The sequence below is a fragment of the Streptomyces sp. NPDC036815 genome, from assembly GCF_055609205.1.
Map to the genome: position 1 here is coordinate 306120 of NZ_JBVJPW010000003.1, position 111355 is coordinate 417474.

Sequence of the window (111355 nt, forward strand, 5' to 3'; positions counted from 1 at the left end):
GTCACACCTCTCGGAGATCGAATTCCTGTATTGCGTGACGCCGTCTCCGAGTGCCCAGGAATGCGACCCGTAGTCCGTCCGCCGGACACGTGGTGGAGCGTTCCTGCGTACGGTCCCGCCCCGAGCGTCAGACGACGATGACCCGGCGCCCGCGCGTGTGACCGGCTTTGCTGTCGATGTGCGCGGCCGCCGCCTCGGCGAGCGTGTACGACTTCTCGACCGGAATGTGCAGCTTGCCCCGCGAGATGAGAACGGCGGCCTCGGCCAGCGCGTCCGGCACGCTCCCGGCCACACCGGAGAACCGGACACCGTGCTCCGGCGCATCGAGATCGGCGATGGAGACCACCTTCCGCGGGTCCCCCGTCAGTTCGACGAGCTCGCGGATCACGCCCGAGCCCGCCAGGTCGAGGGCCGCGTCGACCCGCCCGAGCTGCCGCACCCGCTCGACCCAGCCCTCGCCGTACGTCGTGGCGACGGCGCCGAGGCCGCGCAGATAGTCCTGGTTCGCGGCGCCGGCCGTGCCGATCACCGTGATGCCCCGCTCCCGGGCGATCTGCAGCACCGCCGACCCGACTCCCCCGGACGCGCCGCTGACCAGGAGCGTCTGCCCGGGCCGCACCCCGGTCTCGCGGATGACGCGCAGCGCCGTCTCCACGATGGAGGGGTATCCGGCCGCCTCTTCGAACGTCAGCCCCTCGGGCATGCGGGCCCAGGCCGAAAGGACGGCGAACTCGGCGTACGTGCTCGCCCCTTCGCCGAAGACGTGGTCACCGATCCCGACCCCTTCGACGCCCTCACCGACCTCGTCCACCACCCCCGCGGCGTCGAGGCCCACTCCGGAGGGCAGCTCGGTCGGGTGGGCCCCCAGGACCTGACCCTCTCGGACCCTCCAGTCGACGGGGTTCACTCCCGCCGCCCGTACGGCGATGCGTATGCGGCCGGGGCCCGCGTGGGGCTCCTCGGCGTCGATGAGGTGCAGGACGTCCGGACCGCCGAACTCGGCGAAGCTCACTTTCTTCATGCCGCCGAATGTAACACTAACGGTTAGCGTTTAACAACGGTTGTTGTTTTGCAGCTGGTAGCATCACGCCATGACCGAGCCGCCCGGCCGCCGTGAGCGCAAGAAGGCCGCGACCCGCCAGAAGATCGCCGACGCCGCCCTGCGGCTCTTCCTGGAACGCGGGTACGACGCGGTGGGCATCCGTGACGTGGCGGCCGAGGCCGACGTGGCCGTCACCACGCTCTTCTCCCACTTCGCCTCAAAAGAGGCGCTGGTGTTCGAGCAGGACGAGGACTTCGAGCACCGTCTCGCGCGGGCGGTCGCCGACCGGGCGCCGGACGAGCCGCTCATCCCCGCGCTGCGCCACGAGATGCGGGCGCTGGTGCGCCACTGCACGGCGGACGGCGCGGCCCCGATCTGGCGCATGATCGACAAATCCTCCGACCTGCGGGATTACGAGGAGTCGATGCGGCTGCGCCACGCCGAGTCCCTGGCCGCGGCCATCGCCGCCGACCTCGAGCTGCCGCGGCCCACGACGGCCTGCCGGACGATCGCGAGGTTCGTGGTCGACGCCCACTCCCTGGCCCGCGAGGCGCCCGACCCGGACGCCGCGGTGGACGAGGTCTTCCGGATGATCGAGGCCGCCTGGGAAGCCACCGGTCACTGACGCGCGCACCGGGCCTCTGCGCGAACTGCCCGTAACGGGTGGGGCGTTGGGACGGCGGCGCGGTATGTCGCCGTGGAACATGTGGAAGGCGCGGCCCGTGCGGGCGGCGCGCGCGGAGCGGTGCGGTGGGTGGCGCGGGCACCGGACAGCCGACAGCCGTGGCTCGCTCGTCGGGAGTTGGGCGTACGGGCTTGGACGTACGGGGGTTCTCGGGTGCACGGGCGGGTGCGGGTCACGCCGCCCCGCCCCCGCCCCGTCGCGACATCAGTCCGCCGGAGCGGTCACCCTCAGTTGGACGTCAGACCGCCGTCCACCGCCAGGGCCGCCCCCGTGGAGAACGAGGCGCGGTCGCTGCACAGCCACAGGGCCGCCTGGGCGATCTCGACCGGCTCGGCCATGCGCTTCTGCATCTGACGGGCGACGAATGCCTGCTCCAACTCCGGCCGCGCGTCGACCACTTGGCTGATCATTTCCGTGCGCGTGGTGCCGACGACGAGCGTGTTGATACGGATGTCGTGCGCGGCGTACTCGGCCGCCGCGGCCCTCGTCATGCCGAGCACCGCGTGCTTCGCGGCGACGTAGGGCACGGGGGCGCCGGTGGCCACCATCGCCGCGGTGCTCGCCGTGTTGACGATCGCGCCCTTGCCCGCTTCGAGCATCACCGGGATCTGGGAGCGCAGGCAGTTCCAGGTGCCGCGTACGTTGGTGTCCATCGTGCGGTCGAAGACGTTCTGGTCCAGCTCGTGCAGCGGCGCCAGCTGGTCACCGGCGTACCCCGCGTTGTTGAACGCAGCGTCCAGCGCGCCGAAGTGCTCGCGGGTCGCGTCGACCGCGCGCTGCACGTCCTCGGCGACCGAGACGTCGCCCGTGCTGATCGCCGCCTGGCCGCCCGAGTCGTTGATCTCCTTGGCGATGCGGGTCAGCGCGTCCTCGCGACGGGCCATGAGCAGGACCGCCGCCCCCTCCGCGGCGAACAGCCGAGCGGCCGCCTCACCGATCCCGCTCGACGCACCCGTGATCATGACGGCCTTGCCGGCCAGCAGTCCATTGATTTCGGTCATGGCGTGAGTAAAGCCCTTGCGGCCCCGGACCGCACCCCTCAATGATCATGAGATCTCCCACAGTAGAGGGATTCGCCGGACGGGCGGCTCCGGCTCGATCCGGACGGGCGGCCTGGCTCGATAAGGTGCCCGGTGTGATCAACTCATCTGCTGACAAAGCCAGTACGAGCTCGGACGACACCGAGGTCGCGACGGCCGGGGCGCGCGCGGGCGCTGAGGTGGTGCGCGCCATGTACGGCCGGCGGCTCACCCGAATCGACAAGGGCGCCGGTGACTTCGCCACCGCCGCCGACGTGGCGGCGGAGGAGGCGATCCTCGACGTCATCCGGGCCGCCCGGCCCGACGACGCGGTGCTCGGCGAGGAGGGCGGACAGCGGGGTTCCGCCGAGGCCGCGCGCCGGTGGCTGGTGGATCCGCTGTGCGGCACCTTGAACTACGCCGTCGGAAACATGCTGGTGGCCGTCAACGTGGCGCTGCGCGACGGTCCCGCGGCGGTGGCCGACCCGTTCAGCGGTGAGGTCTTCGTCACCGACGGCCGGAGTGCCTGGCTGCGGCACGAGGGGACCGACGCCCCGCTGGCCCCCACCTCCGCCACGCAGCTGGTGGACGTCAACCTGGACCCGCCGTTCCCGGGCGCGCCCGGGTTCCGGGGCGTGGACCTGCTGGCCCACCCGGAGTTCGTCGCGCGGTTCCGCCCCCGGGTCGTGTCCACGTCGCTGGCCGTGGCCTGGGTCGCGGCGGGCCGGCGGGCCGCGTACGTCACGGACGGCGGCGACCTGTCGGGAAGCGTGCACTTCGCCGCGGGCATCGCCCTGTGCCGGGCCGCGGGGTGCGTGGTCACCGGCATCGACGGCGCGCCGGTCGGACAGGGCGGCCGGGGACTCGTGGCGGCGGCCGACGCCGAGACCCATGACCTGTTGATGTCGATGATCCGCGGTGGCCGGAGGAACTGAAGGGGCGGAAGAAGCAGGAGGCCACAGGACCGGCCCCCCCTCCTGCGGGACGCGGGGCCCGGACTTGATTACCGTACGTGGGTATGAGCACGGACCTGACCGGACTTCTCGTCGGCGCCGCCGTTCTGGTCGCCGCGACGCTCGCCGTCGCGGTCGTACTGCTCGTACGTCTCGTCCGGACCCGGCGCGATCTGCGCAGAGCCGGACTTCCCGTCGAGCGGCAGTGGGTCTTCTGGGCGGCGGTCGCCTATCTGGTGCTGCCCACCGACCTGCTGCCCGACCCCGTCTTCCTGGACGACATCGGGGTGCTCGTGCTGGCCCTGCGGTCGATGCGGTCAGCCTCCGACGGGCCGTCCGCGCCGGGTGGTTGAGAGGCGGGCCTTCATCAGGAGGGCGTGCATGCACTCCGTCACCTGTGTGACGTCCTCGACGAGCCGGTGGAACGGGAGGCGGACGTCCGCCTGCCCGCGAGCGCGTTCCAGACGCAAGCAGATGCCGTGCCGGTCGATGGCCAGCGGGCGGACCCGCACCACGCCGTGCAGGCTGTCCGGGCTGATGAGGCGGGTGAGCTGCTCGACGGCGTCCGGGTGGGCGTCGGCGAGATGGGTGAGCAGGCGCGACTCCGCCTCGGCGAGCGGGTCGGGCACGGTCAGGGCGAGTTCGTCGAGCTCGACGCCCACGCGCTCTCCCGTGGAGTCGTGCAGTACGGCGCAGGTCGGCTCGAGGACGAGGTCGCGCCCGTCGTGCGTCAACGATCCGGAGAGCCAGAGCCGGGCGCGGATCCGGTCCCTGAGCGGCACCGGCGCGACGTCGGCGAACTCGACCATGGTGGACGGCTCGCCGCGGGGCGCGCAGATCAGGGCGGCGGCCAGTGCGCTGTCCTCGGGCGGGGACAGCCGGAGCCTGCCGTCCTCCATGACGCTGTGCGCGCCCACGAGTTCGTCCCTGCCGATCTCTGTGGTCACCGCGCAGGACCATGCGGTGGCGAGCACTGAACGAGCGCGTGCCGCCGCTGTGGGCACGGTCGTGCTGCTCTGACGGACACCCATCCTCAACCTCCATTAGGTAAGCCTTGCCTAACTTATCTGAGATTGCAGAACGGGGCCAGTACGCCTCATGGCCCCGCGCGGCGAACCACGCGGGGCCATGAGGGGGTCGTCGGATGAGGCGAGGGGACGTCAGTGGCCCCGGGCGATCCACTCCTCCAGGTGCGGCGCCTCCTCGCCGATGGTGGTGCTGTCACCGTGGCCGGTGCGCACCACCGTCACGGGCGGCAGCGTCAGCAACCGCTCCCTGATGGACGAGACGATCGTCGGGAAGTCGCTGAACGAACGGCCCGTCGCGCCGGGGCCGCCCGCGAAGAGCGTGTCCCCGGTGAAGACCGTGCCGAGTCCGGGTGCGTGCAGGCTGACCGCGCCGTGGCAGTGGCCGGGCGTGTGCAGCACCTTCAGGACCGTGCCCGCGACGGCCAGTTCCTGCCCGTCGGAGAGCTCGCCGTCCGGGGCGCGGTCGGGGTGCGTCCGCTTCCACAGCTCCGCGTCCGCCGGGTGCAGCAGGATGGGCGCGCCCGTGCGGTCGGCGAGCGCCGGGGCCGCGTCGATGTGGTCGTCGTGGGCGTGCGTGCAGACGATGGCGACGAGCCTGCGCTCCCCCACCGCCCCGGCGATGGCGTCCGCGTCGTGCGCGGCGTCGATGACGACACACTCGCTGTCGTCCCCCACGATCCACACGTTGTTGTCGACCTCCCAGGTGCCGCCGTCCAGGGAGAAGGTCCCGGACGTGACGAGGTGGTCGATGCGCGCGCCGGGCGCGCCCGCCGTGGCGTCGGCCGCCATCAGAACATCACCACCGAACGGAGCACGTCGCCGTGGTGCATGCGCTCGAAGGCCTTCTCCACGTCCTCCAAGGCGATCGTCTCCGTGACGAACGCGTCGAGGTCGAGACGCCCCTGCTGGTAGAGGTCGATCAGCATCGGGAAGTCGCGCGAGGGCAGGCAGTCCCCGTACCAGCTCGACTTGAGCGCGCCGCCGCGCCCGAAGACGTCGAGCAGCGGCAGCTCGATCTTCATCTCCGGCGTCGGGACGCCGACGAGGACGACCGTGCCCGCCAGGTCCCGGGCGTAGAAGGCCTGCTCGTACGTCTCGGGACGGCCGACCGCCTCGATGACGACGTCGGCGCCGTTGCCGCCGGTCAGCTCCCGCACGGCCTCGACGGGGTCGGCGGAGCGGGAGTTGACCGTGTGCGTGGCGCCCAGGCTCTTCGCCGTCTCCAGCTTCTTGTCGTCGATGTCCACGGCGATGACGCGCGCGGCGCCCGCCAGGCGGGCGCCCACGACCGCGGCGTTGCCGACGCCGCCGCAGCCGATGACCGCGACCGAGTCGCCCCGGCCGACGTTGCCGGTGTTGATGGCCGCGCCGATGCCCGCCATAACACCGCAGCCGAGGAGACCGGCCGCGGCCGGCGAGGCGGCCGGGTCGACCTTGGTGCACTGCCCGGCGGCGACGAGGGTCTTCTCGGCGAAGGCCCCGATGCCGAGCGCCGGCGACAGCTCGGTGCCGTCGGCCAGGGTCATCTTCTGCTTCGCGTTGTGCGTGTCGAAGCAGTACTGGGGGCGGCCGCGCAGACACGCGCGGCACTGACCGCACACCGCGCGCCAGTTGAGGACCACGAAGTCGCCCACCGCGACCTCGGTGACGCCCTCGCCGACCGATTCGACGACGCCCGCCGCCTCGTGCCCGAGCAGGAACGGGAAGTCGTCGTTGATGCCGCCCTCGCGGTAGTGCAGGTCGGTGTGGCAGACGCCGCACGCCTGGACCTTCACCACGGCTTCCCCCGGCCCCGGATCCGGCACGATGATCGTCTCGATCCGCACCGGCTCGCCCTTCGCCCGTGCGACCACGCCCTGCACCTGCTGCGCCATGAATACGGCCCTCCTGTTCTCTGCACGTCCTACCCCTCCATCGTTTCAGGTCGGACGCCCCGGTGGAGCACACGCCCGCCCGGCACGGGCAGCGCGCGCCGATGAGGCGGGCCGCGCGATCTAGGGTGAGCCTGTGCGCAACCTCGCCGCCCAAGCCCTGCTGCCGGTCAACGCCGCGCTCGCCGTGGCACTGCTCGTACTGCTCCTCGTGGCCGCGACGACGGCGGCCGTCTTCCGGCTCACGCCCGACGGCTCACGCGGCCGGGCCCGCGAGATCCTCGTCGCCGGGGTGCGCGCGACGGCCCAACTGGCCGCCGTCTCTCTCGTCATCGACTGGGTCGTGCACCACACACCGGCCCTGTTCGGCTTCCTGCTCCTCATGTTCGCCGTGGCCGCCCGCACCGCGGGCCGGCGCATCACGCCGAACGGGACCTGGTGGTGGGCGGCGCTGCCGATCGCGGGCCCCGTCGTGCCGGTGGTGGGCGCACTGGCCCTCGCGGGCCTGCTTCCCGTACGAGGCGTCGCGATGATCCCCGTGACGGGCATCCTCATCGGCGGGGCGCTCACCGCGACGGTCCTGGCGGGCCGCCGCGCCCTCGACGAACTCCACACCCGCTTCGGCGAGTTCGAGGCCGGCATCGCCCTGGGCCTCGCCGAGCAGGAGGCCCGCCTGGAGGTGATCCGCCCGGCCGCCTCCGACGCGCTGCTGCCCGGCCTCGACCAGACCCGCACGGTCGGCCTCGTCACCCTCCCCGGCGCCTTCGTCGGCATGCTCCTCGGCGGCGCCTCCCCCGTGCTCGCCGGAGCCGTGCAGCTCTTCGTGCTGATCGCCCTGATGGCGGTCCAGGCGATCGCCGTGGCCGCCACGGTCGAACTGGTCGCCCGGGGCCTGCTGCACCGCGGGGCGTAGGCTCGGTCACTATGTCTGTCTACGAAGAAGAAATCGGCGCCCTGCAGGGTGGCCCCGCCGACCTGCGCCAGTACGAGGGCAAGGCCGTCCTGGTCGTCAACGTCGCCTCCAAGTGCGGGCTCACCCCGCAGTACGCGGGTCTCGAGCGGCTCCACGAGCAGTACGCGGCGCGCGGCTTCAGCGTGCTCGGCGTGCCCTGCAACCAGTTCATGGGCCAGGAGCCCGGCACGTCCGAGGAGATCGCCGAGTTCTGCTCGGCGACATACGGGGTGACGTTCCCGATGACGGAGAAGGTCGAGGTCAACGGCGAGAACCGACACCCGCTGTACAAGGAGCTCGTCGGGACGGCGGACGCGGAGGGCCACACCGGTGACATCCGCTGGAACTTCGAGAAGTTCCTGATCGACCCGTCGGGCAGCGTGGTGGCCCGCTTCTCCCCGCAGACCGAGCCCGACGCCCCGGAGCTCGTCGGCGCCGTCGAGAAGCACCTTCCGGCCTGACGACCGGAACCCTGGGTCCGACGACCCGGCGACTTTGGTCAGCCGGTCGTCGACTTTCGGGCGACTCGTGGGCGGGGCCCTGCCGCCTAGCGTCGAAGCATGGCTTCCACCAGGCGGTTCGGCCCCGCCGTCGCGCTCTTCCTGCTGGCCCCGTTCGTCGGCGAGTTCCTCCTCGGCAACCTCACGGTGGCCGAGTCGGGGCTCGGGATCGTACTCGCCCCGCTGTACGGCTGCGGCGCCCTCCTCGTGCGGGAGACCGCCCGCCGGTACGGGGGCGGCCGGCCCACGATGGCGCTGCTCGCGGCGGCGTACGCGCTGATCGAGGAGGGCCCGGTCGACCAGCTCCTGTGGAACGACGCGTACGCGGGCCAGGACCTGCTGCACGGCCCGTCGTACCTGCCGGGGCTCGGCATGAGCGTCGAGCTGACGCAGACGATCCTCGCGCTGCACACGGTGTGGAGCATCCTGGTGCCGATCGCGCTGGTGGAGACCTGCGCCGCGGCCCGCCGCACGACACCGTGGCTGGGGCGCACCGGCTGGGCGGTGACGGCCGCGGTGTACGTGCTCGGCGCCGGGCTCGTCTTCTGGGGCAACTACGCGGAGGAGCACTTCCTCGCGTCGCCCGCCCAACTCACCGGGACGGCGGTCGTCATCGTCGCCCTCGTCGCACTCGCCTTCCGCGTCCGCTCCCGGCGCCCGCGTCCCGCCCCCGGTACCGCACCCCCGCCCTGGCGGGTCGGCGCCGCGGCACTCGCCGGGACGAGCCTGTACTGGGGTCCCTCGGTCCTCGTCACCTCGGACGCGTACGAATGGGCCGGCGTCGCGATCTGGTGCGTCGTCGCGGCGGCCGGAACCGCCGCCGTGCTGCGCTGGTCACGGCAGCGGGGATGGGGCCAACAGCACGTCTGCGCCCTCGCCGCGGGAGCACTGCTCACGTACGTGTGGACGTCGTTCCCGGTCCGCCCGGAGGGCGGCGGCTCGCTGACGGTCGACCTGGTGAGCAACGCGGTGTGCGCGGTGATCGCCGTGGCGGTGCTGATGGCGGGCGGCGCCGCGGTCAACCGCCTGCCTGCGCCCGACGCACCGTCGCCGCCGTACCACCCTGCCGGGAAGCCCAGCCGCCGCGTGCGGCAAGCGAAGTGACGGGGTGCCACCTGGCGGGCCCGCACAGGCCTCCGGCCTCGCGGTACATCCAGCCGGACCAAGCCGATCTGCGGACTTCGGGCAGCGCTCATACGGTGGCTGAATGGTCATCAGGTACCTTTCGCGCTCCTCCTCCGTACGCACCACGGCCCTCGCGCTCGGGACTCTGGTCCTCCTGTCCTCACCTGCCGCGGCCGTCGACGTGCCCGCCGAACCCGCCCCTCCGCGGCCCGTGCCCGCCTACTCGTCCGCCCTCCTCGACCGGCCCGGCGTGCAGGTCAGGCCCGGTCCGGGCGCACCCGGGCTGCCCAGTGACGTGTCCGCCCTCGCCTGGGTGGTGGCGGACGCCCGTACGGGCGAGGTGCTCGCCGCACGGGACGCGCACCGCAAGCTGCCGCCCGCCTCGACGCTGAAGTCCCTCTTCGCCCTGGCGACGCTCCCCCACCTGAACGCCGACATGCGGCACGTCGTCTCCGAGCACGAGCTGGACGACATCGGCGAGGGCAGCAGCATGGTGGGCGTGGCGGCCGGCCGCTCCTACCGGGTCGCCGATCTGTGGCGCGGCGTGTTCCTCAGCTCCGGCAACGACGCCGTGCACGTCCTCGCGCGGCTCAACGGCGGCCTGGACGAGACCGTCCGGCAGATGCGCCTCAAGGCCCGCGAGCTCGGCGCGCGGGACACCAACGTGGTGTCGCCCGACGGCTACGACGCCCCGGGGCAGGTCTCGTCGGCGTACGACCTGGCGGTCTTCGGCAAGGCCGGGCTCACCGACCCGGAGTTCACCCGGTACTGCTCCACCCGCGTCGCGCAGTTCCCCGCGGGCGGCTGGTCGTACCCCATCCAGAACACCAACCGGCTGCTGACCGGCGCCGACGGTGTGACGCCCTACCCCGGGCTGCTCGGCGTCAAGAACGGCTACACCAGTCACGCGGGCTCCACGCTGATCAGCGCCGCCCAGCGGGGCGGCCGCACCCTCGTCGTGACGGTGATGAACCCCCAGGCGGGCGGCGGCCGCGCCGTGTACGAGGAGGCGCGGGCGCTGCTGGACTGGGGCTTCACGGCGGGCGACAAGGTGCAGCCGGTGGGCTCGCTGCTGCCGCCGCACAGGGCGACCCGCACGGTGCCGGGGCCGGCCCACGCGGCCGGGGAGGTCGCCGCGACCGTGGAGCCGGAGGGCTCCGACTGGTCCGCGATCCTGCTGGTCGGCGCGGGCTCGGCCGCCCTGCTCGCGGGCTGTGTCGTGGCGGTCCGGCGCCGGGCGGCTACGGTGGCCCGACGCAAGGGCGCGGGAGGCGCCGTCGACTGAACGGACGGATCGACTGAGCGGACAGGGGGCGGGCGCCGGATGGGCGAGCTGCTGGGAGTCGCCGTGCTGGGGGCGGGCCGCATGGGCGCCGATCATGTGCGCCGGATCGGCGACACGGTCGGCGGGGCCCGCGTGGTCGCCGTCGCGGACCCCGACACGGCGCGGGCCGAGGCCGCGGTGGCGGGCCGCGACGGCGTGAGCGTGCACGGGGACGCGATGGCCGCGGTGAGTGCTCCGGGGGTGGCCGCGGTCCTGGTGGCCTCGCCGGAGAGCGCGCACGAGGAGGCCCTGCTCGCCGCCTGCGCACGCGGCCTCCCGGTGCTCTGCGAGAAGCCGCTGACCCCCGACCCGGTCTCGGCCCTGCGGGTCGTGGAGGCGGAGGCCCGGCTGGGGCGCAGGCTGATCCAGGTGGGCTTCATGCGCCGGTACGACACCGAGTACGCGGCCCTGAAACGCCTGCTCGACTCCGGGCGGCTGGGCCGTCCGCTGCTGCTGCACTGCCGCCACCGGAACGTGTCCTCTCCCCCGCACTTCACCTCGTCGATGCTGATCAGCAGCTCCGTCTCGCACGAGATCGACGCGGCGCGGTGGCTGCTCGGCCAGGAGATCGACGCCGTCACGGTGCTGCGGCCGACGCCGTCGGCGGGCGCCCCGCAGGGCCTGCTCGACCCCCAGCTGGTGCTCTTCGAGACGTCCGGGGGCGCCGTCGTCGACGTGGAGGTCTTCGTCAACAGCGGCTTCGGCTACGAGGTGCGGTGCGAGGCGGTCTGCGAGCGTGGCAGCGCCCGGCTCGGCGACGCGCGCTCGATGGTGGTCCGGTCGGGTGGCCGCGCGCACGAGGAGGTGGCGCAGGACTACTTGGTGCGGTTCGCCGACGGGTACGACCGCGAGGTGCGGGCGTGGGTGGCCGCCGCCCGGGACGGCCGGGTCACGGGACCGAGCGCTTGGGACGGGTACGCGGCCGCGGTCGTCGCCGAGGCCGGCGTCGAGGCGCTGCGCACCGGCGGGCGCGTCACCGTGGCGATGGCCGAGCGGCCCGCGCTGTACGGGACACGGGATCCGGCAGGGTGGAAGGACCTGGACGGGTCGGGGGGCCCGGACGGCGTGGGCGATATCCACGGGGCTTCCGGCGCGGCACCCTCGGCGTAGCTCAGCACGGTCGGTCAGACTCCGCCGAGCAGCCGCGAGAGGCCCGAGTCGAGATCCATGCTCTCCTCCTCGCCGCCCGCGGGGACCACGGCGTACGACCGCGACAGGAAGCGGCGCAGCGCGATCTTGTCGAACTGGACCAGGGCGACTCCCTGGTGCGAATGGAACTCCAGAACCGCCCGGGCCCGCCCGCACGGCCACACGTGCACGTCGCCGCTGCCCGCCGGGGCGCTCATGCCGTCCTCCAGGAGCTGGCGGGCGAAGATCCAGGTGACCTCCACGCCGTCGAGCGCCGCGTGCGAGGGGAAGGTCATCTGGATGGCCAGGGGGTCTGCCGCCGAGTAGCGCAGGACCACGGGCAGGCCGCGCTCACGACCCTCGGGGGTGATGAGACGGGCGCGGGCGGGCTGTTCGAGGGTGACGGCCATGGTCGTGCTCCACTTCTGGTGATGCTGTTCTCGGCGTTCCGCTTCCGGTGACTCCTGTGCCCTTAGGACCCCGGACAAAGGGGTGTCATTACGCCAACGCGCCGAGAGATCCATGTGACCTGCATCACACACCTTTTCTTCGTGCCGCCCAGCCGAGCGGGGGAAACGTCCGCCACGGCGTCCGGGTGCCCACCACAGACGAGTGCACGCGTGTTTCCGGGCAACATCACCCCCATTTGGCGGCACGGTTCCACCGGGGCGCGCGGCACGTCGGGAGCGGCGGCCCGATGCGCCGGTCCCACGATTCCGTTTGGGCCCGGGAGCGGGGCAGGCGAGGGAGGTGGCGGCGCGCCCGAACCCCTAGCGGACCGCGCCCCGGGGTGCGTGGGCGTCCCCCTCGGCGGACGTGATGGAGACGGAGATCTTCTTGCCCGGGGTCTCCGCGGCGTCCGCGTCCCCCGTTCCGTACGCGGCCAGCGTGAGCACCGCGGTGGCGGCGACGCCCGCCAGGACGGCGGAACGGGTGACGCCGTGAGGCCGACGAGTGATCTTCATGGAAATCCCCCCACGGGATGTCTGGACGCGGCCGTCACCCGCTGGGGCGGCCGACCGGATCTGCTGTTCGCTACGCCTCGTGAGACGGCATCCGCGACAGGGCTCGTTCATCGGGTTCTGTCCGCGTTCGGTAACAGGGCACCGGGCACCACGGCCGTGCGGCGCACCCGGTGCCGGTGCAGGATGACCTCATGCTGCTCGCCCGGCTCGCGCACGTGTCCAAGGAAGTGGCCGCCACCTCGGCGCGGTCCAAGAAGATCGCGCTGCTCGCCGAGTTGTTCCGGGCCGCGGAGCCGGACGACGTACCGATCGTCATCCCCTATCTGGCGGGCCGGCTGCCCCAGGGACGGCTCGGCATCGGCTGGAGCACGCTCAAGGACACGGAGCCGCCCGCCGACGGGCCGACGCTGACCGTGCGCGGTGTGGACGAGGCGCTCACCGCGATCGGAGCGGTGTCGGGCGCCGGGTCGCAGACCGAACGCAAGCGCCTCGTCGGGGAGTTGATGGGTGCGGCGACCGCCGACGAGCAGCGGTTCCTGATCGGGCTGCTCACCGGCGAGGTGCGCCAGGGGGCGCTGGACGCGGTGGCCGTCGAGGGGCTCGCGCTCGCCACGGAGACTCCGGCGGACGCCGTCCGGCGTTCGGTGATGCTCGCCGGTTCCGTGACCCCCGTGGCCCAGGCGCTGCTGGCACACGGCGCACAGGCGCTGGACGAGTTCCGTCTCACCGTGGGCCGCCCCGTCATGCCGATGCTCGCGCACAGCGCCGCCTCGGTCGTCGAGGGCATCGACAAGCTGGGGCCGTGCGCGGTCGAGGAGAAGCTCGACGGCATCCGGGTGCAGGTCCACCGGAGCGGGGACGACGTACGCGTCTACACCCGCACCCTGGACGACATCACCGACCGGCTCCCCGAGCTGACCGCCGCCGCGCTCGGCCTGGCGGGGTCCCACTTCATCCTGGACGGCGAGGTCATCGCGGTGGACGGCGACGGGCGGCCGCGGCCGTTCCAGGAGATCGCGGGCCGGGTCGGCTCGCGCGTCGACGTCTCCGCCGCGGCGGCCGGGCTGCCCCTGTCCCCCGTGTTCTTCGACGCCCTCTCCGTGGCGGGCCGCGACCTGCTCGACCTGCCGTTCACCGAGCGTCACGCGGAGCTGGCGGCCCTGGTGCCCGAGCCGATGCGGGTGCGGCGGGCGCTCGTGGCGGACCCGGGCGACGAGCGGTCGCGCGGCGAGGCCGAGGAGTTCTTCGAGGCGACGCTGGGACGTGGCCACGAAGGAGTCGTACTGAAGGCGCTCGACGCCCCCTACAAGGCGGGCCGCCGGGGTGCCTCCTGGCTGAAGGTCAAGCCCGTGCACACCCTGGACCTGGTCGTCCTGGCTGCCGAGTGGGGGCACGGCCGCCGCACCGGCAAGCTCTCCAATCTGCACCTGGGTGCCCGGCGCCCGGACGGCACGTTCGCCATGCTGGGCAAGACGTTCAAGGGCATGACGGACGCGATGCTCGCCTGGCAGACCGAGCGTCTGCAGGAACTGGCGGTCGACTCCAGCGGCTACGTGGTGACCGTGCGCCCCGAACTCGTCGTGGAGATCGCCTACGACGGCCTGCAGAAGTCCACCCGCTACCCGGCGGGCGTCACGCTCCGCTTCGCCCGGGTGGTGCGCTACCGCGAGGACAAGTCTCCCGAGGAGGCGGACACGGTCGAGGCGGTCCTGCGGGGCGGCGGTCCCGTCACCGCGTAACTCATGATCGTTTGTCGCGTTGGTCCGCAGGACACCAACCGACAGGGCCCGATGCCTGGTCACGGGCCGATGAAGAAGGCTTGAGGGCTCCTCGCCATGCTCGACATCACCAAGAAGTTCGCCGCCGGAATCGGCGCCGTCGCCGCCGCGCTCGGCTGCCTCGTCGCCACGGGGCCCTCGGCGGTCGCCGACGGCAAGTGGTGCAACAACGCGGTCTGCATCGAGACCTACGACTCCGGGACCTACCTGGGCCGGGTCGAGGTGTCGGTCATCAACACCAACCAGCCGAACCGCATCAGCGCACGCGTGTGGACCACCAACGGCTGGAGCGCCAACACCAAGGTCGAGGACGTCGCCAAGTTCAGGACCTACCGGGACCAGGCGTATCCACAGCGGCACTTCCCGGCGGGGACACGGCTCTGCGCGGAGGGCTTCCGCGGCGGATCGAGCGTGGGCCTCCCCTGCGTCACGCTCACCGACTGACGCCTCCTCCCCCTGCTCTCCTTCGCATTCCCCCCGGCCCCGCCCGGCCCGCGCCCCCGTCCCTATCGAGGCGGTCGTGCCTGGTGGGGCCGCGTGGCATGGGTGGGATTTTGCCAATCCTTGGCCCCGATAGGGTGACAACCGGGGGAGATCATCCATTACGCAAGGGGAGAAACTGTGCCCGCATCACGACTCAGCCGTACGCCGCTTCCCGGCATCGGCATTCGGTACGACCTCACGACCCGAGAACAGCAGCGCCTCTCGGTGGTCGCGCACCGGGACGGAGCGCGGACACTGAGCGCCTATCGCTCCGACGACCCGGACGAGTGCGCGCTGTCGCTGCGGCTGAGTTCGGGCGAGGCGGACTCGCTGATCGACGCGCTGATGCCGTCGCACCACAGCCCGAACCTGCTGCACACCACCGATCTCGGCCTGGTCGCCGAGCGCGTTCTGCTGTCGGCCACGTCGCACTGGAACGGGCGGCTCCTCGGCGAGACCCGGATGCGGACCGAGACCGGCGTCTCGATCGTGGCGGTGCTCCGGCGGGCCGACGCCATTCCGTCGCCGACTCCGGACTTCCGGCTGTCCGGCGGCGACACCCTCATCGTGATCGGGACACGCGAAGGCGTGGAGACGGCCGCGACGATACTCGGGCGGGAGTGAGCGCGTGCATTCCGCTGTCTTTCTGATCGAGTTCGGCGCGATCATCCTCGCCCTCGGGCTGCTCGGCCGCTTCGCGGGCCGCTTCCGCTTCTCGCCGATCCCGCTGTACCTGCTGGCCGGTCTCGCCTTCGGCGAGGGCGGGCTGCTGCCGCTCGGGGCGAGCGAGGAGTTCGTCGCCATCGGCGCCGAGATCGGCGTCATCCTGCTGCTTCTGATGCTCGGCCTCGAATACACGGCCAGCGACCTCGTCAGCAACCTCAAGACGCAGTACCCGGCCGGCCTGGTCGACTGCACGCTCAACGCCCTGCCCGGCGCCATCGCCGCGCTGCTGATGGGCTGGGGTCCGGTCGCCGCCGTCGTCCTCGCCGGAGTCACCTGGATCTCGTCGTCCGGAGTCATCGCCAAGGTCCTGGGCGATCTCGGCCGGCTCGGCAACCGCGAGACGCCGGTCATCCTCAGCGTCCTCGTCCTCGAAGACCTGGCCATGGCCGTCTATCTGCCCATCATCACGGCCCTGCTGGCCGGTGTCGGCCTTGCCGCGGGCAGCCTGACGCTCGCCATCGCGCTCGGCGCGGCCGGACTCGTCCTCTTCGTCGCGGTCCGGTACGGGCGGCTCATCTCGCGCTTCGTCTCCAGCGACGACCCCGAGAAGCTACTGCTCGTCGTGCTCGGCCTGACGATCCTCGTCGCGGGAATCGCGCAGCAGCTCCAGGTGTCCGCCGCCGTGGGCGCGTTCCTGGTCGGCATCGCGCTCTCCGGCGAGGTCGCCGAGGGCGCGCACTCCCTCCTTGCGCCCCTGCGGGACCTCTTCGCGGCCGTCTTCTTCGTCTTCTTCGGGCTGCACACCGACCCGTCGAGCATTCCGCCGGTGCTGCTGCCCGCGCTCGCGCTGGCCGTCGTCACCGCGCTGACGAAGATCGCGACCGGTTACTGGGCGGCCCGGCGCGCGGGCATCTCGGTCAAGGGCCGCTGGCGGGCGGGCGGCGCTCTGGTGGCGCGCGGCGAGTTCTCCATCGTCATCGCGGGGCTGGCCGTCACCGCGGGCATCGAGCCCTCGCTCGGCCCGCTGGCGACGGCGTACGTCCTGATCCTGGTGATCGTCGGCCCGCTGACCGCCCGGTACGCGCAGCCCATCGCGGGCTACGCGAGCGGCGCCCTCGCGCGCCGCCGCGGGCTCGACGCCACCGCCGCCGAGGCCGGTGCTCCGGTGCCCGCGCCCCTGGAAGCGGTCGAGACCCTGGACGGGCAGGACGTGGGCGACCGCTCGTAGGCCCCGATCCGCCGGACCGGCCTGCGAGGTGCTTCGTCAGGTTCCGGTCCGGCGGGTCCTGGGATCAGGTCAGAAACCAACGCAGGCGCCCCCGGGATACGGACACCCACGCCGTCGGTCCTATATTCATACAAACAATTCACGCGCGGCCCTGCTGCGACGAACACGGGGTGGGACCGCAGTGATCGAAGCCGACGGCACTGAACCCGCCCGGGCCGAGTCCCGGGCTGCCCGCAAGGCGCGCGAGAAGGCCCGGCGGCGCAAGCACCTGGCCGTGATCGCGGCTGTACTCGGCCTGGGCGGGGTGGCCACCACCGGCGTTCTCGCCCTCGGGAACTCCTCCGGGGACCGGAGCGGCGCCGGGCACACCGCGTCCGACTCCGCCGGCAGTGCGGCACAGAAGGCGCGTGCGGCCAAGCGTGCGAAGAAGGGGGAGGAGAAGTGGGACGGCAAGGTACGGGTGTTGGGTGACGGCTCCACCTCGTACGCCGGGCCGCAGCCCAAGCAGCTCAAGCCCAGGAAGCTGAAGTCCGGTGAGAAGCCTCCGCAGTTCGTGGTCTTCTCCTGGGACGGCGCGCTGGAGGGCGACGACCACCGCTTCTCCCACTTCCGGCAAGTGGCGCGGGAGAGCGACGCCCACATGACGTTCTTCCTCACCGGGATCTACCTCCTGCCGGAGAGCAAGAAGTCGCTCTACCGCCCGCCGCAGCACGATCCGGGGTCGGCCGCCATCTCGTATCCGACCGTTCCGCACATCCAGACCACGCTGGAGCAGCTGCGCGGCGCCTGGAAGGACGGCAACGAGATCGGTTCGCACTTCAACGGGCACTTCTGCGGCCCCAAGGGCGGCGGGGACTGGAGTCCCGAGGAGTGGAAGAGCGAGATCGAGCAGGCGTACTCGTTCATGAAGAAGTGGAAGACCAACACCGGCTTCACCCAGGAGGCGCCCCTGCCCTTCGACCCGGACCGGGAAGTGGTCGGCGGCCGCGCGCCCTGCCTGGAGGGCCAGAAGGACCTCCTGACCGCGATCAAGCCGTTCGGCTGGCGCTACGACGCGAGTTCCTCGGGCGACTTCCAGATATGGCCGTCCAAGGCCAACGGCATATGGAACTTTCCGCTGCAACTCCTGCCCATGGAGGGCAAAGAGGTGCAGGTCCTCTCCATGGACTTCAACTTCCTGTACCACCAGTCCGGCGACAGCACCCAGGGCGACCCGGCGAAGTTCCCGGCGTGGGAGCAACAGGTGTCGAAGTCGTACATGAACGGCTTCAACCGTGTCTACAACGGCAGCCGGGCACCGATGTTCATCGGCAACCACTTCGAGGACTGGAACGGCGGCATCTACATGGACGCCGTCGAGGACGTGATGCGCGAGGTGTGCCCGCGCAAGGACGTCCGCTGTGTGTCGTTCCGGGAGCTGGCCGACTGGCTCGACGTCCAGGATCCGAAGGTCCTGGACCGCCTGCGCCTGCTCGACCCGGCGCAGGCGCCGGAGTGGAAGTCGCTCGTCAAGTAGCGCGGCGGGCCCGCCCGGTCCGGACGGAAGACCCTAGGTGAGCGCCCCGATGTAGTGGGACCACAGGTCCACCGCCCGCTGACTGGCGAGAGTTTCCGGGCCGTCGCCGCCCAGGCCCTTCAGGGGCAGCGGCACCAGGTCCTTCAGGGACATGCGGTAGACGACCACGGCCGTGGTCTCGTCCTTGGTGCCTCCCACGAACCAGCCCGCCGTGTTCGCGGTGGTCGTCCCGGTCTTGCCCACGGCACCGGGGCGCGCCCCGCCCGCCGCCTTCGCCGACCCGTCGGTCATGGTGGCCCGCAGGGCGTCCGTGACCGCCCGGGCGGTCTTCTCCGACATCGCCCGGGCGGGCTTCGGCACGACGACCGGCACCGCGTCCCCGGCCCGGCTGACCGAGCGCACCGAGTAGGGCTCGGTGTGCATGCCGTGGGCGGCGAACGTCTGGTACGCGCCGGCCATCCGGATGGCGCTGGGCGTCGAGTTCTCCCCGAGCGCGAACGTCGGGACCCGCTCCCCCAGGCTCGATTTGAGCAGCCCCGCCCGCAGGGCGTACTTCTCCACCCGGTCCAGGCCGACGTCGAGACCGAGTTGGAGCAGGGGCGTGTTGACGGAGTTGGCGACGGCCTGGCGCAAGGTCACCTCGCCCCAGTCGCGGCCGCCTTCGTTGCGGCCCTTGACCACCTTGCCGCTGCGGTCCCAGTACGGCCCCTCCGGCGTCCGCACCGCGATCCGGTCGTCGCCGTCGTAGACGCTGGCCGGGGAGACAGGCGTGCGGCTCCCCTCACGGGTGCGCTGCACACCGTCCTCGAGCGCGGCAGCGTAGACGAAGGGGGTGAATGCCGAACCGGCCGGAATGGTCGTCGCGTTCGACTGGTTGAAGCCCTGCTTGAGGAAGTCGCGGCCGCCGTACACGGCGAGCAGCCGGCCGTCCGGGGCCACGCTCGCCGCGCCGATCCTGGCGTGCTCGTCGGTGTCGGGCCGCCGCTCGGCGTCGAAGCCCTTCTCGGCCTTCTGGACGGCGGCGGTCAGGGCCTTGGTGCGCTTGCGGTCGAAGGTCGTGCGGATCTGGTAGCCGCCGAGGTCGTAGTCGGCGGCGCTGATGTGCCCGGCCTTGATCGCGTGCCGCTTCGCCAGCTCCACCAGGTAACCGGTATGTGCGCCGGGGGTATCGCCGGAGCCCGACTTCGTGGGTTCGGGGAACTTCTTGTACGTGGCGCGCTCGGCCTGCGTGAGGTGGCCGGTGGCGACCATGCGGTCCAGGATCCAGTTCCACCGTTCGACGGCCCGCTCGTGGTTCTCCTTGCCGAGGGCCGGGTCGTACAGTCCGGCACCCTTGAGGAGAGAGGCCAGGAAGGCGCCTTCGCTGGCGTTGAGCCGCGAGACGTCCTTGCCGTAGTACGCGTGCGAGGCGCGCTGGATGCCGTAGGTCCCCCGCCCGAACCAGCTCGTGTTCAGGTAGTCCTGGAAGATCTTGTCCTTGCTCGTGCGGTTGTCCAGCTTCACGGCGAGCAGGGCTTCGGTGAACTTCCGGGACAGGGTGCGGTCCTGGCTGAGGTAGACGTTCTTCACGTACTGCTGGGTGATGGTCGACCCGCCCTGGGTCTCCCCTCCGGTGACCGCCGCGGTCGCGGCACGCAGGACACCGGAGGGCGAGACGCCGGAATCCGAGTAGAAGCTCGCGTTCTCGGCCGCGAGGACGGCGCCCCGGACCTTCGGCGGCACCTTGTCCAGCGGTATCTCCTGCCGGATGACCCAGCCGGTGCGGGCCATGACGGTCCCGTCGGACCAGTAGTACACGTTGTCCTGTTGCGTGGCGAACGAGTTGAGGTCGTCCGGTATGTCCGTGGTGGCATACGCGATGGCGACGAATCCGGTCAGGCCTACGACCGCGTACAGGAAGGCCCCCAGCCACTGGCGCCACGAAGGCATCCACCGCCGCCATCCGCTGCGGCCCGGCCGGGGATACGCCGGACGCAGCCGCCGCAGTTGCCTGCGCGCCCACGCCAGGGCGTCGGACATGCCGCCCTCCGGCCGCTCCCTGGACTTCCTTCGCCGCCCCGTCGCCGCGCGGCGGCCCCCCTGTGCCACCCGCCGCTCCCCGCTTCCCTGACCTGCGGCCATCCCGCGCCCACCCACCCCGTATGCCTCCTCTGCTGCGCTCTGCCGCTCACATTAGAGGCACGTGAGGCGCGGCCGCCGGGGCCCTGGCGCCTTGGTCCGGAGACCTTCGGGCGCCGCGGAGGGGGCAACGGCACAGAGAGGGCATGGAGTTGTGTCAAGATTCCGTGCCCCGATCGGGGTGATCCGGTGACGAAAGAGGAAACGCAGTGATACCCGTAGCGATACCCAATAGATACAGACCCGCCGTCGTGGCAGGTGTGACCGCGGCCGTGGCGTCCGCCTCCCTGCTCGCACCCCCCGCGCACGCGGACGCGGCCGGCAGCGGGCCCCGCAAGGCCGACCGCAAGGAGGTCGCCGCCTTCGCCCGCATCGCCGATGACATCCTCTCCCGGCGCACCCAGGCCCTGGTGGAGGGTCACGCGGGGCGCGGCGGCTCGGGTGCCGGCGCTTCCACGACGCACATGTCCGACCGGCTGAAGAAGGACGAGGACGCCGCGCTGCGGACGTTGCGCGCCCGCAAGGCGCGGCTGGCGAAGCTCGGCGAGGCCTACACCGCGGCGGACACCCGCGTCGTCGTGGACCGCGCCACCCTCACCGGCACCACGGCGACCGTCCAGGTCACCTCGTCGTCCACGCTGACGTACAAGAAGGTGCGCGGGGGCGAGCCGAAGACCACCGCGTTCTCGACGCGGCAGGAGCTGAAGCTCGCGGGCACCGGGGACGGCGGCTGGAAGCTGACCGCGATCACCTCGCGGGACGACGGCCCCGTCGCGGTCAACCAGCCTTCTGTGGCCCGAACGAAGACCGTCGATGACGACGGCAACCAGTACCCGGACGGCACACCCGCCTCCACCAAGTCCCCCACCACGCCGATGCCCTCGGGCAAGACGGCCGGTGCCTACGACTACTCCGCCATGGCGGCGTACGCGGAGAAGTACTGGCGCAGCTACAACCCGGCCTACCGGAAGTTCAACGGAGCCGGCGGCGACTGCACCAACTTCGTCAGCCAGGCGCTGAAGGCGGGCGGCTGGAAGCCGGTCCCGGGTTCCGCCTACGACTACCGGAACTGGTGGTACGAGAGCGCGAGCCAGAGCACCTCCTGGGTCGGCGTGAACGAATGGGCGTGGTTCACGCTGTCCAACCGGCGGGCCCCGAACCTGGCGAGCGTCTACCAGCTGGACATCGGTGACGTCCTGCAGGTGGACTTCGACAGGAACGGGTCCAAGGACCACACCATGGTGGTGACGTACCGCGACAGGCGGGGCATGCCGTACCTGACCTACCACTCCACCGACACCTACCGGCGGTCGCTCGCGAGCGTCATCGCGTCCTACCCCGACGGGCGTTACTTCGCGTACCGCACCTGACGGAACCGGTAACCCGCCGTACCGGCCCCGCGCGCGACCTGCGCCCTCGCGGGGCCGGTACGGCCGCCACTAGCCCGTGCACCTGGGGCGGAAGTCCGCGTCGGCCGGACCCTCGCGGTCCAGCGCGTGCAGGACCCACTGGGCGACGACCGGGTCCTTCGTCGACTGGTCGTGCAGGAACGGGTCCAGGGGGCAGTGGTCCTGGACGACGACGTTGGTGACGTACTCCTTCGGGCCGTTCAACAGGGCGCTCGTGTACGGGATGACGACCTCGTCGTGGCGTGTGGTGAGGACCGTGTAGTCGGGGCCCGCCGGAGTCTCGGTCCCGGCGTTGAGCTTCGTCAGCAGCTCCGATCCCGCCACCTGGTCGGCACAGGCCGGGCAGACGGTGTCGCCGAGCGGTCCGGCCAGCGGGCTGGACGTGCCGTGGTTGGACGGCACGATGCCGATCAGGTCGTCGACCTTGTCCGCGCCGCCGAGGAACTTCACGTAGTAGCGGGGCATCATGCCGCCCTGGCTGTGCCCGACGAGGTCCACCTTCGCCGCGCCGGTGGCGCCGCGGACGGCCTCGACGAAGTCCCGGAGTTCCGCGGCCGACTGGGGGACGGGGGCGGTCGCCAGCCTGCCGTAGTTGAACGCGAAGACACAGTATCCCGCTCTCTTCAGCTTCGGCGAGAGTCTGGACCAGTTCTCCGCCATCAGCTTGAACGTGCCGTTGACCAGGACGACCGGCTGCGGGTGCGCCGAATCCGGCTTGCACGACCAGTCGTTGGCGCCGCGGGGCGGAATGTCCAGGACGGCCGTGGGCGCGGAGGCGGGGGCGGTCGCGTGGGCGGGGGCGGCAAGGCCCACGACGCCGAGGGCGAGGGCGGCCGCGGCGGTCAGGAGGGATCGGGCGGTGTGACGCGGGTTCATGGGGGTCCCCCTCATTGGGCAACACTTCGGGATCGAGCGGTACTTCGGAGCTCGGCCAGTGGACGCGAACACGGTTCGGCAATGCCGACCGCTGTTAGTGATCGTTCGCGGTGCGCACACAGCACGTCAAGAGGTTGCTTACCCCGCGTTCGTCACACGGTGCGGGCCCAACACGGGACCTCAACCGGCATATCAGGGTAATGTGGTGCACTTCGGGCATCTCGTGGACTCGCCGCCCCACACCACGCCCCCGCCTGGCACGATGCTCCCCATGACCTCAGGTCCCGCGTTCCGCCTCGCACGAGCCGCGATGTTCGCGGCCGTCTGCGTGGTGGCGACGGCCCTGGGTCACGCGCTCATGTCGGCCGCTCCGATGCCCTGGTGGGCGGTGGCGTACGCGTTCGGCGCCACCATGGCCGCGGCGTGGTGGCTGACCGGGCGCGAGCGCGGTGCGGCGGCCGTCACGGGCGCCACCGTCGCGGCCCAGCTGTGCCTGCACGAAATGTTCGGTTTCGCGCAGCGGTTGGGCACGGCACCGAACGGAGGCGGGCCGCTCGGCGGTTCCGGGCCGCCGCGCCACGGCGGCGACGGCATGAACCACATGAACCACCCGATGCCGATGGCCCCGCCGCCCTCCGGCGCCACCCCCTCCGCGGGCTCCGCGCACGCCGCGGCCATGCCCGACGAGGGCGTCTCGCACTGGATCATGTCCGTCTTCGGGCACAGCGGCTTCGGCATGTTCCTCGCCCACGTGGCCGCCGCGCTGATCTGCGCCCTGTGGCTGTGGCGCGGCGAGGCAGCCGTCTTCCGCACCGGACGCGCCCTGGCCGCGGCCGTGTTCGTACCACTGCGGTTCGTTCTCGCGGTCCTTGTCGCGGCCCTTCCTCCCGCGCCTGCCACCGTCGGCACGCTCGTTCCCGTACCGCGGCTGCGCGGGGTCCTTCTCCAGTACGCCGTCTCACGCAGAGGCCCACCGGTCCTTCCGGTCAGTTCCTGAAACCGCCCGCACCCCTCGGTGCCGGGCGGATCTTCGGCGTCCGCGCACACCGGGGCACAGCTCCCGCCGTGTGCCCGCGCCGCTTCCCGAACTCCCTTCACCGAAGGACCTTCTGCGATGACACCTGCTCTTCTGCAATCGCGGCCCGGCGAAGACCTGACCCGCGACGACCTGATCACCCAGTGGGCGCTGGCGGCCCGCGACGGCGACGCCCAGGCCTTCGAGCAGTTCGTGCGGGCCACCCGCCGCGACGTGTGGCGCTTCGTGGCCCACCTCAGCGGCGACCCGCACAGCGCCGACGACCTGACCCAGGAGACGTATCTGCGCGCCCTGACCTCGCTGCACGGCTACGCCGCCCGGTCCGGCGCGCGCACCTGGCTGCTCACCATCGCGCGCCGTACCGTCGCCGACCGATTCCGCTCGGCGGCGGCCCGGCCGCGGATCGCCGACACCGGCGACTGGCAGGCGGCGGCGGAGCGGGCCCAGCCCCGCGGCCTCCCCGGCTTCGAGGAGGGCGTGGTCCTGCTCGATCTCCTGGAGTCGCTCGACGCGCCCCGCCGCGAGGCGTTCGTCCTGACCCAGCTCGCCGGGCTGCCCTACGCCGACGCGGCGGACGCCGTCGGCTGCCCGATCGGCACCGTGCGCTCGCGGGTGGCACGGGCCAGGGAGCGGGTCAGCGAGCTGCTGGTCGCCGCGGACCGGGCCGGCTGACGCATCCGCCCGGCCGGGGCCCTCGGAGGGGCCCCGGCCGGGCGCCCGACGACCCCGGTCGCGGGCCCCGACCAGGGCGCTTAGCGTGGAGCGGGGGTGTTGGGAGGCACCATGGACCGCGAAGCCGCGCCTGCGCCCGAGCCGGTGCCCGCGCCGGATACCGCCCGTGCGACCGGACCGTCGGGCGCCGTACCGTACGCGGGAGGCGGGCGTCACGAGCATCGCTGGCTGATCCTCGCCGTGATCGGCATCGCCCAGCTCATGGTGGTGCTCGACGCGACGATCGTGAACATCGCGCTGCCCTCGGCCCAGCAGGACCTGGGGTTCAGCGACGGCAACCGCCAGTGGATCGTCACCGCGTACGCACTCGCCTTCGGCTCCCTGCTGCTGTTCGGGGGCCGCATCGCCGACCTCGTGGGGCGCAAGATCGTCTTTCTGGCCGGTCTCGCCGGTTTCGCGGTCGCGTCCGCGATCGGCGGCGCGGCGAACAGCTTCTCGATGCTGGTGGCGGCCCGCGCGCTCCAGGGCGTCTTCGGCGCGCTGCTCGCACCCGCCGCCCTGTCGCTGCTCACCACGACGTTCACCGATCCCCGGGAGCGCGCCAAGGCCTTCGGCATCTACGGCGCCATCGCGGGCGCGGGCGGCGCCGTCGGCCTGCTGCTCGGCGGCGTCCTCACCGAGTACCTGAACTGGCGCTGGTGCCTGTACGTGAACCTCGCGTTCGCCGTCGTCGCGATGCTCGGCGGCGCGCGCCTGCTGCACGCGGGCGCCCCGCCGGACCGGCCCAAGCTGGACGTGCCCGGCACGGTCCTGGTGTCGGCCGGCCTGTTCTGCATCGTCTACGGCTTCTCCAACGCCGAGACACACGCCTGGGGCGACGTGCTGACGTGGGGCTTCCTGGTCATCGGCGTCCTGCTGGTCGCGGCGTTCGCGTGGTGGCAGACGCGTGCCGCGCATCCGCTGCTGCCCCTGCGGGTCGTCCTCGACCGGGACCGCGGGGCGTCGTTCCTCGCGATGTTCATCTCGGGTGCCGGCATGTTCGGCGTGTTCCTGTTCCTCACGTACTACCTCCAGCAGATCCTTCAGTACTCGCCGGTCAAGACTGGTCTCGCGTTCCTGCCGATGGTCGCCGTGATGGTGGTGGGCTCGGTGGTGACCACCAACAACCTGGTGCCGCGGGTCGGTGCGAAACCGATCGTGCCGCTCGGCATGGGGCTCGCGGGCGCGGGCATGGCCTGGCTCACCGCCCTCGACGTGACGAGCGGTTACGCCGCGCACGTGCTGCCGCCGCTGCTGCTCGCCGGACTGGGTCTCGGTTTCGTCTTCGCCCCGGCGATGAGCATGGCGACGGCCGGTGTCGCGTCCCACGACGCGGGCGTGGCCTCCGCCATGGTCAACACCTGCCAGCAGGTGGGCGGTTCGATCGGCACGGCCCTGCTCAACACGCTGGCCACCACGGCGGCCTCGAACTACTTGGTGGGCAGGAAGCCGACGCCGCAGGTGCGGGCGCAGGCCGCGATGCAGTCGTACTCGACCGCGTACTGGTGGTCGGCGCTCTTCTTCGCGGTCGGGCTCGTCGTTACCGTCATCCTGTATCGCCGAGGAGCGCCGGTGCACACGGCGACGGACAGCGGAACGGTTCACCTGTAGGGGCGGTGGCTCGATGGCGTCGAATCCGGCTCCGGCACCCCGCGCGGGCCCGGCTCCCGGTGCCGGGGAGGGCGTCGCGCTGGCGTCGGCCCGCGGCCGCTGGGTCCTGGCGTGCGCGGTGCTCGCCTCGGGCATGGCGCTGCTCGACGGGACCGTGGTCAACGTCGCCCTGCCGACGCTCGGCAGGGATCTCGGCACCTCGCTCTCCGCCCTGCAGTGGGTCGTCAACGCCTACATGCTCACGCTCTCGGCGCTGCTCCTGCTCGGCGGGGCGCTCGGCGACCGCTACGGACGGCGCCGCACCCTCGTCGTCGGGGTGGTGTGGTTCGCCGCCGCCTCCGCGCTGTGCGGGCTCGCGCAGGACGCCGGAACGCTGATCGCGGCCCGTGCGCTGCAGGGCATCGGAGGCGCGCTGCTCACCCCCGGCTCGCTGGCGCTCGTCCGTGCCTCGTACCGCCCCGAGGACCAGGCGCGCGCGGTGGGCGCGTGGTCGGGGCTCGGCGGTGTGGCGGGGGCCGTCGGTCCCTTTCTGGGCGGCTGGCTGATCGACGGGCCCGGCTGGCGGTGGATCTTCCTGATCAACGTGCCGCTGGCCGCACTGGTCCTGTACGCGGTGCGGCACGTGCCGGAGAGCCGCGACGAGACAGCGACACAGCAGCCGTTCGACGTGCCCGGAGCGTGTCTGGCCGCGCTGTTCCTCGCGGGCATCAGCTTCGCGCTGATCGGCGCGTCCGGCGACACAGCGGCGGCCGGCGTGGTCCTGCCGGGCGTCCTGGGTCTCGCGGCGGGCGTCGTCTTCGTCGTGGTCGAACAGCGCAGACGGGATCCGATGCTTCCGCTGGGACTGTTCCGCTCGCGCCTGTTCACCGCGGCCAACGTGATGACGCTGTGCCTCTACTCCGCCATCGGCGGGATCCTGTTCATGCTGCCGGTGCAGTTGCAGACGACGCTCGGGTACGACGCGCTGCAGGCGGGCACGGCGACCCTGCCGATCACCGTCCTGATGCTGCTGCTCTCCGCGCCCGCGGGCGATCTGGCGCGGCGCCTCGGCCCGCGTCTCCCGCTCGTCGCGGGGCCGACCGTGGCGGCCGCCGGGGTACTGCTCATGCTGCGGGTCAGGCCCGGGGCGTCGTACGTCACCGAGGTGCTGCCCGCGGTGGTCGTCCTCGGCCTCGGCATGAGTCTGTTCGTGGCGCCGCTCACGGCGACCGTCCTGGCCTCGGTCGACGCGAGCCGCGCCGGGCTCGCCAGCGGCGTGAACAACACGGCGGCGCGCATCGCGCAGTTGCTCGTCGTGGCCGGGCTGCCGCTCGCGGTCGGGCTGTCCGGCACGGCGTACGCGGATCCCGACGCGCTCGACACCGCCTTCGGCAAGGCGGCGGTGGGCTGCGCGGCGCTGTTCGTCCTCGCGGCGGTGGCCGCCGCGGTGTTCGTCCGGCCGAGCCCGGCTGCCTGGCACGGCGACCGTGGCAACGCCCCGCGGTGCAAGACGTGTCTGGGCGTCCAGGCGCCGCCCCTGGAACCGGGCGACCTGGAACCGGGCGCCTTGGAACCGGGCGACGTGGAGCAGGACGACCTGGAACCGGGCGACCTGGAACCGGGGAGTGACCGCTAGATCGTTCGGCCCCCGAGCCCGGCGGCTTTCGGCGTGCGCGGGCACCGGCCGCCTCATAGCGTGAGGTGCGCGCGGCCACGGCCCGGCGCCGCGCCCGCTCCCTGGGAGGCCCCATGTCCAGCCCCGCCGCGCCGGAGCGTTCGGCGTCGATCGTCCTGGAACCGCTGACGGCCACCCATCTGGCCGATGTCCTCGCCCTGGGCCGCCGGGTCTACGACACGTCCGTGAAGCCGTACACGTCCTGGTCGCTCTCCGCGATCGCCCGGCACGTGGACAACGAATCGTCCGCCTGCTGGGTCGCGCTGGACGGCGACCGGCGCCTCGCCGGATTCGTCCTCGGTTCGATGGGGTTCGACCAGCGCGCCGACTGGGGCAACCTGGAGTGGATCGCGAGCGCCCCCGAATACCAGGGGCAGGGCATCGCGAGCCGCCTCGTGAAGGCCTGCTGCGCGACGCTCACGGAGGCGGGCGCGAGCACTGTCGTCACCGATGTGGAGTCCCGCAACACCGCGTCGGCCACCCTGATGCGGCGCAACGGCTTCGAGGCGACGGTGTCCGTGACCCTGTTCGTGCGCGAGGTCGGCGGGTAGCGGGGGCAGGGGACGATGTCGGGCGACGGGAGCCACGCCTCACGCCGTGCCCCCGAAACGCCCACCGGGCAGGAACCCGCGGTCGTCGGGCCCCTCCCTCCGGGCCCCAACTCGCCCATGTATTCGGTTTCTTGCTGAGTTGGACGCCTGTCCGAGGCGCACCCTCGAAGCCCGTATCGTGGACCACATGTCCGTTCCTGAGCTCATCCGCATCGTCTCCCGCTCCTCCCCCATGGCCCTTGCCCAGGTGGAGCGCGTCCACACCGAACTCGCCGTGCTGCACCCCGGCATCCGCACCGAGGTCGTGCCGGTCACCACCTCCGGGGACCGCTGGATGGGCGATCTGGCGGCGCTCGGCGGCAAGGGAGCGTTCACCAAGGAGGTCGACGCCGCGCTGCTCGCCGGCGAGGCGGACCTCGCGGTGCACTGCGTCAAGGACGTGCCCGCGGACCGGCCGCTCCCCGCGGGCACCACGTTCGCCGCGTTCCTCAAGCGGGACGACATCCGGGACGCCCTCATCCACCCCGAGGGGCTCACCCTCGACGAGTTGCCCGCGGGGACCCGTATCGGCACGTCCTCGGTCCGCCGCGTGGCGCAGCTCGCCGCCTCCCACCCGGAGTTGGAGTGCGTCCCGATGCGCGGCAACGCGGGCCGCAGGCTGGCGAAGCTCGCCGCCGGTGACGCCGACGCGCTGCTGCTCGCCCAGTCCGGCCTCGACCGCATCGGCCGCCCCGACCTGGCCAGCGAGATCCTGTCGGTGGAGACGATGTGCCCGCCGATCGGGGCGGGCATCCTCGCCCTGCAGTGTCGCGAGGACGACACGGCCACCATCGACGCCGTCACGGATCTCGGCGACAAGGACGCCTGGCGGGAGGCGACCGCCGAGCGCATGTTCCTGCACGTGCTCCAGGGCCACTGCAACTCGCCGATCGCCGGGTTCGCCCGCTCGGAACGCGGCGGCGACCTGTCGCTGCGCGCCTGTGTGTTCACGCCCGACGGCAAGACGGTGCTCAACGCGCACGAGTGGGCGGGCCCACTCGACCCCGCGACGCTCGGCACGTCCGTGGCCGTCGCGCTGCTGCGCCAGGGCGCCAGGGAGCTGATCGACGGCATCGCCCACTGAACCGAAGGGCAGGCGTTGGCCGTTTGTGTCACAGCTCGTCGACAGCGCCAACCGCGCGGACGGCTCCTCCCCTCTTGCACGACGGGCCGACAGCCCCTTTTGCCGCCCGTACCTGTCGAGGAGTCAGCCACATGCTCAAGAGATCCGCGCCGATGAGATCCGTGTCCACGAACCGGCCTCTTCGCCGTCGCGCCGCGGGACTTGCCGTCGCCGGTGCGGTCTGCGCCCTCGCCGCCTCCGTGCCCGCGACGGCCGCGCCCGACCGGGTGCCCGCCGCCCCGACCGCCGCGGCCGCGGCCGGTCCGATCTCCGTCTTGAAGTACACCGCCCAGGAACGCCGGGAAGCGCTCGCCTACTGGACTCCCGCCCGGATGAAGGCCGTCGGGAAGTCCGTGGACCTCGGGCCCACCGGGCCGCTGGCCAAGCCGTGGCGCGGCACCGCCCTGAAGACCGTGGGACGGCTCTTCTTCGTCAACGCGAGCGGCGCCGACACCTGGTGCACGGCCACCGCCGTGAAGAGCGCCAACCGGTCCGCCGTGATGACCGCGGCCCACTGCGTGCGCCGTGGCTCCTCGCCCGTCAACACCAACATGTCGATGGTGTTCGTCCCTGGTTACAGCAAGGGAAGGGCGCCGTACGGCGCGTTCGCGGTCCGCCAGGCCGTGACCCCGCGCGCCTGGGAGGAGGACTCCGCCGACGACATGTCCGCCCTGACCGTCGACGCCGGCAAGGACGGCAGGAAGCTCACCTCCGCCGTGGGCAGCCAGGCCGTCGCCTTCAACCGTCCCGTCGGCGGCACCATCTCCTCGTTCGGCTACTCCGCGACCCGCCCGCAGCTCGGCGAACAGCTTCTGCGCTGTGTCGGTACGGCGAAGAAGGAGCACGGCACGCAGTTCATCCCCTGCGACATGAGCGGCGGCTCGAGCGGCGGCCCGTGGATGGCCGACTTCGACGCCACCACCGGCAAGGGCGTCGTGGTCTCGGTCAACAGCTCGCTGGACTCCCTGACGCCGACGAAGATGTACGGAGAGGTCTGGGGAGCCACGGCCGAGAAGGTGTACGACCGGGCGCAGCAGCTCTGACGCGGCACCGGGGGGCGGCTGTGTGACGGGGTTCCTCGTCGCGTGTGACGAGAGTTCTCGCGGTGGATGATGAAACGATGACAGGGCCCCCGAACCCCGGTTCCGGGGGGTCTGCTGGACGACATGAACACCGAGAACACTCCCTTCCCCAGCCCCCGGCGCCCCGTGTGGCGCACCGCAGCGGTCGCTCTCGTCGCCGCCGTGGGCGTCGTTGCTCTCGCCGCCTGTGGCGGCGGCGGGAGCGGCGCCGAAGCCGACAGCGGCAAGGCGTCCGCCGACGGCCACAAGAACACGAACGCGCCCAGGGTCCTGTGGATGGGCGACTCCATCGCGGGGGCCGAGGCCCCGGCGCTCGGCGCGGCGCTGAAGGCGGGCGACGCGCCGTTCAAGTCGATGGCGGCCGACGGCGGCGGCGGCGTCACCGGAGAGATCGCCGAGCCCACCTGGGAGCAGCTGCCCAAGGAGCTCACGTCCTTCAAGCCGGACGTCGTGGCCTACCAGATCACCACGTACGACTGGGGCAAGCCCGCCGAACAGCGCGCCGGCTACGAGAAGCTGGCCAAGACGGTCAGCGACGCGGGTGCCGAGCTCGTCATCGTCACGGCGCCGCCCTTCAAGATCGACGACTTCTACAAGCCGCACGCGGCGGAGATCAAGTCCGCGCCCAAGTCGGCCCAGGACGTGGCCGCCAAGCACGGGGACACTGTGCACTTCCTCGATTCCGCCGCCCTGTGGGGCCGCGACGGCACCGCGCCCAAGGCCCAGCGCAGCAAGGACGGCATCCACACCTGCCAGCAGGGCGCCGCGGCCTTCGCGCAGTGGCTGACCAAGGAGCTGGGCAAGCAGTACTCCTTCACGCCCGCCCCGGCCGACCGGTGGGCCACCGGATCGTGGACCGGTGACAAGGTCTACGGCCCGCTGGGCTGCAAGTAGCCCGTACGGCGGGCGCCTGTCCGCCCTCGTACGCCGAGCCGGAACGTCGATCGCGTGGGGCCCGCACCGGGCCCCAGGCCGCCCGCAAGGAACCCCATGCCCGCGCACGCCACCCCTGCCGCCCTCACGTCGCACCGACGGCCCGCCCCCGCGCCGACTCCCGGCAGGCGTCACATCGCGCCTCTGGACGGTCTGCGTGGCCTGGCCGTCCTCGGCGTGCTGTTCTTCCACGCCGGCCGGTTCAGTGGCGGCTTCCTCGGCGTGGACCTGTTCTTCGTGCTGTCCGGGTTCCTCATCACCGGCCTGCTGCTGAAGGAGGCGGCCCGCGACGGCCGCGTCGACCTGCTCGCCTTCTGGGGGCGGCGCGCCCGCCGCCTGCTGCCCGCCCTGGCCGTGACGGTGGCGGGGACGCTGCTCCTGGTGTGGGGCTTCGGGTCGGTGACCCTGCTGCGGTTCGGTCTCGATGACACCCCTTGGGTCCTTGGCAACGTCGCGAACTGGCACTTCATCGCCGACCAGGTCGGCTACTGGGACTCCGCCGACACCCGGGTGTTCAGCCACTTGTGGAGCATCGCGGTCGAGGAGCAGTTCTACCTCGTCTGGCCGCCTGTCGTATGGCTGCTGGCGCGCGGCCGACGCCGGGACGGTGCGGCCCGGGGCGGGCGGGCCGTCGCGGTCGTGGCCGCCGCCGGGGCGGCCGTCTCGCTGGCCCTCATGATCGCCCTCACCGGGCCCGTCGACACGACGCGCGTGTACGAGGGCACGGACACCCGGGCCTTCTCGCTGCTGCTCGGCGCGCTGATGGCGACCGGGCCCGCCACCCGCCTGCTGGCGCGGGCGGGGTCACGGGTCACGTCCTGGGCCGCGCCGGTGCTCGCCGTGGGCATCGCCGCCTACTGGGTCCTGGCCGACGGTCAGAACTCCCCCTCCCTGTTCCGGGGCGGGTTGTTCCTCCACGCGCTGGCCGCCGCCCTCCTCATCGGCTGTCTCGCCCAGGCCCCGGACGGCCGCGTGGGCCGGGTCGTCGGCGCCGCCCCGCTGCGCTGGTTCGGCGCGATCTCGTACAGCCTCTATCTGTGGCACTGGCCCCTCTACGTCCTGCTGAGCGAGGAACGCCTGGGCACGGCGGGCTGGGACCGCACCGCGATCGTCATCGGCGTCTCCGTCGCGGCCGCCGCGCTCTCCAAGTACCTGGTCGAGGACCCCGTCCGGTTCCGGGCCCGCTGGGCGCACGGCCGCACCGGGGCACTCGCGCTGGTGGCCGTCCTCGCCGCGCTCGTCGCCCTGTGGGCGGTCATCCCCGAACCGCGGGCCGGGGTCGGTTCCGTGGACGTCACCCGGCTCACCGACGACGGCTGAGGTGGGCGACAATCAGCTAGAAAGTGGGTCAAAATCACAGAGACAGGCACACGAGTGCCAGAGCACGAAGCCAAAGCAATCGCCCGGACCTGAGTCCCGCACCGAACCTGGAGACGAGCACATCCCGATGTCACGAGTTCTGCTGATCGAGGACGATCCCGCGGTACAGAAAGGGGTGTCGCTCGCGCTGCGGCGCCGGGGTCACGAACTGGAGGTGGCGGCGAGCGGCGAGACCGGGCTGCTCACTCTGGAGCGCTTCCGGCCCGATCTGGTGCTGCTCGATCTGATGCTGCCCGGCATGTCCGGCCTCGAGGTGTGCCGCCGCATCCGCGAGACCCGGCAACTGCCGATCATCATCCTCTCCGCGCGGGGCGACGACATCGATCTCGTCGTGGGTCTTGAGGCGGGCGCGGACGACTACATCGTCAAACCGGCCAGCGGCGAGGTCATCGAGGCCCGGATGAAGGCGGTCCTGCGGCGGGTCGTCCCCCAGGACCCCGCGACCGCCACCGCCCCCGGCCGGACCGGGCACGGCGCCCTGGAGCTCCACGGCGCCCTCGCGGTGGACCGGAGCGCCCTGCTCGTGTCCAAGGACGGCCGTGAACTGACCCTCGCCCCTTCCGAGTTGAAGCTGCTGCTCTTCCTGTCCGCCGCGCCGGGCCAGGTCTTCAGCCGCCAGCATCTGCTGGAACAGGTCTGGGAGCACAGCTTCTACGGCGACGCGCGGCTCGTCGACGCCTGCGTGATGCGGCTGCGAGGCAAGGTCGAGGACGACCCACGCCGCCCGGTGTACATCCAGACGGTACGGGGCTTCGGCTACCGCTTCGGTCCCGTGCCCGTACCGGAGGGCCCACCACGGCAGGAGGACGGCGCGTCGTGAGGCCGCGTCCGCCCCGAGGCCTGCGCGTCCGCCTCGTCGTCGCGTTCCTGCTCGTGTCCGCGCTCAGCGCGCTGATCACCGCCGCGCTCACGTTCCGGCAGGCACGCTCCGCGATTCTCGACCGTACGCAGGACAACGCGGTGCGCGACCTGCGCGCCCAGGTCGGGTCCCTCGCCCCCGACCTGCCCTTTCCGCCGAGCACCCGGGACCTGCGCAACTTCACCCTGCAACTGGACCGGGCCGGTGCCTCCCGCGACTGGCGCACCGCGGCGTCCTACCGGAGCGGCCCGCCGGTCACCGCTCCGGGCACCGGACAGCGCACCGCCGTGCCTGCCGTGCTGCGCGCCGCCGTGGCGGACCGGACGGACACGGTCGTCCGCCAGCGGATCGAGCGGGGCGGCTCCCCCTGGCTCGTCATCGGCATGCCCGTCCTCTACGCCGCCGAGCCCGGCGAAGAGCGTGCCGCGTCCGGCCTGGTCGTGTACGCCGACTTCTCCCTGGACGGCGACAAGGCCGACATCTCCGCCCTGGTCACCGCCGCGGAAGCGGGTGCCGTCCCCGCCCTCGTCATCGCCCTGTTCCCGGCCCTGTTCGCGGCGCGCCGCGTCCTGCGCCCCGTACGGGGCCTGCGCAACGGCGCCGAGCAGATCGCGTCGGGCGAACTCGGCACCCGCCTCCCGGTGACCGGCCACGACGAACTGTCCGACCTCACCAGAACCTTCAACACGATGGCGACGCACCTGGAGGAGGACGACGCCGAGCTGCGCCGCATGGAGGCGACCGCGCGCCGCTTCGCCGCCGACGTGGCGCACGAACTGCGCACCCCGCTGGCCGCCATGTCCGCGGTGACCGAGGTCCTCGACGAGGACGCGCACAGCGGCGCCCTGCCGCCGGACACCGCCGACGCCGTCCTCCTGATCAGCGGCGAGACCCGGAAGCTGGCCCGCATGGTGGAAGACCTGATGGAGGTCTCCCGCTTCGACGCGGGCGCCGCGGCCCTGCATCCGGACGACGTCACCCTGCGCACCCTGGTGGAGAAGACCGTCCAGCTACGGGGCTGGCACCTGCCGCCGGGACAGGTCGCGGTGGACGTGCCCGACGACGTACGGGTCTCCGTGGACCCACGGCGCGTCGACGTCGTGCTGGCCAACCTGATCGGCAACGGGCTGCGGCACGGCGCTCCCCCGGTCGTCGTCCGGGCGCGGCCGGACCCGGAGCCCGGCGACGGCACGGTCGTCGTGACGGTCACCGACCACGGTCCCGGCATCCCCGAGGACGTACTGCCGCATGTCTTCGACCGCTTCTACAAAGCCGACGCGGCCCGTACCCGGTCCGAGGGCAGCGGTCTCGGCCTCGCCATCGCCGCGGAGAACGTCCGCCTGCACGACAGCGCCCTGACCGCCGCCAACTCGCCCGGCGGCGGGGCCGAGTTCACCTTCGCGCTCCCCCTCTCCAGCCCTGAGACCGACGGCTCCGGGCCCGACCGCCCCGAGCCCACACGTCCCGAGCCCCATCGTCCCGGAGCCGCCGCGGAGGACCGCCCATGAGGAAACGCCTCCCTCTCCTGCCGCTGCTCGCCGGGCTCCTGTTCCTGGCGGCGGGCTGCGGTGTCACCCCGACCGGCCCCGAGTGGGCGGGCGCCCCGGCCTCCGGCATCCAACGGCCGGGCACGATCGCCGACCACGCCCGCCTCTACTTCGTGGGCCCCTACGGCCTGCGCGCCACCGCCCGCCCCACCGATCGCCCGCTCACCCCGCAGCAGGCCCTCGGCCTCCTCCTGGAAGGCCCCACCGACGCGGAGCGGGAACGCGGCCTGATCAGCGAGGTCCCCTCGATGAACGGACGCCTCACCGCGACCGCGTCCTCCGGCACGGTCGACATCTACCTGCCCGTGAACATCGCGGAACTGGACGTCGCGGCGGTCAGCCAGCTGACCTGCACGGCCGCGCACGCCGACGTTCCCGGCGACCGGCGCCCCACCGACGTGGACGTCCGATTCCACGAGAACCTCGGCAGCTCCGCGACCCCGTGGACCGCACGCTGCGGCGCCGACGGCAACGCTCATCCGCAGGCGCGGGAGTGACGCGTCCCGCACGGACCGTGCGGATTTGTCTCGTGTGTGCCTAGTCCGCGGTCCGCTGGCCCTCCACCGTTGGTCCTCCTACCCGAGGAAGGGACCAACAGTGAGACGCAGACGATTTGTGACGGGGGCGGTCGGCGCGGTCGCCGGGCTCGCGCTCGGTCCGGGCCCGGTCCGGGCCGCCGCATCCGCGCTCCGTACCGCCCGGTGGCAGGCCGTTCCGGCGCCCGGCAGCACCCCGGCCGCCCAGCTGCGCCGCATCTCCGCGGCCGGGCCCCGGCTGGCCTGGGCCGTCGGTGAGGAGGCGCGCGCGGGGTCCTCGCAGGGGAGGGCGCTCGCCATGTGCTGGAACGGCAGCACCTGGTCGAAGTCCGACCTGACGCACCTGAGTTACACAGGACGGCTGAGCGACGTCGCCTGCGTCGGCCTCACCGCGGCGTGGAGCGTCGGCCTGCCCTCCGGCGACGCGAGCCCGCTGCTCCGCTGGGACGGCGCCACCTGGCGCGAGGCCACGTTCCCCGGCCGGGGCGAGGCGGACGTCGGCCTGGAGTCGGTGGCGGTCGGCGGCGACGCACGGCTGTGGATCTGCGGCAGACGAGGCGGCGCCGCCCGACTGCTGCGGCGGGACGGCGACCAGTGGCGGTGGCTGGCACCACTGCCGGTGGCGAGCGCCAGCCTCTACCGGGTGGTCCCGCGCACGCCGAACGAGGTCTGGGTCGGCGGCGACCAGGCGTCCGGCGGCGGATGGTCCGGGCTCGTCGCACGCTGGGACGGCGCCTGGACGGTCCTGCCCCCGATCACGGGTGCCCGCCTCAGCATCAGCGACGTGCACGCCGCCGCCGCGGACGACGTATGGGCCGTCGGCACCGAAGCCGGCGTCGGCGGGCCGCCCGGGCGCCCCGGAAACCCTGTCCTCGCCCATTGGAACGGCACTGCCTGGAGCCAGGTGCAACCTGGCTTCACCGTCGGTTCGTTGACCGGGATCGCCGCCGATGCGCAGGGGCGCGCGGCCTGGATATCGGGCTGGAACTACCAGGACCAGAGCCGCAGTACGTACCTGCGCAGGGAGGGCGAGGGCTGGGCGGTGGTCCGGGGCCCGGCGGGAACGGCGACGGCCCCGTACCTCAGTGACGTGACCTCCGTCCCCGGCACCGCGGGGTTCTGGTCGGCGGGGATGACGAGCCCCACCCCCGCCCCGCCGACCGAGGCCTACACCGAGCGCTTCGACGCCTGAGTCCGAGGCCGCTCGCGCTCGAGTTCCACCGTGGTGACGACGCGGGTCAGGGAGGGCCTGCGGGGGACGGAGCCGAAGCCGAACCGGACCGGGGGCCAGACGGGCCCGAGCGCTCCCAGGTCCGTTCCGTCCCAGGTCGCGTGCGCCGTCGCGATCGCCCGCAGGTCCCGGGCCGCGTACCACTCGCGGCGCCCCGATCCCGCGCTGCCCCGGGTCCGTACGCCCGGCATCAGGAGGCGGGCCGGTACGTCGCACAGCGCCGCCCATCCGGGGCTGGTCGCCAGGCGCCCCGGAACCAGGCGCAGCAGCCGTCCCAGCACGGTGGACGGTCCGGGCGCGAAGGTGAGCCGCAGCGGTCCGGCCGCCACGGTCCAGCGCTCGCGCCCCGGCTCGACGGCGACGGGGCAGATGACGACCTCGTCGAACCGGTACGTGGCCGCGACGAAGTCCGCCACCCGCTCGGACGGCGCGAGGAGCACGCGCCGTCCGTCGGCCCGCTCCACCATGACGTCGGCGAACGGGCCCATGGGCGACAGCGGCCAGTACCCGACGACCAGCCGTACGCCGGTTGCGGTGCCGAGGCCCGCGATCCAGCCGTCGAAGCGCGGGCGTTCGGGCCGTGCGCCGGGCCGGGCCGGTGTCATCGGGCGGCGGCGGGCGCACCCGGCACCCGCCGGTCACCGCCGTTGCGGTCCTGCCACTGCCGGAAGACGTCCACAGCGCCGTCCCGCGGCTCGTGCCGCATCGGGAGGCGGCGCTCCTGCCAGGGCTTGGCGAACTCGTCGTAGAACGTGCTCAGCTCGAAGTACTTGCGGTCGTCGACGTAGTGCGGGGCGTAGGCGTCCCGGGTCGTGACGAAGACGATCTCGTCCGGGGAGCAGTAGTAGAGCGCTCCCAGGCACATCGGGCACGGCTGCGCGAGGACGTAGACGGTGGCGCCGGTCAGGTGCTCGGTGCCGAGCCGGGTACAGGCGTCACGGACGGCCAGGACCTCGGCGTGGGCGGTGGGGTCTTGGGTCTGCGCCACCTGGTTGGCGCGTTCGGCGACGATCTCGCCGTCCTTGACGATGACGGTGGCGAACGGACGGCCGCCGTCCCGCACGTTCTGGCGGGCCAGGTCGATGGTGCGTTGCACGAAGTCCATGTCGTGCCTCCGGTGCGTTCGTACGGGCAGTGCGGTCGGTACGCGGTCGGGCGTCGGCGGGGTCGATTCGGTTCGACCTCCCGTACCGACACCTCAGTGTGCGTGACCCGGCTCCCCAGCCGCCGAAACTCAGGCCGCCTCGTCGCGGCGTTCCTCCGCTTCGTCGTGACGTTCCGCCGCGGGCCCCTCCCGGTGCCGTGCGCGGCCGTGCCCGACGACGAGCCGGAGATGCGGCCGACGGTGCGCGCCGCGCCGCGGGGGATCACCGGTCAACCGGTCTTCGAACCGGTCCATGCCGATCAGCAACAGACCCATGACGGGCAACAGCAAGAGTGCGACAACAAGCATCGGCGGCGACCTCCCCACGGCGTCCCCTTTCGCCTGCCCGACTCGAACGCCTTCACGGCCCCACAATGTGAAGGTCCCGCGACGGCTGTCGTCACACGCGCCGGCCCGCCGCGGCCGGTTCCCCCTCCCCACGCGGGCAACTCCGCCTGCTCCGGGTCACGTTGCCGAAGGTTTCGTCCGCACCTTCGCGGACAGGTGAGTTCCCACCACGGATGCCGTGTACGGCAGAGAGGATCAGAGCGATGACCGACAGCGGCCAGGCCCCCGGAACCCCCGATCGGCACCTCTCGCCCGCCGACCTCCTCGGCTGGGCGGTGGAGGCGAGCGACGGCTCGGTCGGCAAGGTCGACCCCTGCTCGGAGGAGGTGGCGCCCGACCACCTCGTCATCGACACCGGCGGCACCCTGCTGACCAAGAAGGTGCTGCTGCCGCTCCGCTTCGTCACCCGCGCCGACGAACCGAACCGCACCCTGTACGTGCCCCACACCAGGGACGTCGTCAAGAGCGCCCCGCGCTTCGACCGGGACCTGCGGGTCACCGACGCCGGATATCGCGCGCGGATCGACGCGCACTATCTGGCCGAGCCGGGCCACTGACCGGCCGGTCACCGCACCCGTCCGCTCACCTCACAGGGACACCGCCAGGGCCGCGGCGACGATGGACGCCGTGGCCACGGTCAGCATGAACACGCGCCCTCGCAGGCCGGCCCCCGTGAACAGCCCCGGCGCCCGTTCCTGCACCCGCAGAGGCCCACCGCAGAGGCAGTGCTCGCCGTGTGCCTGGTCCGGGGCATCGAGCCAGTAGGCGCCGAGCAGTTGTGCGCCGTGCCGGGCGCCACCAGAAGTCGTCATGCCCGTCCAACCGACGCGACGGGCCCCAGGCCACCGGCTCGGCCCTGTTCGTTGCGGTGACTACACCGGCCCGTGATCTTGACACTGTCGCCCGCACATGCCGGAGGTCTTTATCGTTCGAGAGACCTCGGACACCCCCGGTGGTCTTCAGTCCCTACGTAGGGGCCATTGGTCCCGAATCTTCCCGGGGGGCCAGGGCACCCGAACCTCTGCACGGTTACTCCGGTCGCCGACCCGTCCGGCTGCACGTCGGCGTGGGGAGCTGAGGAAGGGGGCCGCCGGGGAGTCCGATCGGCTTCGAAGAGCCCTGTACGAAACGCACAGCACCAGAGGAAAGGCAACGTCATGGCTGACAACACACTGAACGGCCACCGCGTTCTGGCGATCGTCACCAACTACGGGATCGAGCAGGACGAGCTCGTGGTGCCGGTGCAGCATCTGCGTGAGCGTGGCGCGCACGTCGACGTGGCCGCGGTGAAGGCGGAGGAGATCCGCACGCTCGTCGGCGACAAGGACCCCGGCAAGACCGTCCAGCCGGACCTCGCCCTGGCCGACGCGGACGCGTCCTCGTACGACCTGCTGCTGATCCCCGGCGGCACGGTCAACGCGGACTCCCTGCGGCTCGACGGGACCGCCGTCTCGATGGTCCGCTCCTTCGCGGAGTCCGGCCGCAAGGTGGCGGCGATCTGCCACGGGCCGTGGCTCCTGGTCGAGGCGGATGTCGTCAACGGCAAGACCCTCACGTCGTACGCATCGGTCGCCACCGACATCCGCAACGCCAAGGGCACCTGGGTCGACAAGGCCGTCATGCACTGCGGTGCCAACGACTGGGACCTGATCACTTCCCGTACCCCCGACGACCTGGAGGACTTCCTCCGGGAGATCGACAGCACGCTCGGCGCGGCGGGCTGACGACCGGGCGTCCGCCCCGGGCCCGCGCGCAGCGGCGGGCCGGGGGCAACTCCCCACCCACGGTGGGGAGTTGCTCATGACACGGGTGAACCCACCCTGCGCATCCTCACAAAGCCGTGGAGCGAGACAGCGGTGGTAGCTGGTGGGGACGGGTGGGGCCCGGCCTGTACTGCATCATCACGAACTGCTCCGCCGTTTCGGGCAGGGGCGTGGCCGCGGTCGCCATCACCCAGCCCGGGCCCTTCTCCGCGTGGTTCACCTGGCGCACGGCTCCATCGGGGTGCAGGGGAAGCAGAGTCGCGGTCGCCTGGTAGATGGGGCCCGCGACCGGGTCGCGGCGGACGTCGTGTGCGAGGTTGATCAGGGTGGGGTCGGCCGGGTGGTTCGTGACCGCCCGTCTGACGGCCGGGCAGGCTCCCCGGGCCCAGTCCTCGGCCCAGTTCAGCAGCGTGCCCTCGCGTGCCTGGTCGTCCAGCAGCATCCATCGCATGATGTTGGACGGAGGCCGGCCGCCCGGGAAGAGGGCCTTGAACTCGGCGTTGCAAGCCCTGACGTTCCAGTGCTTGTCGGCGATGTAGGCCATGGCGCCCGTGACCCCTTCGACGACCGTCCGCCAGACCGTCCCTATCCGTGTCGCTTCTGAGTCCTGCGCACCCGGCTGCACTGGCCTGTCTCCTCCCGCCGCGTTGCTCGTAGATCTCCGTGCCGTCATGGCCCGTCCGGCAAGCCTAGCCAGCACCGGAAGCCGCGCTTCCGGGACCCCGGGCCCACGAGGTGCGGATCCTGTGCCCGCGGCCCGGGGAGAGCGTGGCCCCCGAATGCGGCGTCAGCCCGGCGTGCTACTGGCTACCGGCTACCGGTAAGACCAGGCCGCCGCCCGACCGGCGAGTTCCAGAACGGTCGGGGAAGACGAAGCACCGGCGAGATGGCTGTATTCGACCGCGATCACGATCATCAGGCGTTCGGGCAGCCCCAGGTCCGGGTAGAAGCCGCGCTGGAACAAGTCGTCCATCGCCTTCTCCGCGGTCATTCCGGCTTCGAAGCGAAGGCGTATCTCGCGCTGCGCCGTGCGGAGATAGACGAGGTGCTCCGCCAGGCCGGCCTGATCCGTCGGCCGCCCGTGGCCGGGGATGACGACGCGCGGATTCAGGCCGAGAACGAGTTCGCACGCATTGATGATGTTCTGAAGCGGCCCCGCCCAGTGCGGCGGGTGGTCGCCGTGGAAGAAGACGTCGCCGGTGCAGACCACATCTCCTATGCGAGCCACCAGGTCGCCGACGTGGTGCGCCGGTCCCACCTCGATCAGCTCCACCTCCTTGTCCCCCACGGCGAACATGTGACGGCCGGAGAAGGTCGAAGTGGGCGCCGCCAGTCGGGCGGAAGCGAAGTCGAAGACACCGAAGTGGTCACGGAGGTAACGGCCGAGAGGGGAATCCGCGGGCGACTGGCTGACAAGGGCGTGCATTTCCTGCGGCGTCGGCTCGTGGTGCAGGTGCTCCTTCGCGGCGCGGGTGGCGATGATCTCCGCATCGGGGAACAGGAAGTTGCCGAAGGTGTGATCACCGTTCGCATGGGTGTTGACCACGGTCCCCACGGTGCGGTCCCCGAGCCGGGGCCGAGCCGCGGAGATCATGGCCCGGGTCAGCGGCCCGTCGTACGGCGTATCGATGACGGCGGCGTCGGGGCCCGAAATGACCCACAGACAGTTCGCGTAGCCCCAAAGGCCCGTGCCTTCCGGAGCCCACAGGTAGAGGCCATCGGTGCCGGGTATCTCGGTGAGCTGCGTTGGGAGGTTCATGTCCGCATTCTGACCGATTCACGTGACCCTCTCGCCGACGGGTCCGGCCTGGCCACGTACACCCGTGACGCTACGACCGCAGCCGTACGGGACCGGCACCCTACCGCCAGGGTTGACGCGGATGCACACCTCTCGTCGGACGTGACGAAACCTTCGCTTGCGTATGTTCCTGCACCGGGCCGAGCGACCGGGCCCGCAGCAACGGAGCAACCAAAACTGGGGGAAAATCATGGCGCAGAGCAGGAAACGGTTGGCATTCGCCGCGGCCACGGCCGCCGTCGGCGCGGGTCTCGCGTTCGCACCGATGGCCGACGCCGCCCTCGCGTCCGGTCCCGCCCCGTCCGACACCGCGCGTGCCGCCGACTCGGGCTGGAGCGCCGTCGACGGGCTGCCGGGCAAGTCGAAGGCGGCCGCGGGCGACAACGTCTACTACTTCAAGTTCGCGCACTCCAAGAAGTGCGCCGAGGTCCCGGGGCTCAGCAGGACCAGGGGCAAGGGACTCGACCAGTGGACGTGCACCGGCAGGGGGCACCACTGGTGGTACCTCACCGAGGGGCCGGGCTCCACGGTCCACGTCGTCAACTACAACAGCAAGCTGTGCATGAACGTGAAGGGCGGCAGCACGGCGAACAAGGCCCCGGTGGTCCAGTGGGACTGCAACAACCAGAACAACGGCCTGTGGGTCCTGCAGTACCACAGCCAGTACGGCCAGTACCGGCTGTGGAACGCGAAGAGCGGCAAGTGCGTGAACGTACGGAACGCGAGCACGGGCAACGGCGCCGACCTGATCCAGTACACGTGCAGCAACGCGGCCAACAACCGCTTCTGGGCGATCGACTGATAGGGCCTCAGTTCCTCCTGTAGGCACGGGGTGGGGTGGTGGCGGGGGCGTCCTCGCCACCGCCCCGGCGTCTGTCCCGCCCCGTCAGAGACGCCGTACCGCGACCACCGCCGAACTGGTCGGCGTGGTGAGCACTTCCGTGGCTTCCAGGGCCGGGTGGGTGAGGTAGAAGAGCCGGAGCTCGTCCACCGCACCCTCGAAACGAGGCGGCCAACCGGGCGAGGGGGTGAAGTCGTCCAGGATGAGGATGCCGCCGGGAGCGAGCAACTCGACGGCCCCCTGAGGATCGTCACGCTTGCCCCCGCCGTCGCAGAAGAAGACGTCGAAGGGGGCGTGCTGCTCGAGCAGCCGCCAGTCTCCCGTGAGCACGCTGACCCGCGCGTCGTCCGCGAAGAGATCGGCCGCTCGACGAGCGAGCCCCGCGTCACGCTCCACGGTGACCAGACGCGCACCGGCTCCGGCCAGGCCACTGTGCAGCCAGGCGGTGCCCACTCCCGAGCCGGTGCCGCTCTCCGCGACGACTCCGCCGGGTTTCGCCGCGGCGGCCAGCCTGAGCAGCCTGCCCACCTCAGGGATGCAGCTCTTCTCGAAACCCGTCTCGGACGCGGTGCGCTCCGCCGCCACCACTCGGGCCGGAGCCGCACGTTCTTCCGTATCAGTCATGAGCGAGCCTCCCCTTCTGCATGGGCATGACGCTATCGGCCCACGCCGACTGAAGGACGCCGTACGGGAGTTCACTCCTCGGGTACCAGGTCCGGGCGCAGTCGGTGCCAGACCGGGTGTCTCAGGAGGCCGGCCCGGGTGAGGGCGGTGTAGCGGACCTCGGCGACCAGCCTCGGCAGGACCCACCGGGCGCCGGGCACCGCCGGTTCGGGGGTGAAGGGGCACTCGTCCATGGCGGCGATGCTCAGGAGGTGGGCGAGTTCGGTGCGTTGGCGTTCGTTCCAGCCCGTCCCCACGCTGCCCCGGTAGGACAGGGCACCGTTCTGGTACTGGCCGACGAGGACCGCGCCGGGCAGCCCGGTCAGGCGCCCGTTGCCGGGCAGCCAGCCGCCGACGACCACGTCGACGGTGCGGACGTTGCGGATCTTGACCCAGTTCGGTGACCGTCTGCCGGGTTCGTAGACCGAGTCGAGCCGTTTGAGGACGATGCCTTCCAGGCCGTGCTCGCGGGCGAGTTCCAGGGTCCGAGCGCTGTGCCCGACGACCGCGCGCGGGACCGACCAGCGCGGTCCGGCCTCGACCAGCTGCTCCAGGGTCTCGCGGCGGCGGGCGTACGGCAGGCCGGTCAGGTCCTGACCGGCCAGGAACAGGACGTCGAACAGGACCAGGTGCACGGGGGCGCCGGCGGCGAGGCGGGCCGCCTTCGCCGGGGAGCCGGACAGCCCCATGCGCGGCTGAAGGCGCTCGAAGTCCGGACGCCCCGCCTCGTCGAGTACGACGATCTCCCCGTCGAGGACCGTCGGTACGTCGCCCAGTACGTCGGCCAGGGCGTGCAGTTCGGGGTAGGCGGGCGTGATGTCCGCGCCCGAGCGCGAGCGGATGACCATGGTGCGGTCGCCGGGCAGGTACACCAGCGCGCGCTGCCCGTCGTACTTGGTCTCCGCGCTCCACAGGTGTTCGGTGCGGGACGGCGGCAGCGAGCCGGACGTGGCGAGCATGGGGGCGAGGCGCGGCAGAGGGGCCATGGTGGTCAGCCCTCGCACCATTCGGGCTCGTTCATGCGCGACGGCCGCCCATCTCGCCCGGTCGGCCCCGTCCACCGCGGCCCGGCTCACCCGGTGGGCCGCAGGGCCACGGGTGCGGCGGTCGGTGGATCGAGGTCCGGCGGGTCGGCGTCCGGCACGCTGGTCACGGGGGGGCAGCCTCCTGGCCCGACCCGCGGGGAGCGGGCACGCTTCGTCAGCTGACGATCTGGTCCCCGTCCGGCACGTCCTTCACCGAGACCGGGGTGCTGGGCAGCCCCAGCCCCTGCGCCACCGCCCGTGCGAGCCCGTCCACGTCCTGGCCCGCTGGGACCGGGACCTGCTCACCCTCGCCGTAACTCTCGATCGCCTTCGTGAAATAGCTCGGATGCCAGGCGCCGACGGCCCCTCGGACCTCGACCGCGGTCACGGCGCGACTGCCGACGACGCTCTGCACCGCGGCCAGGATCTCGTCGGAGCGCAGCTCGCCCGGTACCTGGAACAGGCTGGCGTGCGCCCCCACGAGGCCGCCGTCCCGCAGCCGGACGGTGACCGTGAGGCAGCTGGTGACACTGGGGTACGTGAGCACACCCCCGGGCGCCACCTCCCTGACCTGTCCTTCCGAGACCGTCGCCTTGGCGGGTGCCGAGACGTGGTCCGCCGCATACGGCTCCACACCGGCGGCGCCCTCGTAGGCCTGGGCTGCCGTGCCGAGCCCGCACGGCAGCGCCAGGAGTGCGGCGGCGAGGACCGTGGCGCTCACGGCGGTGCGCCGCCAGCCCGCCGTCCGCGACGGTGCCCGGACGGCGTTGCGGACGTCGGGGCGGGACGGCTGCTGGTGCGATGACACGGGTAACTCCTGGGACGACATTGAGCAGAACCTGATCACTGTACTGAGTCAAGCCTCACCTCGGCGTACGGACCACGGCTGACAGGCCGAGGTCCTGCTCGCCGACGCCCCGGCCGCCGTACGCCACCTGGAGAACGGGCATCCCCGCGGCGAACTCGTCGTCACGCCCTGAACACCGCACTCCTGATCACGCACCCGAGAAAGGCGGTGCGGCAACGGTCGGGTGGCCGGGCCGGGCGGCGCCGCACGATGGGCACATGGACGACACGACCTTGGTTTCCCGCTTCCTCCGCGACGGCTTCGTCAAGCTGGAGGGCGCCGTCGCGCCCCGCGTGGCCGCGAGCTGTGCGCGGCTGCTCTGGCGGGAGACGGGCTGCGATCCGGACGACCCGGATACGTGGACGCAGCCCGTGCACTGGGTCGGCGGAATGGCACAGGGGCCGTTCGCCGCCGCCCCCAACTCCCCTACCCTGCACCGGGCGTACGACCTGCTGGTCGGCGCCGGCCGCTGGGAGCCGCGCTACTCGCTCGGCACCTTCCCGCTGCGCTTCCCGCACGAGGAGGAGCCCGGCGACGCGGGCTGGCACATCGAGGGCAGCTATGCGGTGGAGGGTGAGACCTGGCCCTTCACCAATCTCCGCTCACGCGGCCGGGCGCTGCTGATGCTCTTCCTGTTCAGCGAGGTGGGGGAAGAGGACGCCCCGACCCGGATCCGGGTCGGCTCCCATCTCGACGTGCCGAAGGTGTTGGAGCCGTGCGGGGAGGAGGGCGCGAGCGGCCTGGCCATCGCGCCGGACCTCGTGGCGGCATCCGCCCACCGGCCGCTCGCCCTCGCCACGGGCTCCCCGGGGGACGTCTTCCTGTGCCATCCGTTCCTGGTGCACGCGGCGCAGCCGCACCACGGGTCGCGACCGCGCTTCATGGCCCAGCCACCGCTGATGCCGGCCGCGCCGTACGAACTCGAACGGGCCGACGGCGCGTACTCACCCGTGGAGATCGCGATCCGCCGGGGCCTGGGACGGGCCAGTTCCAGTCCGGGACGGGCCCGCTCCAGTGGGGACGGCGAGGACGCCGTAACCGGCAACCAGAAGGCTCGGCCCTGGGGGTAAACCCCCAGGCCGGACGGAGGAAAGCTGCGTTCCGGGCGGACCCCCCGCCCATCTAGCGTGAAGTCCGGCGCCCACGTCCGGCGCACGGCCACGCCAGGGAGTTGTGATGATCGAGGGCCCAGGGGCTCACCAAGCGGCACGGGCCGACCCTTGCCATCGAGCCGTTGAGCTTCGACGTGCTGCCGGGCGCCGTCACCGGATTCCTCGGCCCGCCCTACGGGGAACTGCGCGGGCCCGCGCGGGGGGTGGGCGGGCGTCTGCTGGCCCGCAGGGACGCGTGACAGGACACTGACGGCATGCACGCGCAGAAGATCGACGCTCCGGAGATCGGCGCTTCGGAGATCGGCGGTCCGGAGCTCGGCGGTCCAGCGGGCAAGTGGACTCGCGCTGTCGCGGAAGTCGCCCGCGCCCCGTTCGCCCGGCGGTCGTGGGCCGAGGCGGCGTACTGCCTGATCGGCTTCCCGCTCGGCCTCGTCGGCGGGGTGCTCCTGGCCGTCGTGCTGGTGCTCGGCGCCGGGTTCACCGTCTCGCTGGTGCTCGCGTTCGTGGGGGCGCTGCTGCTCATCGCCGGACTCCGGCTCGCCCGCGCCCTCGGCGGCGTCCATCGCGGGCTCGCCGCGGGGCTCCTCGGCGAGCGGACAGCCGTCCCCCCGCCCGCCCCGAGGGGCGAGGGCTTCGTCGGGCGGCTCGACGCCCGGCTGCGGGACGGGGTCGGCTGGCGGTCGGCGGCCTACGTCCTCGCGAAGCTGCCGCAGTGCGCGCTGGGCGCGTACGCCGTTCTGTGGTGGCTCACCGGACTGGTGAACCTCACCGCGCCGCTGCGGTGGGGGGTCTTCGGCCAGCAGCCCGCGGCCGACGACCCGGAGGGCATGCCGCTGCTCACGCCGATCCCCTTCGGCGGACTCCACGTGGACACCTTCGCCGGGACGTGGCTCGCCGTCCTGACCGGCGTCGTCACCCTGCTGTGCGCGCCCTGGGTGACGCGCCTCGTCGTCGAGGGCGACCGCAGGCTGATCCGGGCGTTGCTCGGGCCGGGGCGGCTGGCGGACCGCGTACGGGACCTGGAGGAGACGCGCGCGCTGGCCGTCGACGACTCGGTGGCGCTGCTGCGCCGGGTGGAGCGCGATCTGCACGACGGTGCCCAGGTCCGCCTCGTCGCCGTGGCCATGGGCCTGGACATGATCAGGGAGCGTCTCGACGACGGCCGGCCGCTGGACGCGAGCCGGCTGCGGCAGCTCGTCGACGGCGCGCACCGCAACGCCACCGAGGCCCTCACCGAACTCCGCGACCTGGCCCGCGGCATCCACCCGCCCGCCCTCGACGACGGCCTGCCCCGACGCCCTCGCGACGCTGACGGCCCGCAGCACGGTGCCGGTCACCCTGTCGGCCGACGTTCCCCTGCGCCCCACTCCGGCAATCGAGACCATCGCGTACTTCTGCGCCGCCGAGCTCCTGACGAACGTCATCAAGCACAGCGGGGCGCGGCAGGCCGCGATCGGCGTGACCCAGCGGGACGGGGTGCTGCGGCTCCAGGTCGACGACGACGGGCGCGGCGGCGCCACGCTCGGGGCGGGCAGCGGCCTCACCGGGCTCGCCCAGCGCGTCCGTACGGTCGACGGCCGCATCACCGTCCGCAGTCCCGAGGGCGGCCCGACGTCGGTCACCGTCGAGCTGCCGCCGCACGCGTGAGAGCATGCGGCCATGCGCGTCGTGATCGCCGAGGATGCCGCCGTACTGCGGGAATTGCTGGCCCAGATGCTCACCGAGCGGGGCACGAGATCCGTGCCGCCGTGGGCGACGCGGACGCCTTGCGCGAGGCGGTGGCGGCGCACCGGCCCGATGTCACGGTGGTCGACATCCGGATGCCGCCGACCCACACCGACGAGGGGCTGCGCGCCGCCATCGACATCCGTGGCGCGCACCCCGGCACCGGAGTGCTGCTCTTCTCCCAGTACGTCGAGACGAAGTACGCCACGCGGCTGCTCGCGGCGGGCTCGGCGGGTGTCGGCTATCTGCTCAAGGACCGGGTGGCCAACGTCGCGGAGTTCACGGACGCGCTCGAACGGGTGGCGGCGGGCGGCACCGCGCTCGATCCGGAGGTGGTCACGCAGCTCGCCGGGGCGAGCAGTCGCGCGGCGGAACTTGCCCCGCTCACCCGGCGCGAGCGCGAGGTCCTGTCGCTGATGGCGGAGGGCCGCTCCAACGCCGCCATCGCCCAGGCACTCTTCGTCTCGCCGGGCACGGTGGAGAAGCATGTGGCGGCGGTCTTCGACAAGCTCGGCCTGCCTGCGTCGCACGACCACAACCGCAGGGTGCTCGCGGTCATCCGCTATCTGCGGTCGTGAACCGCGGCGAGAGGCGGCCGAATTCCCGTACGAGGGGCCAATTCCCGCCGTTCTGGCGGCTGTTGGGGGCGCCGTACGACGTCGTACGGCTGGGGGTTCGCGTCGGCGCGTGCCCCGGCACCCCGGCGCACGCCTGGTCGCCGGGCCGCCCCCGCATGACGCAGCACGCTTTCCTGTCACTCCTCCTCGGTTCCGCCGCCGGAACCCCACATTCCGCCCGCAAGCCATACGGTTTCTTCACGGTTGCACTCTGGACGTACAGCCCCGGTCCGCGTATCGGCAGGACATAGGCATATGTCAGAAGCACCACCGCATCGTGTGTTGCCAAATCCCTTACGGCCCACCACCGGCTGTGCGAAAGTCGTTAGCGGTCCACCACCCGTCAAGTCGGTCGCACCGCACCTTCACCGGAGCACCTCATGCCGCCCCACGCCTTCGCGGACCACGCAGCCGCCCAGCCGCCCGAGCGCGGCACGGTCGATGCGCTGATCTCGCAGACGCGTCGGCTGCGCGGCGAGGTCGACGCGGTGAGGCGCGACACCGAGACCGAGCACGGGGACGCCGAGGGGCGCTGGCAGCGAGCCCTGTGCGACCTGGCGGTGCATCAGCTCGACGACCTCGACGACCATCTCGCACAGCTGCGGGACGGCCCGCCGCGGGTGGGCGGGGAGCCCGCGGCTCCGGCCGCCCCGGAAGACCAGGACCCGCAGCGGGGCTCGCTCCTGAGCCGGGTCGGCAGCGCCGAGTGGAACCTCCTCACCGACGAGGCCGGCTGGTCCGGCGAGCTCTACCGGATCCTCGGCCGCGACCCGGCCGCCCCCCCGCTCTCCCTGGACGAACTCCCCTCCCTCGTGCACGTCGAGGACCAGCCGCTGCTGACCGCGATGGTCACGGACTGCCTCATCGACGGCAAGCCCATCGACGGCGAGTTCCGCATCGTGCGATCCGACGGGCGGGTGCGCCAGGTGCACATGATGGGCGAACCCGTGCTCGCCGCCGACGGCTCCACCGCCTCCATGTGGGCGGTGCTGCGGGACGTCAGCGAGCTGCGCCGCAGCCAGCGCGTGGTGCGCGAGAGCCATGACTCACTGCGGCGCCGGCACGACATCGCCCAGACCGAGCACCGCCTCGCCGTCGAACTGCAGGAGGCGGTCCTGCCGCCGTGGCGCGGCTCGCTCCGTTTCCCCCACGGCGGCCCCGGACGGCTCGATCTCGCCGCCCACTACCTCCCCTCCTCCACCAGCTCGCTCGTCGGCGGCGACTGGTACGACGCGATGGAACTGCCCGACGGACACGCCCTGTTGAGCGTCGGCGACCTCACCGGGCACGGCGTCGCCGTCACCTCCGGCATGGCGATGCTGCTCGGCGCGCTGCGCGGCATGGCGGTCGCCGGATCCCCGCCGGGCCAACTCATGGGCTGGCTGAACCAGTTACTGGACGCCACGGTCCAGCCCGCCCTCGGCAGCGCCGTCTGCTGCCGCTACGACCCCGCCACCCGCCTGCTCACCTGGGCACAGGCCGGCCACCCCGCCCCCCTGCTGTTCCGCGAGGGAGCGGGACGCGCGCTGACGCCACCGTCCGGCGTGCTCCTCGGCGCCACCTCCGGGGCGACCTATGGGCAGGCCGAAGAGCAACTGCGGCCCGGGGACCTGCTGCTGCTGCACACCGACGGCCTGGTGCCGCGGCGCGACCGGGACACGGCGACGGGCCTGCTGCTCTCCCTCGCGTCCCGCTTCGCCGGGGCGCGTACGGCACAGGACTGCGTGCGGGTCGTCGTCGAGGAGTTCGGCGCGGCCCCGCGCGAGGACGACGCCTGCCTGTTGGTCGCACGGATCTGACCGAGCACCGCGGCGATCCGGCCGAGCGCCGCGACCCGAGGCGCTCTACGCCCTGGCTGTCCTCCCCGCCCCCCTGCCCCCCTTCGGCAGCGCCAGCTTGATCTCCTCCCGCAGGTCCTCGATCTTCGGGTAGCCGGCGTACTGCGCGGTCAGCCGGTACATCTCGCGGAGCCGGTCCCAGGTGCGCTGCGAGGAGTTGGCCCGCATCGACACCAGCGCCAACCGCGCGTACCGGTCGGCCTGTTCGGGATCGTCGGCGATGAAGCACGCCGAGGCGAGCGAGATGTAGTCGAAGATCTGCGACCGGTCGCGGTTCTTGGCCCGCAGCTCGATCGCCGCCTTGGCGTGCCGTTGCGCGACGCCCGCCGCGGACGACTCGTGCTCGGCGAGGGTGCGGTACGCCAGCGCCTGCATGCCGTGCAGATCCGCCTCGTCGAACATCTGCATCCAGCTCGGCGGCGGCACGTCTCCCTTGTCCGACACGAAGAGGTCCTCGGCGAGACCGAGGGTGCGTCGCATCGCCTGGCCGCGCCCCATCGACGCGTGTGCCCAGGCCTCGATGGTGTACAGCATCGCCTGCGTGCGGGGCAGGGCTTCTTCGCCCGCGCCCGACTTGGCGAGCTTCATCAGGTCCAGGGCGTCGTCCGGCTTGCCGAGGTGCACCATCTGGCGCGCGGCCCGGGACAGGGCCTCCCCCGCGCGCGGGCGGTCGCCACCCTCGCGCGCCGCGTGTGCCGCGATGACGAAGTACTTCTGCGCCGTGGGCTCGAGACCGACGTCGTGCGACATCCATCCCGCGAGTACGGCGAGGTTGGCAGCGACGCCCCACAGGCGTCGCTGGAGATGGTCGGGGTGCCGGTAGGCGAGCATGCCGCCCACTTCGTTGAGCTGGCCCACGACAGCCTTGCGCTGCAGCCCGCCTCCGCGGGCCGCGTCCCACGCGCGGAAGACTTCGACCGAGCGCTCCAGTTCCTCGATCTCCTGGGACCCGATGGGGGCGGCCTCATAGCGGTCGAACCCAGCGGGGTCGGCGTGCAGGGGATCCTCGATACGGGGGGCGTCGGCCGCCAGGGCCGGGTCGGCGTGCAGCCAGTCGTGCATGGCGCTGCTGAGTGCGGAGCCTGCGGCAAGCGCAGCGCCCGCGCCCACCAAGCCGCGTCGGTTGAGCATGAGGTCCATTCCCGTGAATTCGGTGAGGACCGCGGCTGTCCGGTCGGGCGCCCACGGCACGCCGTCGGGGTGCTCCACACTCCCGTCGCCACGCCGTTTGCCTGCGCGCCCGTGCCGGACCATGCCTAGATCCTCAGTGGTCACGACACGGCCGAGACGCTCGGTGAAGAGGACCGCCAGCACACGCGGCACCGGGTCGCGCGGGATCTCCCCCGTGTCGATCCAACGCCGGACCCGCGAGGTGTCGGTGGCCAGTTGGGGGTGGCCCATGGCCGCCGCCTGCCGGTTCACCAGTCTCGCGAGCTCCCCCTTGGACCAGCCGGCCAGGCCGAACAGGTCCGAAAGGCGGGTGTTGGGTTGTCCGTTCACGTCAAGCCCCCAGGTTCTCGGCTGAGTTGACAGTAACCCTCTGTCAGTTGCTGAGCGACTATTCGCCAGGGTTCGCCAGGGTGCGCCACATGGTGTGCCAGGGGACGACGGGTGTCAGGTAGGAATGCGCCACCCCGACCCGGTCGCCGCAAGGCACTCCCCAGGGTGCACCCGAAGCGATCGGGCCGGGAGGCGCACGCAACTCACAGGCACACGAAGGGATCTGTATCGCCCATGTACGCAGCATCGTCCTCCGTGTCCGCCCCGCCCCGGCCGCTGCGCCCGCGCCCCCCGGTCCACCGGAGTCGCGAGATCGCCCCCTCGCCGGGAAGCGGCCCCTATCTCGATCCGGTGCGCCCCGCTGGTGCACCGCCGGGCGTCGGCCGTACGCGCCGCGTACCGGGATCCGGTACGCAACCGCTCAGCGGGAGACTCGACTTGTCCGGCCCCCAGGGGGCGCAACTGCGCACCGCGATCGCCTCGGTGCACCGCATCTGCCCGGAGTTCAACCCGGTACAGGTGCTCCGCAGAAGCGGCCGCACCGTGCTGCTCGTCGGCACGGCGGGACGCAGCACCGCCGTCGCCAAGTGCCTCCTCGACCACTCGCCGGTGTGGGCCGAGCGGATCAGGCACGAAATAGCTGCCTACCGCTCGTTCGTCCGGCACCGGCCGCCGGTCCGGGCGCCGCGGCTCATCGCCGCCGACCCCGAGGACTGCACGCTGGTGATCGAGCGGATGCCGGGACGGGTGGCGGCTCTGCTCCGGCACCCGATCGAGTCTCCGCCACGCGCCGACATCCGGGCGGCGCTCGGCTCGGTCTGCCGCCTGAACCAGTGGCGGCCGCCGGCCGAGATGTTCGGCAGGCCGTTGGACTACGGCAGGCGGATCTCCCGCTTCCACGAACTCGGCCTGCTGACGGACCGTGACATGGGCGACCTGCAGAAGCTGCTGCACGGCATCGCTCACTCGGTCGGGCACCAGGGCACCGGTCACCAGGCCATGTGGCAGTTCTGTCACGGCGACGCCCTGCTGTCGAACGTCCTGCTCTCCCCCACGGGGCCCGTCCTGGTCGACTGGGAGCACGCGGGCTGGTACCTGCCGGGGTACGACCTGGCGACCCTGTGGGCGGTCCTCGGGGACTCCCCGGTGGCCCGCCGCGAGATCAGCCAGCTGGCCCAGGCCGCGGGTCCGGCCGCGCGCGACGCCTTCCTGGTGAACCTGATGCTGGTCCTGACCCGCGAGATCCGGACCTACGAAACGGCCGTGCAGCGTTCCATGCACGACGCGGCCCCGACGGCATCGGGCCCGGCCCAGCCCGGTGCCGCGCCGTCCGGCGAGGAACAGCGGTTGCTGCTGAGGCGACTGCACGACGACTGCCAGCTGGCCCGCCGGGCCGTGCGTGCGGCGGTCGGCACTCGCTGACGGGGACGACGGTCCGCGGTGCGCTTTGGACAGGGGCGCACCGCGGACTTTCGTATGCCTCTGGCGACTTCCGAACGACTATGACGACAGGCCCATGACGACGGGCCTATGTCGACGGGACCATGACCTCCGGGGTCGCTCACAGGTTCTTGAGCGCGCCGCCGATCAGTGCCGTCACCGACTCCAGGTGTTCCGCCGGGGGCGTGCCGTCCATGGCCAGGGCAAGGGTCGCGTCCGGCGGGACGGGGATGCGCAGCCGGACGGGGCCGGGCGGCGCGGGAGTGAGGTGCAGATCGGCTCGCGTGCAGCCGAGGACGGTGGGGACGTGCTCGGCGACCGCCCGGACGACGCCCGTCGTCGTGGTGGCCGTGGCGAGGGCCACCACGAGCGCGTGCAGACGGTCGATCCTGTCGTGCGCGGCGGACAGGGAGGCGGTGAGCGCGTTGCGCTCCTCGGTGGCCCGGAAGCGGAACGTCCGCTCACGCTCCAGGGCGTTGACCCTTTCCTTGAGCGTGACGAAGCGGTCGCCGGGGTCGATGCGGACGGCGCGGAGATGGACCGTCGGCACGGCGAGCCATTGTGCGCGGGCGCCGAAGCAACGGCAGCGCACCCGCGAGCCGTCGTAGCCGTGCAGCGTGAGGCCGGCCGGCGTCGGATGGCCGGTGCGCAGCCACTGGCGGACGCACGCGGCGACCTCGTCCACGGACTCGGAGACCAGGCTGCTCAGGAGCGGGCCCTCCTGGACGTCCGGGAGCAGGCGCACCGCCGCCGGGTTGGCGGCGAGGACCTGGGCGTCGGCGGCGACGAGCAGCACGGGTTCCGTGAGCAGGCCGGTGATCTTCCGGAACAGGTGCAGCGCTTCGTCGCGGATCACGGGAGGTCGCCGTAGTACTCGCGACCGGTGCTCTCGTCCGACTCGGCGGGTGGGCGCAGATGGACGATGACGCGGCAGCCCACGTCCCAGCGGGCGATGGTCTTGTCCAGTTCGACCCGGGCGTATCCGAGGTTCTCCGCGGCGATGGTGCCGAAGACGTTCGACGTCATCATGCACATCGAGGGGCGGCCCACGACCTTCTCGCCGAACGGGCACACCCGGTTGCCCAGGACGATGCGCCGTTCGTTCTCCTCGATGACGAAGAAGTCGCCGCCGAGGCGCCTCTTGAGGTCGACCATGACCTGGGCGACCTGGGCGAGGTCGAGGCGGTCGACCGCGAGGGCCTTGGTGTACTGGCGGTTGACGTCGCCGCCGAGGGTCTGGCTGACGAGGCTGACGTACCCCGCGGCCTCCTCCAGGCCGACCACGTCCTCGAGCACGCGGGCCAGTTCACGGATCAGACTCCGCATGAACACATCGCGGTCGATGGCGATGTCTGCTTCCGATGGTTCCACTGGGGCCCTCCATGGTGTGCCCGATGAGTGCATGGCTCACCTTGTGTCACACCATGATTGCTCGCCGTGACCTGTGTTGTCGACCGATTCCGGCAGGGTGGTGCGGATGCCCTTTCAGGCAGGCGCGGCGGGCGGCGCAAGTGGACCGACTCGCCCCGACAACCGGTCGGCGAAGGGCAATTGAGCCCCATCGCCGGAACTTTCCCGCCAGGTATGAACCAATCAAGAGGTCCGTAGTCACCTATTTTGGCCACATTACAGAGGTCAATTTGCTCGCCTATCCGCCAGTTTCATAAATGGCGGTAACCTTCAGGCACCTCAGGGGTCATCGAGGGCACTCTGGACACACCCCCATACAGCTTCCCCCCACTCCTGCCCGGCTTCACCCTGCCCCGGCCCGTGCGCGGCCGGCTCCATCGCCAGGAGTCCTGAGTGACCACGTCCAGCGCCGACGCCCTCGCCCGCCACGCCGGGCGCCTGCTGTGCCGGCACCTCGCCCTCGCCATGGTGCTCACCGCCCTGTTCGGCCTCCACCCCATGGACCGTTACCGCCCCGCCCTCTATCTCCTCTGGGCCGTCCTCCCCGTCACCGCCACCGCGTGGGCACTCGCCCGCGCCCGCCAGAAGCGCCGTCTGCGGCACGAGCGCAGCAGGCATACCGCCCAGCCCGACGACTGGACCCCCGCCGCCTGAGCCCTCCGGCAAGGGGACCCGTGCGGCCGTGGGCGGACTGCCGGCACATTCCTGGTCTGCGAGGATGTGTCGTATGGATGTACTGAGCAGGAATCACGTGACCGTGACCGGACGTCCCGGCGGGCCGGTACTGATGCTGGCGCACGGGTTCGGGTGCGATCAGAACATGTGGCGGCTGGTGAGGCCCGCACTGGAACGTGATTTCACCGTGGTCGTCTTCGACCACGTGGGCGCGGGAAGCTCCGACCTGTCGGCGTGGAGCAAGGAGCGCTATTCGTCCCTGGACGGGTACGTCGACGACGTGCTGGAGATCTGCCACGATCTTGCGCTCGGACCGGTGACCTTCGTCGGGCACTCGGTGAGTGCGACGGTGGGGGTGCTCGCCGCGGCGCGGGAGCCGGAGGCGTTCGCCGGGCTCGTCATGCTCGCGCCGTCCCCGTGCTTCATCGACGACCCGTCCACCGGCTACCGGGGCGGGTTCAGTGCCGAGGACATCGACGAGCTCCTGGAGTCGCTGGAGGCGAACTATCTGGGCTGGTCCGGCGCGATGGCACCGGTCATCATGGGCAACCCCGAGCGGCCCGAGCTGGGCGAGGAACTGACGAACAGTTTCTGCCGCACCGACCCGGACATCGCCCGTGTCTTCGCTCGCGTGACCTTCCTGTCCGACAACCGCGACGACCTCGCCCGCGTGGGCGTTCCCACGCTGGTCGCCCAGTGCTCGAACGACGCGATCGCCCCGCCGGAGGTGGGCGCGTTCGTCCACGCGCAGATCCCCGGGAGCCGCCTCGTGACGCTGAACGCGACGGGGCACTGCCCGCAGCTCGCCGCGCCGGAGGAGACCGCCGAAGTGATCGCGGCGTTCGCTGGTGCGCCCAGATGATGTGCGACACCAGCAATGGTGAGGACGGCCGTGACCGGGAGGGCGACGAGGGCTCGGCCGGGGAGCAGGCGCAGTTCACCGCGCTCCTGGAGGACAGCGCCGAGGATCTGTACGAGCACGCCCCCTGTGGCTATCTGTCCACCCTGCTCGACGGCCAGATCGCCAAGGTCAACACCACTTTGCTGCTCTGGCTCGGCCACGAGCGCGACGACCTGGTGGGCCGCAAGCGCTTCTCCGACCTGCTGACCGTCGGCGGGCGGCTCTACCACGAGACGCACTTCGCGCCGCTCCTGCGCATGCAGGGGGAGATCAGCGGCATCGCCCTGGAGCTCAAGGCCGCGGACGGCAGCCGCATCCCCGTCCTCGTCACCTCCGTCGTGAAAACGGGCAGCGACGGGCAGCCACTGCTGATCCGCACCACCCTCTTCGACGCCCGCGACCGCCGCGCCTACGAGAAGGAGCTGCTGCGCGCCCGTCAGGAGGCCGAGCGGGAACGCGAGCGTCTGCAGCGCCTGAACGCCACCCTGCAGCAGACGTTGCTGCCGCCGGCCCTGGCGAGCGTGCCCGGTCTGAGCGTCGCCGCGCACTACCACATCGCCTCCACCGACGAGGTCGGCGGCGACTTCTACGATCTGTTCCCCCTGACCGCCGGTACCTGGGGGCTGTTCCTTGGGGACGTCTGCGGCAAGGGCGCGGCCGCCGCGGCCGTCACCTCACTGGCCCGCTACACCCTCCGGGCCGCCGCGGTCTACGACCCGGACCCCGTGGCGGTACTGAGCAACCTCAACACCGTCCTCAACCACGAGTACAACGGGACCGATCCCCGGTTCTGCACCGTCGTCTTCGGCCTGATGACCCCCGAGGGCGACGAGGGCGGCTTCCGCGTCACGCTGGCCAGCGGCGGGCACCCCTCGGCGGTGCTGATGCGCGCCGACGGGACCGCCGACTACCTGCCGACGCCCGGCGGTCAGCTCATCGGCGTACTTCCGAACGCCCACATCGCCACCACCACCCTCCGTCTGGAGGCGGGCGACACCCTGCTGCTGCACACCGACGGCCTGACCGAGGCCCACACCGCGAGCACCGGCACCGGCGACCGCTACGGCGACGAAGCCCTCCTGGACTTCGCGCGCGCCCTCGCACCCACCACCGCCACGGACACGATCACCGCGATCCGCGAGCTGCTCGACACCTTCGGTGCCGGTGTGGACGACGACACCGCCGTTCTGGCCATCCACGTGCCCCGACCGACCAGTGAAGAGCAGCAGTGACCCACCATCTCGGGCTCCGCACCCGTGTCACCCCCGCAGGCCCGGTCCTGGAACTGAGCGGCGAACTGGACCACCGCACCGCCCCCGACGCCCGCACCGCGCTCCGGGGGGCCGGCCTGGAGCCGGGGCAGCAGCTCGTCCTGGACCTCGGCAGCCTCACCTTCTGCGACTCCACGGGGATAACGGTCTTCATCGCCGCCCGCAACCACGCGCTGGCCGCGCACGCGACCCTCGTCCTGGCCGCGGTGCCCGACCGGGTGAACCGCATCCTCCGTATCGCGGGCCTGGACCACGTCTTCCCCGCCCACCCCACCGCCGACGCCGCGGAAGCCGCCTGGCGCCCGGCCCCGGCCTGATCCCGCCGGGGCCGCCGTCCGCGTCGGCGGCGGCTGTCAGTGGTGGCTGAGACGCTGGACGGCATGGACAGCGACGACGAGCAGCTGCTGCGCGGCCGGGTCTACGGCCAGGATCACGAACGGCCGGGCCCGCGGCCCGGCCAGCGGTACGTCGAACTCGTCGGCGGACCGCTGGACGGGCTGCTGCTCGACGTCACCGGCTGGAAGCAGGAACAGCTCGACGCGGGCGTCGCGCTGCCGACCGAGCTGGGGCGGTTCGGCCCCGGCGGCCGGGCGACGTACGACCCGCGCGGGGGCGACCCGCGCCGGTTCGACTGGTCCGGCGACATCCCCTGACGGGGGACCACCCCGGTGCCGCGTGCCGGGCCCCCGAAACCGCTCGACCGAACAGGTGGATCTCCGCACCGCTCATTGGTCCACGCCACTGACGCACCGCAGGCGGTGGCGCCACCCCTGGCGAAATACCGCCCTTGACCCGCCGGAACCCGCGCTGACATGGGAAATCCGTTGCCCTGGGCATGATTGACGGATCGTCGGAGAGCCGGTACCACTGACGCACGTCCGGCCCCGCACGCCCCGCCGCGCTTCACCGGCCCAGAAGTCCCAGGAGGCTGCATTGCGAGGATCCGCCACCGCCCCCATCCCGTCCGCGCGCAGACGCGCCGTCAGAACGGCCGGCGCTCTCGCGTCGGCCGGTCTGCTGGTGCCGCTGCTCGGCGCGGCCCCGTCGTCGGGCGCCCCGCGTCCGGCTCCCGCGGCAGGGCTGCAGAGCGCCTTCGCGGCCGCCGCCGCCGAGTACCGCGTGCCACAGAGCGTGCTGCTCGGCGTCTCGTACCTGCAGTCGCGCTGGGACGCCCACGGCGGCGCGGCCAGCGTCACCGGCGGCTACGGCCCGATGCACCTCACCGACGCACGCACCGCCCTGGCCTCCGCCCCGCACCACGGCGAGGGCGCGGAGGACCCGCGCGGCGACACCGCGCGGCCGGCCGCGCCGCCCGCGACCGAGGTGCCGGACGAGTCCGAGATCCCCGCCCGGCTCAGGACGCTGCCCCGCGCGGCCGAGCTCTCCGGCCGCTCCGCCGAGGAGCTGCGCACCGACCCCGCCGCGAACGTCGAGGGCGGCGCCGCGCTGCTCGCCGCGGCCCAGCGGGGGCTCGGGAAGCCCTTCAGCAGCGACCCCGCCGACTGGTACGGCGCCATCGCCCGCTTCTCCGGAGCGGACGACAAGGCCACCGCGGCCACGTACGCCAACGACGTGTTCGCCGTCATGCGGGCCGGCGAGCGGCGCACCACCGACGCGGGCCAGCGCGTGGCGCTCGCGCCGGTGCCGGGCCTGAGGCCCGACGCCGCGCAGGTGGAGCGCATGGGGCTGCGCAGGGCGCCCGCCGGTGAGACGGAGTGCCCGAAGAGCGTGTCGTGCGAGTGGGTCCCGGCGCCGTACGAGGAGTTCAAGGACCCCCAGGGCAACCCGGACTACGGCAACCACGACCTGTCGGACCGGCCGAAGAGCCAGAGCATCGACTCGATCGTCATCCATGACACCGAGGGCCGGTGGGAAGGCGTCCTGAAGCTGGTGCAGGACCCCACCTACGTGTCGTGGCAGTACACCCTGCGCTCCACCGACGGCCACATCGCCCAGCACGTGAAGGCGAAGGACGTCGCCTGGCACGCGGGCAACTGGTACGTGAACTCCAAGTCGATCGGCCTGGAGCACGAGGGCTTCCTCACCGCGCCCGACACCTGGTACACGGAGGCGATGTACCGCACGTCGGCCCGTCTGGTGAAGTACCTCGCCAAGAAGTACGACATCCCGCTGGACCGCCAGCACATCCTCGGTCACGACAACGTCCAGGGCACCCTCCCATCGACGATCCCGGGAATGCACACGGACCCGGGGCCGTACTGGGACTGGCAGCACTACTTCACGCTGCTGGGCAAGCCGTTCCGCCGCACGGCCGGACCGGACGGGGGGCTGGTGACCGTCGCTCCGGAATACGCCAAGAACCGTCCGCAGTACACGGGTTGCGTCAAGCCCGGCGAGACGTGCGTGCCGCACGGTTCGGCGGCGGTACGCGTCCACACCGAACCGCGTGACGACGCGCCGCTGATCAAGGACATCGGCAGGCGCCCCGGCGGCCAGGACTCCACCATCGACGTGAACGACATGGGAGCACGGCTCTCCACCGGTCAGCAGTACGCGGTCGCCGACCGCGAGGGCGACTGGACGGCCGTCTGGTACCTCGGCCAGAAGGCCTGGTTCAGGAACCCGGCGAAGCAGCCCACCGCGGTGGACGCGAAGGGGCTGGTGGTGACGCCGAAGGAGGGCGCGAGCGAGGTCCCGGTGTACGGGCGCGCGTACCCCGAGAAGGAGGCCTATCCGGCGGGCGTGCCGGTGCAGGCGGTGTCCCCGCTGCCGTACAGGATCCTCGCGGGCCAGAAGTACGCGGTCGGCGACAAGGTGCCCGGCGAGTACTTCTACTCCCCGACGTTCGAGACCGCGCCGCACAAGGTGGTGCGCGGCAAGGACATGTACTACGTGATCCAGTACGGGCACCGGGTCGGCTATGTGCGGGCCGCCGACGTCAAGGTGGTGCGGTCGGGCAAGTAGTCGCGACGGAGGATGTCGGGCCCGCCCTGACGCTCACGGCAGCGGCACACCCGCTCGGTCGAAGACGTACCGCTGCCCCGCCCGCACCTTCACCACCCGCGTACCACCGCTGAACAGAGTGCTGCGCAGCGTGAGTTCGCGGGTGCGTGACGCTTTCAGGACCACGCGAGTGGCGCGGCCCGCCGTCCAGGCGATGTCGACGGTCGCGCCGCCGCGTGCCCGCAGGCCGCGTACCGAGCCGTCGGGCCATGCCGCGGGCAGCGCGGGCAGGATCTCGATCGCGTCGTGCTGGCTCTGCAGCAGCATCTCCACGATGCCGGACGTCGCGCCGAAGTTGCCGTCGATCTGGAACGGCGGATGGGTGTCCCAGAGGTTGGGCAGTGTCGAGGACTTGAGCTGCTCGCCGAGCATCTTGTGTGCGTGGTCGCCGTCCCTCAGGCGCGCCCAGAAGTTGATCTTCCAGGCCTTGGACCAGCCGGTGCCGCCGTCGCCGCGCGCCGTGAGGGAGATCTTCGCCGCCCCGGCCCACTCGCTGCCGGGTTCGATCTGCCGCCCCGGGTGCAGGGCGTAGAGGTGGGAGACGTGCCGGTGGCCGTCCGTGCGGTCGTCCAGGTCGGCCTTCCACTCCTGGAGCTGCCCCCAGGAGCCGATGCGCAGGCCGGGGTCGAGGGCGGCCAGCGCCGCCTCCAACTCGGCACGGAAGGCCGGTGTGTCGCCGAGCAGGCGGGCCGCTTCGAGGGTGTTGGTCAGCAGGTCGTGGACGATCTGCTGGGCCATGGCGCCGCCCGCCGTGAAGTCGCCGTGCTCGGGCGAGTAGCTGGGCGTGACGATCAGGGTGCCGTCGCGCGGGTCCGTGCGCAGGTTGTCGAGCCAGAACTCGGCGGCCTCCTTCATCGCCGGGTAGGCGGTGGCGCGCAGGTAGTCCGTGGAGCCGCCGAAGCGGTAGTGCTCGTAGAGCTGCGCGGTGAGCCAGGCGGCGGCCTCGGGGAACCAGAACGCGGTCGACCAGTCGTGGACCCCGGTGAAGCCGTAGGGGTTGGTCTCGTTGTGGACGACCCAGCCACGACTGCCGAACATCTCCTTCGCCGTCCGCCGCCCGGGAGCGCGCAGGGCCTCGACGAAGCGGTCGTACGGGGCGGTCGTCTCGGGCAGGTTCGCGGCCTCGGCGAGCCAGTAGTTCATCTGGACGTTGATGTTGGTGTGGTAGTCGGCGGACCAGGGCGGGGTGGTGCTGTTGTTCCAGACGCCCTGGAGGTTGGCGGGCAGGGAACCCGCGCGCGAGGAGGCGATGAGGAGGTAGCGGCCGTACTGGAAGAAGAGCGCCTCGAGGGCCCGGTCGGCGGTGGCGTCCGCCCCGGTCCCGTACTGCTTGAGCAGCCGGTCCGTGGGCACGTCGGCGGGCAGCTCCTGACCGACGTCCAGGGCGACGCGGTCGAACAGGGCGCGGTGGTCCCGCAGATGGCGGGCGCGCAGTGCACCGTGACCGGCCCGCACGGCCTCGTCCACGGTGCGGGTGAGGGAGGCGTGCGGGCCCTCGCCCCGGTAGTCGGGGTAGGTGTCGGCGTAGTCCGTGCCGGCGGCGAGGACGAACCACACGTGGTCGGCGCCGGTCACGGTGATGCTTCCGTCGGCGTGCGGGACCCGCTTCCCGCCTCGGTGGCGGACGCGCAGCTGTGACTCGAACTCCAGCCCGTTGTCGGCGAGTTCACCTCGTACGGTGATCCGGTCGCCGTCCGCCGTCGCGGTGAAGTCGGCACGGGGCGAGGAGTGGCGGAGCGTGCAGGTGATCTGCGCGGGGCGGTCGGCGGAGAGTCGGCCGACGATCACTCCGTCGGGGTACGAGGCGAAGAACTCCCTTCGGTGACGCGCCTGTTCGCTCCGGTACGTGACGGTCGCGAGGCCCTGTGCCAGGTCGAGGGCGCGGCGGTAGGTGGTGTCGGGCGCGGTCGGGGCGCCGGGCACGTCGATGTGGAGGTCGCCGAAGGTCTGGTGGGCGCCGTAGCCGCGCCGGGCCTGGCCGAGTCTTTCCGCGACGGCGTCGGGGTCGAGCCCGCCCTTCTCGTCGAGCTCCGCACGGACGGCGTCGAGGGCGCCGGGGCGGGGCGTGCGCCAGTTGCCGGAGTCGTATCCCTCCCGGGAGCCGGGCCCGCCGGTCCACAGGGTCTTCTCGTTGAACTGGAGCCGTTCACAGGAGAGGGTGCCGAACACCATCGCGCGGAGGGCACCGTTGCCGATGGGGAGGGCCTCACGCTCCCAGTCTGCGGCGGGCGCGCCGTACCAGAGGAGCGATTCATCGGAGGTGTCAAGCTCTGGCCCCCCGTCGGCCGCCGAGGCGCGCCCGGCCCCGGTACCCCCGGCCACCCCGGCAATCCCGCCGCCTCCCGCAGCCAGCCCGGCAGCGCCGCCGAGCGCGGACCTCATGGTCGTCCTTCGCGTGATCCCCTGAGTCATGACCGGTCACGTTAAAAGTCCGATGACTGGGCTGACAAGACGCAAAACTGCCCCGGTCCTTGGACGGAACGGGGCAGTGCTTGGACGGAAGTGCGGGTGTCGGCAGGCGGTCGCTGGGTCAGCCCTGCTGGAAGAGCTCGGCGGGCAGCGGCTTCAGGAGCGCGTACAGGTCGTCGGTGATCGGCCGGTCCCACGCGGCGATGGTCACCAGGACGTTGTCACTGCGGTCGAACTGCACGCAGGAGATCCGGCCCTCGGAGAGCTTGAGGCGGCGCACGATGAGGAGGTTGTCGCCCTGCATCACCGGCACGTCCTCGGAGGAGACGACGGTGATGTCCTCGTCGTTCTCCAGGGCCAGGAGCAGCTGGGCCACCTCGAAGGGGACCTCGCCCTCGGCGGTCTCGCGCGCGGGCGAGCCCTCGGGGAGGTTACCGATGATCATCGCGGGGCCTCGGCCGCCGAACAGGTCGTACCGCAGGAAGACGCCCTGGCAGCTACCGTCGGGGGCGGGCAGCAGGCCCGCGCCGAGATTGCCGGGCCAGTCACCGGGGTCCATGGCCAGGACGTCGAATTCCGGGCCCGCGGGAGTGGCGGAGCTGCGGCGGCGGAGGAAGGACATGCGCCCATGGTACGTGGCCCTCGGGCTCCGCCCGCGCGGGGGCGGACGCGTCCCGGGCGATCCGGAACGCGTCGCGCGGGGCCGCGGCGGCTGCGCGACCAGCCACGCAGCACCGCCCGCACTCTTGGCACCCCCACCTCGGGGGCGCCACCGGGCTCGGGCCCGCGCCCGCGAAAGCGGCCACACGCACAATGACACCACCATCGACAACGGGGGACCGGTGACCGACGCATCCGTACTGAACTACTGGCACGACGGGCTGGAGCACATACCGCACGAGGTCTGGGACCATCCGCACCTCGAGGTCCTGCTCCTGCCCGACAACGCGCTCACCCGTCTCCCCGCCCGCATCGGTGAACTCAAGACCCTGCACACCCTCGACCTCGGCCACAACAAGCTGCGCGCCGTCCCCGACGAGATCGGCGGACTCACCGCGCTCAGCCGCTGCCTGTATCTGCACGACAACGCCCTCACCGAGCTGCCCGCCTCCCTCGGCCGCCTGCACCGGCTGGCCTATCTGAACGTCGGCGAGAACCAGCTGACCGCGCTCCCCGAGACGCTCGGCCACCTCGTCGGGCTACGTGAACTCCGCGCCCAGCACAATGAATTGACCCGGTTGCCGGAGTCGCTCGGCGCGCTCGCCGCGCTGCGCGAGCTGTGGCTGCGCGGCAACCGCCTGACCGAGCTGCCGACGGGAACCGGGCGGCTCGGCGAGCTGCGGGAACTGGAGCTGCGCGAGAACGCCTTCACCGCCGTCCCGCGGGCGCTGCGCGGCCTGCCGCTCCTGCGCCGCGTCGACCTGCGTTCCAACCGCATCGCTGAACTCCCCGACTGGATCGCCGAGTTGCCCGCCCTGGAAAAGCTGGACCTGCGCTGGAACGACGTCCGGGCGGACGAGGGCCTGCTGCGCGCCCTGGAGGAGAAGGGCTGCGTCGTCCTGCGCTGAGAGCCTGTGTCATATCCCCGGTCGGATCAGCGGGCGGCGTCTGGTGCGTGCGATCGCAAGGCGCCGGGAAGTCCTCGTAGCGGAGCTACTAGGACTTTTCGGCAACGCGGCGAGCGTGCGTGCCAGACGCCGCCCGCCCGGCCGGGGATATGACACAGGCTCTGAAGGGCGCGGGCTCATCGGGGTGCGGGCTCCGGCGGCACCACCGCCACCGGGCACTCCGCGTGCAGCAGGACCGCGTGGGTGACGGAGCCGAGGATGCGGCCCGGGGCCAGCCTGCGCCGGTGTCGGCCGACCACGACGAGGTCGGCCGCGTGCGAGGCCTCGACGAGGTGGCGCGCGGCGTCGCCGGGTGCGACGCAGACGTCCACCGCAACGGCGGAGTACCGCTTGCGGTGGGGGCCGAGGAGCGCGTCGGCGAGTTCTCCGTACTCCCGCTCCGTCTCCTGGTCCGGGACCGCCTGCATCACGAGGTCGCCGGTGGCCGTGGCGCTCAGGACGGGCCACGGATACGCGGCGATCACCTGAAGACGGGCCCCGCGCCGCGCGGCCTCGGCGAAGGCGAACGCCACCGAGTGTTCGTCCGGTGCGGGCGCCGAGAGGCCGAGGACCAGCCGCGGCCCGGCGTCCGGCACCTCCGCGTCCCCGTGCCCCGCGCCGCCCCGCGGGCGCGGCACGACCACCACCGGGCAGCCCGCCTCCCGGGCGCACGCCAGGCCGTTCGAGCCGAGCAGCAGGCTGGCGAAGCCGCCCCTGCCGCGCGAGCCGAGGACCAGCAGCCCGGCCTCGGCACCGAGTCTCGGCAGCTCGCGCCCCGGGCTGCCGTCCACCGTGCGGAACTCCAGCTCGGGCAGGTCCGCACGGCCCGCGAGGGAGGCGCGTACACGGTCGAGGACCGGGTCGCTCTCGGTACGTTCGAGGGCCGAGGAGAACGGGCCGTCCACGAGCGGCACGTCGTAGCCCCGCACGTGCACGATCCGCAGCGGTGCGCCCCGCAGCCGGGCGGCGGTCAGCGCCCACTCCAGGGCGCGGCCGCTGCCGGACGAGCCGTCGACGGCCGCGACGACGGGACCGGCCCCGCGCCCGGACGCCCCGCCGCTCATGGACTCCCTGCTCATGGACTCCCTGCTCACGGACTCACTGCTCACGCTGCCGACCGTTTCGCTGCTCATGCCCTCAGCCTTCTCCGGTGCGCCGGACGCCGGGAGAGTCGAAGGTCACGTGATCGACAGGGCCGAAAGGCCACCGGGCGAGGAGGGGCCCTGACAGCAGGAGGTCCCGCCGTCACCGGGTAGTGGCGGCAGGACCGTGTGCCGTGCGGGAACGGCTGTCCTACGTCAGGTCGAACTCGCCCGCGCGGGCGCCATGCACGAAGGCCCCCCACTCCGCCGGGGTGAAGATCAGGGAAGGGCTCTCCGGGTGCCCGCCGTTGCGCATCGCGACGAATCCTTCGACGAAGGCGATCTCCACATCCCCACGCCCCTCGCTGCTGGATCGCCAGTCCGCCGTGCTGAGGTCGAGCTCCGGCTTGTGCCAGCCCGCGAGCGGATGCTGCTGAGTGGTGCTGTCGGCCACGTCCGTGCTCCTCCCGAATGCGTCGTCCGGCGCCAGCCTAGCTTTCGCTCCGGGCGCCGGACAGGCCGCGGCGGCAGTACCTCGGCCCGCCCGGCGGGCGCGCCCCTTCAGGTGGTGGGCGGTTCGGCTCCGACGAGCCACATGGAGAAGAACTGCGAGCCGCCGCCGTAGGCGTGCCCAAGTGCCTTGCGGGCGCCGTCGACTTGGTGCTCCCCCGCCTGTCCGCGCACCTGGAGCGCCGCCTCGGCGAAGCGGATCATGCCGGAGGCGCCGATGGGGTTGGTCGAGAGGACGCCGCCGGACATGTTCACCGGAAGGTCGCCGTTCAGTTCCGTCACGCCGGACTCGGTGAGCTTCCAGCCCTCGCCCTCCGCGGCGAAGCCGAGGTTCTCCAGCCACATCGGCTCGTACCAGGAGAACGGCACGTACATCTCCACGGCGTCGATCTCCCGGCGCGGGTCCGCGATGCCGGCCTGCCGGTAGACGTCGGCCGCACAGTCCTTGCCCGCCTGCGGCGATACGAAGTCCTTGCCCGCGTGGAGGGTCGGTTCACTGCGCATCGCGCCGCCGTGCATCCAGGCCGGCGGCCGGGGCGAACGGGTCGCGCCCGCGCGGTCGGTGAGGATCATCGCGCAGGCGCCGTCGGAGGACGGGCAGGTCTCGGAGTAGCGGATCGGGTCCCAGAGCATCGGCGACGCCTGGACCTTCTCCAGGGTGATGTCCTGCTCGTGGAGGTGCGCGAACGGGTTCTTCAGGGCGTTGCGGCGGTCCTTGTACGCGACGAGCGAGCCGACCGTGTCGGGGGCGCCGGTCCGTCTCATGTAGGCGCGCACGTGCGGCGCGAAGAAGCCGCCCGCGCCCGCGAGCAGCGGCTGCTGGAAGGGGATGGGCAGCGACAGGCCCCACATGGCGTTGGATTCCGACTGCTTTTCGAAGGCGAGGGTCAGGACGGTGCCGTGGACGCGGCCCGCGACGAGGTTGGCGGCGACGAGCGCCGTGGACCCTCCGACGGAGCCCGCCGTGTGCACGCGGAGCATGGGCTTGCCGACGGCTCCGAGCGCGTCAGCGAGGTACAGCTCCGGCATCATGACGCCCTCGAAGAAGTCGGGTGCCTTGCCGATGACGACGGCGTCGATGTCCGCCCAGGTCAACTCCGCGTCCGTCAGGGCGCGTTGTGCCGCCTCCCGGACGAGCCCCGCGATGGAGACGTCCCGTCGTGCGGCCACGTGCTTGGTCTGCCCGATCCCGACGACGGCGACGGGCTCCTTGCCCGCCCCCTGGCTCGCCGAGCGGCCCACCGAGTTGCTCATCGGGCGTCTCCTTCCAGGACGGCGACCAGGTTCTGCTGGAGGCAGGGGCCGGACGTGGCGTGGGCGACGGCGCGGTCCGAGTCACCCCGGTGGATGCGGGCGGCGGCCTCGCCGAGCCGGATGAGTCCGGCGGCCATCACCGGGTTGGTGGCGAGCGCGCCGCCCGACGGGTTGACGGTGACGTCGTCACCGAGCTTCAGGGCCTTGCGCAGGACGACCTCCTGCGAGGAGAAGGGCGCGTGCAACTCGGCGGTGTCGACGGGCCGTTCGAAGACTCCGGCACGCTCCGCGGCCAGCCGGGTGGACGGCGAGTCGGTCAGGTCGCGCACCCCGAGGGCGTGCGCCTCGATGCGGTGGTCGATGCCGCGGATCCAGGCGGGGCGCGCACACAGCTCACGGGCCCGCTCCCCCGCCGCGAGGATCACGGCGGCGGCCCCGTCGCCGATCGGCGGGCAGTCGCCGGTACGCAGGGGACGTACCGCGTACTCGCCCCGCGCGACCGAACCGCGCAGCTGCGCATGGGGGTTGGCGGCGGCGTCGGCCCGGCTGCGGCTCGCGACCCCGGCGAGCGCGGGCTCGTCGGTCTCTCCCGCGTCGATCAGCGCCTGCGCCTGGAGCGCGGCGAGCGCCACGGAGTCGGGCCAGAGCGGGGCGACGTAGTACGGGTCGAGCTGCCGGGTCAGCACGTCGCGCACGGAGCCGGGCGAGGACTTGCCGTACGAGTAGACGAGCGCGGTGTCGGCCTCGCCGGTCTGCAGCTTCACCCACGCCTCGTACAGCGCCCAGGCGCCGTCCATCTCGACGTGCGACTCGGAGATCGGCGGCCAGGCACCGACCCCGTCGAGCGCCATGGTGAAGGAGAAGGCGCGCCCGGCGAGGTAGTCCGACGAGCCGGAGCAGGTGAAGCCGATGTCGCTGGTCTTGAGGCCGGTGGCGGCGAGGACCTCGTGCAGCACCGGCATGAGCATCTCGACCTCGGAGAGCTCGTCGGTGGTGCGCAGGTGGTCGCTCTGCCCGAAGGCGACGACGGCGACGTCGCGGGCGGGCCGCATCACGGACGGTTCGCGGGGCGCCATCAGACCAGCTCCTTGTACGTGTCGTAGTCGGCGTCGGGCTCGCCCGTGGGCCGGTAGTGGTCGGGGTAGCGGCCGCCTTCGGTCCACACCGGCTCGACGCGCAGGCCCATGCGGACCTCGTCGTAGGGGATGCCCGCGATGCGTGCGTGCAGGGCGAGGTCGGCGCCGTCGAGGGCGATGTGCGCGTAGACGTAGGGGACTTCGATGTCGAGGTTCTTCGCCTTGATGTTGACGATGCAGTACGTGGTGACGGTGCCGCGGGGTCCGACCTCGACCCGTTCCGCCGTGGCGACCCCGCAGGTGGGGCAGGCGCCGCGGGGCGGTACGTAGACCTTGCGGCAGGACGGGCAGCGCTCGCCGACGGTCCTGCGTTCGCAGAGCGCGTGGATGTAGGCGGACTGGGCACGGCCGGGCGAGTAGGTGTAGTCGAGGCGCGCGGCCGCGACGATGCCGGTCACTGGCTCCTCGAACTCGCCGCTGTGCGGGCCGAGGTGGGGCGTCTCGCCGTCACCGTCGTACGCCTCGAAGCAGGCGATGTCCGTGATGGCGCCGACGCGTTCGGCTGCCCAGCGGATCCGGACCCGCATCCCGGTGCGCACCGCGTCGGGGCCGGGGGCGTCCAGGGCGTGCAGCAGGGCGGTGTCGGCACCGTCGAGCCTGACCAGGACCCAGGCGAAGGGGGTACCGAGGGGCTGGCCGCGGCGGGGCTCGTGGTTCCAGGCCCAGGTGGTGACGGTGCCGGTCGTGGCGACCTCGGTCAGGTCGCGCAGCTCTTCGGCGGTCACCGGGTCGTACTCGACGGGCGGCACGAGCATGCGCCCGTCGCCGGTCTTCACGCCGAGCACGGTGCGTTCGCGCAGCCCGGTGAGGAAGGCGCTCTGCACGGGTCCGAGGGAGCGGGTGAAGGGGAACTCGACGACCAGGGGGGCGCGCAGCACTTCGGGGGACGTAGCCGATGCCATATCCGGAACTCCGTTTCGAGCGATGACGGGGCGCCCCTGCACGGGGCGCGGGGGACTGCGCGACCGGCCACGACGGCCCCGCAGCCGAGAGCGGCCTACTCGCGCCGGAACACAGGGGCCCGTTTCTCCGCGAAGGCCCTGGAGCCCTCCTTCGCGTCGGCCGTGTCGAAGACCGGCCACCCCCGTTTCAGCTCGGCGGCGAGCCCGTCCGCCTCCGTGAGCTCGGCGGTTTCGTACACGGACGCCTTGACCGCCTCCACGGCCAGGGGCCCGCAGGCGTTGATCTGTTCGGCGATGACGAGGGCCTTCTCCAGGGCGGCGCCGTCGGGGACGACGTGGCCGACGAGTCCGACGGCGGCGGCCTCGGCCGCCGAGTAGGGGCGGCCGGTGAGCAGCATCTCCAGTGCGTGGGTGCGCGGGATCTGCCGAGGGAGCCGGACGGTGGAGCCGCCGATGGGGAAGAGTCCCCGCCGGACCTCGAAGAGCCCGAAGGTCGCCGACTCCCCCGCCACGCGGATGTCCGTGCCCTGGAGGATCTCCGTGCCGCCCGCCACGCAGTAGCCCTCGACGGCCGCGATGACGGGCTTGCGGGGGCGGTGGTGGCGCAGCATCGCCTTCCAGTGCAGATCGGGATCGGCCTTGAGCCGGTCCCGGTACTGCTCGCCCTCCATGCCCTTGCCCGCGAGGGCCTTCAGGTCCATGCCCGCGCAGAACGCGCCGCCCGCGCCGGTGAGCACGACCGAGCGGATTTCGTCGTCCGCGTCGGCGGCGAGCCATCCGTCGTAGAGGCCGACGAGCATCGCGAGGGACAGCGCGTTCTTCGCGTCGGGCCTGTTCAGTGTGAGTATCAGTGTGGCGCCTTCGCGCCGCACGGAGAGGTGTTCCGTCCCACCCATGTGCCGTGCTCCCTCCATCGACGGCCACCGAACGGCCGGCCTGTCGCGTCCGGACCTGGAACAGGTTGCAGTAGCCGGGGAGTCAGTTCAATAGTTTTCTGACACTCAGTCAGTTTTCTTGCGCGGGGGCCCTTCCCACTTGGTGACGGCTCTGCTCTGATGACCGCCGAGTCGGACGTCACAGTGGGCACCGGGGTCAGGAGGAGTGCGGTGGAGTACAACCTTGCCGACCTGTTCGAGTCGGTCGTCGACGTGGTCCCCGACCGCGAGGCGCTCGTCTACATCGACCACCCCGGCACGGGCGCGGAGCACCGGCTGACCTATGCCGCGCTCGACGCGGCCGCCAACCGCATCGCCCACCACCTCCTCGACAGCGGCCTGCGGCCCGGTGAACACCTGGGCCTGCACCTGTACAACGGCGTCGAGTACCTGCAGACCGTGCTCGCCTGCCTGAAGGCACGCCTCGTACCGGTCAACGTCAACTACCGCTACGTAGAGGAGGAGTTGGTCTACCTCTACCGCGACGCGGACCTCGCGGCGCTCGTCTTCGACGCCGAGTTCACCGAGCGCGTCGCGGCCGCCCTGCCGCGCACGGAGAAGCTGCGGCACCTGATACGGGTGGGGGTACCGCCCGCGGCCGCTCCCCCGCTCGACGTGGTGCCCTTCGCCGACGCGGAGGCGGCGGGCTCACCGGAACGCGGCTTCGGGCCGCGCTCCGGCGACGACCTGTTCATCATCTACACCGGCGGCACGACCGGCATGCCCAAGGGCGTCATGTGGCGCCAGGAGGACCTGTTCTTCGCGGGGCTCTTCGGCGGCGAACCGACCGGAGAGCCGGTCAAGCGGCCCGAGGAACTCGCCGAGCGGGTCGCCGCGGGCAGCCCCGGCCTGACCTTCTTCCCCGCGCCTCCGCTGATGCACGGCACGTCGACGCTGACGTCGTTCATCGCCTTCAACTACGGGCAGCGGGTGGCTCTGCACCGCAAGTACGTCCCCGAAGAGGTGCTGCGCACCATCGAGCGGGAGAAGGTCTCCAGCGTCTCCCTCGTCGGCGACGCCATGCTCAGGCCGCTCATCGACGCGCTGCGCGGGCCGCTGCGGGGCACCGACCTGTCGTCCCTGTTCAGCGTCTCCTCGTCCGGGGCGATCATGTCGGAGACGGTGCGCGCCCAGTTCCAGGAGCTCGTGCCGAACGTCCTGCTCCTGAACAACTTCGGCTCCTCCGAGTCGGGTTCCAACGGCAGGGCCACGGACGACTCGGGCCCGGAGAAGGGCTTCCGCCTGGAGGTCAACGAACGCACACAGGTGGTGGACCCCGCGACGCACGAACCGGTCCCGGTGGGCGAGCCCGGCCGCCTCGCCCAGCGCGGCCACGTGCCCCTCGGCTACTACAACGACCCGGTGAAATCCGCCGAGACCTTCTTCCAGAGGGGCGGGGAGCGCTGGGTCCTGCTCGGCGACATGGCGACGGTCGACGAGGACGGCATCGTCACCGTCCTCGGGCGCGGTTCGCAGTGCATCAACACGGGCGGCGAGAAGGTGTACCCGGAGGAGGTCGAACAGGCCCTCAAGTCCCATCCCGACGTGTACGACGCGCTGGTGGCCGGAGTGCCCGACGAACGGTGGGGCAGCCGGGTGGCCGCGATCGTCCAACTCCGTCCCGGAGAGCCCTCGTTGGACCTGGCGGCGGTGCAGCTGCACTGCCGGGAACGACTCGCCGGTTACAAGATCCCTCGGTCGGTCGTCTTCACGGACCACATCCAGCGCTCACCGAGCGGCAAGGCGGACTACCGGTGGGCGAAGGCGGTGGCGGCCGACGGCCGGGACGCGGCCGACGGTACGGCCTAGCAGCTCCCGCCGGACCCGCCCACCGCCGCCGCCAGATGGTCGCGGAACCAACGATGGCCCGGATCGGCCGAGTTGCGCGGGTGCCAGGCCATTCCGAGGGTGATCGGCTCCAGGTCGAGCGGGATGGGGAACGTCCGCAGGCCGAGGGCGGCGATCGTGTCCTGGAGCCAGCCCTCCGGGGTGAGCGCCACGAGGTCGGTGTCCCGGGCCAGGAGCATCGCGCTCGTGTGGCTGGGGACGACGACCGCGGTTCTGCGGCGCAGGCCGAGTGCGGCGAGCGCCGTGTCGATGGGGCCCTGGCGCTTGCCCCGCCGGGAGATGCCGATGTGGTCGGCCGCGGCGAAGCGGCGGGCGTCGATCTCCCCGTCGAAGAGGGGATGCCCGCCGCGCGCGACGGCGACCACCTTCATCCGCTGGAGCTCCCGGGTGCGGATCTCCGGGTCGAGGTGTCCGAGCGAGCCCAGTTCGACATCCACCAGGCCCTGGCGCAGCGCGGGACCGCCCTCCACCGTCTCCGGCAGGAAGACCACGTCCACGTGCGGGGCCTGCGCACGCATGCGCTCGACCAGGGTTCCCGCGAGGCCCGCGAGGAGCACCTCGGTGGCCTGCACGGTGAAGGTGCGCTGGAGATGGACGGCGTCGAAACCCGCGCCGGGGCGCAGGACGTTGTCGCAGCCGCGCAACAACGCTCCCACTTCACCGCGGAGTTCCAGTGCGCGCGGCGTGGGGACCATGCCCTGTCCCGCGCGGACCAGGAGCGGGTCGCCGACGGCCCGGCGCAGGCGGGCGAGCGTACGGCTGACGGCCGCGGGCGACGTGCCGAGCCGCTCGGCGGCGCGGGTCACGCTGTTCTCCTGGAGCAGGGCGTCCAGCGCACGCAGCAGATTGAGGTCCAACGACAACTCTGAGCTCCTGACCTGCGTTCTCGTATCCGGGCAACGGCTGGATGCTGAAGTCTCGCACGCTGGTGCGACGGGCCCGCCCGGCCGTCGCTAGGCCACCCAGCGCGGGCGCCCGGCGGTCGGTGTCGGCAGCGGGGAGTCGGCGAGGGCTACCGCCAGGCGGCGCACCGCCTCGCGCAGGGTGTCGGGCGAGGCGGTGTACGGGATGCGGAGCCGCTGCTCGAAGACGCCGGGATCGGTGGCGAAGCAGGAGCCGCTCTCGATCCGTACGCCGTTCGCGAGCGCCCGCTCGGCCAGCGCGGAACCGACCGGTTCGCCCAGGTCCACCCAGAGCGACAGGCCACCTGGCGGCAGGCGCCAGCTCCACCCGGGGAGGTGTTCGCCCAGGGCGGCGGCGAGCGCGGCGCGGCGCACGCGCAGCTCTGCCAGGCGGGACGGCAGCAGGTCGTCGGCCCGGTCGAGGAGGTCCAGGGCCAGCAGCTGATCGAGGACCGAGCCGCCCATGTCGGTGACGACGCGCTGCCCCGCGAGTTCGGTGACGAGCCGCGCGGGGGCGCGCAGCCAGCCGATGCGCAGGCCCGCCCAGTGGGTCTTGCTCATGGAACCGATGGTGATGAGCTGACCGGCGGCGCCCGGTGCGGCGTGCGAGGCGGAGGGCGGCGGCGCCGGTACGTCGAGGGCGAGCTCGGCGAGGGTCTCGTCGACCAGGAGCCAGGAGCCGGTCCGCTGGGCGGCGCGCAGCACCCGGCCCCGTGTGTCCTCGGGCATGAGGCAGCCCGTCGGGTTGTGGAAGTCCGGGATGAGGTAGGCGAGTTGTGGCACCGCCTGCCGGAAGGCCGACTCGACGACGTCTGTGTCCCAGCCCTCTTCCGTGACGGGCACCGCCAGCGTGCGCTGCCCGCCGCGGCGCAGGGCCTCCAGGGCGTTCGGGTAGGAAGGGTTCTCGGTCAGGACGCGGTCGCCGGACCGGCACAGGAGACCGAGTACGAGGGTCAGCGCGTGCTGGGCGCCCGAGGTCACCAGGATCTGTTCGGGCAGGGTGGCAAGGCCCCGGCGGGTGAAGCGCTCGGCGACGGCGGCCCGGAGTTCGGGCAGGCCGTAGGGGTGGTAGCCGGAGGTCCGCGCGTGCGCCGCGAGTTGCGGGGCGACCCGGGCGAGCGCGTCGGTGAGCTCCTGATCCGGCAGGTCGGGGGCGGCTCGGGCGAGGTCGATCGCGGTGTCCTCGGCCGCGAGGAGCCGCCGGACACCGCTCGGGGCGCGGCCCGCGGGCAGCGCCGTCCAGGTTCCCGCGCCCTGCCTGCTGCGGGCGTAGCCGCTCTCCCTCAGCAGGTCGTACACGGCGGTGACGGTGGTCCTGCTGGTGTCGAGGGCGGCGGCCAGTTCGCGTTCGGCGGGGAGCCTGACGTGCAGGGCGATGCGTCCGTCCAGGATCAGGTCGCCGATCGCCCGGGCGAGATGGCGGTAGGCGGGCCGCATGCCGGCCGGGTCGGGCAGCATCGCGGCGAGCTGCCCGCTGCCCAGCGACCGGTCCGCGCGGCTCGCCGTCTCCCCCACGGGCCGCTCGGAGTTCACGTCGACCACACCATTCCCCCGAGATTGGCTGTGTTTCCCAGGCCAATCACTCTACAGAGTGGCCGCAATGGCTTTGGGGGTGCGGAGAACCGCCCTTCGGAGCGCGCACCCACCCCCACGGCACGGAGGCCATCCCGCATGCGGCAGACCATCTCGTACGTCCCGCTCCGCGAGCACCCCGCGAGACGTCTGCCCCAGCTCCTCATCGGCCTGGCCCTCTACGGATTCAGCCTCTCCGTCCTGGTCCGGGCGGCCCTCGGCGCGAATCCGTGGAGCGTTCTGTACGAGGGTCTCGAACGTCGTACGCCGCTCGGCTTCGGTACGGTCAGTGCCGTCCTGGGCGTGCTCGTCCTGCTGCTGTGGATCCCGCTGAGACAGCGGCCGACGTTCGGCACCTTCGCCAACATCGCCGTCCTGGCCGTCTCCTCCGACGTCGGCCTGCTCGTCCTGCCGGAGGGCCTCGGGCTGCCCGCCCGGGCCGGTCTGCTCGTCGGCGGGGTGTTGCTCAACGGCCTCGCCGTCGCCGTCTACGTGGGCGCGCGCTTCGGCCCCGGGCCCCGGGACGGACTGATGACCGGCGCGGCCGCCATGACCGGCCGTTCGCTGCGGCAGGTCCGCACCGTCATCGAGCTCGCCGTGCTCGCCGTCGGCTGGCTGCTCGGCGCAACCGTGGGCGCCGGAACCGTGCTGTACGCGGTCGCGGTCGGCACCGTCACCCAGTTCTGCATGCCGTGGTTCGCCTACCGCAGCCCCCGCGACGCGCCGCGCGTCTCAGTGCGCGCAGACTGACGCGAGCGCGCGGCCCAGGGCGACGGAGTGCAGGGCGTCGAGCCGGTCGGCGTGCCGCACGTGTACGGCGGCGACGGTCAGCACTCCCCCGCAGGAGGGCGCCGTCCGCGCGTCCGGGGACGCGGCGATGCCCCGCACCAGCTCGCCGTTGACGCGGTTGATCTCCTTGCGGACCTCGCCGAGGTCGGGCCGCTCCGCCGGGGCCCGGGACGGATCGGCGTCCCAGCGCCGGAACAGCCCGCGTTGGACGACCTTGTTGGCCTCGATCTGGTCGCGGAAGATCCGTACGGTCGCCGCCGGATCGGCACCGGCCTCGGCCGCCTGGCGGGCGACCGCCGCCAGGACCTCCCGCTCGCGGGCCGGGTCGTCGATGGGACTGTCCGTGCCGTACTTGGCGGCCGCGACGAGGTCGGCGGTGGCCAGGCGCTGCGCGGACAGGTCGGCGAGGGGCCGCAGTTGACGGTAGGGGCCCGCGGGCGCGGCGCTCCGGGTGCCCTGGGCGGTCTGCCCGGGCGCCGCGAGGGCCGGGCCGCCGCCCGCGAGCAGGGCGGCCGACAGCGCACCGGCGGTGAGCAGACGGCGGGTGGAGGTGGCGAAGCGCACGACGGTTCCCCCAGGGGATCGGTGACGGACGTCCGGCGACCGCGCACGGTCGGCGGTCATCGTACGAGCAGGGGGCCTCGCCGCGGACGCCCGACGCTCGACGACCGCCCGGCCGGGGGATACGGCACGGGCTCTCAGTCCTGCGCGAGGAACCCCGCGACCCGCCGCGCGAACCACTCCGGGTCGTCGAGCCACGGGAAGTGCCCGCCGCCCGGCTGCACTTGGCAGACGCCGCCCGGGAAGAGCTCCGCGAGCTCCGCCGCGCGCGCCGGGTTGGGTCCGCCGTCGTAGGCACCCGCGAGGACGAGGACAGGAGCGGTCATCGTGGCCAGCGCGGCACGGGTGGCCGGCGGGTCGAAGGAGGCCTCTCCGTAGTACGCCTCGGAGGCCGCCGCGTTCTTCTGCGCCGCGCTCCGGTCCCGGTGGGCCTGCGCCTGAGCGTCCCAACGGCCGTACATGAGCGGTCCGATGACCCCCCAGCCCGCGCTGGGCGCGCCGTCCTCAGCGATCTCCCGCAGCGCGGTCTCGACCGCCGGGTACCAGGGTTCGTCCTTGCGCAGCGCGGCCGCCTCGCTGCGGTCCTCGGCGGTCACGACGCCGCCGACGGCCAGCGTGGCGGGGGTGACGAGGACAAGGGCGCGGATCCGCTGGGGGTGCCGGGCCGCGTACAGCGTGGCGAGGTCGCCGCCGGCCGAGTGGCCGAGGAGGTCGACCTGGTCGAGGCCCAGGTGCTCGCGCAGCGCCTCGATGTCGTCGACGAGCCGGTCGCAGCGGTACGTCGCCGGGTCGTCCGGCTCCGCGGAGTCGCCCGTGCCGCGCAGATCGAGCAGGACGAGGCGGCGGTGCGCGGTGAGGCCGCCGAGCTCCCCGAGGTAGACGGAGGCGCGCATGGGACCGCCCGGGACACAGAGCAGCGGCTCGCCCTCCCCCTTCTCGTGGTAGGCGAGTTCCGTCCCGTCGTACGCGCTGAATGTCGGCATGGGGGTGATCATCACATCCGGTCGCGTGTCCCGGCAACGCGGTCGCGGGCGTGGCCCATGACGGTGGCCCATGCCCTTGCGCCCCAGCTCAAAGCAGCGGTGCGAGATCTCTTGACGCCCACTGCCGGGCCTGGATTACTGAGGTCCACAGAAGATCGACGACCGAATGATCGGTCGCCCGTTCAGGACGGGAGCACCCTCTATGACGCGCATGCCGCCACTGCTCGACGCGGCGGAACAACTCGGCCCCCGCGAGCTCGGGGCCCTGCAGTTGGAACGCCTCCAGGACACCCTGCTGCACGCGTACGAGAACGTGCCGTTCTACCGGGCGGCGTTCGACAAGGCGGGGCTGCGCCCCGACGACTGCCGCTCCCTCGCCGACCTCGCGCGGTTCCCGTTCACCACCAAGGACGACCTGCGGGCCAACTACCCCTTCGGCATGTTCGCGGTGGAGCAGTCCGAGGTGCGCAGGCTGCACGCCTCCAGCGGCACCACGGGGCTGCCGACGGTCGTCGGCTACACGGAGCAGGACCTCTCCATGTGGGCGGACGTGGTCGCACGCTCGATCCGCGCCGCGGGCGGCCGCCCCGGCGACAAGGTCCATGTGGCGTACGGCTACGGCCTGTTCACCGGCGGCCTGGGCGCGCACTACGGCGCGGAGCGGCTCGGCTGCACGGTGATCCCCGCCTCCGGCGGCATGACCGCGCGCCAGGTGCGGCTGATCCAGGACTTCCGCCCCGAGATCATCATGGTGACCCCTTCGTACATGCTCACGCTCCTGGAGGAGTTCGAGCGGCAGGGCGTCGATCCCCGTACGACCTCCCTGCGCGTCGGCATCTTCGGCGCGGAGCCGTGGACCGAGGAGATGCGGCGCGAGATCGAGGAGCGCTTCGCGATCGACGCCGTGGACATATACGGGCTCTCGGAGGTGATCGGCCCCGGGGTCGCGCAGGAGTGCGTGGAGACCAAGGACGGGCTGCACATCTGGGAGGACCACTTCTACCCGGAGGTGGTGGACCCGATCACGGGTGAGCCGCTGCCGGACGGCGAGCGCGGCGAGCTGGTGTTCACGGCGCTGACGAAGGAGGCCATGCCCGTGATCCGTTACCGGACGCGGGACCTGACGCGGCTCCTGCCTGGCACGGCGCGGGTCTTCCGGCGCATGGAGAAGGTGACGGGCCGCAGCGACGACATGGTGATCCTGCGCGGCGTCAATCTCTTCCCCACCCAGATCGAGGAGATCGTGCTGCGCACGGCGGGCATCGCCCCGCACTTCCAGCTGCGCCTGACCCGTGAGGGCCGGATGGACGCCCTGACGGTACGGGCGGAGGCCCGGGCGGACACGCCACCGGCGCGGCGCGCGGCCGCGGCTCAGGAGATCGCGGCGGCGGTGAAGGACGGGATCGGGGTGTCGGTCGACGTGGAGATCGTCGATCCCGAGACGCTGGAGCGGTCGCTCGGCAAGTTCAGGCGCATCGTGGACCTGCGGAACTGAGCGGGCACGCGCCCCGTCACAGCGGGTCGAGCGACGCGTTCGGTGGCAGGCAGGGGTCGGCCGCGGGGGCCGGCGGGTCGGGGCTCGACGCCGTGGTCGGGGTGGACGCCGCCGTGTTCGCCTTGGCCACCGCGGCCTCCAGCTGCCTGCGTACGGCATCGGGCAGGGCGTCCCCCTGGACCGTGTCCACGACGTCCCCGGCCAGCAGGTGCAGCTTGGTGTTGGTGTTCTGGGAGGCGCTGACCAGGACCTCCCAGGCCGCCTCGGGGCTCAGGTTGAAGGACGACATGAGGATGCCGCGGGCGAGGTCGATGGTCGGCCGGGTCTGCATGGCCCGCCGCAGCTGGGCCACCACGGTGTGCAGGTTCTGTTCGGATTCCGTGTGCGGCTTGGCTCCGCCGGAGGACGCGGACGCGGCCTTCAAGGCCTCCTCCTGGACGGCCCTGGCGAACAGGCCGCGGGTCCCGGTGAGGTCGAACAGCCGCTCCACCGCGGGGCTCGTGGCGGCGATGGTGACGGTCTTGCCCTGCTTCACGGCCTGTTGGCGGAGGCCGAGCAGCAGGTTGAGGCCGGAGCAATCGCAGAACTCCACGGCGCTCAGGTCCAGGTCGATGCCGCGGGCCGCGTGGCTCAGCGCGATGTACAGCTCGGGCCGGATCCGTTGGCCCGCGTCGAGATCGAGCTCGCCCCGCACCACCACGGTTCGCCTGCCGCCGCCCGGCACGGCGTCGCGCGGCGCGGCCGACGAAACGGACGGCGGCGGTGTCGGAACAGGCACCGGTGTGCGGCCGAGACCGTTCCCCTCCGCCATGGAGGGGTCCTGTCCCGCGAACGGGTCGTGAGGGAACGCGGGCTCCGGCATGGCCTCTTCCTCTCCTCGCTGCCTACCGCCGCTCCTAGGCTGCACGCAACCCTGCACACACGTCAACTAATACCGGAAACAGCGTACGTGTTTTTGAAATCGCGTATTTCTCGTCCTAGAGTTGGGGCATGGATGGAGTGCCCGAGTCACACACCGGATGGACCTTTCTCACCAATCACGCGCGCGTACTGGCGGTCATCGCGGATGACCACAACGCCCGCATCCGCGACATCGCCGCCCACTGCCGCCTCACGGAACGGGCGGTCCAGAAGATCATTTCCGACCTCGAGCAGGATGGTTACCTCTCCCACACTCGGGAGGGACGTACCAACACGTATCAGATCAATCCCGGCAAAGTACTGCGTCATCCCGCCGAGTCCGGCCTCGCCGTCGCCTCGCTGCTCTCGCTGCTCGTCCGCGACGAGGCCGACCGCACCGGTTCCGGCGAGAACGGCGAGCGGCACCAGGTCAAGGCCTGACGTGGGCGACCGGCCCGCGTCACCCGTCAGCTCGCGCCGAACCGCTGCCGCAGCTGCCTCTTGAGGATCTTGCCGCTCGCGTTGCGCGGCAGTTCGTCCACGAACAGGACCCGCTTCGGCGCCTTGAAGTGAGCGAGCCTCTCACGTGCGTGGGCAAGGAGCCCGGTTTCGGTGAGCTCCTTGTCGCCACGTACGACCACGGCGGTGACCGCCTCGATCCAGCGCTCGTCCGGCAGCCCGATCACCGCGGCCTCGGCGACGCCCGGGTGCTCGTACAGCGCGTCCTCGACCTGCCGCGACGCCACGAGAACTCCCCCGGAATTGATGACGTCCTTCACCCGGTCGACGACCGTGAAGTACCCCTCGGCATCCCGTACCGCCAGGTCCCCGGAGTGGAACCAACCGTCACGGAACGCCTCCGCGGTCTCCTCCGGCTTGTCCCAGTAGCCCTCGCACAACTGCGGTGAGCGGTAGACGACTTCGCCCCGGGTGCCGTCCGGCACCTCGCGCCCGTCCTCGTCGACGACGCGTGCCTCGACGAACAGGACGGGCCGCCCGCACGAATCCATCCGCCCCTCGTGCTCATCGGGCCCGAGGACCGTGGCGAGCGGGCCGATCTCGCTCTGCCCGAAGCAGTTGTAGAAGCCGAGCCCAGGCAGCCGGGCCCGCAGCCGCTCCAGGACCGGCACCGGCATGATCGACGCCCCGTAGTAGGCCTTGCGCAGCGCCCCGAGGTCGCGGGAGGCGAACCCGGGGTGCTGCGAGAGCCCGATCCATACGGTGGGCGGCGCGAAGAGGCTGTCGGCGCGGCCCGCCTCGACCAGATCGAGGATCCGCTCGGCGTCCGGCCCGTCGAGGACGGTATTCTCGGCGCCGACCGCCAGATAGGGCATGAGGAAGACGTGCATCTGCGCCGAGTGGTAGAGCGGCAGCGAGTGGAGGGGCCGGTCGGTCTCCCGCAGGTCCAGGGCCGTGATCGCGCTGACGTACTCGTGGACCAGGGCGCGGTGGGAGAGCATCGCGCCCTTGGGCAGCGCGGTCGTCCCCGAGGTGTAGAGCAGCTGCGCCAGGTCGTCGCCCCGGGACCCCTCGCCGTCGTACGCCGGTGCCGTGGCGAGCCGCGCGAGCAGCGAGCCCTCCGCGTCCCGCAGCGCGAGGGCCGCCACGCCCGCGGGCAGCCGCCCGGTGAGGTCCGGATCGGCCAGCACGAGCGAGCAGCCGGACTGCCCGACGATGTACGCGAGATCGTCGCCGGTCAGGTTCTGGTTGACCGGCACGTGGATCAGCCCGGCCCGGGAGCAGGCGAGGAAGCCGATCAGGTAGGCGTCGGAGTTGTGGGCGTAGGCGGCGACCCGGTCGCCGCGGGCCAGGCCCAGGTCACGCAACGCGCCGGCCGCGCGGGATACGGCGTCGTCGAGTTCCCGGTACGTCCAGGACCGTTCGCCGTAGCGCAGTGCCGTGCGCAACGGTGTGCGGCGCGCGCTGCGCCGGAGGACTCCGTCGACCGTGTTGTCGCGTACACCCGTCATGGCGTGATCCTGTGCGCCGCGCGCCGCCCCGGTCAAGGTCCGGCGCACGGAGCGCGCCGAGCGGGATCACAGGTGACCAACCGCTTGGTACGCTCAACCGCTCCTTCCCTGAACCCAGTTGGGAGGCACGATGCGCATCCGCACAAGACGCCCGGCGGCCGCGGCGATCACTCTGCTGACGGCGGTGGCCCTGCTGCCCGCGTCCGGCGCGGGGGCCACGCCCCGAGGCGCCCACCCGTCCGGCGGCGGCCTGCACGCCACGATCCGCTACACCGAGTACGGCATTCCACACATCCTCGCCAAGGACTACGAGAACCTCGGCTTCGGCACCGGCTGGGCGCAGGCCGCCGATCAGGTGTGCACGCTCGCCGACGGCTACGTGACCGTCCGCGGCGAGCGCTCCCGGCACTTCGGCGCCGACGCCTCCCCCGGCTCCGCGCTGTCGTCCGCGTCCACCAACCTCGCCAGTGACCTGTACTTCCGCGGGGTGCGGGAGGCCGGGACGGTGGAGAAGCTCCTCGACCGGCCCGCACCCGCCGGCCCCGGCCGCCGGTCCAAGGAGCTCATGCGGGGCTTCGCCGCGGGCTACAACGCGTGGCTGAAGCAGAACCGCGTCACCGACCCGGCCTGCGCGAAGGCCGACTGGGTGCGCCCGATCACCGCACTCGACGTGGCGCGGCAGGGCTTCGCCGTCCAAGTCCTCGGCGGGCAGGGGCGCGCCATCGACGGCATCACGGCCGCCACCCCACCGGGCGCGACGGGGGCGGGCGGCACGAAGGGCGCGAACCGCACACCCGATCCCGGCCGCACGGCGAAGGCGGCACGCGAGCTGTTCTCCACGCAGGACGCCGACATGGGTTCCAACGCCGTCGCGTTCAGCGGGAAGACCACCGCGAACGGCAAGGGGCTGCTCCTCGGCAACCCGCACTACCCCTGGCAGGGTGGCCGCCGCTTCTGGCAGTCGCAGCAGACCATTCCCGGTGAGCTGAACGTCTCCGGCGGCTCGTTGCTCGGCACGAGCGTGGTCAACATCGGCTTCAACGGTGACGTGGCGTGGAGCCACACGGTCGCCACCGGCGTCACCCTGAACCTGCACCAGCTCACCTTGGACCCGGCCGACCCGACCTCCTATCTGGTGGACGGCAAGCGGCACAGGATGACCAGGCGGACGGTCACGGTGCCGGTCGAGGGCGGCGCCCCGGTGACCCGCACGCAGTGGTGGACCCGCTACGGCCCCGTCGTCACCGGGCTCGGTCCCCAGCTGCCGCTGCCCTGGTCCCCGACCACGGCGTACGCGCTGAACGACCCCAACGCCGTGAACCTGCGCGGCAGCGACACCGACCTCGGCTTCGGCAAGGCCCGCTCCACCGCGGGCATCCTCAAGTCCCTGCGCGAGACACAGGGGTTGCCCTGGGTGAACACCGTCGCCGCCGACCGCCACGGCCACTCGCTGCTCAGCCAGTCCCAGGTGCTCCCCCGGATCACCGACGACCTGGCGCAGCGCTGCAGCACTCCGCTGGGCAAGTTCACCTACCCGGCGTCGGGCGTCGCCGTCCTCGACGGCTCGCGGGGCGCGTGCGCGCTCGGCTCCGACGAGGACGCGGTGCAGCCCGGCATCTTCGGCCCGTCGAGGATGCCGACGCTGACGGACGCCCCGTACGCGGAGAACTCCAACGACAGCGCCTGGCTGACCAACGCCGACAAGCCGATCACCGGCTACGAGCGGATCTTCGGCACGATCGGCACGCAGCGCTCGATGCGCACCCGCGGCGCCGTCGAGGACGTGTCGGCGATGGCGGAGAAGGGCGGGCTCACGGTCCGCGACCTACAGGACCAGCAGTTCGCGAACCGCGTACCGGCGGCGGATCTGGCGGCCGCCGACACGGCGAAGGCCTGCGCAGCACTGCCCGGCGGCACCGCAACAGGCAGCAACGGCAAGGTGGTTGACGTACGCGAGGCCTGTGACGTGTTGGCCCGCTGGGACCACACCATGGACACCGGCAGTCGCGGCGCCCTGCTCTTCGACCGCTTCTGGCGGAAGCTGACGGCGGCGGTGCCGAACGCCCAGCTCTGGAAGGTGCCGTTCTCCGCGGCCGACCCGGTGCGCACCCCGAACACCCTCGACACCGCGCAGCCGGGCTTCCGGGCCGCGCTGGCCGACGCGGTGACGGAACTGTCGGCGGCGGACATCGCGCTGGACGCGCCCCTGGGCCGGAACCAGTACGTCGTGCGCGGCGGCAAGCGCCTCCCGGTCCCCGGCGGCACGGAGTCCCTCGGCGTCTGGAACAAGATCGAGGCCGCCTGGGACGCCGAGAAGGGCTACACCGAGGTCGTCCACGGGTCGAGCCACATCCAGGCGGTCGGCTGGCACGACGGCCACTGCCCCGAGGCCCGGACGCTCCTGTCGTACTCCCAGTCCTCCAACCCCGACTCGCCGCACTACAGCGACCAGACGAAGCTGTACGCGAAGGAGCGCTGGGTGACCTCGCGCTTCTGCGAGAAGGACATCCTTGGCGATCCGGCACTCGAGGTGGTGCGGGTGCGCGAGCGTCACTAGGACTGTCGTGGGGGCCGGGGAAGGCAGCCCCCTCCCCCGGCCCCCACCTCACAACACCCGCTCCCGGCCCTCCCAGTACGGCTCGCGCAGCCGTCGCTTGTACAGCTTGCCGTTGGGGTCGCGCGGCATCGTCTCGATGAAGTCGACGCTCTTGGGCCGCTTGTAGCCCGCAAGCCGCTGCTCGCAGTGGCCGAGGATCTCGGCGGCGAGCGCGTCGTCGGCGCTCCGGCCCTCGGCGACCTCGACGACCGCCTTGACCTCCTCGCCCCACTCGTCGTGCGGAATCCCGAACGCGGCGGCGTCGGCGACCGCGGGGTGGGTGAGCAGCGCGGACTCGATCTCGGCGGGGTAGATGTTGACCCCGCCCGAGATGATCATGTCGATCTTGCGGTCGCGCAGGAAGAGATAGCCGTCCTCGTCGAGGAGACCGAGGTCGCCGACGGTGAAGAAGTCGCCGATGCGGTTCTTCCTCGTCTTCGACTCGTCCTTGTGGTACGAGAAGCCGCCGGTGGACATCTTCATGTAGACCGTGCCGAGTTCACCGGGCGGCAGGCGGTTCCCGTCGTCGTCGAAGACGGCCAACTCGCTGATGGGCCAGGCCTTTCCGACCGTGCCCGGCTTCTTCAGCCAGTCCTGCGCGGTGGCGAACGCGCCGCCGCCCTCGCTGGCCGCGTAGTACTCCTCGACGCACTCTCCCCACCACTCGATCATGGCGCGCTTCACGTGGTCGGGGCAGGGCGCGGCGCCGTGGATGGCGTGCCGCATCGAGGACACGTCGTACGCGGCCCGCGTGGTGTCCGGCAGCGCGAGCAGGCGGTGGAACTGGGTCGGCACCATGTGGGTGTGCGTGCACTTGTGTACGTCGATGAGGCGGAGCATCTCCTCGGGCGTCCACTTGTCCATGAGGACCAGCGGGTGGCCGATGTGCAGGGCGGCGCCCGCGAACTGGAGGACGGCCGTGTGGTAGAGCGGCGAGCAGACCAGGTGGACGTTGCCGTCGAACGGCTTGATCCCGAAGATGCCGAGGAAGCCGCCGAGGTAGGACTCCTCGGGGAGCTTGCCCGACAGGGGTCGGCGGATGCCGCGGGGGCGGCCGGTCGTGCCCGAGGTGTAGTTCATGACCCAGCCGAGCGTGCGGTCGGCCGGGACCGAATCGGGCTGTCCGTCGAGGAGTTGGGCGTAGGAGCGGAAGCCGGGCACGTTCCCGACGGCGTAGCGATGGCTCGCCGGGAGGTCCGCCTCGTCGGCCGCCGCCACCGCGGCGGCGGCGAACCTCTCGTGCGCGATGAGCACCTTGGCGCCGGAGTCGGCGACGATCCAGGCGATCTCGGGGCCGACCAGGTGGTGGTTGACGGGGACGAGGTAGAGACCGGCCTGGGCGGCGGCGAGATAAGCGGTGAGGAACTCGACGCCGTTGGGCAGCACCACGGCGAACGCGTCACCGCGTTCCAGGCCCGCGGCGCGCAGCCCGTGCACCAGCCGGTTGACGTCGCCGTGCAGGCGGCCGGCCGTCCACTCCTCGCCGCCCGGGGTGACGAGGACGGTGCGGCCCGGGTCTGCCGACGCCTGGGCCCAGAATCCATTCGGGGGTGTGCTCACGACTGACTTCCCCTTCCCGCGATACGGATGACTCGGTCGACGGCCCGCTCGAAGCCGCGCGTCAGATCGTCGAAGACGGCCTGGACGCTGCGTTCGCTGTTCATTTGGCCGACGATCTGCCCGACCGGGGTGCCGAGCAGCTCCTGCACCTCGTACTTCTGGATGCGCGAGACGGCCTCGGCGACCAGCAGCCCCTGCAGGGGCATCGGCAGCGGTCCCGGGCCCTCCGGGTCGTCCCACGCGTCCGTCCACTCGGTGCGCAGCTGGCGGGCGGGTTTTCCGGTCAGGGCGCGGGAGCGGACCGTGTCGCCGGAACCGGCGGCGAGCAGCTTTTGGGTGAGGGCGGCGGAGTGCAGGTCGGCCTCGGTCGTGGTGAGCCAGAGGGAGCCGAGCCAGACGCCCTGCGCGCCGAGGGCGAGCGCGGCCGCGATCTGCCGGCCGCTGCCGATGCCGCCGGCGGCGAGCACGGGCAGCGGCGCCACCGCCTCGACGGCCTCGGGGGTGAGCACCATGGAGGCGATCTCGCCGGTGTGGCCGCCCGCCTCGTACCCCTGTGCGACGACGATGTCGATGCCCGCGTCCGCGTGCTTGCGGGCGTGCCGGGCGCTGCCCGCGAGGGCGGCGACGAGGACATCGTGGTCGTGGGCGCGCCGGATGACGTCGGCCGGTGGGGAGCCGAGCGCGTTGGCGAGGAGTTTGATCGGGTAGCCGAAGGCGACGTCGAGCTGGTTGCGGGCGACCTGCTCCATCCAGCCGGTGATGCGCCAGCCGGACGCCTCGCCCTCGGCCAGCTCGGGCACGCCGTGCTTGGCGAGGGTGTCCCTGACGAACTGCCGGTGCCCCTCCGGGATCATCGCCTCGACGTCGGCCTCGCTCACGCCCTCGACCTTCTTGGCGGGCATGACGACATCGAGCCCGTAGGGCTTGCCGTCGACGTGCTCCTCGACCCAGTCGAGGTCCCTGGCCAGCTCGTCGGGTGCCGTGTAACGGACCGCGCCGAGCACCCCGAACCCGCCCGCCCTGCTGATGGCCGCGGCCACCGCGGGGAAGGGCGTGAAGCCGAAGATGGCGTGCTCGACTCCCAGTCTCCTGCTCAACTCCGTCTGCATGGGCGCAGGATGCCGCAGCGGCCCGGACGAGGGAAGAGGTTTTCTGATGCAGTGTCAGATCCACTCGGTTTCACCGGAGCGCGGGGCTACCGGATCGCCTCCGCCTTCACTCCCGGGCCAGCACCACGACCGCGTTGTGCCCGCCGAAGCCGAACGAGTTGCTGACGGCGATGTCCGAGGACAGGGGCCGGGCGCGGTCGGCGACCACGTCGATGTCGAGAGCCGGGTCCGGGTCGGTCAGTCCGGCCGTGGGCGGGACGAGCTCCTCGCCCAGTGCGAGCACCGTCAGCGCGGCCTCGATCGCGCCGGCCGCGCCGAGCGTGTGGCCCAGGCTGCCCTTGGCCGAGGTGACGGGCGGCCGGTGCGGGAGGACCCGGGCCAGGAGAGCCGCCTCCATCGCGTCGCCGCGCGGTGTCGACGTGCCGTGCGCGTTGACGTGGCCGACGTCGCCGGGGGCGACGCCCGCCTCGGCGAGCGCGGCGCGCAGGGCCCGCTCGGCGTGGAGCCCTTCGGGGTGCGGGGCCACGAGGTGGTGGGCGTCGCTGCTCGCCCCGTAACCGATGAGCCGGGCGAGCCGGGGCGCGGAGCGGGCGGCCGCGTGCTCGGGACGCTCCAGGATCAGGGCGCCCGCGCCCTCGGCGATGACGAAGCCGTCGCGGGCCCGGTCGAACGGGCGCGAGCACTGGTCGGACAGCGCGCGGAGCTGGGCGAAGCCGGTCACGATCAGGGGGGTCACGGCCGCGTCGGCGCCGACGACGACTGCGATGTCGCACTGGCCCGAGGCGAGCAGGTCGCGGGCCGTGCCGAGGGCGGTGGCGCCGGAGGCGCACGCGGTCGCGACGTTCAGGGTCGGCCCGGTCACGCCGAGGTGCATGGCGATGGCGCCGCACACCATGTTGGGCAGGTAGCCGGTCAGGAAGTACGGGGAGACGCGCTCCGGGCCGTCCGAGGCGAGGCGCGACGCTGCGGTCCGCTGGGTGTGCATGCCACCGAGGGAACAGCCGGTGACGACGGCGACGCGGGTCCCATCCCACTGCGTGGGGTCGAGCTTGGCCGCGTCCAGGGCCTGGGTGACGGCCGCCAGGCCCATCCGGGCCACGGGATCGAGCTGTGCGGCGCCGGGCTGCCGGGGGCGCAGCCCGCCCGGGCCGTCGACGCGGCAGCTCAGGGAGACCGGCAGGTCCCGCAGTTCCGGGTCGGGCCCGGCGGTCGCGCGCCCGGACCGGACCGCGGCCCAGGTGCTGTCCATGTCGTGCCCTGCCGCGGTCACCAGGCCCAGGCCGGTCACCGCTGCGGTGGCGTCCCGCGTCATCCGGCGCGGCGCTCGTCGAGGCGGAATCCGTCGACGCGGCGCTCGTCGACGCGGGCGGAGAATTCGGCGAAGGTGAGCTCCCGGAGCTCGTCCTCGGTGGCGTCGACACGCAGTTCGTCCTTGAGCGTGATGGCCATCTCCACGACCATCAGCGAGTCGACGAGCAGATCGGTCATCCGCGCGCCGGGGCGCACGGCGGCCGGGTCGACGTCGAACCTGTCGATGAGCAGACCGGTGATCAGATCCGTGGTCGTGGGGGACGCAGAGGTACTCATGGCGGGCCTTTCCTGAACGGCACCCGGAATTCGGACACTAGGAAGAGAGACCACCTCAATGGCACCTTTAGTCTTGCGGTGGCCCATTTTCAGCTGAATGTGGGATCTTGTGACCGAAACGAATACGGAACCGCGGACCGAGGCCCCGACCGGCCTGCTGGACGACCTCGGCATCGATCTGCTGGAGAGCGTGCTGGGGTGGCTCGCCGACGACTACCTCCGCGTCGAGGTGTCGGGCCTGGAGAACGTTCCGCGCTCGGGGCCCGCGCTCGTCGTCGCCAACCACTCGGGCGCCTGGGGGCTCGACGCGTTCGTCCTGCACAAGCTCCTGCACCGGGAGCTGCGCAGACCCGTGCACGTCTACGCCTCCCCCGTGATCTTCCGGCTGCCTGCCGTGGCCGCGTACGCCCGCCGGCACTCCGTCTTCACCGACGATCCGACGCTGGGCCGGGACCGGTTGGCGGCGGGGCACCTCGTCGCGCTGTTCCCCGAAGGACTCGACGGGGTCGGCAAGCGTTTCTCGCAGCGCTACCGGCTGCGCCCCTTCAGCCCCGGCTTCGCGGTGACCGCGGTGCGGGCCGGCGTACCCGTGGTGCCCGTGTCGATCGTGGGCGCCGAGGAGACGTTGCCGAAGCTGGGTGAGATCCGGACGCTGGCCCGTCGGTTCGGCCTGCCCAGCTTTCCGGTGACCACGCCGCTGCCGCTGCCCTTCAAGTGGCGGATCGGCATCGGCGCACCGATCCCGGCGCCGGCCCGCGCCGCGTCCTTCGCCGACCGTGCGGCAGCCGCGCGGCAGCTGTGCGACGAGGTGTGGTTCACGGTCCAGGGGATGGTCGACCGGGACCGGCGCCGCAGGCCGACGTCGTTCTGGTAGCCGTCAGTTCGCCAGCCATTCGGCGGCTCGGCGGGCGTCGGCCGCCGCCCGGGTGCAGCGTTCGGCGTGGGCGAGGAGCGTCATCCGGCACTGTTCTCCGAACGCGTCGTGGTTCCAGCCGGACTGCCGTGCGCAGTCGGTGAGTTTCCTGGCCTGCTCCTCCAGACTGCGGGCGCCCGCCTCGGCGGACGCGGCGTAGTGGGCGGGGCTCTGTCCGCCGACGGGTGCCACGTATCCGTCGGCCACAGGGCGGGCAGCCATGTCGACCGCCTCCTCCGCACCGTCCGCGAGGGCGAGGCGGAGGGACGCGGCGGGCAGGTCGGCAGGGGGCGCGTCAGGGGTGAGGTGCGGGGAGAGGACGACCGGTTCGGCGTGCCGGGTGAGGGCGCGGACGAGTTCGGTGGCGGTGAGGACGGCGAGTTCGGCGGCGGCGCACGGCCCCGGCGCCGCGCACAGGGAGGCCGACGGGTCGTGACGGCCGTGCCCCTGCGCCTCGTCCAGGTCGCGCAGCCAGGCGGTCGCACAGAGGATCTCGGCGCCCGCGTCGACCTCCAGGCCCCGCCAGGTGAAGGGGGCACGGACCTCGTGCAGGCTGGCGGCCAGCGGCGGATAGCGGCGCAGGGCCTCGCCGACGGCCCGCTCCGTGCGGTCGGTGGCGGGCATCAGCGGCTGCACCGTGAGCAGCGCGAGGGCCTGCGGCACGGTGTCGGCGAGGGCCCGGGTGAGCGTCTCCAGCACGTGTTCGACCACGGCGTCCCTGGTGTCCTCGGCGACGTCGTCGCGGACCGAGCCGGCGAGTCCGCCCGGGTGCACCGCATGGACGTACGCGTCGAGACGCCGACGCAGCGCGGCCGCACGGGCCGCGTACTCGGTGCTGTCCTGCGCCTGGGCCACGGCTTCGAGGATGGCGCTGATCAGGCTGTCGTCGGCTGCGTCCGCCCCGAGGACGATCCTTCGCGCGAGGCGCGCCGTGAGCGCGCACCAGTCGTCCCGGGCGACGCTGCCGTCCCTGCGGCGGGCCGCGTGGATCTCGGCAGCCTCCTGAGCGACGGCCTCCCGGACCTGAGCGCGCACCGCGCCCAGAGCGACGGGCAGCGCCGCGTGCGGCGTGACCCGCAGGCGGCGCCCCTCCGCGGTGAGCGCGGTGACGGTGCCCCGGGATCCGGCTTCCTCGGCCCGGTCGACCAGGCCCGTGGCGTCGTCGACGTTCAGCGGCATCAGGAAGGTGCCGAACGCGGTGCGCAGCCGGGTCGGCCGCCCGCCCGTCGTACGCCGCAACTGGGCAAGCACCTGCCGGGTCAGGTGCTGCCGGGTGAACGGCTTGAGTCCGAGGGCGCGGGCCGGGGCGTCGATCCACGACACGCGCTGGGCCGCCAGCGCGGCGCTGATCAGGGCGCTCTCCAGGGGCCATGCCTTCTTCGGGCGGCGGGAAGCGGTCGTGGTGTCACTGGCGTGCATCGCCGGTCTCCCTCTGGGGTCTGCTGGCCCGCGGCGTCACTTGTCGCGCACCAGGTAGGGCTGGCTGCCGACGATCTCGCCGTCGTAGCGGGTGATGAGTTCGTTGACGCGGTCGCGGTACGGCACCTCGCCCCTGCGCAGGGTGTCGGCGTACGCCTGCGGGGCGTGCGAGAGCGGATAGTCGTACGTCTCGTCCAGCCAGGTGCACTCGACCCAGCTGGCCGGAGTGTCGTTCGCGGAGGCGGGTCCGCGTCCGTCGAGGCCGGGGATCACGTCGTGTTCGTTGACGAGGCTGACCACCTGCGTGGTGGGGTCGACGGGTCGCTTGGTGTCGATGGGTGAGCCGACGGTGACCACGTGAGTGAGCCGGTACGTGGACACGAAGTCGAGGTCGCAGGCCAGGTTCATGGCGGTGATGCCGCCCAGGCTGTGCCCGACGATCATCAGCTCCGCGCCCTCGGGCACGCCCGCGCGCACCAGCACCTGCCGGGCGGAGCGGCTGTACGTGGTGTCGGTGCGCAGCAGCGCGTCGAACGCCCCGACGAGGTCCTGCGGCGTGCTGTTGCTCAGCCGTCCGAAGCTGGTGCCGGGGAGCAGCAGGACGTAGCGCGTGGCGCCGTCCGTGCAGTCGATCCGCCGCAGCAGGGCGAGCCCGTGGTTGCCGAGGGCCGAGATGTCGTCGATGTAGCGGACGATGTCGTTGCCGGACCGGGCCAGGACGCGGGCCAGCATCGCGTCGGCGTCGCAGCGCTCGGCCCGCCCGGGGCCCGGGTTGAGGTGCCTGATCAGTACGGAGGGCAGGCCGAACAGCGGGTCGGTGGTGGGCACTCCGCCGGTCAGGGTGACCCAGGCGAAGCTGTCGTTGGTCGGGTTCTCGTCGAGCAGTCCGGCCAGCGCGAGCAGCTCCATGACCACGGGGCTGATGGTGGTCAGGGTGCGGGTGACGCCGAGAAGTCGCACCAACTCCCGCGCGGCGCGCAGCGCTTCGAGCCTGCGGCCCGCGACGACGGCTTTGGTGAACCGCTTGGCCAGCGGCGCCGCGAGGCTCGGGTGTTCACGGGCGGCGGCCTCGATGCGCATCGCGAAGGCGTCCACGGCCATGGCTACGCAGGCGGGCCGCCTGCGCGCCACGGCTCCCAGGGACCGGACGGTCTCACCGACCAGGCCGCCGTTGGCGGCGAGCCCGAGCCCCGCGGGGTTCGACATCGCGCGGGCCGTGGACAGCGCGGTGCCGAGGGCCCACGCGGGGCGCCGCATCGCCTGCACACCGACCCGCCAGCTCGCACCCGCCAAGCTGAGTTCGGCGCCGGTCCTGCGAGCGGCGAGCGCGGCCTCCGCGAGCAGGATCGAGGCCGAGATCAGCAGCTCGGGGTCGGTCTGTTCCAGCTGTTCGTGCGGTACGGGGTCGTGTTGCTTCCGTACGGAGTGCTCCTGCCGCACGGGGGGTCCTCCCTGTACGGCCGTCGTCTCGTCGACGGCGTCCGCTTCCCGGGCTGTCATCCCCGCACCTCTTCCCTGAGGGTCACTCCCAGCAGTAGACCTTCCCCCGTGCCGGTCGGCAGGGCCGCTGCCGCCGCTCAGGTGAATCACCGAGCGTGCGCGCGTGCCGGGGTCGACGGCCAAGGACGCCCGTATCAGCATTCCGGTGTGATCATCGGGAGAGTGGGCGCGAGATCGGCGCGGACGCGATGGCTGCTGGTCGGCCTTCTCCTGACCGGGGGTTGCTGGTGGGTCGCCGGGCCCTCCGCCGCCGACGGCCCCACGGCCGACGGACTCGCCCTGGCGGTCACGGTCAACACCCGCCCCGGCCTCGGCGCCCTCGACCCCGGCATCCGGACGGGCGCCGCGGTCGTGAAGTCGTACCGCCTGATCAACCGCGGTGGCGCCGACCTGTACGACGTACGGGTACGGGACCCCGCCCTGCCCGGCGCCGCGATCCGCTGCCCCGGCGGTCTCGACCGGGTGCCGATGCTGACGGGGCTGCGCTCGGCGCTCTGCACGGCGACCGCGGCCGCGCGTCCCGGAGCCTGGGTCGGTGACGTACGGGCGGTCGGACAGCAGCCCTACCTGCGCGCGACCGTGCAGGCGACCGCGCGCTCCGGGTACGCCGGGGTCGGCGCGGCCCTCGGCCTGACGGAGACGGCGCGTGTCACGGGACCCGACCGGGCGGAGATCCGCTACGACGTGGCCAACCACGGCAACAAGCCCGTCCACGGCGTACGTGTCACCGACCCGGCCCTTGGCGCGGAGCGGATCGGCTGTCCCGGGTCCGCGCAGCCGGTCGTCGCCCACCTCGCGCCCGGCGCGCGGGCCACGTGTGTCGCCGTGGTGCGGCGCGCTCCCGGTACGTACGAGAGCCGGGGGCAGGCCGACGGCAGCGACCTGCTCCGCACGCTCGATGCCCGCGGCGGTCCCGTGCCGCCCCCTCGGTTGACGGCACGTTCCTCGGCACGGTTCACGCTCCGCGCGCCGCCGCCCGTCGCTCGCGCACCGCTGCCTCCCCGGCGGGTGGCCGTGCCACCGCGGCGCCCGCCCACGCCCCCGGGGCGGCCGCGCCCCGCGCCGCCCCCGCCCGGGCCTCCCCTCATCGCGCTCTTCCCCCTGCCACCGCCTCCCCCGGGCATCGCGGCGCCGGTGCCCGGCCCCGTCGGCCCGGCCCCGCCGCCGGGTGCGGGTCTGGCGGTGGGGGTGGTCCCGCCGGGGGTGGCACCGCTGGGGGCCGTGCCACCGGGGGCCGTACCGCCTGGGGCCGTGCCGCCGGGCGCCGTAGCACCCGGGGCCGTGCCACCGGGCGCGGTTCCGCCGGGTGCCGTGCCACCTGGGGGTCTGCCACCGGGGGGTCTGCCACCCGGGGGTCTGCCACCGGGAGGCATCCCGCCGGGCGCGGCCCGCGAGCAGGTGCAGCCGCCGAAGAAGAACGAGTCGCGTACCGAACGACGTACCGAACGAAGTACCGAACAGCGAACCGAACCACGGCACTCCCTGACCCGACGCTTCGTCCGCAGGGATCACGCCCCCACCGGTCTCGGCATGCTGACCGCGCTGTTCCTCATCCTGCTCCCCGCAGCCATCGCGGCCGCCGTGTTCGGCTCCCGCAGACTCTGACCGCGCCGCAACGAATCGGGACCGCCGATGATCGAAATCTTCGCCATCGTCCTGGGCGTCGCCCTGCTCGCCGCGGCGACCGTCCTCCTCAAACACAAGTTCTGGCCGCCGGGGCCGGACGAGGAACCGCGCGAGGACGTCGCCGAGTACATCTCCATGATGGTCGGCGTCCTGTACGCCCTCGTCCTGGGCCTCGCCCTGGTGTCGGTGTGGGACGCCCACTCCGGCGCCGAGGACCACACCGCGACAGAGGCCAGTGCCGCGCACCAGATCCATCTGCTCGCGGCGGGTCTGCCCGCCGGTCAGGCCGCCCGGATGCGCGGCGACATCGAGTCGTACATCCGGCACGTCACCGACACGGAATGGCCCGCCATGGCCGAGCGCGCCCCGCTCGGCAGGACGGGCTGGCAGCTGCTCGACAAGGTGCGCGCGACGGGGCAGGTCCCGGCCGATGCCACACCGGCCCAACAGGCGACGGGCCAGGAGACGCTGGCACAGCTGAGCGTCCTGGACGAGGCACGCCGCGGACGCGAGGCCGATTCCGCGGAACAGCTGTCCCCGGTGATCTGGTTCGGTCTGATCGTCGGCGGCGTCCTCACCATCGCCTTCATGTTCATGTTCGGCGTGCAGCGCAGTTTCACCCACGTGGTGATGGTGATGGGCCTGTCCGGCCTGATCACCTTCACCGTCCTCCTCATCTACCAGTTGGACAGCCCCTTCGACGGCTTGTTCGCCGTGGACGCGACCCCGTTCACGCGCTACTTCTGACCGGCCTCCGCCTCCAACACCGCCATCGCGGCGTTGTGACCGGGAATGCCGCTGACGCCGCCGCCGCGCACCGCGCCCGCGCCGCACAGCAGGACGTTGGCGTGCCGGGTCTCCACGCCCCAGCGTCCGGTGCCCTCCTGGGCGTAGGGGAAGGCGAGGTCGCGGTGGAAGATGTTGCCGCCGGGCAGGCGCAGGTCGCGCTCCAGGTCGAGCGGGGTCTTCACCTCGACGCAGGGGCGGCCCTCGGCGTCGAGGGCCAGACAGTCGGCGATCGGCTCCGCGAGGTGCGCGTCGAGCTGGGCGAGGGTGGCCTTCAGGAGTTCGGCCCGTGCGGCGTCGTGGTCCCGGGCGAACAGCCGGGCGGGCGTGTGCAGTCCGAAGAGGGTGAGGGTCTGGTGGCCGCTCTCGACGAGGTCGGGCGCGAGGATCGTCGGGTCGGTGAGCGAGTGGCAGTAGATCTCGGAGGGCGGCGCGGCGGGCAGCAGGCCGGCGGCCGCCTGGGAGTACGCGACCGCGAGCGCCTCGTACCCCTCGGTGATGTGGAAGGTCCCGGCGAAGGCCTCGTGCGGGTCGACGGACACGTCGCGCAGCCGCGGCAGCCGCTCGAGCAGCATGTTGACCTTGAGCTGGGCGCCTTCGGCGGGTGGCGGGGGCTCGTCGCCGAGGAGCCCGGCGAGGGCCTGGGGCGACGCGTTGACCAGCACGTGCCGGGCGGCGGCGATCCGCTCGCCGCTCTCCGTGGCGTACGTGACCTCGGCGTGCTCGCCGTCGGTGGCGATCCGCGTCACCTCGCACCCGGTGCGCAGCCGGGCCCCGGACATCCGCGCCGAGTCGGCGATGGCGGAGGTGAGGGCGCCCATGCCGCCGACGGGCACGTTCCAGTCGCCGGTGCCGCCGCCGATGACGTGGTACAGGAAACAGCGGTTCTGACGCAGGGACGGGTCGTGGGCATCGGCGAACGTGCCGATGAGGGCGTCGGTGAGGACGACGCCGCGCACCAGGTCGTCGTCGAAGCGCTCCTCGACGGCCGCGCCGATCGGCTCCTCGAAGAGGGTGCGCCACGCGGTGTCGTCGTCGACGCGGGCGCGCAGTTCCGCGCGGCTTGGCAGGGGCTCGGTGAGCGTGGGGAAGACGCGGCGGGCGACCTCGCCCGTCATGGCGTAGAAGTCGCGCCACGCCTCGTACTCGCGGTGCCCGCCGGTGAGCCGCGCGAAGGACTGCCGGGTGCGGGCGTCGCCGCCGCCGACGAGCAGTCCGGTGGGCCGGCCCGCCCGCTCGGCCGGGGTGTAGGAGGAGACGGTGCGGGTGCGCACCCGGAAGGACAGGTCGAGGTCCCGGACGATCTTCTTGGGGAGGAGACTGACCAGGTACGAGTAGCGGGAGAGCCGCGCGTCGACCCCGGTGAAGGGCCTGCTGGAGACGGCGGCGCCACCGGTCGCGCCGAGCCGTTCGAGGAGCAGCACGGACCGCCCGGCGCGGGCGAGATAGGCGGCGGCGACCAGGCCGTTGTGGCCGCCGCCGACGACGACGGCGTCGTACGCATCACGATCGGGCATGGCTCTTCCTAGCACGGAGGGCCGGGAGTTGGGGGCCGCGTGCCGGGCCAGGCGTGGCGATCACGCCGGGGTCCGACGGCCCGGCCGGGGATCTGAGCCCTGCGGTCAGTGCCCTCCGGTGGCCCACTGCTGGCGGAGCGCCGCCACCCGGCGGTAGAGCTCGACGGCCTCCGTGCCGCGGCCCAGTTGTTCCAGGCAGTGCGCTTCGTCGTTGCGGCTCGCGAGGGCGTCGGGGTGGTCGGCGCCGAGCACCTGCTCGCGGGCCGCGGCGACCTCGCGGTACTCGGTGAGCGCGTCGGCCCAGCGCCCGAGCCAGCCGAGGCCGACGGCGACCTCGCGGCGGCTCACCAGCGTGTCCGGGTGGTCGGGGCCGAGCACGCGCTCGCGGATGGCGCACACGTCCCGGGCCTCCGCGAGCGCTTCCTCCCAGCGGCCCTGCCGTCCCAGGTTCACACCGAGCCCGTGCCTGGCCCGCAGCGTCTCGGGGTCGGCGGGGCCGTTGACGCGCGTGCGGTCGTCGATCAGGTCGCGGTACAGCTCCAGGGCCTCCCCGCTGCGGCCGAGCCTGCCGAGGCTGATGCCGACCTCGTAGCGGGCGGCGAGCGTGTCGGGGTGATCGGCGCCGAGGGCCCGCGCCCGCGCGTCGGCGACTTCGCGGTAGGTCTGCAGGGCCTCGGGCCAGCGCCCCAACTGCCCCAGCGCGTAGGCCACTTCGTAGCGCGTGACGAGCGTGTCCGGGTGGGTCGGGCCGAGCACCCGGGCGCGCGCCGCGGCCACCGCCTCGGCCAGCCGGTAGGAGTCCTCCAGGCGGCCGAGGCGGCTCAGGTTGTACGCGAGGTTGTGGCGGCAGCGCAGCGTGTCCGGGTGGTCGGGGCCCGCCGTGCGCTCACGGGCCGCGAGCACCGCGGTGTACGTCTGGTGGGCCTCGAAGTGCCGGCCGAGCTGGCCCAGTACGTACGCCATCTCCTGGCGGGCGGCGAGCGTCTCGGGGTGCTCGGCGCCGAGCATGCGCTCCCGGCCCTGGGCGACGCGGCCGTACTCGCGCAGCGCGTCGGCGGCCCGGCCGGTGCGGGAGAGCGTGAAGCCGACCTCGTACCGGCTGGCGAGCGTGTCCGGGTGGTCGGGGCCGAGGGCGTGCTCGCGCTCGGCGGCGACGGCGCGGTGCACCTCGCCGGCCTCGGCCCAGCGGCCGAGGCGTCCGAGACTGAGTCCCGCGTTGTGGCGGCTGGTGAGGGTGGCGACCACCTCGGGCGGCGGCTCGGGCCGTTCGGGGCGGCGCGGGGCCGCGGAACGGCGCGCGTCGACGCGCGGGATCCACTCGCCGGTCAGGCCTGCGGCCGCGTCGGGCGGCGTGGTGCGCAGGACGGAAGCGCCGCCCGCCTTGTGCCCGGTGGTCATGCCGCGGGTCCAGGAGGGCAGCCGGGGCTCGTGGGACGGCAGGTGCCCGGGGTGCTGTCCGGCCGGTGCGGCGCCGGTCGGGGCGTACGGCAGGGAGGCGCGGCCCGCGGCTATGCGGCGGCCCAGTTCCCGCGCGTCGGGCGGGCGGTCGCCGGGCTCCTTGGCGAGCAGGTCGAGGACGATCCGGTCGAAGTACCCGGGCAGTTCGTCACGGTGTGCGCGGGGCGGTTCGGGCGCGGTGTCGCGGTGCCCGACCAGGACGGCCCAGGCGTCCTCCATGTCGAAGGGCGGGGCACCGGTGGCGATTTCGTAGAGCACGCAGCCGAAGGAGTACAGGTCGCTGCGCTGGTCGACCGGCTCGCCGCTGATCTGCTCGGGCGACATGTAGTGCGGCGTGCCCATCGCGATGCCCGTGCCGGTCAGGCGCGAGGTGAAGCCGATGTCTGCACCGAGGCGGGCGATGCCGAAGTCGCAGATCTTCACCGTGCCGTCGGTGAGCCGCATGATGTTCGCGGGCTTCAGATCCCGGTGCACGATGCCTTGTTCGTGGGTGTACGCGAGGGCGGCGGCGACCTGCTCGGCGATCTCCACGACCTCGGCGACCGGCAGCGGGTGCTGCTTGTTGTCCTCCAGGAGCTGGCTGAGGTTGTGCCCCTCGAGGAGCTCCATCACCAGGTACAGCACGCCGTCGTACTCGCCGAAGTCGTGGACGACGGTGACGCCGCGGTGCTGGAGCGCGGCCGCCACGCGTGCCTCGCGCCGGAACCGCTCGCGCAGCACGCGCGTGAAGGACTCCTCGTGCTGGGGCCCCATCGGCTTGAGGCATTTGACGGCGACCTGCCGGCCGAGCGACTCGTCGCGCGCCCGCCACACCTCGCCCATGCCGCCGCGGCCGATGAGATCCAGAAGCCGGTATCGGCTCTGGATCAGCCTGGTGTCCGCCATCTCCCGCTGTCGCCCCCGTTGCTTCGCTGCGTCCTCCCCGGCCCGTCCAGTATGGCGTTCCGTCTGTCGAGTTTGTACGGGGCCGGGCGGCTGCCGGGCCCGAGCCTCGCCATGGCGCGCAGGATGTGTTTGGGCGGAAGTTGCCAGCGTACGCGGGTGGGGATGCGGCGCAGGACGGTGCCCGTGAGGGCAAGGCGGCGGGTGACGGTCGTGGGCGGCGGGGCGGCCCTTCCGTACAGCTCGTGGGCGTACGGCGGCAGGGAGGCGTACGCGAGGTTCGCCACGCGCCGCCACAGCAGGGCGCGCGCCGGAACGAGCAGCGGGTGCGTGGGCGGGCGCCGCAGGAAGTCGTCGACGGCGCGGGCGTCGGCCCCGGCGGCGAGCTCGGGCCGCACCCTCTCGAAGTACGCGGCGAGCTCGGCCGTCGAGGCGGGCACCTCGGCGGGGTCGAGCCCCACGAGGCGGGCGCTCTGCCGGTGCTCGTCGACATACCGGTCGGCCAGCGCGTCGGTGAGCGGATATCCGGAACGTCGTACGACGTGGAGGTAGGAGTCGATCTCCGCGCAGTGCACCCAGAGCAGGAGCCCGGGCTCGTCGACGCCGTAGCGCTCCCCGGTCCTTGGGTCGGTGGCCTTGAGCATCCGGTGGATCTTCCGCACCCGGGCACCCGCCTTCTCGGCCACCTCGGTCGTCCCGTAGGTGGTGGTGCCCACGAAGTTGGCGGTCCGCATGAGGCGGCCCCAGGCGTCCTTGCGGAAGTCGGAATTCTCCATGACCCCGCGGACGGCACGCGGGTGCAGGGCCTGAAGGTAGAGGGCCCGGATCCCGGCGACCCACATCATGGGATCGGAGTGGGCCTGCCAGGTGACCGAGTCCGGCCCGAAGAGTCCGGGGTCGGGGTCGGAGTCGGGTGCTGACGCGGGCGTGGGTATGTGCTCGGGCATGGTGCGACCAGCTCCTCACGGGGTCGACTGCCCAGGTGGGCAAGGCCTGTTCGCCCTCCGTAGGTTACGTCCGGCCTCAGCCGCCGTGGGCGGCGCCATGGTCGTTCAGCGCCGTGGCGAACGCCTCGATCGTGCGGCGGCGCGCGGTGAGGAAGGCCAGCCAGGATCCGTCCGCGTAGTGCACCCGGAAACGAGCCATGAGCTGGAGGCGGGGGCGGCGCTCCACCTGGGAGGCCCAGGTGCGGGGAATCTCCCAGACGGGGCTGCCGTCCAGGTGTCGTACGAGGCCGATCCGCTGGTCCGTCACCCGCATCAGCAGCGCGCCGGACGTGGCCGGCATGGCCGCCGCGATGCTGTGCGCACCGCCGGACTGGGCGCCGTACCGGTGCATCAGGTGGTCGCCGAGCTTCCCGCCGATCATGCCGGGCTTGACCTTGATGCCTTCAGCGCTCTTCACCGGAACGACGATTCCGTGGGAGAGCAGCCGCTCGCCCGGCGCCAACTGGCTCAGAGCGGATTGTTGCTGGACGGACAGGACTTCCGGCATGACGATGCTTCCCCGTGATCGTTCTCGACTCCGGCGGGGATCGTATCGGCCGGAGCGACAGCACCGCGAGTCGCGCCGGGCGCCGCGAGGGGCGCTAGCCGTCCCGCAGCCGGAGTGACGCTCGGCCGGACGACGGGTCGTGGTCCAGGATCACGTACCGGCCGAGGACCGCGAGGGCCACCAGGCAGCCGCCCATCTCCAGGCCCTCCTCCACGAGCGTTCCCAGCATGAGCACCGTGCTGTGGCCGTTCTCCAGAGCCCAGCCGTTGAACGCCTCGGTGAGCAGGGCGCCTCCCAGATACACCGCCAGCGCGCCAAGGAGCCCGGTCCGCAGGTCGCGCGGGAGTCTGCGGGCCCAGAGGACGGCGCACACCGTGCCCACCGCCGCGAGGAGCGCGCCCGGCAGGACCCAGGCGTGCGTGGGCAGCGCTCCCCCGGCCCACTTCTTCCACGTCCGGCCCACCTCGCCGAGGCGCTCGTGCAGCGAGACCGTCTCGTCGATGCTGAGCAGTGCGGTCCCCGCGGCGAGGCCCAGCCAGGACAGGCGCCCGGGGCGTGTGCCGCGGCCGCTGAGCAGCGCGGCGGTCAGCGCCATGCCCGTCACGGCCAGCAGCAGCGTGCTGTTCCACCAGGTGGCCAGGTTGGCTTCGAGGTCGACGTTCACCAGCCTGCGGATGGCCGGTATGGAGTCGTAACTGTTGTACGCGCGCGTGGCGAGGTCGGCGACGAGCAGCAAGACGGTGGCGCCCGTGGCGCACCATAAGACGCGGCGGGCCGGCGGTCTCGCGAGCTCACCCGCGACGCGGTCGCGCGTTTCGTAATCGGTCATACGCACGAAGGCTAGTGACGCGGAGAGGGAGGAAGGCGACCGGGGCCCATTTCTGACGCCCCGTCAGATCGACGCTACCGGCGCACTCTTGGCATTCCGAGGCCGATCCACGAGATGATCTCGCGCTGGATCTCGTTGTTGCCGCCGCCGAACGTGAAGATCACGGCCGAGCGGTAGCCACGCTCCAGATCGCCGTGGAGGACCGCGCCCGCCGAGCCCTCCTTCAGTGCGCCCGCCGCGCCGACGACCTCCATGAGGCAGGCGTAGGCGTCGCGGCGGGCCTCGGAGCCGTAGACCTTGACGGCGGAGGCGCCCTGCGGGGTGAGGGTGCCTTCGTGGACGGCGTTGACCATCTGCCAGTTGAGGAGTCTCATCGCGTCGAGCTTCGCGTGGGTCGTCGCGAGGCGCCTGCGGACCCAGCCGAGGTCGATGACGCGGCGGCCGTCGGCGAGCTTGGTGTCCATGGCCCAGCGCTGGACGTCGTGGAAGGCGCGGATCGCCATGGTGCCGTGCGCGGCGAGCGTGACGCGCTCGTGGTTGAGCTGGTTGGTGATCAGGCGCCAGCCCTTGTTCTCCTCGCCGACGCGCCGGGAGACGGGGACGCGGACGTTCTCGTAGTAGCTGGCGGTGGTGTCGTGCGAGGCGAGGGTGTTGATGACGGTGCAGGAGTAGCCCGGGTCGCTCGTCGGGACCAGGAGCATCGTGATGCCCTTGTGCGGCGGGACGCCTTCCTCGGTGGCGGCGGTGCGGACAGCGAGCCAGACCCAGTCCGCGGTGTCGCCGTTGGTGGTCCAGATCTTCTGGCCGTTGACCGTGTAGTGGCCGGTCTCCGCGTCGCCCTCCCGGACGGCCTTGGTCTTGAGGGACGCGAGGTCCGTGCCCGCGTCGGGCTCGCTGTAGCCGATGGCGAAGTCGAGTTCGCCGGAGAGGATGCGGGGCAGAAAGTAGGCCTTCTGCTCGTCCGTGCCGAACTGCATGATCGTGGGGCCGACGGTGTTGAGGGCCATCAGCGGCAACGGAACGCCCGCCTGGGCCGCCTCGTCGAAGAAGATGAACTGCTCCATGGGCGTGAGCCCGCGCCCGCCGTACTCCTCGGGCCAGCCGACACCGAGCCACCCGTCCGCCCCGAGCCGCCGGACGGTCTCCCGGTAGAACCGCTTCTGGGCCGCCGGCTCGCCGTACCGCACATGGGCGTCGTCCGGCACCAGCTCGGCGAAGTACGCACGCAGCTCGGCGCGCAACTGCTGCTGCTCGGGCGTGTATTCGAGGTGCACGGCCCCTCCAGGCTCCACTGCCGTTACCGACGGCGCACACAGTAGAACCCGTTGCAGAAATAGGGAATGGCGGTGACGCGGGCCTATCGTCGGCGCGCGGGCCGGATCAGCACCAGAGGCAGCAGCGCGCACTGCACCGCCACCGCGACCCAGAAGAGCCCGGCGTGACCGGCGCGCTCGGCCAGGTCGTAGCCCTCACCGCCGACGATGCCGCTGACGAAAGCGCCGATCCCCGCCGCCATGCGCTGGCGGCCGAAGACGACGGCGGGGGCGCGGGAGGACCTGGCAAGGGCCTCCAGATCGTTCTTGAGGAAGAGGACGACCTCGCCGAGACAGATCAGCAAGGCCCCGGCCAGGAGGGCGGCGGGGTGGCCGAGGGCGAGCGCCGCCATGCCGGTGGCCAGCGCGGTGAAACCGATGCGCAGGGCGCGCAGGTAGGGCACGCGGGCGATCCACTGCGACAGGAGCGGCTGGGTGACCACGAGGAGCACGGCATAGAGGGCGAGGACCGTGCCGTAGAAGAGCGTCGAGGTCCGGGGGACGACGTAGAGCGCCAGGTAGTGCTGGAAGAACATGAAGACGTACACGCTCAGGACCGTGATCGCGAAGGGCAGGTGACGCGGTCCGGCCGGTGCCTCGTCCTGCTTCCCGGGCCCGGACGGGGCCCCGTCCGCCGGTACTGCTCGCGGTTGTCGCGCGTGGTCTTCCACAGGCAGCAGCGCGTGCCCCGCCGTGATCGCCGCGAACAGTACGGCGACCGCCGTGAAGAGGCCCGTCGAAGCGGTCAGCACGAAGGGGGCGGCGGCGATGGGGCCCAGCGCGATGCCCGCGTTGAGGGCCGAGCTGCTCGCGGAGAGCAGCATGGGGCGCCGCTCCGCCTCCACGCCGTGCACCAAGTACCCCTTGTTGGCGGGCAGATAGAGCGCGGCGCCGCCGGACACGAGGAACAGCGCGGTGACGGCCACGCCCGGCCGGTCCAGGCCCGGTACGAACGCGGCGAACCCCGCCGTGCGGATCAGCAGGGCGACCAGCATGGTGCGCCGCAGCCCGATCCGCTCGGCGAGCGCCGCCCCGACGACACCGCCGGAGAACTGCACGAACGAGGCGACGGCCAGCACCACGCCGACCGTGCGCAGCCCCACGCCCAGGCGTTCGTGCAGCAGGACCGACATGAACGGCAGCACGGCGAAGCTGCCGAGGGGGATCAGGAACGAGCCCGCCAACAGGATGTACTGCGCGCCGGTGAGCTTGCCGAGCTCGCGAAGTCCTGCGGAGCGGCGACCCGGTGACTGCTCCCGTGCCGCCGTCATTCCCGGTCGGCGTCGGTCACGACGACGGGCCGTATGCTCCCGGCGGCGCTGAGCGCCCGGTGCAGGGCCAGTTCGGCGGTGTCCGCCTCCGTCAGCACGATGCCGGTGCACCCTCGCTGGTCGCCCAGGTGGTCCACGGGCCGGCCGGGGACGGCGGTGGGGTACCACTCGGGTGATCCGGGGAAGTCCGGCAGCCCGTCGAGGCCGGTCCAGCCGGTGAGCGTGCCGGGACGTTCGGGGTACACGAGCACGAAGCCGGTGGCGGGGCCGCGGTCGGGGCCGGGCCCGGGGACGGCGTCCAGGAGCGCGGGGCGACGGCCGAGCGCCGTGTCGACCATGGCCTCGTAGACGTTCGTACGCAGGGAGCGGCACAGGGCCTCGCCGACGAGCGCACCGCCGATGCGGCGGTTGATCTCCACCAGTTCCGGTCCGTCCTTGGTGAGGACGAACTCCACGTGCGCGAAGCCGTCGACGTGCCCGGCGGCGGCCAGTACCCGCCCCACCCAGTCCTGGACCAGGGCGAGTTGCGGTTCGGGCAGCGCGACGGGGAAGGCGGCGGCCTCCTCCCGCACGGAGGGTTCGGGCGACATCTGGCGGCTGAGGACGCCCAGCAGCCTCGTCTCGCCCCGCCAGCCGAGGGTCTCCGCGCTGTAGACGGGCCCGGAGAAGAAGCGCTCCGCGAACAGCCGCCCGTTGAAGGCGCGTTGGGACGCCTCCGTGAGGGCGGCGCGGAGCTGCTGTTCGTCGCGCACCGGCCAGACGTTGCGGGAGGAGGTGCCCGAGGAGTCCTTGAGGACGGCGGGCAGGCCCATCTCGCGGAGGATCTGCTCGGCCGCCGAGGGGTCGGCGGGCACGGTGCGGGCGCCGCTGCCGCTCAGGCCCCGCTCGTACAGGATTGCGCGCACCCGGCTCTTGTCGCGCAGTTGCCGGACCGCGCTCGGGTCGGGTCCCGGCAGGCCGAATTTGGCGGCGAGGTCGGCGCCCGGCACGCTCCACGTGTCGGTCGAGTTGATGAGGCCGCGCAGGTCGGGCAGGGCCGCCAGGGCGTCGGCGCAGGCCACCTCGTCGTGGGTGTCTATATCGATGATGTCCAGTGCGTCGGCGGGCAGTTGGGCGAGCTCGTGCCGGTAGACGTCACGGTCCCCGGTGAGCAGGCACAGCCGGTGCCCCGCGTCGGCGGCCGCCTCGGTAAGGCGTCCCAGGCCGAAGGTGAGTGCTTCCAGTGCGGCGATGGTCACGGTGCCTGGTCCTCCTGGGACGGTTCTTGGAAGGGTGTCGGTGCTTCGTCGGGTGTCGGTGCTTCTTCGGGTGTCGGTGCTTCGAAGGCGGGCGCGGCCTGGGCGGGTACGCCGGGGTGGAGCACGTCGTACTGGCGCCGGTTCCACTCCATCGTCGACCAGGGCGGGGCGAGGTCGGCGAGGCCGGTGATCTGATGCGGTTTCAGGGTGCGCGGGTCGAGGGCCTCGTGGTGGCGGGCGAAGACCCGCTCGGTGTAGCGGTGCCCGGTGTCGGCGCCGATGACCAGGTGCGTGCGGTCGGGGTGGCGGGCGGCCTCCCAGCCCGCGACGAGGTGCGCCGCTCCGGTGGACAGGCCCGCGAACACGGCGTGTTCGCGCAGCAGGCCGACGGCTCCGGCCATGGCGTGCCGGAAGTCGAGCCAGTGGAGGGTGTCGTAGAGGTCGTGGCGGACGTTGTCGAACGGGATGGAGCTGCCGATCCCGGCGATGATCGCCTCGGGATCGCTGAACCCCTCGCTGCCGAAGGTGACGCTGCCGAAGGGCTGGACGCCGAGGAGGCGCACGTCACGGCCGGTGCCGCGCAACGCCTGTACGAGACCTCCGCTGGAGGAACCGGTGCCCACGGCGCCCACCACGGTCAGGGGTACGCCGGGCAGCGCGCGGTCGACGAGGGCGGCGAACTCGCGGTAGCCGGTGTAGTGGACGGCGTCGTGGTACTGGCGCATCCAGTGCATGCCGGGCCGCTCCGCGAGCAGGGCGCGGACCCGGCGGACCCTGCCCTCCTGGTCGAGCCGCAGGTCCTTCGAGGGCGGCATCTGGTCCACGGTGGCGCCGAGGACCTCCAGTTGGGCGCGCATCGTGGCGTCGACGGTGGTGGAGGCGACGATGTGGCAGTGCAGGCCGTAGCGGTGGCAGGCCATGGCCAGGGCGAGCGCGTAGATGCCGCTCGAACTGTCGACGAGGGTCTGGCCCGGCTTCACGGTGCCGCGTTCCAGCAGCGTGCGGACCGCGCCGAGGGCCGCGTAGACCTTCAGGGTCTCGAAGCGGGCGAGCACGACGTTGTCGGAGAGCCGCAGCAGGTCGGGGGTTTTGATCGCGTCGGTGATGTGCTCGTGGACGGGCGCGGCGGGAGAGGTCTCGTCGGCCGGGGTGGCGGTGTGCGCGGTCTCTGTCGGGGTCACGGTCATGCCCGCCGTCACCGCCCGACCGAACGCAGGTAGCGGCCGAGCTTCTCGGCGCCCGCGACGTTGCGGGGACCGCTGACGACGTCGCCGTAGGAGAGGACGAGGAAGCGGTTGTTCCGCACGGCCGGGACCGACTTCAGGGCGGCCCGCGACTTGAGGTGGGCGATCTTCTCCGCGGCGGGCCGGTCGGCGTAGTCGACGATCACGATGACCTCGGGCCGGGCCTTGATGACGGGCTCCCAGCCCACCGTGGTCCAGCCCTTGTCGAGGCCACCGAAGACGTTCTTGCCCCCGGCGGCCGTGATGATGTCGTTCGGCGCGGCGTGCCGGCCCGCGGTGAACGGCTGGTCGGTGCCCGAGTCGTAGACGAACACCTTGGCCGGGTCGCCCTTCTTGGGCCAGGTCTTCTTCAGCGCGGCGACGCGGCCCCGCAGGCCGGTGACGAGCTCGCGGGCCCGCTTCTCGACGCCGAAGATCCTGCCCAGGTTGTCCAGGTCGGTGTAGAGCGCCTCCAGCGGCGACACGTCGACGCTCTTGTTGCCGTAGTCCCAGCAGGTCTCGGTGTGCAGGTAGCTGTCGATGCCCACCTTGTCGAGCAGGGCGGGGGTGACGCCGCGCTCCTCGCTGAAGCCGGCGTTCCAACCCGCTAGCACCCAGTCGGCGTTGGCGTCGACCACGATCTCCCGGGTGATGCGCTCGGTGCCGAGGCGCTCCACCTTTCCGTAGTCCTTGCGCCAGGGCGATCCCTTGATGGCGGGGTCGCCGAGCTTGTTCATGACGTAGCCGCGCATCCGGTCGGCGAGGCCCAGGGCGAACATCTTCTCCGCGCCGCTCACGTCGTAGGCGACCGCGCGCTCGGGACGGTCGTACGTGACGTCCTTGCCGCAGTTGGAGACGGTGACGGTGTCGGGCTTGCCGTCCGCGGCCGGTTCGACCTCGGCGCCGCAGCCGGTCAGCAGGAGCCCGGTGGCCAGCAGCCCGGCGGTGAGGGCTCGGGGGAACGGTGGTCTGGTCACGCGTGGGGTCCTTCCGGAAAAGCGTCGGTGGGGGCGGGCGTCCCGGCGGGGACGGGGGCGGTCGGGGCGAGGTCGTAGAGCAGTTGGGGGACGCCGGTCCGCGGGTGGGGCACGACGTCTGCGTCGACGCCGAACACCTTGCGGACGAGCTCCGGGGTGAGGACCTCGGCGGGGGCACCGGAGGCGACCAGGCAGCCCGCGCCGAGCACGGCGACGCGGTCGCAGGCCTGGGCCGCGAGGTTGAGGTCGTGCAGGGCCGTGAGCACGGTCAGCCCGGAGCCGCGCAGGAAGGACAGCAGCTCCACCTGGTGCCGTACGTCGAGGTGGTTGGTGGGTTCGTCGAGGACGAGGAGGCGGGGCTCCTGGACGAGGGCGCGCGCGACGAGCACGCGCTGCCGCTCGCCCCCGGAGAGGGTGAGCACGCTGCGGTCCGCCAGGTGCGTCACGTCGAGGCGGTCCATCGCCCGCCCGCACAGCTCGCGCTCGCGGGCCGTCAGGGGCTGGTTGCCGCGCGCGTGCGGGGTGCGGCCCAGAGCGACCACCTCCTCGACGGTGAAGTCGAGTTCGGTGTGGCTCTCCTGGGTCAGCGCGGCGATCGAGCGGGCGCTGTCCCGCAGTTTCAACGAGGCCAGGTCGGTGCCGTCGAGCAGCACGGCGCCGGAGGTCGGCCGCAGCGCCCGGTAGACGCAGCGCAGCGCGGTCGACTTGCCGCTGCCGTTGGGGCCGACGACGCCCACGACGGAGCCGGCGGACACCTCGATGTTCAGCCGGTCCACGAGCGCGCGTCCGGCCGCCTCGACCGTCAGGTCACGCAGGGAGAGGACCATCTACCGGCCTCCGAAGAGATAGCCGCGGCGGCGCATCAGCACGATGAACACCGGGACGCCGATGAGCGCGGTGATCACCCCGAGCGGCAGTTCCTCGGGGGCGAAGGCGGTGCGGGCCACCAGATCGACCCAGACCATGAAGCAGGCCCCGGCCAGGGGCGCGACCGCGAGCACCCGCCGGTGCGTGGAGCCGACCCAGATCCGCACCACATGGGGCAGTACGAGGCCGACGAAGCCGACGGCCCCGCTGACGGCGACGATCAGTCCGGTGACGGCGGCGGTGAGCACGAAGAGGCGGCGCCGCAGCGTCTCCGCGTCCACGCCGAGGCTGGCCGCGGTCTCGTCGCCGAGCGACAGGACGTCCAGCGACCGGCTCTGCCGCAGCAGCACGACCACCGCGATCAGAACGGCCGCCGTCACCAGGGGCAGCGACTCCCAGGACGCGGAGCCGAGGCTGCCGAGGAGCCAGAACAGTACGGTCCGCGCGGCCTGCCCGTTCGGGGCGAGGAACACCAGGACGCTCATCAGCGCCTGGAATCCGTAGGCGAGCGCCACTCCGGTGAGCACGAGCCGCAGCGGCGTGAGGCCCAGCGGCCCGCGCGCCGCCAGATACACCAGCACCGTCGCGCCAAGGGCGCCGAGGAAGGCGGCGGCCGACAGGGCGTACACCCCGAGCCCGGCGAAGACCCCGAACACCACGACGGCCGTCGCCCCTACCGAGGCGCCCGATGAGATCCCCAGCACGAACGGGTCCGCGAGGGCGTTGCGCACCAGCGCCTGGATGGCGACGCCCACGACGGAGAGCCCCGCTCCCACGACCGCGGCGAGCATCACCCGCGGGGTGCGCACGTGCCAGACGATGGAGTACCCCGTCACCTCGTCCGCGCCGATGGTGCCCCCGGTGAGCGCCGCGGAGAGGAAGTGCACGACGTCGCCCAGTGGTACGACGGTCGGCCCCAGCGCGATGCCCGCCAGGACCGAGAGCACCAGCGTGACGGAGAGCGCCACCAGCGTCGTCAGCAGGCGGCCGCGCCCGGCGGGCCGGTCCTCGGCCCCCCGGCCCGGTGCGCCGCGCGGGCGTGCGGCGCGACGCGAAGACGGCGTCGCGGATGCGGCCTCGGTCATGAAGTCCCCTCGTTCACCTGCGCGTCAGCGGGCGGGCCCGGCCGGAACCCGCCCGCTGACCAGTAGTCGGCCGGGACGGCCGCGGAGTTCCCGCGGGTCCGGCGGCGGCTGCTACGGCCGGGTGCCGCTCACGATCAGCCGCTTCGAGCGGTGGTCGTACGGGCCGCCGTCGAAGTCGCCGTGGCACCGCACGTCGGTGAAGCCCGCCGCCTCGAAGAGCGCGCGGAGCTCGGCCGCGCTGTAGAGGAAGGAGGTGATCGACGCCTCGCGCGCCTCCCCGTCGCGCACCAGCGTCCAGTCGGTGCGCAGCCGGGTCCAGCTGTCCAGGACGGTGTCGCGCTGGATCACGTACGCGCCGCCGTCCAGCTCGACGACCTGGGGCCTGCCGATCCAGCCCGCGAGTACCTCCTTGCCCATCACGTCGACGAGGAGGCGGCCGCCCGGCACGAGCGACGCGTGGGCGTTGCGCAGTACGCGCTCGTTGTCGAGCGGGTCGTCGAAGTAGCCGAACGAGGTGAAGAGGTTGAGCACCACGTCGTACGACTCCCGCTCGACGTGCGTCATCATGTCCGCGCGCACCAGCCGGACGTCGGCCCCGGCCGCCTCGCACGCGGCCTCGGCGCGCTTCAGCATGGCGGGGCTGAGGTCCACCCCGGTCACCGCGCAGCCGCGCCGGGCGAGCGGCACCAGATACAGGCCGGGCCCGCAGCACAGGTCGAGCACCCGGCTCCCGGCCGGGAAGGCGAGCAGCGGCGACCCGGCGACGAGGTCCTCCACCTGCGCGCGCCTGCGCTCGGAGAACATGGTCTCGGAGAAGTCCGACCAGAACGCGTCGTCCTCGTACCAGTTCATACAGCTGCTACCTCGTTCCGGTGCCGGTGCGTGGGGCCTGTGCTGCAGTGGTCGGACGGCCGTCCTGTCTGGTTCCCGCCACGGGACCCATGTCCGGATGTGACAGTGAATCGTCATTGCGGCCATGGCGGCGGGCGGTGAGGATGAGGTCATGTCCCTCACACACCGGGTGGTCATCGCGGTCTTCCCCGATGTCGACCTCCTCGACGTCACCGGCCCCGCCGAGGTCTTCGCGCTGGCCAACCGGGAGACCGCGGGCCGCGCCGGATACCAGGTCCGCCTTGCCGGGCCCGCCGCCGGTGCGGTCCGGACGTCGGCGGGTGTCCGGCTCCTCGCCGACCTCTCCTTCGAGGAGGTCGGTACGGACGTGGACACCCTGCTGGTGCCGGGCGCGGTCGACATGGCCGAGGACGGGCCCCGGGCCCGGGTCGACCCGTCGGTCGTGGCGTGGGTGAAGGCCACCGCCCCGCACGCACGGCGGGTGGCGTCGGTGTGTGTGGGCGCCCATCTGCTCGCCGCGGCAGGGCTGTTGGACGGGAAGACGGCGACCACCCACTGGTCGACCGCCGCCCAGCTCGCCGCCGACCACCCGGGCGTCACGGTCGATCCTGACCCGATCTTCGTCCGCGCCGACCGGGGCAGGCTGTGGACCGGCGCCGGAATCAGCGCCTGCCTGGATCTCGCGCTTGCGCTGGTCGCCGAGGACCAGGGCGAGCAGACCGCCCTGTCGGTGGCCCGGCAACTGGTGCTCTACCTCAAACGGCAGGGCGGCCAGAGCCAGTTCTCGGTGCCGCTCAGCCGCGCGGCCACCAGCCGTCGCGACATCGACGAACTGCGGCTGTGGATCGCCGACCACCTCGACGCCGACCTGTCCGCGGGGGCCCTGGCCGCCCGGATGTGCCTCAGTGAGCGGCACTTCGCCCGTGTCTTCACGCAGGAGACGGGCACCAGCCCGGCGTCCTACGTGGAAGCCGCCCGTATCGAGGTCGCCCGCCGGCTCCTGGAAACCACCGATCTTCCGCTCGACCAGGTCGCGGCGGCGGCCGGGCTCGGCTCGGTGGAGACACTGCACCGGGCGTTCCGGCGGCAGCTCGCGACCACACCGGTGGCCTACCGCCGCCGCTTCCGCACACAGACCGGCTGACCGGCCCACCCGAACCGTGTGACCCGCCCGAGTCGTCCGACTCGCCCCGGTCACCCTGATCCACCCGAGCTCCCGGCATGCGAGGCACTGGGCTTCGCCATGCCCAACTTCCCTGTGAAAGGCACCTCATGAGCACGAACACCCCGTCCACGTCCCTGCGCGACGTCTTCGGTCTGGACAACCGGCCGCCCCGCCTCGCCGAGTCCGCCCTGGTCCTGATCGACTTCCAGAACACCTACCGCACCGGCGTGATGGAGCTGACGGGCGCCGATGAAGCGCTCGCCGCGGGCGCCCGGCTGCTGGCGCGGGCCCGCGCCGCGGGGGTTCCCGTCGTGCACGTCATCAACGACGGCGGCGAGGGCACCCCTTACGACATCCGCGCCCACATCGGCGCGATCAGCGACGAGGTCGCC

At 72.4% G+C, this 111355-nt stretch carries 104 protein-coding genes and 3 pseudogenes (1 of these 107 running past the window's edge); 53 read left to right on the forward strand and 54 right to left on the reverse strand.

All coding sequences use genetic code 11. The features are described 5' to 3' along the window. Nucleotides 1–127 precede the first annotated feature (127 nt). Nucleotides 128–1021 carry an NADP-dependent oxidoreductase gene (locus ACZ69I_RS10155; RefSeq protein WP_470831383.1) on the reverse strand — a complete coding sequence of 298 codons (894 nt, stop codon included), beginning with the start codon at nt 1019–1021 and terminating at the stop codon, nt 128–130. Nucleotides 1022–1091: 70 nt separating this feature from the next. Between ACZ69I_RS10155 and ACZ69I_RS10160 the strand changes: the two genes are divergently transcribed. After that, nucleotides 1092–1667 carry a TetR/AcrR family transcriptional regulator gene (locus tag ACZ69I_RS10160; RefSeq protein WP_470831385.1) on the forward strand — a complete coding sequence of 192 codons (576 nt, stop codon included), beginning with the start codon at nt 1092–1094 and terminating at the stop codon, nt 1665–1667. Between the two features lie 287 nt (nt 1668–1954). Here the strand turns inward: ACZ69I_RS10160 and ACZ69I_RS10165 are convergent, their stop codons facing one another. Continuing rightward, entirely contained in the window at nt 1955–2728 is a 774-nt protein-coding gene (locus ACZ69I_RS10165; protein WP_470831387.1) for an SDR family NAD(P)-dependent oxidoreductase, read from the reverse strand. A gap of 134 nt (nt 2729–2862) precedes the next feature. Between ACZ69I_RS10165 and ACZ69I_RS10170 the strand changes: the two genes are divergently transcribed. Together ACZ69I_RS10170 and ACZ69I_RS10175 are read left to right on the forward strand one after the other, a co-directional pair. After that, the gene (locus ACZ69I_RS10170; RefSeq protein WP_470831388.1) at nt 2863–3681 is read left to right on the forward strand and encodes an inositol monophosphatase family protein; all 819 of its coding nucleotides are present in this window, start codon (nt 2863–2865) and stop codon (nt 3679–3681) included. Between the two features lie 83 nt (nt 3682–3764). Continuing rightward, the gene (locus tag ACZ69I_RS10175; protein WP_470831389.1) at nt 3765–4052 is read left to right on the forward strand and encodes a DUF1232 domain-containing protein; all 288 of its coding nucleotides are present in this window, start codon (nt 3765–3767) and stop codon (nt 4050–4052) included. Here ACZ69I_RS10175 and ACZ69I_RS10180 read toward each other — a convergent pair. From ACZ69I_RS10180 to ACZ69I_RS10190, 3 genes are all read right to left on the reverse strand, one after another. Then, entirely contained in the window at nt 4017–4730 is a 714-nt protein-coding gene (locus ACZ69I_RS10180) for a DUF2470 domain-containing protein (RefSeq protein WP_470831390.1), read from the reverse strand. The genes ACZ69I_RS10175 and ACZ69I_RS10180 overlap by 36 nt on opposite strands. A 129-nt stretch (nt 4731–4859) precedes the next feature. Further along, entirely contained in the window at nt 4860–5516 is a 657-nt protein-coding gene (locus ACZ69I_RS10185) for an MBL fold metallo-hydrolase (protein ID WP_470831392.1), read from the reverse strand. Further along, nucleotides 5516–6601, reverse strand: coding sequence for an S-(hydroxymethyl)mycothiol dehydrogenase (locus ACZ69I_RS10190; RefSeq protein WP_470831394.1), 1086 nt, complete (start codon nt 6599–6601; stop codon nt 5516–5518). Before ACZ69I_RS10190 ends, ACZ69I_RS10185 begins: the two co-directional genes overlap by 1 nt. Nucleotides 6602–6734: 133 nt before the next feature. Between ACZ69I_RS10190 and ACZ69I_RS10195 the strand changes: the two genes are divergently transcribed. The 5 genes from ACZ69I_RS10195 (at nt 6735) to ACZ69I_RS10215 (ending at nt 11609) form a co-directional block, all read left to right on the forward strand. Beyond that, nucleotides 6735–7511 (forward strand): ABC transporter permease, encoded by a 777-nt coding sequence (locus ACZ69I_RS10195; RefSeq protein WP_470831396.1) that lies wholly within the window; start codon nt 6735–6737, stop codon nt 7509–7511. An 11-nt stretch (nt 7512–7522) separates the two neighbouring features. Next, nucleotides 7523–8011: a glutathione peroxidase gene (locus ACZ69I_RS10200; protein WP_467677749.1), complete on the forward strand. Its 489-nt coding sequence runs from the start codon at nt 7523–7525 to the stop codon at nt 8009–8011. Between the two features lie 99 nt (nt 8012–8110). Next, nucleotides 8111–9154: a DUF998 domain-containing protein gene (locus ACZ69I_RS10205; protein WP_470831397.1), complete on the forward strand. Its 1044-nt coding sequence runs from the start codon at nt 8111–8113 to the stop codon at nt 9152–9154. A gap of 103 nt (nt 9155–9257) precedes the next feature. After that, complete coding sequence (locus ACZ69I_RS10210; protein ID WP_470831398.1) at nt 9258–10460, forward strand: D-alanyl-D-alanine carboxypeptidase family protein; 1203 nt, start codon at nt 9258–9260, stop codon at nt 10458–10460. Nucleotides 10461–10499: 39 nt separating this feature from the next. Further along, on the forward strand, nt 10500–11609 hold the full coding sequence (locus ACZ69I_RS10215) for a Gfo/Idh/MocA family protein (RefSeq protein ID WP_470831399.1): 1110 nt from the start codon (nt 10500–10502) through the stop codon (nt 11607–11609). Nucleotides 11610–11623: 14 nt separating this feature from the next. Here the strand turns inward: ACZ69I_RS10215 and ACZ69I_RS10220 are convergent, their stop codons facing one another. Beyond that, nucleotides 11624–12037 carry an SsgA family sporulation/cell division regulator gene (locus ACZ69I_RS10220; protein WP_467677741.1) on the reverse strand — a complete coding sequence of 138 codons (414 nt, stop codon included), beginning with the start codon at nt 12035–12037 and terminating at the stop codon, nt 11624–11626. Between the two features lie 360 nt (nt 12038–12397). Then, nucleotides 12398–12592, reverse strand: coding sequence for a hypothetical protein (locus ACZ69I_RS10225; protein WP_470831400.1), 195 nt, complete (start codon nt 12590–12592; stop codon nt 12398–12400). Between the two features lie 191 nt (nt 12593–12783). Here ACZ69I_RS10225 and ACZ69I_RS10230 point away from each other — a divergent pair, with 191 nt between their 5' ends. The 5 genes from ACZ69I_RS10230 to ACZ69I_RS10250 all read left to right on the forward strand — a co-directional run bounded on the left by ACZ69I_RS10230 (nt 12784) and on the right by ACZ69I_RS10250 (nt 18263). Then, entirely contained in the window at nt 12784–14331 is a 1548-nt protein-coding gene (locus ACZ69I_RS10230; RefSeq protein WP_470831591.1) for an ATP-dependent DNA ligase, read from the forward strand. Nucleotides 14332–14427: 96 nt separating this feature from the next. Then, a complete protein-coding gene (locus ACZ69I_RS10235) occupies nt 14428–14814 on the forward strand; it encodes a hypothetical protein (protein ID WP_470831401.1) in 387 nt (128 codons plus the stop codon). Nucleotides 14815–14991: 177 nt separating this feature from the next. Beyond that, nucleotides 14992–15477 carry a cation:proton antiporter regulatory subunit gene (locus ACZ69I_RS10240; RefSeq protein ID WP_467677733.1) on the forward strand — a complete coding sequence of 162 codons (486 nt, stop codon included), beginning with the start codon at nt 14992–14994 and terminating at the stop codon, nt 15475–15477. A 4-nt stretch (nt 15478–15481) separates the two neighbouring features. Beyond that, entirely contained in the window at nt 15482–16747 is a 1266-nt protein-coding gene (locus tag ACZ69I_RS10245) for a cation:proton antiporter (RefSeq protein ID WP_470831402.1), read from the forward strand. Nucleotides 16748–16928: 181 nt separating this feature from the next. Further along, complete coding sequence (locus ACZ69I_RS10250; RefSeq protein ID WP_470831403.1) at nt 16929–18263, forward strand: polysaccharide deacetylase family protein; 1335 nt, start codon at nt 16929–16931, stop codon at nt 18261–18263. Between the two features lie 33 nt (nt 18264–18296). On the opposite strand, the gene ACZ69I_RS10255 is transcribed toward ACZ69I_RS10250, so the two are convergent. Further along, complete coding sequence (locus ACZ69I_RS10255; protein WP_470831404.1) at nt 18297–20282, reverse strand: transglycosylase domain-containing protein; 1986 nt, start codon at nt 20280–20282, stop codon at nt 18297–18299. A gap of 350 nt (nt 20283–20632) precedes the next feature. Here ACZ69I_RS10255 and ACZ69I_RS10260 point away from each other — a divergent pair, with 350 nt between their 5' ends. Next, nucleotides 20633–21751: an amidase domain-containing protein gene (locus ACZ69I_RS10260; protein WP_470831405.1), complete on the forward strand. Its 1119-nt coding sequence runs from the start codon at nt 20633–20635 to the stop codon at nt 21749–21751. Between the two features lie 69 nt (nt 21752–21820). On the opposite strand, the gene ACZ69I_RS10265 is transcribed toward ACZ69I_RS10260, so the two are convergent. Beyond that, nucleotides 21821–22666 carry an alpha/beta fold hydrolase gene (locus tag ACZ69I_RS10265; protein ID WP_470831407.1) on the reverse strand — a complete coding sequence of 282 codons (846 nt, stop codon included), beginning with the start codon at nt 22664–22666 and terminating at the stop codon, nt 21821–21823. 271 nt (nt 22667–22937) lie between these two features. Between ACZ69I_RS10265 and ACZ69I_RS10270 the strand changes: the two genes are divergently transcribed. The 13 genes from ACZ69I_RS10270 to ACZ69I_RS10330 all read left to right on the forward strand — a co-directional run bounded on the left by ACZ69I_RS10270 (nt 22938) and on the right by ACZ69I_RS10330 (nt 36920). Further along, nucleotides 22938–23663, forward strand: a complete 726-nt coding sequence (locus tag ACZ69I_RS10270) for a hypothetical protein (RefSeq protein ID WP_467677724.1) — start codon at nt 22938–22940, stop codon at nt 23661–23663. A gap of 117 nt (nt 23664–23780) precedes the next feature. Further along, nucleotides 23781–24374 (forward strand): sigma-70 family RNA polymerase sigma factor, encoded by a 594-nt coding sequence (locus ACZ69I_RS10275; RefSeq protein WP_467677722.1) that lies wholly within the window; start codon nt 23781–23783, stop codon nt 24372–24374. Nucleotides 24375–24485: 111 nt separating this feature from the next. Then, a complete protein-coding gene (locus tag ACZ69I_RS10280; RefSeq protein WP_470831409.1) occupies nt 24486–26024 on the forward strand; it encodes an MFS transporter in 1539 nt (512 codons plus the stop codon). A 13-nt stretch (nt 26025–26037) separates the two neighbouring features. Next, nucleotides 26038–27639: an MFS transporter gene (locus ACZ69I_RS10285; protein ID WP_470831410.1), complete on the forward strand. Its 1602-nt coding sequence runs from the start codon at nt 26038–26040 to the stop codon at nt 27637–27639. A 113-nt stretch (nt 27640–27752) separates the two neighbouring features. Next, on the forward strand, nt 27753–28229 hold the full coding sequence (locus ACZ69I_RS10290; protein WP_470831412.1) for a GNAT family N-acetyltransferase: 477 nt from the start codon (nt 27753–27755) through the stop codon (nt 28227–28229). 187 nt (nt 28230–28416) lie between these two features. Then, a complete protein-coding gene (gene hemC, locus ACZ69I_RS10295; RefSeq protein WP_470831413.1) occupies nt 28417–29352 on the forward strand; it encodes a hydroxymethylbilane synthase in 936 nt (311 codons plus the stop codon). 131 nt (nt 29353–29483) lie between these two features. Beyond that, on the forward strand, nt 29484–30434 hold the full coding sequence (locus tag ACZ69I_RS10300; RefSeq protein ID WP_470831415.1) for a trypsin-like serine peptidase: 951 nt from the start codon (nt 29484–29486) through the stop codon (nt 30432–30434). Nucleotides 30435–30557: 123 nt separating this feature from the next. Then, entirely contained in the window at nt 30558–31367 is an 810-nt protein-coding gene (locus ACZ69I_RS10305; protein ID WP_470831417.1) for an SGNH/GDSL hydrolase family protein, read from the forward strand. Between the two features lie 96 nt (nt 31368–31463). Further along, complete coding sequence (locus ACZ69I_RS10310) at nt 31464–32726, forward strand: acyltransferase family protein (protein ID WP_470831418.1); 1263 nt, start codon at nt 31464–31466, stop codon at nt 32724–32726. A gap of 127 nt (nt 32727–32853) precedes the next feature. Next, the gene (locus ACZ69I_RS10315) at nt 32854–33606 is read left to right on the forward strand and encodes a response regulator (RefSeq protein ID WP_470831420.1); all 753 of its coding nucleotides are present in this window, start codon (nt 32854–32856) and stop codon (nt 33604–33606) included. Further along, on the forward strand, nt 33603–35153 hold the full coding sequence (locus tag ACZ69I_RS10320) for an ATP-binding protein (protein WP_470831422.1): 1551 nt from the start codon (nt 33603–33605) through the stop codon (nt 35151–35153). Before ACZ69I_RS10315 ends, ACZ69I_RS10320 begins: the two co-directional genes overlap by 4 nt. Next, nucleotides 35150–35689 carry a hypothetical protein gene (locus ACZ69I_RS10325; RefSeq protein ID WP_470831424.1) on the forward strand — a complete coding sequence of 180 codons (540 nt, stop codon included), beginning with the start codon at nt 35150–35152 and terminating at the stop codon, nt 35687–35689. Before ACZ69I_RS10320 ends, ACZ69I_RS10325 begins: the two co-directional genes overlap by 4 nt. Before the next feature lie 100 nt (nt 35690–35789). Beyond that, nucleotides 35790–36920, forward strand: coding sequence for a hypothetical protein (locus ACZ69I_RS10330; protein WP_470831425.1), 1131 nt, complete (start codon nt 35790–35792; stop codon nt 36918–36920). Here the strand turns inward: ACZ69I_RS10330 and ACZ69I_RS10335 are convergent. From ACZ69I_RS10335 to ACZ69I_RS10345, 3 genes are all read right to left on the reverse strand, one after another. Further along, on the reverse strand, nt 36896–37564 hold the full coding sequence (locus ACZ69I_RS10335; protein WP_470831427.1) for a hypothetical protein: 669 nt from the start codon (nt 37562–37564) through the stop codon (nt 36896–36898). The two genes, ACZ69I_RS10330 and ACZ69I_RS10335, sit on opposite strands and share 25 nt — an antisense overlap. Beyond that, the gene (locus ACZ69I_RS10340; RefSeq protein ID WP_470831429.1) at nt 37561–38064 is read right to left on the reverse strand and encodes a nucleoside deaminase; all 504 of its coding nucleotides are present in this window, start codon (nt 38062–38064) and stop codon (nt 37561–37563) included. The genes ACZ69I_RS10335 and ACZ69I_RS10340 overlap by 4 nt, the downstream gene beginning before the upstream one ends. A gap of 129 nt (nt 38065–38193) precedes the next feature. Beyond that, on the reverse strand, nt 38194–38412 hold the full coding sequence (locus ACZ69I_RS10345; protein ID WP_470831430.1) for a hypothetical protein: 219 nt from the start codon (nt 38410–38412) through the stop codon (nt 38194–38196). A 242-nt stretch (nt 38413–38654) separates the two neighbouring features. Between ACZ69I_RS10345 and ACZ69I_RS10350 the strand changes: the two genes are divergently transcribed. After that, on the forward strand, nt 38655–39008 hold the full coding sequence (locus tag ACZ69I_RS10350; RefSeq protein WP_470831432.1) for a PRC-barrel domain containing protein: 354 nt from the start codon (nt 38655–38657) through the stop codon (nt 39006–39008). Nucleotides 39009–39038: 30 nt separating this feature from the next. Here the strand turns inward: ACZ69I_RS10350 and ACZ69I_RS10355 are convergent, their stop codons facing one another. Beyond that, a complete protein-coding gene (locus ACZ69I_RS10355) occupies nt 39039–39263 on the reverse strand; it encodes a hypothetical protein (protein ID WP_470831433.1) in 225 nt (74 codons plus the stop codon). A 345-nt stretch (nt 39264–39608) separates the two neighbouring features. Between ACZ69I_RS10355 and ACZ69I_RS10360 the strand changes: the two genes are divergently transcribed. Then, on the forward strand, nt 39609–40175 hold the full coding sequence (locus ACZ69I_RS10360) for a type 1 glutamine amidotransferase domain-containing protein (RefSeq protein WP_470831435.1): 567 nt from the start codon (nt 39609–39611) through the stop codon (nt 40173–40175). 106 nt (nt 40176–40281) lie between these two features. On the opposite strand, the gene ACZ69I_RS10365 is transcribed toward ACZ69I_RS10360, so the two are convergent. Both ACZ69I_RS10365 and ACZ69I_RS10370 read right to left on the reverse strand, forming a co-directional pair. Beyond that, complete coding sequence (locus ACZ69I_RS10365; protein WP_470831437.1) at nt 40282–40887, reverse strand: MmyB family transcriptional regulator; 606 nt, start codon at nt 40885–40887, stop codon at nt 40282–40284. A 141-nt stretch (nt 40888–41028) separates the two neighbouring features. Further along, nucleotides 41029–41973, reverse strand: coding sequence for an MBL fold metallo-hydrolase (locus ACZ69I_RS10370; protein WP_470831438.1), 945 nt, complete (start codon nt 41971–41973; stop codon nt 41029–41031). Between the two features lie 229 nt (nt 41974–42202). Here ACZ69I_RS10370 and ACZ69I_RS10375 point away from each other — a divergent pair, with 229 nt between their 5' ends. Next, nucleotides 42203–42814 (forward strand): RICIN domain-containing protein, encoded by a 612-nt coding sequence (locus tag ACZ69I_RS10375; RefSeq protein WP_470831439.1) that lies wholly within the window; start codon nt 42203–42205, stop codon nt 42812–42814. A gap of 84 nt (nt 42815–42898) precedes the next feature. Here the strand turns inward: ACZ69I_RS10375 and ACZ69I_RS10380 are convergent, their stop codons facing one another. The 3 genes from ACZ69I_RS10380 to ACZ69I_RS10390 all read right to left on the reverse strand — a co-directional run bounded on the left by ACZ69I_RS10380 (nt 42899) and on the right by ACZ69I_RS10390 (nt 45349). Further along, nucleotides 42899–43477, reverse strand: a complete 579-nt coding sequence (locus ACZ69I_RS10380) for an O-methyltransferase (protein WP_470831441.1) — start codon at nt 43475–43477, stop codon at nt 42899–42901. A gap of 71 nt (nt 43478–43548) precedes the next feature. Continuing rightward, nucleotides 43549–44502 carry a non-homologous end-joining DNA ligase gene (gene ligD / locus ACZ69I_RS10385; protein ID WP_470831442.1) on the reverse strand — a complete coding sequence of 318 codons (954 nt, stop codon included), beginning with the start codon at nt 44500–44502 and terminating at the stop codon, nt 43549–43551. Between the two features lie 214 nt (nt 44503–44716). Next, the gene (locus ACZ69I_RS10390) at nt 44717–45349 is read right to left on the reverse strand and encodes a hypothetical protein (protein ID WP_470831444.1); all 633 of its coding nucleotides are present in this window, start codon (nt 45347–45349) and stop codon (nt 44717–44719) included. Nucleotides 45350–45606: 257 nt separating this feature from the next. Here ACZ69I_RS10390 and ACZ69I_RS10395 point away from each other — a divergent pair, with 257 nt between their 5' ends. The 5 genes and pseudogenes from ACZ69I_RS10395 to ACZ69I_RS10415 all read left to right on the forward strand — a co-directional run bounded on the left by ACZ69I_RS10395 (nt 45607) and on the right by ACZ69I_RS10415 (nt 50641). Beyond that, nucleotides 45607–46458 carry a phytanoyl-CoA dioxygenase family protein gene (locus tag ACZ69I_RS10395; protein WP_470831446.1) on the forward strand — a complete coding sequence of 284 codons (852 nt, stop codon included), beginning with the start codon at nt 45607–45609 and terminating at the stop codon, nt 46456–46458. A 296-nt stretch (nt 46459–46754) separates the two neighbouring features. After that, a pseudogene (locus ACZ69I_RS10400) lies at nt 46755–47717 on the forward strand (sensor histidine kinase); the annotation flags it as partial. 109 nt (nt 47718–47826) lie between these two features. Then, entirely contained in the window at nt 47827–48147 is a 321-nt protein-coding gene (locus tag ACZ69I_RS10405; protein WP_470831447.1) for a sensor histidine kinase, read from the forward strand. A 12-nt stretch (nt 48148–48159) separates the two neighbouring features. Continuing rightward, nucleotides 48160–48803, forward strand: a pseudogene (locus ACZ69I_RS10410) (LuxR C-terminal-related transcriptional regulator). 419 nt (nt 48804–49222) lie between these two features. Then, complete coding sequence (locus tag ACZ69I_RS10415; RefSeq protein WP_470831449.1) at nt 49223–50641, forward strand: PP2C family protein-serine/threonine phosphatase; 1419 nt, start codon at nt 49223–49225, stop codon at nt 50639–50641. A gap of 45 nt (nt 50642–50686) precedes the next feature. On the opposite strand, the gene ACZ69I_RS10420 is transcribed toward ACZ69I_RS10415, so the two are convergent. After that, nucleotides 50687–52180: a DNA-binding protein NsdB gene (locus ACZ69I_RS10420; RefSeq protein WP_470831451.1), complete on the reverse strand. Its 1494-nt coding sequence runs from the start codon at nt 52178–52180 to the stop codon at nt 50687–50689. A 234-nt stretch (nt 52181–52414) separates the two neighbouring features. Between ACZ69I_RS10420 and ACZ69I_RS10425 the strand changes: the two genes are divergently transcribed. Beyond that, nucleotides 52415–53602 carry an aminoglycoside phosphotransferase family protein gene (locus ACZ69I_RS10425; protein ID WP_470831453.1) on the forward strand — a complete coding sequence of 396 codons (1188 nt, stop codon included), beginning with the start codon at nt 52415–52417 and terminating at the stop codon, nt 53600–53602. Nucleotides 53603–53741: 139 nt separating this feature from the next. Here ACZ69I_RS10425 and ACZ69I_RS10430 read toward each other — a convergent pair whose 3' ends face one another. After that, nucleotides 53742–54476 (reverse strand): PAS domain-containing protein, encoded by a 735-nt coding sequence (locus tag ACZ69I_RS10430; protein ID WP_467677662.1) that lies wholly within the window; start codon nt 54474–54476, stop codon nt 53742–53744. Then, the gene (locus ACZ69I_RS10435; RefSeq protein ID WP_467677660.1) at nt 54473–54991 is read right to left on the reverse strand and encodes a methanogen output domain 1-containing protein; all 519 of its coding nucleotides are present in this window, start codon (nt 54989–54991) and stop codon (nt 54473–54475) included. The genes ACZ69I_RS10430 and ACZ69I_RS10435 overlap by 4 nt, the downstream gene beginning before the upstream one ends. Nucleotides 54992–55423: 432 nt before the next feature. Here ACZ69I_RS10435 and ACZ69I_RS10440 point away from each other — a divergent pair, with 432 nt between their 5' ends. From ACZ69I_RS10440 to ACZ69I_RS10465, 6 genes are all read left to right on the forward strand, one after another. Then, complete coding sequence (locus ACZ69I_RS10440; protein WP_470831455.1) at nt 55424–55684, forward strand: hypothetical protein; 261 nt, start codon at nt 55424–55426, stop codon at nt 55682–55684. A gap of 73 nt (nt 55685–55757) precedes the next feature. After that, nucleotides 55758–56567: an alpha/beta fold hydrolase gene (locus ACZ69I_RS10445; RefSeq protein ID WP_467677656.1), complete on the forward strand. Its 810-nt coding sequence runs from the start codon at nt 55758–55760 to the stop codon at nt 56565–56567. Next, the gene (locus tag ACZ69I_RS10450) at nt 56567–57838 is read left to right on the forward strand and encodes a PP2C family protein-serine/threonine phosphatase (RefSeq protein ID WP_470831593.1); all 1272 of its coding nucleotides are present in this window, start codon (nt 56567–56569) and stop codon (nt 57836–57838) included. Before ACZ69I_RS10445 ends, ACZ69I_RS10450 begins: the two co-directional genes overlap by 1 nt. Continuing rightward, on the forward strand, nt 57835–58194 hold the full coding sequence (locus ACZ69I_RS10455) for an STAS domain-containing protein (RefSeq protein WP_470831456.1): 360 nt from the start codon (nt 57835–57837) through the stop codon (nt 58192–58194). Before ACZ69I_RS10450 ends, ACZ69I_RS10455 begins: the two co-directional genes overlap by 4 nt. 63 nt (nt 58195–58257) lie before the next feature. Continuing rightward, complete coding sequence (locus tag ACZ69I_RS10460; RefSeq protein ID WP_467677652.1) at nt 58258–58530, forward strand: hypothetical protein; 273 nt, start codon at nt 58258–58260, stop codon at nt 58528–58530. Nucleotides 58531–58810: 280 nt separating this feature from the next. Continuing rightward, nucleotides 58811–60802: an N-acetylmuramoyl-L-alanine amidase gene (locus ACZ69I_RS10465; RefSeq protein WP_470831457.1), complete on the forward strand. Its 1992-nt coding sequence runs from the start codon at nt 58811–58813 to the stop codon at nt 60800–60802. Nucleotides 60803–60835: 33 nt separating this feature from the next. On the opposite strand, the gene ACZ69I_RS10470 is transcribed toward ACZ69I_RS10465, so the two are convergent. Together ACZ69I_RS10470 and ACZ69I_RS10475 are read right to left on the reverse strand one after the other, a co-directional pair. Further along, nucleotides 60836–63223, reverse strand: coding sequence for a glycoside hydrolase family 95 protein (locus ACZ69I_RS10470; protein ID WP_470831458.1), 2388 nt, complete (start codon nt 63221–63223; stop codon nt 60836–60838). A 148-nt stretch (nt 63224–63371) separates the two neighbouring features. Continuing rightward, the gene (locus ACZ69I_RS10475) at nt 63372–63872 is read right to left on the reverse strand and encodes a hypothetical protein (RefSeq protein ID WP_470831460.1); all 501 of its coding nucleotides are present in this window, start codon (nt 63870–63872) and stop codon (nt 63372–63374) included. A gap of 220 nt (nt 63873–64092) precedes the next feature. Between ACZ69I_RS10475 and ACZ69I_RS10480 the strand changes: the two genes are divergently transcribed. Next, a complete protein-coding gene (locus ACZ69I_RS10480) occupies nt 64093–64818 on the forward strand; it encodes a leucine-rich repeat domain-containing protein (RefSeq protein ID WP_470831461.1) in 726 nt (241 codons plus the stop codon). A gap of 176 nt (nt 64819–64994) precedes the next feature. On the opposite strand, the gene ACZ69I_RS10485 is transcribed toward ACZ69I_RS10480, so the two are convergent. The 6 genes from ACZ69I_RS10485 to ACZ69I_RS10510 all read right to left on the reverse strand — a co-directional run bounded on the left by ACZ69I_RS10485 (nt 64995) and on the right by ACZ69I_RS10510 (nt 70637). Then, complete coding sequence (locus ACZ69I_RS10485) at nt 64995–65921, reverse strand: universal stress protein (protein WP_470831595.1); 927 nt, start codon at nt 65919–65921, stop codon at nt 64995–64997. A 229-nt stretch (nt 65922–66150) separates the two neighbouring features. Further along, entirely contained in the window at nt 66151–66393 is a 243-nt protein-coding gene (locus ACZ69I_RS10490) for a DUF397 domain-containing protein (RefSeq protein ID WP_467675569.1), read from the reverse strand. A gap of 107 nt (nt 66394–66500) precedes the next feature. Beyond that, the gene (locus ACZ69I_RS10495) at nt 66501–67703 is read right to left on the reverse strand and encodes a thiolase domain-containing protein (protein ID WP_470831463.1); all 1203 of its coding nucleotides are present in this window, start codon (nt 67701–67703) and stop codon (nt 66501–66503) included. Next, a complete protein-coding gene (locus tag ACZ69I_RS10500) occupies nt 67700–68779 on the reverse strand; it encodes a thiolase domain-containing protein (RefSeq protein WP_470831465.1) in 1080 nt (359 codons plus the stop codon). The genes ACZ69I_RS10495 and ACZ69I_RS10500 overlap by 4 nt, the downstream gene beginning before the upstream one ends. Then, a complete protein-coding gene (locus ACZ69I_RS10505) occupies nt 68779–69741 on the reverse strand; it encodes a Zn-ribbon domain-containing OB-fold protein (RefSeq protein ID WP_470831467.1) in 963 nt (320 codons plus the stop codon). Before ACZ69I_RS10505 ends, ACZ69I_RS10500 begins: the two co-directional genes overlap by 1 nt. A gap of 95 nt (nt 69742–69836) precedes the next feature. Continuing rightward, nucleotides 69837–70637: a crotonase/enoyl-CoA hydratase family protein gene (locus ACZ69I_RS10510; RefSeq protein WP_470831468.1), complete on the reverse strand. Its 801-nt coding sequence runs from the start codon at nt 70635–70637 to the stop codon at nt 69837–69839. Nucleotides 70638–70847: 210 nt separating this feature from the next. On the opposite strand from ACZ69I_RS10510, the gene ACZ69I_RS10515 reads away from it, so the two are divergent. Continuing rightward, entirely contained in the window at nt 70848–72485 is a 1638-nt protein-coding gene (locus ACZ69I_RS10515; RefSeq protein ID WP_470831469.1) for an acyl-CoA synthetase, read from the forward strand. Here the strand turns inward: ACZ69I_RS10515 and ACZ69I_RS10520 are convergent. Both ACZ69I_RS10520 and yczR read right to left on the reverse strand, forming a co-directional pair. Then, entirely contained in the window at nt 72482–73381 is a 900-nt protein-coding gene (locus tag ACZ69I_RS10520; RefSeq protein ID WP_470831596.1) for a LysR family transcriptional regulator, read from the reverse strand. The two genes, ACZ69I_RS10515 and ACZ69I_RS10520, sit on opposite strands and share 4 nt — an antisense overlap. A gap of 96 nt (nt 73382–73477) precedes the next feature. Continuing rightward, nucleotides 73478–74959, reverse strand: coding sequence for a MocR-like transcription factor YczR (yczR, locus tag ACZ69I_RS10525; RefSeq protein ID WP_470831470.1), 1482 nt, complete (start codon nt 74957–74959; stop codon nt 73478–73480). A gap of 138 nt (nt 74960–75097) precedes the next feature. On the opposite strand from yczR, the gene yczE reads away from it, so the two are divergent. Continuing rightward, entirely contained in the window at nt 75098–75748 is a 651-nt protein-coding gene (gene yczE, locus ACZ69I_RS10530; RefSeq protein WP_470831472.1) for a membrane protein YczE, read from the forward strand. On the opposite strand, the gene ACZ69I_RS10535 is transcribed toward yczE, so the two are convergent. Beyond that, nucleotides 75731–76351 carry a chorismate mutase gene (locus ACZ69I_RS10535; RefSeq protein ID WP_470831473.1) on the reverse strand — a complete coding sequence of 207 codons (621 nt, stop codon included), beginning with the start codon at nt 76349–76351 and terminating at the stop codon, nt 75731–75733. The two genes, yczE and ACZ69I_RS10535, sit on opposite strands and share 18 nt — an antisense overlap. Before the next feature lie 146 nt (nt 76352–76497). Beyond that, nucleotides 76498–77331: pseudogene (locus ACZ69I_RS10540) on the reverse strand (alpha/beta fold hydrolase); the annotation flags it as partial. Nucleotides 77332–77542: 211 nt separating this feature from the next. Here ACZ69I_RS10540 and paaK point away from each other — a divergent pair. Then, nucleotides 77543–78826, forward strand: a complete 1284-nt coding sequence (paaK, locus tag ACZ69I_RS10545; RefSeq protein ID WP_470831598.1) for a phenylacetate--CoA ligase PaaK — start codon at nt 77543–77545, stop codon at nt 78824–78826. 16 nt (nt 78827–78842) lie between these two features. On the opposite strand, the gene ACZ69I_RS10550 is transcribed toward paaK, so the two are convergent. Further along, a complete protein-coding gene (locus tag ACZ69I_RS10550; protein ID WP_470831474.1) occupies nt 78843–79688 on the reverse strand; it encodes an ANTAR domain-containing protein in 846 nt (281 codons plus the stop codon). Nucleotides 79689–79816: 128 nt separating this feature from the next. On the opposite strand from ACZ69I_RS10550, the gene ACZ69I_RS10555 reads away from it, so the two are divergent. Beyond that, nucleotides 79817–80167, forward strand: coding sequence for a helix-turn-helix transcriptional regulator (locus tag ACZ69I_RS10555; protein WP_467675548.1), 351 nt, complete (start codon nt 79817–79819; stop codon nt 80165–80167). A gap of 26 nt (nt 80168–80193) precedes the next feature. Here the strand turns inward: ACZ69I_RS10555 and ACZ69I_RS10560 are convergent, their stop codons facing one another. Beyond that, entirely contained in the window at nt 80194–81696 is a 1503-nt protein-coding gene (locus ACZ69I_RS10560) for an acyl-CoA synthetase (RefSeq protein ID WP_470831475.1), read from the reverse strand. A 130-nt stretch (nt 81697–81826) separates the two neighbouring features. Here ACZ69I_RS10560 and ACZ69I_RS10565 point away from each other — a divergent pair, with 130 nt between their 5' ends. Next, nucleotides 81827–84253, forward strand: a complete 2427-nt coding sequence (locus ACZ69I_RS10565; RefSeq protein ID WP_470831477.1) for a penicillin acylase family protein — start codon at nt 81827–81829, stop codon at nt 84251–84253. Nucleotides 84254–84301: 48 nt separating this feature from the next. On the opposite strand, the gene ACZ69I_RS10570 is transcribed toward ACZ69I_RS10565, so the two are convergent. The 4 genes from ACZ69I_RS10570 to ACZ69I_RS10585 form a co-directional block, all read right to left on the reverse strand. Beyond that, nucleotides 84302–85852: an acyl-CoA synthetase gene (locus tag ACZ69I_RS10570; RefSeq protein WP_470831478.1), complete on the reverse strand. Its 1551-nt coding sequence runs from the start codon at nt 85850–85852 to the stop codon at nt 84302–84304. After that, nucleotides 85849–86961 carry an NAD(P)H-dependent flavin oxidoreductase gene (locus ACZ69I_RS10575; protein ID WP_470831480.1) on the reverse strand — a complete coding sequence of 371 codons (1113 nt, stop codon included), beginning with the start codon at nt 86959–86961 and terminating at the stop codon, nt 85849–85851. The genes ACZ69I_RS10570 and ACZ69I_RS10575 overlap by 4 nt, the downstream gene beginning before the upstream one ends. Before the next feature lie 106 nt (nt 86962–87067). After that, on the reverse strand, nt 87068–88273 hold the full coding sequence (locus ACZ69I_RS10580; protein WP_467675538.1) for a beta-ketoacyl-[acyl-carrier-protein] synthase family protein: 1206 nt from the start codon (nt 88271–88273) through the stop codon (nt 87068–87070). Further along, nucleotides 88270–88548: an acyl carrier protein gene (locus tag ACZ69I_RS10585; protein WP_470831481.1), complete on the reverse strand. Its 279-nt coding sequence runs from the start codon at nt 88546–88548 to the stop codon at nt 88270–88272. Before ACZ69I_RS10585 ends, ACZ69I_RS10580 begins: the two co-directional genes overlap by 4 nt. 109 nt (nt 88549–88657) lie before the next feature. Here ACZ69I_RS10585 and ACZ69I_RS10590 point away from each other — a divergent pair, with 109 nt between their 5' ends. Further along, complete coding sequence (locus ACZ69I_RS10590) at nt 88658–89422, forward strand: 1-acyl-sn-glycerol-3-phosphate acyltransferase (RefSeq protein WP_470831483.1); 765 nt, start codon at nt 88658–88660, stop codon at nt 89420–89422. 3 nt (nt 89423–89425) lie between these two features. Here ACZ69I_RS10590 and ACZ69I_RS10595 read toward each other — a convergent pair whose 3' ends face one another. Both ACZ69I_RS10595 and ACZ69I_RS10600 read right to left on the reverse strand, forming a co-directional pair. Then, on the reverse strand, nt 89426–90880 hold the full coding sequence (locus tag ACZ69I_RS10595; RefSeq protein ID WP_470831484.1) for a hypothetical protein: 1455 nt from the start codon (nt 90878–90880) through the stop codon (nt 89426–89428). Between the two features lie 36 nt (nt 90881–90916). Beyond that, nucleotides 90917–92380, reverse strand: a complete 1464-nt coding sequence (locus ACZ69I_RS10600; protein WP_470831486.1) for a lipase family protein — start codon at nt 92378–92380, stop codon at nt 90917–90919. A gap of 162 nt (nt 92381–92542) precedes the next feature. Between ACZ69I_RS10600 and ACZ69I_RS10605 the strand changes: the two genes are divergently transcribed. Together ACZ69I_RS10605 and ACZ69I_RS10610 are read left to right on the forward strand one after the other, a co-directional pair. After that, the gene (locus ACZ69I_RS10605; RefSeq protein ID WP_470831487.1) at nt 92543–93985 is read left to right on the forward strand and encodes a hypothetical protein; all 1443 of its coding nucleotides are present in this window, start codon (nt 92543–92545) and stop codon (nt 93983–93985) included. A 27-nt stretch (nt 93986–94012) separates the two neighbouring features. Further along, a complete protein-coding gene (locus tag ACZ69I_RS10610; RefSeq protein ID WP_470831489.1) occupies nt 94013–94753 on the forward strand; it encodes a bestrophin-like domain in 741 nt (246 codons plus the stop codon). Here the strand turns inward: ACZ69I_RS10610 and ACZ69I_RS10615 are convergent. The 13 genes from ACZ69I_RS10615 to ACZ69I_RS10675 all read right to left on the reverse strand — a co-directional run bounded on the left by ACZ69I_RS10615 (nt 94744) and on the right by ACZ69I_RS10675 (nt 109798). Beyond that, entirely contained in the window at nt 94744–96309 is a 1566-nt protein-coding gene (locus tag ACZ69I_RS10615; protein WP_470831490.1) for a phytoene desaturase family protein, read from the reverse strand. The two genes, ACZ69I_RS10610 and ACZ69I_RS10615, sit on opposite strands and share 10 nt — an antisense overlap. 105 nt (nt 96310–96414) lie before the next feature. Beyond that, a complete protein-coding gene (locus ACZ69I_RS10620) occupies nt 96415–98652 on the reverse strand; it encodes a serine/threonine-protein kinase (protein ID WP_470831492.1) in 2238 nt (745 codons plus the stop codon). Beyond that, nucleotides 98634–99596, reverse strand: coding sequence for an oxygenase MpaB family protein (locus ACZ69I_RS10625; RefSeq protein WP_470831493.1), 963 nt, complete (start codon nt 99594–99596; stop codon nt 98634–98636). Before ACZ69I_RS10625 ends, ACZ69I_RS10620 begins: the two co-directional genes overlap by 19 nt. A gap of 76 nt (nt 99597–99672) precedes the next feature. Then, nucleotides 99673–100143, reverse strand: a complete 471-nt coding sequence (locus ACZ69I_RS10630) for a hypothetical protein (protein ID WP_467675518.1) — start codon at nt 100141–100143, stop codon at nt 99673–99675. A gap of 94 nt (nt 100144–100237) precedes the next feature. Next, nucleotides 100238–100972 carry a hypothetical protein gene (locus tag ACZ69I_RS10635; RefSeq protein ID WP_470831494.1) on the reverse strand — a complete coding sequence of 245 codons (735 nt, stop codon included), beginning with the start codon at nt 100970–100972 and terminating at the stop codon, nt 100238–100240. A gap of 74 nt (nt 100973–101046) precedes the next feature. Continuing rightward, on the reverse strand, nt 101047–102246 hold the full coding sequence (locus tag ACZ69I_RS10640) for an acyl-CoA dehydrogenase family protein (RefSeq protein WP_470831496.1): 1200 nt from the start codon (nt 102244–102246) through the stop codon (nt 101047–101049). Between the two features lie 83 nt (nt 102247–102329). Then, nucleotides 102330–103556, reverse strand: a complete 1227-nt coding sequence (locus ACZ69I_RS10645; RefSeq protein ID WP_470831497.1) for an MFS transporter — start codon at nt 103554–103556, stop codon at nt 102330–102332. Further along, a complete protein-coding gene (locus ACZ69I_RS10650; protein ID WP_470831499.1) occupies nt 103553–104794 on the reverse strand; it encodes an ATP-grasp domain-containing protein in 1242 nt (413 codons plus the stop codon). Before ACZ69I_RS10650 ends, ACZ69I_RS10645 begins: the two co-directional genes overlap by 4 nt. Further along, on the reverse strand, nt 104791–105981 hold the full coding sequence (locus ACZ69I_RS10655; protein WP_470831500.1) for a pyridoxal-phosphate dependent enzyme: 1191 nt from the start codon (nt 105979–105981) through the stop codon (nt 104791–104793). Before ACZ69I_RS10655 ends, ACZ69I_RS10650 begins: the two co-directional genes overlap by 4 nt. 8 nt (nt 105982–105989) lie before the next feature. Next, nucleotides 105990–106994: an ABC transporter substrate-binding protein gene (locus ACZ69I_RS10660; protein WP_470831501.1), complete on the reverse strand. Its 1005-nt coding sequence runs from the start codon at nt 106992–106994 to the stop codon at nt 105990–105992. Beyond that, nucleotides 106991–107821, reverse strand: a complete 831-nt coding sequence (locus tag ACZ69I_RS10665; protein ID WP_470831502.1) for an ABC transporter ATP-binding protein — start codon at nt 107819–107821, stop codon at nt 106991–106993. Before ACZ69I_RS10665 ends, ACZ69I_RS10660 begins: the two co-directional genes overlap by 4 nt. Beyond that, on the reverse strand, nt 107822–108946 hold the full coding sequence (locus tag ACZ69I_RS10670; protein ID WP_470831504.1) for a FecCD family ABC transporter permease: 1125 nt from the start codon (nt 108944–108946) through the stop codon (nt 107822–107824). Between the two features lie 111 nt (nt 108947–109057). Beyond that, the gene (locus ACZ69I_RS10675; RefSeq protein ID WP_467675502.1) at nt 109058–109798 is read right to left on the reverse strand and encodes a class I SAM-dependent methyltransferase; all 741 of its coding nucleotides are present in this window, start codon (nt 109796–109798) and stop codon (nt 109058–109060) included. Nucleotides 109799–109949: 151 nt separating this feature from the next. Between ACZ69I_RS10675 and ACZ69I_RS10680 the strand changes: the two genes are divergently transcribed. Together ACZ69I_RS10680 and ACZ69I_RS10685 are read left to right on the forward strand one after the other, a co-directional pair. Beyond that, entirely contained in the window at nt 109950–110942 is a 993-nt protein-coding gene (locus ACZ69I_RS10680) for a GlxA family transcriptional regulator (RefSeq protein WP_467675499.1), read from the forward strand. Nucleotides 110943–111070: 128 nt separating this feature from the next. Beyond that, nucleotides 111071–111355: the beginning of an isochorismatase family protein gene (locus ACZ69I_RS10685; protein ID WP_467675497.1), read on the forward strand. It continues 339 nt past the right edge of the window; only the first 285 of its 624 coding nucleotides appear in the window; its start codon is at nt 111071–111073; its stop codon lies beyond the right edge, outside the window.

Excerpts from the sequence above, each read along its gene's own strand:
- ACZ69I_RS10675 (WP_467675502.1), bottom strand. The coding sequence starts at position 109,798 with ATGAACTGGTACGAGGACGACGCGTTCTGGTCGGACTTCTCCGAGACC.
- ACZ69I_RS10180 (WP_470831390.1), bottom strand. The coding sequence starts at position 4,730 with ATGGGTGTCCGTCAGAGCAGCACGACCGTGCCCACAGCGGCGGCACGC.
- ACZ69I_RS10485 (WP_470831595.1), bottom strand. The coding sequence starts at position 65,921 with ATGAGCGGCGGGGCGTCCGGGCGCGGGGCCGGTCCCGTCGTCGCGGCC.
- ACZ69I_RS10460 (WP_467677652.1), top strand. The coding sequence starts at position 58,258 with ATGGACAGCGACGACGAGCAGCTGCTGCGCGGCCGGGTCTACGGCCAG.
- ACZ69I_RS10365 (WP_470831437.1), bottom strand. The coding sequence starts at position 40,887 with ATGACGGCACGGAGATCTACGAGCAACGCGGCGGGAGGAGACAGGCCA.
- ACZ69I_RS10255 (WP_470831404.1), bottom strand. The coding sequence starts at position 20,282 with ATGTCCGACGCCCTGGCGTGGGCGCGCAGGCAACTGCGGCGGCTGCGT.
- ACZ69I_RS10310 (WP_470831418.1), top strand. The coding sequence starts at position 31,464 with ATGCCCGCGCACGCCACCCCTGCCGCCCTCACGTCGCACCGACGGCCC.
- ACZ69I_RS10395 (WP_470831446.1), top strand. The coding sequence starts at position 45,607 with ATGGACGACACGACCTTGGTTTCCCGCTTCCTCCGCGACGGCTTCGTC.
- ACZ69I_RS10270 (WP_467677724.1), top strand. The coding sequence starts at position 22,938 with ATGACCTCAGGTCCCGCGTTCCGCCTCGCACGAGCCGCGATGTTCGCG.
- ACZ69I_RS10220 (WP_467677741.1), bottom strand. The coding sequence starts at position 12,037 with ATGGCCGTCACCCTCGAACAGCCCGCCCGCGCCCGTCTCATCACCCCC.
- ACZ69I_RS10360 (WP_470831435.1), top strand. The coding sequence starts at position 39,609 with ATGGCTGACAACACACTGAACGGCCACCGCGTTCTGGCGATCGTCACC.
- ACZ69I_RS10505 (WP_470831467.1), bottom strand. The coding sequence starts at position 69,741 with ATGGCATCGGCTACGTCCCCCGAAGTGCTGCGCGCCCCCCTGGTCGTC.
- ACZ69I_RS10160 (WP_470831385.1), top strand. The coding sequence starts at position 1,092 with ATGACCGAGCCGCCCGGCCGCCGTGAGCGCAAGAAGGCCGCGACCCGC.
- ACZ69I_RS10315 (WP_470831420.1), top strand. The coding sequence starts at position 32,854 with ATGTCACGAGTTCTGCTGATCGAGGACGATCCCGCGGTACAGAAAGGG.
- ACZ69I_RS10620 (WP_470831492.1), bottom strand. The coding sequence starts at position 98,652 with ATGGCGGACACCAGGCTGATCCAGAGCCGATACCGGCTTCTGGATCTC.
- ACZ69I_RS10165 (WP_470831387.1), bottom strand. The coding sequence starts at position 2,728 with ATGACCGAAATCAATGGACTGCTGGCCGGCAAGGCCGTCATGATCACG.
- ACZ69I_RS10595 (WP_470831484.1), bottom strand. The coding sequence starts at position 90,880 with ATGCACGCCAGTGACACCACGACCGCTTCCCGCCGCCCGAAGAAGGCA.
- ACZ69I_RS10615 (WP_470831490.1), bottom strand. The coding sequence starts at position 96,309 with ATGCCCGATCGTGATGCGTACGACGCCGTCGTCGTCGGCGGCGGCCAC.
- ACZ69I_RS10280 (WP_470831409.1), top strand. The coding sequence starts at position 24,486 with ATGGACCGCGAAGCCGCGCCTGCGCCCGAGCCGGTGCCCGCGCCGGAT.
- ACZ69I_RS10510 (WP_470831468.1), bottom strand. The coding sequence starts at position 70,637 with ATGGGTGGGACGGAACACCTCTCCGTGCGGCGCGAAGGCGCCACACTG.
- ACZ69I_RS10230 (WP_470831591.1), top strand. The coding sequence starts at position 12,784 with ATGCTGCTCGCCCGGCTCGCGCACGTGTCCAAGGAAGTGGCCGCCACC.
- ACZ69I_RS10370 (WP_470831438.1), bottom strand. The coding sequence starts at position 41,973 with ATGAACCTCCCAACGCAGCTCACCGAGATACCCGGCACCGATGGCCTC.
- ACZ69I_RS10325 (WP_470831424.1), top strand. The coding sequence starts at position 35,150 with ATGAGGAAACGCCTCCCTCTCCTGCCGCTGCTCGCCGGGCTCCTGTTC.
- ACZ69I_RS10355 (WP_470831433.1), bottom strand. The coding sequence starts at position 39,263 with ATGACGACTTCTGGTGGCGCCCGGCACGGCGCACAACTGCTCGGCGCC.
- ACZ69I_RS10275 (WP_467677722.1), top strand. The coding sequence starts at position 23,781 with ATGACACCTGCTCTTCTGCAATCGCGGCCCGGCGAAGACCTGACCCGC.
- hemC (WP_470831413.1), top strand. The coding sequence starts at position 28,417 with ATGTCCGTTCCTGAGCTCATCCGCATCGTCTCCCGCTCCTCCCCCATG.
- ACZ69I_RS10630 (WP_467675518.1), bottom strand. The coding sequence starts at position 100,143 with ATGCCGGAAGTCCTGTCCGTCCAGCAACAATCCGCTCTGAGCCAGTTG.
- ACZ69I_RS10610 (WP_470831489.1), top strand. The coding sequence starts at position 94,013 with ATGATCGAAATCTTCGCCATCGTCCTGGGCGTCGCCCTGCTCGCCGCG.
- ACZ69I_RS10380 (WP_470831441.1), bottom strand. The coding sequence starts at position 43,477 with ATGACTGATACGGAAGAACGTGCGGCTCCGGCCCGAGTGGTGGCGGCG.
- ACZ69I_RS10200 (WP_467677749.1), top strand. The coding sequence starts at position 7,523 with ATGTCTGTCTACGAAGAAGAAATCGGCGCCCTGCAGGGTGGCCCCGCC.
- ACZ69I_RS10645 (WP_470831497.1), bottom strand. The coding sequence starts at position 103,556 with ATGACGGCGGCACGGGAGCAGTCACCGGGTCGCCGCTCCGCAGGACTT.
- ACZ69I_RS10475 (WP_470831460.1), bottom strand. The coding sequence starts at position 63,872 with ATGTCCTTCCTCCGCCGCCGCAGCTCCGCCACTCCCGCGGGCCCGGAA.
- ACZ69I_RS10190 (WP_470831394.1), bottom strand. The coding sequence starts at position 6,601 with ATGGCGCAGCAGGTGCAGGGCGTGGTCGCACGGGCGAAGGGCGAGCCG.
- ACZ69I_RS10225 (WP_470831400.1), bottom strand. The coding sequence starts at position 12,592 with ATGAAGATCACTCGTCGGCCTCACGGCGTCACCCGTTCCGCCGTCCTG.
- ACZ69I_RS10210 (WP_470831398.1), top strand. The coding sequence starts at position 9,258 with ATGGTCATCAGGTACCTTTCGCGCTCCTCCTCCGTACGCACCACGGCC.
- ACZ69I_RS10680 (WP_467675499.1), top strand. The coding sequence starts at position 109,950 with ATGTCCCTCACACACCGGGTGGTCATCGCGGTCTTCCCCGATGTCGAC.
- ACZ69I_RS10345 (WP_470831430.1), bottom strand. The coding sequence starts at position 38,412 with ATGCTTGTTGTCGCACTCTTGCTGTTGCCCGTCATGGGTCTGTTGCTG.
- ACZ69I_RS10350 (WP_470831432.1), top strand. The coding sequence starts at position 38,655 with ATGACCGACAGCGGCCAGGCCCCCGGAACCCCCGATCGGCACCTCTCG.
- ACZ69I_RS10495 (WP_470831463.1), bottom strand. The coding sequence starts at position 67,703 with ATGAGCAACTCGGTGGGCCGCTCGGCGAGCCAGGGGGCGGGCAAGGAG.
- ACZ69I_RS10500 (WP_470831465.1), bottom strand. The coding sequence starts at position 68,779 with ATGGCGCCCCGCGAACCGTCCGTGATGCGGCCCGCCCGCGACGTCGCC.
- ACZ69I_RS10470 (WP_470831458.1), bottom strand. The coding sequence starts at position 63,223 with ATGAGGTCCGCGCTCGGCGGCGCTGCCGGGCTGGCTGCGGGAGGCGGC.
- ACZ69I_RS10215 (WP_470831399.1), top strand. The coding sequence starts at position 10,500 with ATGGGCGAGCTGCTGGGAGTCGCCGTGCTGGGGGCGGGCCGCATGGGC.
- ACZ69I_RS10340 (WP_470831429.1), bottom strand. The coding sequence starts at position 38,064 with ATGGACTTCGTGCAACGCACCATCGACCTGGCCCGCCAGAACGTGCGG.
- ACZ69I_RS10375 (WP_470831439.1), top strand. The coding sequence starts at position 42,203 with ATGGCGCAGAGCAGGAAACGGTTGGCATTCGCCGCGGCCACGGCCGCC.
- ACZ69I_RS10555 (WP_467675548.1), top strand. The coding sequence starts at position 79,817 with ATGGATGGAGTGCCCGAGTCACACACCGGATGGACCTTTCTCACCAAT.
- ACZ69I_RS10205 (WP_470831397.1), top strand. The coding sequence starts at position 8,111 with ATGGCTTCCACCAGGCGGTTCGGCCCCGCCGTCGCGCTCTTCCTGCTG.
- ACZ69I_RS10425 (WP_470831453.1), top strand. The coding sequence starts at position 52,415 with ATGTACGCAGCATCGTCCTCCGTGTCCGCCCCGCCCCGGCCGCTGCGC.
- ACZ69I_RS10575 (WP_470831480.1), bottom strand. The coding sequence starts at position 86,961 with ATGCAGACGGAGTTGAGCAGGAGACTGGGAGTCGAGCACGCCATCTTC.
- ACZ69I_RS10415 (WP_470831449.1), top strand. The coding sequence starts at position 49,223 with ATGCCGCCCCACGCCTTCGCGGACCACGCAGCCGCCCAGCCGCCCGAG.
- yczE (WP_470831472.1), top strand. The coding sequence starts at position 75,098 with ATGCGGCAGACCATCTCGTACGTCCCGCTCCGCGAGCACCCCGCGAGA.
- ACZ69I_RS10655 (WP_470831500.1), bottom strand. The coding sequence starts at position 105,981 with ATGACCGTGACCCCGACAGAGACCGCGCACACCGCCACCCCGGCCGAC.
- ACZ69I_RS10600 (WP_470831486.1), bottom strand. The coding sequence starts at position 92,380 with ATGACAGCCCGGGAAGCGGACGCCGTCGACGAGACGACGGCCGTACAG.
- ligD (WP_470831442.1), bottom strand. The coding sequence starts at position 44,502 with ATGGCCCCTCTGCCGCGCCTCGCCCCCATGCTCGCCACGTCCGGCTCG.
- ACZ69I_RS10625 (WP_470831493.1), bottom strand. The coding sequence starts at position 99,596 with ATGCCCGAGCACATACCCACGCCCGCGTCAGCACCCGACTCCGACCCC.
- ACZ69I_RS10565 (WP_470831477.1), top strand. The coding sequence starts at position 81,827 with ATGCGCATCCGCACAAGACGCCCGGCGGCCGCGGCGATCACTCTGCTG.
- ACZ69I_RS10585 (WP_470831481.1), bottom strand. The coding sequence starts at position 88,548 with ATGAGTACCTCTGCGTCCCCCACGACCACGGATCTGATCACCGGTCTG.
- ACZ69I_RS10450 (WP_470831593.1), top strand. The coding sequence starts at position 56,567 with ATGTGCGACACCAGCAATGGTGAGGACGGCCGTGACCGGGAGGGCGAC.
- ACZ69I_RS10445 (WP_467677656.1), top strand. The coding sequence starts at position 55,758 with ATGGATGTACTGAGCAGGAATCACGTGACCGTGACCGGACGTCCCGGC.
- ACZ69I_RS10670 (WP_470831504.1), bottom strand. The coding sequence starts at position 108,946 with ATGACCGAGGCCGCATCCGCGACGCCGTCTTCGCGTCGCGCCGCACGC.
- ACZ69I_RS10265 (WP_470831407.1), bottom strand. The coding sequence starts at position 22,666 with ATGAACCCGCGTCACACCGCCCGATCCCTCCTGACCGCCGCGGCCGCC.
- ACZ69I_RS10300 (WP_470831415.1), top strand. The coding sequence starts at position 29,484 with ATGCTCAAGAGATCCGCGCCGATGAGATCCGTGTCCACGAACCGGCCT.
- ACZ69I_RS10560 (WP_470831475.1), bottom strand. The coding sequence starts at position 81,696 with ATGACGGGTGTACGCGACAACACGGTCGACGGAGTCCTCCGGCGCAGC.
- ACZ69I_RS10635 (WP_470831494.1), bottom strand. The coding sequence starts at position 100,972 with ATGACCGATTACGAAACGCGCGACCGCGTCGCGGGTGAGCTCGCGAGA.
- ACZ69I_RS10185 (WP_470831392.1), bottom strand. The coding sequence starts at position 5,516 with ATGGCGGCCGACGCCACGGCGGGCGCGCCCGGCGCGCGCATCGACCAC.
- ACZ69I_RS10290 (WP_470831412.1), top strand. The coding sequence starts at position 27,753 with ATGTCCAGCCCCGCCGCGCCGGAGCGTTCGGCGTCGATCGTCCTGGAA.
- ACZ69I_RS10285 (WP_470831410.1), top strand. The coding sequence starts at position 26,038 with ATGGCGTCGAATCCGGCTCCGGCACCCCGCGCGGGCCCGGCTCCCGGT.
- paaK (WP_470831598.1), top strand. The coding sequence starts at position 77,543 with ATGCCGCCACTGCTCGACGCGGCGGAACAACTCGGCCCCCGCGAGCTC.
- ACZ69I_RS10235 (WP_470831401.1), top strand. The coding sequence starts at position 14,428 with ATGCTCGACATCACCAAGAAGTTCGCCGCCGGAATCGGCGCCGTCGCC.
- ACZ69I_RS10335 (WP_470831427.1), bottom strand. The coding sequence starts at position 37,564 with ATGACACCGGCCCGGCCCGGCGCACGGCCCGAACGCCCGCGCTTCGAC.
- ACZ69I_RS10155 (WP_470831383.1), bottom strand. The coding sequence starts at position 1,021 with ATGAAGAAAGTGAGCTTCGCCGAGTTCGGCGGTCCGGACGTCCTGCAC.
- ACZ69I_RS10550 (WP_470831474.1), bottom strand. The coding sequence starts at position 79,688 with ATGCCGGAGCCCGCGTTCCCTCACGACCCGTTCGCGGGACAGGACCCC.
- ACZ69I_RS10175 (WP_470831389.1), top strand. The coding sequence starts at position 3,765 with ATGAGCACGGACCTGACCGGACTTCTCGTCGGCGCCGCCGTTCTGGTC.
- ACZ69I_RS10580 (WP_467675538.1), bottom strand. The coding sequence starts at position 88,273 with ATGACGCGGGACGCCACCGCAGCGGTGACCGGCCTGGGCCTGGTGACC.
- ACZ69I_RS10305 (WP_470831417.1), top strand. The coding sequence starts at position 30,558 with ATGAACACCGAGAACACTCCCTTCCCCAGCCCCCGGCGCCCCGTGTGG.
- ACZ69I_RS10665 (WP_470831502.1), bottom strand. The coding sequence starts at position 107,821 with ATGGTCCTCTCCCTGCGTGACCTGACGGTCGAGGCGGCCGGACGCGCG.